Annotated in this window: 119 protein-coding genes, 1 other RNA gene and 1 riboswitch (1 of these 121 running past the window's edge); of the genes, 113 read left to right on the top strand and 7 right to left on the bottom strand. The window is 32.8% G+C overall.

All coding sequences use genetic code 11. The features are described from left to right. The 6 genes from dtd to KA845_RS07165 form a co-directional block, all read left to right on the top strand. Window positions 1–385 carry the 3' portion of a D-aminoacyl-tRNA deacylase gene (dtd, locus tag KA845_RS07190; RefSeq protein ID WP_103387844.1) on the top strand. The gene continues 68 nt to the left of window position 1, outside the view, so the window shows 385 of its 453 coding nt (coding positions 69–453); the start codon falls outside the window, past its left edge; it ends in the stop codon at window positions 383–385. Further along, on the top strand, window positions 382–1257 hold the full coding sequence (locus KA845_RS07185) for an N-acetylmuramoyl-L-alanine amidase family protein (RefSeq protein WP_103387845.1): 876 nt from the start codon (window positions 382–384) through the stop codon (window positions 1255–1257). The genes dtd and KA845_RS07185 overlap by 4 nt, the downstream gene beginning before the upstream one ends. A gap of 332 nt (window positions 1258–1589) precedes the next feature. Beyond that, window positions 1590–2858 carry a histidine--tRNA ligase gene (gene hisS / locus KA845_RS07180; protein ID WP_002510452.1) on the top strand — a complete coding sequence of 423 codons (1269 nt, stop codon included), beginning with the start codon at window positions 1590–1592 and terminating at the stop codon, window positions 2856–2858. Between the two features lie 6 nt (window positions 2859–2864). Continuing rightward, the gene (gene aspS, locus KA845_RS07175) at window positions 2865–4631 is read left to right on the top strand and encodes an aspartate--tRNA ligase (protein WP_210127890.1); all 1767 of its coding nucleotides are present in this window, start codon (window positions 2865–2867) and stop codon (window positions 4629–4631) included. Window positions 4632–4694: 63 nt separating this feature from the next. Further along, a non-coding RNA gene (gene ssrS / locus KA845_RS07170) (6S RNA) lies at window positions 4695–4885 on the top strand. A gap of 114 nt (window positions 4886–4999) precedes the next feature. Then, a complete protein-coding gene (locus KA845_RS07165) occupies window positions 5000–5773 on the top strand; it encodes a tRNA threonylcarbamoyladenosine dehydratase (RefSeq protein ID WP_002510454.1) in 774 nt (257 codons plus the stop codon). 492 nt (window positions 5774–6265) lie between these two features. On the opposite strand, the gene KA845_RS07160 is transcribed toward KA845_RS07165, so the two are convergent. Beyond that, the gene (locus KA845_RS07160; protein WP_103387846.1) at window positions 6266–7540 is read right to left on the bottom strand and encodes a replication-associated recombination protein A; all 1275 of its coding nucleotides are present in this window, start codon (window positions 7538–7540) and stop codon (window positions 6266–6268) included. A gap of 86 nt (window positions 7541–7626) precedes the next feature. On the opposite strand from KA845_RS07160, the gene cymR reads away from it, so the two are divergent. The 3 genes from cymR to KA845_RS07145 all read left to right on the top strand — a co-directional run bounded on the left by cymR (window position 7627) and on the right by KA845_RS07145 (window position 8503). Then, window positions 7627–8046 (top strand): cysteine metabolism transcriptional regulator CymR, encoded by a 420-nt coding sequence (gene cymR / locus KA845_RS07155; RefSeq protein ID WP_002510456.1) that lies wholly within the window; start codon window positions 7627–7629, stop codon window positions 8044–8046. An 81-nt stretch (window positions 8047–8127) separates the two neighbouring features. Continuing rightward, window positions 8128–8310, top strand: coding sequence for a CsbD family protein (locus KA845_RS07150; protein WP_210127888.1), 183 nt, complete (start codon window positions 8128–8130; stop codon window positions 8308–8310). Between the two features lie 31 nt (window positions 8311–8341). After that, window positions 8342–8503: a hypothetical protein gene (locus tag KA845_RS07145; protein WP_002510458.1), complete on the top strand. Its 162-nt coding sequence runs from the start codon at window positions 8342–8344 to the stop codon at window positions 8501–8503. Window positions 8504–8542: 39 nt separating this feature from the next. On the opposite strand, the gene KA845_RS07140 is transcribed toward KA845_RS07145, so the two are convergent. After that, window positions 8543–9553 (bottom strand): LLM class flavin-dependent oxidoreductase, encoded by a 1011-nt coding sequence (locus KA845_RS07140; protein WP_002510459.1) that lies wholly within the window; start codon window positions 9551–9553, stop codon window positions 8543–8545. A 288-nt stretch (window positions 9554–9841) separates the two neighbouring features. On the opposite strand from KA845_RS07140, the gene sal reads away from it, so the two are divergent. From sal to holA, 33 genes are all read left to right on the top strand, one after another. Next, a complete protein-coding gene (sal, locus tag KA845_RS07135) occupies window positions 9842–11476 on the top strand; it encodes a Sal family ABC-F type ribosomal protection protein (protein WP_002510460.1) in 1635 nt (544 codons plus the stop codon). Window positions 11477–11537: 61 nt separating this feature from the next. After that, window positions 11538–12680, top strand: coding sequence for a cysteine desulfurase family protein (locus KA845_RS07130; RefSeq protein WP_002510461.1), 1143 nt, complete (start codon window positions 11538–11540; stop codon window positions 12678–12680). A 1-nt stretch (window position 12681) separates the two neighbouring features. Continuing rightward, a complete protein-coding gene (mnmA, locus tag KA845_RS07125) occupies window positions 12682–13794 on the top strand; it encodes a tRNA 2-thiouridine(34) synthase MnmA (protein WP_103387849.1) in 1113 nt (370 codons plus the stop codon). A gap of 271 nt (window positions 13795–14065) precedes the next feature. Further along, on the top strand, window positions 14066–14731 hold the full coding sequence (locus KA845_RS07120) for a tetratricopeptide repeat protein (RefSeq protein WP_210127886.1): 666 nt from the start codon (window positions 14066–14068) through the stop codon (window positions 14729–14731). A gap of 3 nt (window positions 14732–14734) precedes the next feature. Then, window positions 14735–17128, top strand: a complete 2394-nt coding sequence (gene recD2, locus KA845_RS07115; RefSeq protein ID WP_002510464.1) for an SF1B family DNA helicase RecD2 — start codon at window positions 14735–14737, stop codon at window positions 17126–17128. 321 nt (window positions 17129–17449) lie between these two features. Continuing rightward, the gene (gene alaS, locus KA845_RS07110) at window positions 17450–20080 is read left to right on the top strand and encodes an alanine--tRNA ligase (RefSeq protein ID WP_002510465.1); all 2631 of its coding nucleotides are present in this window, start codon (window positions 17450–17452) and stop codon (window positions 20078–20080) included. 64 nt (window positions 20081–20144) lie between these two features. Further along, a complete protein-coding gene (locus KA845_RS07105; RefSeq protein WP_002510466.1) occupies window positions 20145–20408 on the top strand; it encodes an IreB family regulatory phosphoprotein in 264 nt (87 codons plus the stop codon). Between the two features lie 2 nt (window positions 20409–20410). Continuing rightward, the gene (ruvX, locus tag KA845_RS07100; RefSeq protein ID WP_103387851.1) at window positions 20411–20839 is read left to right on the top strand and encodes a Holliday junction resolvase RuvX; all 429 of its coding nucleotides are present in this window, start codon (window positions 20411–20413) and stop codon (window positions 20837–20839) included. A gap of 16 nt (window positions 20840–20855) precedes the next feature. Further along, the gene (locus KA845_RS07095; protein WP_002510468.1) at window positions 20856–21188 is read left to right on the top strand and encodes a DUF1292 domain-containing protein; all 333 of its coding nucleotides are present in this window, start codon (window positions 20856–20858) and stop codon (window positions 21186–21188) included. A 608-nt stretch (window positions 21189–21796) separates the two neighbouring features. Beyond that, on the top strand, window positions 21797–22438 hold the full coding sequence (locus tag KA845_RS07090) for an O-methyltransferase (protein ID WP_002510469.1): 642 nt from the start codon (window positions 21797–21799) through the stop codon (window positions 22436–22438). Then, window positions 22435–23358 (top strand): peptidase U32 family protein, encoded by a 924-nt coding sequence (locus KA845_RS07085; protein WP_103387852.1) that lies wholly within the window; start codon window positions 22435–22437, stop codon window positions 23356–23358. The genes KA845_RS07090 and KA845_RS07085 overlap by 4 nt, the downstream gene beginning before the upstream one ends. An 11-nt stretch (window positions 23359–23369) precedes the next feature. Continuing rightward, complete coding sequence (locus KA845_RS07080; protein ID WP_002510471.1) at window positions 23370–24635, top strand: peptidase U32 family protein; 1266 nt, start codon at window positions 23370–23372, stop codon at window positions 24633–24635. After that, entirely contained in the window at window positions 24635–25258 is a 624-nt protein-coding gene (gene udk, locus KA845_RS07075) for a uridine kinase (protein WP_002510472.1), read from the top strand. The genes KA845_RS07080 and udk overlap by 1 nt, the downstream gene beginning before the upstream one ends. 28 nt (window positions 25259–25286) lie before the next feature. Beyond that, window positions 25287–25763: a transcription elongation factor GreA gene (gene greA / locus KA845_RS07070; RefSeq protein WP_002510473.1), complete on the top strand. Its 477-nt coding sequence runs from the start codon at window positions 25287–25289 to the stop codon at window positions 25761–25763. 315 nt (window positions 25764–26078) lie between these two features. Further along, the gene (pxpB, locus tag KA845_RS07065) at window positions 26079–26810 is read left to right on the top strand and encodes a 5-oxoprolinase subunit PxpB (RefSeq protein WP_103387853.1); all 732 of its coding nucleotides are present in this window, start codon (window positions 26079–26081) and stop codon (window positions 26808–26810) included. Continuing rightward, the gene (locus KA845_RS07060; RefSeq protein ID WP_210127884.1) at window positions 26800–27807 is read left to right on the top strand and encodes a 5-oxoprolinase subunit C family protein; all 1008 of its coding nucleotides are present in this window, start codon (window positions 26800–26802) and stop codon (window positions 27805–27807) included. The genes pxpB and KA845_RS07060 overlap by 11 nt, the downstream gene beginning before the upstream one ends. Further along, window positions 27807–28241 (top strand): acetyl-CoA carboxylase biotin carboxyl carrier protein, encoded by a 435-nt coding sequence (locus KA845_RS07055; protein WP_021459907.1) that lies wholly within the window; start codon window positions 27807–27809, stop codon window positions 28239–28241. Before KA845_RS07060 ends, KA845_RS07055 begins: the two co-directional genes overlap by 1 nt. Window positions 28242–28269: 28 nt before the next feature. After that, complete coding sequence (locus KA845_RS07050; protein ID WP_021459908.1) at window positions 28270–29631, top strand: acetyl-CoA carboxylase biotin carboxylase subunit; 1362 nt, start codon at window positions 28270–28272, stop codon at window positions 29629–29631. Then, window positions 29628–30386 (top strand): 5-oxoprolinase subunit PxpA, encoded by a 759-nt coding sequence (pxpA, locus tag KA845_RS07045; protein ID WP_167867877.1) that lies wholly within the window; start codon window positions 29628–29630, stop codon window positions 30384–30386. Before KA845_RS07050 ends, pxpA begins: the two co-directional genes overlap by 4 nt. Window positions 30387–30389: 3 nt before the next feature. Next, complete coding sequence (locus KA845_RS07040; RefSeq protein WP_167867878.1) at window positions 30390–31622, top strand: NRAMP family divalent metal transporter; 1233 nt, start codon at window positions 30390–30392, stop codon at window positions 31620–31622. A 568-nt stretch (window positions 31623–32190) separates the two neighbouring features. Next, window positions 32191–32877 (top strand): 5'-methylthioadenosine/S-adenosylhomocysteine nucleosidase, encoded by a 687-nt coding sequence (gene mtnN / locus KA845_RS07035; RefSeq protein WP_002510480.1) that lies wholly within the window; start codon window positions 32191–32193, stop codon window positions 32875–32877. Between the two features lie 20 nt (window positions 32878–32897). Beyond that, window positions 32898–33425 (top strand): YqeG family HAD IIIA-type phosphatase, encoded by a 528-nt coding sequence (locus KA845_RS07030; protein WP_002510481.1) that lies wholly within the window; start codon window positions 32898–32900, stop codon window positions 33423–33425. Beyond that, on the top strand, window positions 33426–34532 hold the full coding sequence (gene yqeH / locus KA845_RS07025) for a ribosome biogenesis GTPase YqeH (protein WP_103387857.1): 1107 nt from the start codon (window positions 33426–33428) through the stop codon (window positions 34530–34532). It begins immediately after the preceding gene. 13 nt (window positions 34533–34545) lie between these two features. Then, complete coding sequence (gene aroE, locus KA845_RS07020; RefSeq protein ID WP_002510483.1) at window positions 34546–35343, top strand: shikimate dehydrogenase; 798 nt, start codon at window positions 34546–34548, stop codon at window positions 35341–35343. A 12-nt stretch (window positions 35344–35355) separates the two neighbouring features. Next, complete coding sequence (gene yhbY, locus KA845_RS07015; protein WP_002510484.1) at window positions 35356–35646, top strand: ribosome assembly RNA-binding protein YhbY; 291 nt, start codon at window positions 35356–35358, stop codon at window positions 35644–35646. Next, the gene (gene nadD, locus KA845_RS07010; protein ID WP_002510485.1) at window positions 35646–36218 is read left to right on the top strand and encodes a nicotinate (nicotinamide) nucleotide adenylyltransferase; all 573 of its coding nucleotides are present in this window, start codon (window positions 35646–35648) and stop codon (window positions 36216–36218) included. The genes yhbY and nadD overlap by 1 nt, the downstream gene beginning before the upstream one ends. Further along, window positions 36208–36792: a bis(5'-nucleosyl)-tetraphosphatase (symmetrical) YqeK gene (gene yqeK / locus KA845_RS07005; protein ID WP_002510486.1), complete on the top strand. Its 585-nt coding sequence runs from the start codon at window positions 36208–36210 to the stop codon at window positions 36790–36792. The genes nadD and yqeK overlap by 11 nt, the downstream gene beginning before the upstream one ends. Next, window positions 36793–37146: a ribosome silencing factor gene (gene rsfS, locus KA845_RS07000; protein WP_103387858.1), complete on the top strand. Its 354-nt coding sequence runs from the start codon at window positions 36793–36795 to the stop codon at window positions 37144–37146. It abuts the gene before it with no gap. A gap of 2 nt (window positions 37147–37148) precedes the next feature. Next, entirely contained in the window at window positions 37149–37865 is a 717-nt protein-coding gene (locus KA845_RS06995) for a class I SAM-dependent DNA methyltransferase (protein WP_021459914.1), read from the top strand. Window positions 37866–37913: 48 nt separating this feature from the next. Further along, window positions 37914–38552, top strand: a complete 639-nt coding sequence (locus tag KA845_RS06990; RefSeq protein ID WP_021459915.1) for a helix-hairpin-helix domain-containing protein — start codon at window positions 37914–37916, stop codon at window positions 38550–38552. A 79-nt stretch (window positions 38553–38631) separates the two neighbouring features. After that, window positions 38632–39093 (top strand): ComE operon protein 2, encoded by a 462-nt coding sequence (locus tag KA845_RS06985; protein ID WP_002510490.1) that lies wholly within the window; start codon window positions 38632–38634, stop codon window positions 39091–39093. A 145-nt stretch (window positions 39094–39238) separates the two neighbouring features. Continuing rightward, window positions 39239–41296: a DNA internalization-related competence protein ComEC/Rec2 gene (locus tag KA845_RS06980; protein WP_002510491.1), complete on the top strand. Its 2058-nt coding sequence runs from the start codon at window positions 39239–39241 to the stop codon at window positions 41294–41296. 70 nt (window positions 41297–41366) lie between these two features. Continuing rightward, entirely contained in the window at window positions 41367–42341 is a 975-nt protein-coding gene (gene holA / locus KA845_RS06975) for a DNA polymerase III subunit delta (RefSeq protein WP_002510492.1), read from the top strand. Window positions 42342–42378: 37 nt separating this feature from the next. Here holA and rpsT read toward each other — a convergent pair whose 3' ends face one another. Continuing rightward, a complete protein-coding gene (gene rpsT / locus KA845_RS06970) occupies window positions 42379–42630 on the bottom strand; it encodes a 30S ribosomal protein S20 (protein ID WP_002510493.1) in 252 nt (83 codons plus the stop codon). 301 nt (window positions 42631–42931) lie between these two features. Between rpsT and lepA the strand changes: the two genes are divergently transcribed. The 19 genes from lepA to recO all read left to right on the top strand — a co-directional run bounded on the left by lepA (window position 42932) and on the right by recO (window position 61269). Beyond that, on the top strand, window positions 42932–44755 hold the full coding sequence (gene lepA / locus KA845_RS06965; protein ID WP_021459916.1) for a translation elongation factor 4: 1824 nt from the start codon (window positions 42932–42934) through the stop codon (window positions 44753–44755). Window positions 44756–44836: 81 nt separating this feature from the next. After that, entirely contained in the window at window positions 44837–45961 is a 1125-nt protein-coding gene (gene hemW / locus KA845_RS06960; RefSeq protein WP_021459917.1) for a radical SAM family heme chaperone HemW, read from the top strand. 100 nt (window positions 45962–46061) lie between these two features. Then, entirely contained in the window at window positions 46062–47042 is a 981-nt protein-coding gene (hrcA, locus tag KA845_RS06955) for a heat-inducible transcriptional repressor HrcA (RefSeq protein WP_002510496.1), read from the top strand. A 23-nt stretch (window positions 47043–47065) separates the two neighbouring features. Further along, on the top strand, window positions 47066–47695 hold the full coding sequence (grpE, locus tag KA845_RS06950; RefSeq protein WP_021459918.1) for a nucleotide exchange factor GrpE: 630 nt from the start codon (window positions 47066–47068) through the stop codon (window positions 47693–47695). 56 nt (window positions 47696–47751) lie between these two features. Then, window positions 47752–49584, top strand: coding sequence for a molecular chaperone DnaK (gene dnaK / locus KA845_RS06945; protein WP_002510498.1), 1833 nt, complete (start codon window positions 47752–47754; stop codon window positions 49582–49584). 150 nt (window positions 49585–49734) lie between these two features. Next, window positions 49735–50868, top strand: a complete 1134-nt coding sequence (dnaJ, locus tag KA845_RS06940; protein ID WP_002510499.1) for a molecular chaperone DnaJ — start codon at window positions 49735–49737, stop codon at window positions 50866–50868. Window positions 50869–50871: 3 nt separating this feature from the next. Further along, window positions 50872–51810, top strand: coding sequence for a 50S ribosomal protein L11 methyltransferase (gene prmA / locus KA845_RS06935; RefSeq protein WP_103387860.1), 939 nt, complete (start codon window positions 50872–50874; stop codon window positions 51808–51810). 2 nt (window positions 51811–51812) lie between these two features. Next, a complete protein-coding gene (locus KA845_RS06930; protein ID WP_002510501.1) occupies window positions 51813–52565 on the top strand; it encodes a 16S rRNA (uracil(1498)-N(3))-methyltransferase in 753 nt (250 codons plus the stop codon). Window positions 52566–52570: 5 nt separating this feature from the next. After that, entirely contained in the window at window positions 52571–53917 is a 1347-nt protein-coding gene (gene mtaB, locus KA845_RS06925; protein ID WP_002510502.1) for a tRNA (N(6)-L-threonylcarbamoyladenosine(37)-C(2))-methylthiotransferase MtaB, read from the top strand. 302 nt (window positions 53918–54219) lie between these two features. Next, window positions 54220–54396 carry a 30S ribosomal protein S21 gene (rpsU, locus tag KA845_RS06920; protein WP_002510503.1) on the top strand — a complete coding sequence of 59 codons (177 nt, stop codon included), beginning with the start codon at window positions 54220–54222 and terminating at the stop codon, window positions 54394–54396. Between the two features lie 250 nt (window positions 54397–54646). Next, a complete protein-coding gene (locus tag KA845_RS06915) occupies window positions 54647–55327 on the top strand; it encodes an NfeD family protein (RefSeq protein ID WP_031266853.1) in 681 nt (226 codons plus the stop codon). Window positions 55328–55346: 19 nt separating this feature from the next. After that, on the top strand, window positions 55347–56330 hold the full coding sequence (floA, locus tag KA845_RS06910; RefSeq protein ID WP_002510505.1) for a flotillin-like protein FloA: 984 nt from the start codon (window positions 55347–55349) through the stop codon (window positions 56328–56330). A gap of 14 nt (window positions 56331–56344) precedes the next feature. After that, window positions 56345–56968 (top strand): hypothetical protein, encoded by a 624-nt coding sequence (locus KA845_RS06905; RefSeq protein ID WP_103387861.1) that lies wholly within the window; start codon window positions 56345–56347, stop codon window positions 56966–56968. 395 nt (window positions 56969–57363) lie between these two features. Continuing rightward, a complete protein-coding gene (locus tag KA845_RS06900; RefSeq protein ID WP_002510507.1) occupies window positions 57364–58311 on the top strand; it encodes a PhoH family protein in 948 nt (315 codons plus the stop codon). 3 nt (window positions 58312–58314) lie between these two features. Beyond that, on the top strand, window positions 58315–58779 hold the full coding sequence (gene ybeY / locus KA845_RS06895) for an rRNA maturation RNase YbeY (RefSeq protein WP_002510508.1): 465 nt from the start codon (window positions 58315–58317) through the stop codon (window positions 58777–58779). A gap of 2 nt (window positions 58780–58781) precedes the next feature. Next, a complete protein-coding gene (locus KA845_RS06890) occupies window positions 58782–59123 on the top strand; it encodes a diacylglycerol kinase family protein (protein WP_002510509.1) in 342 nt (113 codons plus the stop codon). A gap of 51 nt (window positions 59124–59174) precedes the next feature. Further along, entirely contained in the window at window positions 59175–59582 is a 408-nt protein-coding gene (gene cdd / locus KA845_RS06885; protein WP_002510510.1) for a cytidine deaminase, read from the top strand. After that, window positions 59582–60478 carry a GTPase Era gene (era, locus tag KA845_RS06880; RefSeq protein WP_002510511.1) on the top strand — a complete coding sequence of 299 codons (897 nt, stop codon included), beginning with the start codon at window positions 59582–59584 and terminating at the stop codon, window positions 60476–60478. Before cdd ends, era begins: the two co-directional genes overlap by 1 nt. Window positions 60479–60501: 23 nt before the next feature. After that, a complete protein-coding gene (gene recO / locus KA845_RS06875; RefSeq protein WP_002510512.1) occupies window positions 60502–61269 on the top strand; it encodes a DNA repair protein RecO in 768 nt (255 codons plus the stop codon). A 360-nt stretch (window positions 61270–61629) separates the two neighbouring features. On the opposite strand, the gene KA845_RS06870 is transcribed toward recO, so the two are convergent. Next, entirely contained in the window at window positions 61630–63021 is a 1392-nt protein-coding gene (locus KA845_RS06870; protein WP_002509781.1) for a glycine--tRNA ligase, read from the bottom strand. 347 nt (window positions 63022–63368) lie between these two features. On the opposite strand from KA845_RS06870, the gene ccpN reads away from it, so the two are divergent. From ccpN to gcvPB, 30 genes are all read left to right on the top strand, one after another. Next, complete coding sequence (ccpN, locus tag KA845_RS06865; protein WP_082435647.1) at window positions 63369–63992, top strand: transcriptional regulator CcpN; 624 nt, start codon at window positions 63369–63371, stop codon at window positions 63990–63992. Between the two features lie 12 nt (window positions 63993–64004). Next, window positions 64005–64832, top strand: coding sequence for a pyruvate, water dikinase regulatory protein (locus tag KA845_RS06860; protein WP_002509779.1), 828 nt, complete (start codon window positions 64005–64007; stop codon window positions 64830–64832). A 41-nt stretch (window positions 64833–64873) separates the two neighbouring features. Further along, window positions 64874–66655 (top strand): DNA primase, encoded by a 1782-nt coding sequence (gene dnaG / locus KA845_RS06855; RefSeq protein WP_103387862.1) that lies wholly within the window; start codon window positions 64874–64876, stop codon window positions 66653–66655. Between the two features lie 143 nt (window positions 66656–66798). Further along, window positions 66799–67905, top strand: a complete 1107-nt coding sequence (gene rpoD / locus KA845_RS06850) for an RNA polymerase sigma factor RpoD (RefSeq protein ID WP_002509777.1) — start codon at window positions 66799–66801, stop codon at window positions 67903–67905. Between the two features lie 65 nt (window positions 67906–67970). Beyond that, window positions 67971–68648 carry a tRNA (adenine(22)-N(1))-methyltransferase gene (locus KA845_RS06845; protein ID WP_002509776.1) on the top strand — a complete coding sequence of 226 codons (678 nt, stop codon included), beginning with the start codon at window positions 67971–67973 and terminating at the stop codon, window positions 68646–68648. Further along, window positions 68649–69752 carry a Nif3-like dinuclear metal center hexameric protein gene (locus KA845_RS06840; RefSeq protein ID WP_002509775.1) on the top strand — a complete coding sequence of 368 codons (1104 nt, stop codon included), beginning with the start codon at window positions 68649–68651 and terminating at the stop codon, window positions 69750–69752. It begins immediately after the preceding gene. 76 nt (window positions 69753–69828) lie between these two features. Further along, window positions 69829–71172, top strand: coding sequence for a DEAD/DEAH box helicase (locus KA845_RS06835; RefSeq protein WP_002509774.1), 1344 nt, complete (start codon window positions 69829–69831; stop codon window positions 71170–71172). 9 nt (window positions 71173–71181) lie between these two features. Further along, the gene (locus tag KA845_RS06830) at window positions 71182–72072 is read left to right on the top strand and encodes a deoxyribonuclease IV (RefSeq protein WP_002509773.1); all 891 of its coding nucleotides are present in this window, start codon (window positions 71182–71184) and stop codon (window positions 72070–72072) included. A 171-nt stretch (window positions 72073–72243) separates the two neighbouring features. Then, on the top strand, window positions 72244–73020 hold the full coding sequence (locus tag KA845_RS06825; protein ID WP_002509772.1) for a metal ABC transporter ATP-binding protein: 777 nt from the start codon (window positions 72244–72246) through the stop codon (window positions 73018–73020). After that, window positions 73013–73873, top strand: coding sequence for a metal ABC transporter permease (locus KA845_RS06820; protein WP_021459923.1), 861 nt, complete (start codon window positions 73013–73015; stop codon window positions 73871–73873). Before KA845_RS06825 ends, KA845_RS06820 begins: the two co-directional genes overlap by 8 nt. After that, entirely contained in the window at window positions 73863–74276 is a 414-nt protein-coding gene (locus KA845_RS06815) for a Fur family transcriptional regulator (RefSeq protein ID WP_021459924.1), read from the top strand. Before KA845_RS06820 ends, KA845_RS06815 begins: the two co-directional genes overlap by 11 nt. Before the next feature lie 323 nt (window positions 74277–74599). Beyond that, window positions 74600–75199 (top strand): superoxide dismutase, encoded by a 600-nt coding sequence (locus KA845_RS06810; protein WP_021459925.1) that lies wholly within the window; start codon window positions 74600–74602, stop codon window positions 75197–75199. Between the two features lie 120 nt (window positions 75200–75319). Then, window positions 75320–77365: a peptidoglycan D,D-transpeptidase FtsI family protein gene (locus KA845_RS06805; protein ID WP_107373498.1), complete on the top strand. Its 2046-nt coding sequence runs from the start codon at window positions 75320–75322 to the stop codon at window positions 77363–77365. 141 nt (window positions 77366–77506) lie between these two features. Then, entirely contained in the window at window positions 77507–77656 is a 150-nt protein-coding gene (rpmG, locus tag KA845_RS06800) for a 50S ribosomal protein L33 (RefSeq protein WP_002509766.1), read from the top strand. Window positions 77657–77780: 124 nt separating this feature from the next. Then, the gene (locus KA845_RS06795; protein ID WP_210127882.1) at window positions 77781–78320 is read left to right on the top strand and encodes a 5-formyltetrahydrofolate cyclo-ligase; all 540 of its coding nucleotides are present in this window, start codon (window positions 77781–77783) and stop codon (window positions 78318–78320) included. Window positions 78321–78331: 11 nt separating this feature from the next. Then, the gene (locus KA845_RS06790; protein ID WP_021459928.1) at window positions 78332–79774 is read left to right on the top strand and encodes a rhomboid family intramembrane serine protease; all 1443 of its coding nucleotides are present in this window, start codon (window positions 78332–78334) and stop codon (window positions 79772–79774) included. A gap of 1 nt (window position 79775) precedes the next feature. Beyond that, a complete protein-coding gene (locus KA845_RS06785; RefSeq protein WP_002509763.1) occupies window positions 79776–79970 on the top strand; it encodes a YqgQ family protein in 195 nt (64 codons plus the stop codon). A gap of 466 nt (window positions 79971–80436) precedes the next feature. Next, window positions 80437–81423, top strand: coding sequence for a glucokinase (locus KA845_RS06780; protein WP_002509762.1), 987 nt, complete (start codon window positions 80437–80439; stop codon window positions 81421–81423). Continuing rightward, window positions 81423–81761 carry an MTH1187 family thiamine-binding protein gene (locus KA845_RS06775; RefSeq protein ID WP_002509761.1) on the top strand — a complete coding sequence of 113 codons (339 nt, stop codon included), beginning with the start codon at window positions 81423–81425 and terminating at the stop codon, window positions 81759–81761. Before KA845_RS06780 ends, KA845_RS06775 begins: the two co-directional genes overlap by 1 nt. Continuing rightward, entirely contained in the window at window positions 81748–82365 is a 618-nt protein-coding gene (locus KA845_RS06770; RefSeq protein WP_002509760.1) for an MBL fold metallo-hydrolase, read from the top strand. Before KA845_RS06775 ends, KA845_RS06770 begins: the two co-directional genes overlap by 14 nt. A gap of 52 nt (window positions 82366–82417) precedes the next feature. Further along, a complete protein-coding gene (comGA, locus tag KA845_RS06765) occupies window positions 82418–83392 on the top strand; it encodes a competence type IV pilus ATPase ComGA (protein WP_002509759.1) in 975 nt (324 codons plus the stop codon). Continuing rightward, entirely contained in the window at window positions 83364–84416 is a 1053-nt protein-coding gene (comGB, locus tag KA845_RS13085; protein ID WP_002509758.1) for a competence type IV pilus assembly protein ComGB, read from the top strand. The genes comGA and comGB overlap by 29 nt, the downstream gene beginning before the upstream one ends. A 31-nt stretch (window positions 84417–84447) precedes the next feature. Further along, a complete protein-coding gene (comGC, locus tag KA845_RS06755; RefSeq protein WP_103387866.1) occupies window positions 84448–84756 on the top strand; it encodes a competence type IV pilus major pilin ComGC in 309 nt (102 codons plus the stop codon). Continuing rightward, window positions 84746–85183, top strand: a complete 438-nt coding sequence (gene comGD / locus KA845_RS06750) for a competence type IV pilus minor pilin ComGD (protein ID WP_103387867.1) — start codon at window positions 84746–84748, stop codon at window positions 85181–85183. Before comGC ends, comGD begins: the two co-directional genes overlap by 11 nt. After that, window positions 85164–85463, top strand: coding sequence for a hypothetical protein (locus tag KA845_RS06745; RefSeq protein WP_002509755.1), 300 nt, complete (start codon window positions 85164–85166; stop codon window positions 85461–85463). Before comGD ends, KA845_RS06745 begins: the two co-directional genes overlap by 20 nt. Continuing rightward, window positions 85438–85866 (top strand): ComGF family competence protein, encoded by a 429-nt coding sequence (locus KA845_RS06740; protein WP_103387868.1) that lies wholly within the window; start codon window positions 85438–85440, stop codon window positions 85864–85866. Before KA845_RS06745 ends, KA845_RS06740 begins: the two co-directional genes overlap by 26 nt. A 167-nt stretch (window positions 85867–86033) precedes the next feature. Continuing rightward, entirely contained in the window at window positions 86034–86546 is a 513-nt protein-coding gene (locus KA845_RS06735; RefSeq protein ID WP_002509752.1) for a shikimate kinase, read from the top strand. Continuing rightward, window positions 86543–86636, top strand: a riboswitch (glycine riboswitch). (Overlaps the previous gene by 4 nt.) A gap of 77 nt (window positions 86637–86713) precedes the next feature. After that, a complete protein-coding gene (gcvT, locus tag KA845_RS06730; protein ID WP_210127880.1) occupies window positions 86714–87805 on the top strand; it encodes a glycine cleavage system aminomethyltransferase GcvT in 1092 nt (363 codons plus the stop codon). Between the two features lie 18 nt (window positions 87806–87823). After that, entirely contained in the window at window positions 87824–89176 is a 1353-nt protein-coding gene (gene gcvPA / locus KA845_RS06725) for an aminomethyl-transferring glycine dehydrogenase subunit GcvPA (RefSeq protein ID WP_002509750.1), read from the top strand. Next, window positions 89163–90638 (top strand): aminomethyl-transferring glycine dehydrogenase subunit GcvPB, encoded by a 1476-nt coding sequence (gene gcvPB / locus KA845_RS06720; protein ID WP_210127879.1) that lies wholly within the window; start codon window positions 89163–89165, stop codon window positions 90636–90638. Before gcvPA ends, gcvPB begins: the two co-directional genes overlap by 14 nt. Before the next feature lie 135 nt (window positions 90639–90773). On the opposite strand, the gene KA845_RS06715 is transcribed toward gcvPB, so the two are convergent. Then, on the bottom strand, window positions 90774–91160 hold the full coding sequence (locus tag KA845_RS06715; protein WP_021459932.1) for a rhodanese-like domain-containing protein: 387 nt from the start codon (window positions 91158–91160) through the stop codon (window positions 90774–90776). Between the two features lie 144 nt (window positions 91161–91304). Between KA845_RS06715 and KA845_RS06710 the strand changes: the two genes are divergently transcribed. After that, window positions 91305–92135 (top strand): lipoate--protein ligase family protein, encoded by an 831-nt coding sequence (locus KA845_RS06710; RefSeq protein WP_002509747.1) that lies wholly within the window; start codon window positions 91305–91307, stop codon window positions 92133–92135. Window positions 92136–92423: 288 nt separating this feature from the next. Here KA845_RS06710 and KA845_RS06705 read toward each other — a convergent pair whose 3' ends face one another. Both KA845_RS06705 and KA845_RS06700 read right to left on the bottom strand, forming a co-directional pair. After that, the gene (locus KA845_RS06705) at window positions 92424–92639 is read right to left on the bottom strand and encodes an SA1362 family protein (protein WP_107376713.1); all 216 of its coding nucleotides are present in this window, start codon (window positions 92637–92639) and stop codon (window positions 92424–92426) included. A 28-nt stretch (window positions 92640–92667) separates the two neighbouring features. After that, complete coding sequence (locus KA845_RS06700) at window positions 92668–93249, bottom strand: hypothetical protein (protein ID WP_103387869.1); 582 nt, start codon at window positions 93247–93249, stop codon at window positions 92668–92670. Window positions 93250–93352: 103 nt separating this feature from the next. On the opposite strand from KA845_RS06700, the gene KA845_RS06695 reads away from it, so the two are divergent. The 21 genes from KA845_RS06695 to KA845_RS06595 all read left to right on the top strand — a co-directional run bounded on the left by KA845_RS06695 (window position 93353) and on the right by KA845_RS06595 (window position 115107). Continuing rightward, window positions 93353–94411 (top strand): M24 family metallopeptidase, encoded by a 1059-nt coding sequence (locus tag KA845_RS06695; protein WP_210127878.1) that lies wholly within the window; start codon window positions 93353–93355, stop codon window positions 94409–94411. Window positions 94412–94439: 28 nt separating this feature from the next. After that, the gene (gene efp / locus KA845_RS06690) at window positions 94440–94997 is read left to right on the top strand and encodes an elongation factor P (protein ID WP_002509743.1); all 558 of its coding nucleotides are present in this window, start codon (window positions 94440–94442) and stop codon (window positions 94995–94997) included. A 290-nt stretch (window positions 94998–95287) separates the two neighbouring features. Continuing rightward, the gene (accB, locus tag KA845_RS06685; protein ID WP_002509742.1) at window positions 95288–95755 is read left to right on the top strand and encodes an acetyl-CoA carboxylase biotin carboxyl carrier protein; all 468 of its coding nucleotides are present in this window, start codon (window positions 95288–95290) and stop codon (window positions 95753–95755) included. After that, the gene (gene accC, locus KA845_RS06680) at window positions 95755–97113 is read left to right on the top strand and encodes an acetyl-CoA carboxylase biotin carboxylase subunit (protein WP_021459936.1); all 1359 of its coding nucleotides are present in this window, start codon (window positions 95755–95757) and stop codon (window positions 97111–97113) included. Before accB ends, accC begins: the two co-directional genes overlap by 1 nt. Before the next feature lie 11 nt (window positions 97114–97124). Next, on the top strand, window positions 97125–97499 hold the full coding sequence (locus KA845_RS06675) for an Asp23/Gls24 family envelope stress response protein (RefSeq protein ID WP_002509740.1): 375 nt from the start codon (window positions 97125–97127) through the stop codon (window positions 97497–97499). 58 nt (window positions 97500–97557) lie between these two features. Beyond that, window positions 97558–97944, top strand: a complete 387-nt coding sequence (gene nusB / locus KA845_RS06670) for a transcription antitermination factor NusB (RefSeq protein WP_002509739.1) — start codon at window positions 97558–97560, stop codon at window positions 97942–97944. A 16-nt stretch (window positions 97945–97960) separates the two neighbouring features. Further along, window positions 97961–99298: an exodeoxyribonuclease VII large subunit gene (xseA, locus tag KA845_RS06665; protein ID WP_002509738.1), complete on the top strand. Its 1338-nt coding sequence runs from the start codon at window positions 97961–97963 to the stop codon at window positions 99296–99298. Then, on the top strand, window positions 99291–99518 hold the full coding sequence (locus tag KA845_RS06660) for an exodeoxyribonuclease VII small subunit (RefSeq protein WP_002509737.1): 228 nt from the start codon (window positions 99291–99293) through the stop codon (window positions 99516–99518). Before xseA ends, KA845_RS06660 begins: the two co-directional genes overlap by 8 nt. Continuing rightward, entirely contained in the window at window positions 99502–100386 is an 885-nt protein-coding gene (locus KA845_RS06655) for a polyprenyl synthetase family protein (protein WP_210127877.1), read from the top strand. The genes KA845_RS06660 and KA845_RS06655 overlap by 17 nt, the downstream gene beginning before the upstream one ends. Before the next feature lie 289 nt (window positions 100387–100675). Continuing rightward, complete coding sequence (gene ahrC, locus KA845_RS06650; protein WP_002509735.1) at window positions 100676–101128, top strand: transcriptional regulator AhrC/ArgR; 453 nt, start codon at window positions 100676–100678, stop codon at window positions 101126–101128. A gap of 21 nt (window positions 101129–101149) precedes the next feature. After that, on the top strand, window positions 101150–102820 hold the full coding sequence (recN, locus tag KA845_RS06645) for a DNA repair protein RecN (protein ID WP_210127876.1): 1671 nt from the start codon (window positions 101150–101152) through the stop codon (window positions 102818–102820). Window positions 102821–102881: 61 nt separating this feature from the next. Further along, entirely contained in the window at window positions 102882–103781 is a 900-nt protein-coding gene (locus KA845_RS06640) for a phosphate acyltransferase (RefSeq protein WP_021459938.1), read from the top strand. Between the two features lie 271 nt (window positions 103782–104052). Beyond that, window positions 104053–105474 (top strand): dihydrolipoyl dehydrogenase, encoded by a 1422-nt coding sequence (gene lpdA, locus KA845_RS06635; RefSeq protein WP_210127875.1) that lies wholly within the window; start codon window positions 104053–104055, stop codon window positions 105472–105474. Window positions 105475–105492: 18 nt separating this feature from the next. Then, a complete protein-coding gene (locus KA845_RS06630; RefSeq protein ID WP_002509731.1) occupies window positions 105493–106494 on the top strand; it encodes a thiamine pyrophosphate-dependent dehydrogenase E1 component subunit alpha in 1002 nt (333 codons plus the stop codon). Beyond that, window positions 106487–107470, top strand: a complete 984-nt coding sequence (locus KA845_RS06625; RefSeq protein WP_210127874.1) for an alpha-ketoacid dehydrogenase subunit beta — start codon at window positions 106487–106489, stop codon at window positions 107468–107470. The genes KA845_RS06630 and KA845_RS06625 overlap by 8 nt, the downstream gene beginning before the upstream one ends. A gap of 12 nt (window positions 107471–107482) precedes the next feature. Further along, window positions 107483–108742, top strand: a complete 1260-nt coding sequence (locus KA845_RS06620) for a dihydrolipoamide acetyltransferase family protein (protein ID WP_107373492.1) — start codon at window positions 107483–107485, stop codon at window positions 108740–108742. A 165-nt stretch (window positions 108743–108907) separates the two neighbouring features. Next, entirely contained in the window at window positions 108908–109345 is a 438-nt protein-coding gene (brxB, locus tag KA845_RS06615) for a bacilliredoxin BrxB (protein ID WP_002509727.1), read from the top strand. 14 nt (window positions 109346–109359) lie between these two features. Continuing rightward, window positions 109360–110346, top strand: a complete 987-nt coding sequence (locus tag KA845_RS06610) for an aromatic acid exporter family protein (RefSeq protein WP_103387873.1) — start codon at window positions 109360–109362, stop codon at window positions 110344–110346. Between the two features lie 350 nt (window positions 110347–110696). After that, on the top strand, window positions 110697–111824 hold the full coding sequence (locus KA845_RS06605) for a M20/M25/M40 family metallo-hydrolase (protein WP_151508051.1): 1128 nt from the start codon (window positions 110697–110699) through the stop codon (window positions 111822–111824). Between the two features lie 74 nt (window positions 111825–111898). Further along, window positions 111899–113308 carry an NADP-dependent phosphogluconate dehydrogenase gene (gene gndA / locus KA845_RS06600; protein ID WP_002509724.1) on the top strand — a complete coding sequence of 470 codons (1410 nt, stop codon included), beginning with the start codon at window positions 111899–111901 and terminating at the stop codon, window positions 113306–113308. A gap of 149 nt (window positions 113309–113457) precedes the next feature. Next, the gene (locus tag KA845_RS06595) at window positions 113458–115107 is read left to right on the top strand and encodes a glycoside hydrolase family 13 protein (RefSeq protein ID WP_210127873.1); all 1650 of its coding nucleotides are present in this window, start codon (window positions 113458–113460) and stop codon (window positions 115105–115107) included. The last annotated feature ends 236 nt before the right edge of the window (window positions 115108–115343 follow it).

Raw genomic sequence — 115343 nt, 5'->3', positions numbered from 1 at the left:
ACAAGGATATTGTTTATTAGTAGGTGTTGGTCAACAATCAACGTCAGACGATATTGAGATATTAGCAAAAAAAATTGCTAATGCACGTTTGTTTGAAGATGACAATGGGAAAATGAATTTAAGTATTAAAGACATTGCAGGTGAAATTTTGTCAATTTCACAATTTACATTGTATGCAGATGTCAAAAAAGGCAACCGTCCAGGATTTACAAAATCTATGAGTCCTGATAAGGCGAATGAACTTTTCGAACTATTTAATGATGCCTTACGAGCATATGATTTAAATGTATTAACAGGTGAATTTGGCACTGATATGCAAGTTGGCATAACAAATGATGGACCTGTTACTATTATTTACGAAAGTCAGGATGGCAAAATTATATGAAACGGCTCAATACTTGGTTAAGCAATCATAAAATGAAAAATCTCCCCACTCTAATTGTCCTGGTAATTTTTATTGTATTTGTCATTATGTTAATTGCCTTTTTAAATCACAATGACGAAGATAGTAGTACTATTTATATTACCGAAGATGCAGATATGCTTACTGGACCTAATGCAACGTATCCCAAAATTAAATCTGTATCTAAAGGACAAAACTTCCATAAAATAGGTGAATCCGGTAAATGGATTGAAATAGAATCCAATAACGGTAAAGAAAAAGGTTGGATTGCTGGTTGGCATACGAATTTAAATATTGCCCCTGATAAGACAGCAAGTGCAAAACCACTAAAAAATAAAACAATAGTACTTGACCCTGGTCACGGTGGAAGTGACCAGGGAGCTTCAAGTAATACACAGAAAAAAAGCTTGGAAAAAGTATACACTTTAAAAACAGCTCAAGAATTGAAAACGTTATTGGAAAAAGAAGGTGCCCATGTCAAAATGACACGTGAAACTGATGAATACGTTACGTTAGATGAGCGAAATTTAAAAGGTGATGCTTTTATAAGTATACATAATGATTCATTGAAATCACAAAAAGCAAACGGTAGTACCGTTTACTGGTTTAAGAAAAATCAAAAAGCATTAGCAGAAACTTTAAATGCAAGTATTCAAAAAAAGGCATTATTATCTGATCGGGGAGCAAGACAACAAAACTATCAAGTATTGAGACAAACAAACGTACCAGCTGTATTGTTAGAATTAGGCTATATAAGTAATCCTACTGACGAAAATATGATTCGTGATGAATTACATCGAAAAATAGTTGAACAAGCAGTGATTGACGGGTTACGTTCATATTTCGCTGAATAAAAAGGTTGCAAAAATAATGTAAAGTAGTTATCATTATTATGAATTAGATAAATAAACCGTTATGATTCTTGAAATACTTAAACAAAAAGGTAACACGTAAATGTGTGTAGAGATATAAATCTTGGCTGAAAATTTATACTGAGTCGTTTAAGCTATATGAACACAAGAACAGGTGCTTTATACAAAATAAAGCCGTTTGACGAACGTTACTCGTCTAAAGTGGACTATAACTTATATTTTATAGTCAATTAGGGTGGCAACACGGCACAATCGTCCCTTGTATGATAATTCATCATGCAAGGGGCTTTTTTATTGTTAAAAGGAGAGATAATATGATAAATATTCCAAGAGGTACACAGGACATACTTCCTGAAGACACTAAACAATGGCGATATATTGAAAATAAATTAGATGAATTAATGACTTTATATAATTATCAAGAAATTCGTACACCTATTTTTGAAAGTACTGAATTATTTGCTCGTGGTGTTGGCGATTCAACTGATGTTGTACAAAAAGAAATGTATACTTTTTTAGATAAAGGCGATCGCAGTATTACTTTACGACCTGAAGGTACCGCTGCGGTGGTAAGATCTTATATCGAACATAAAATGCAAGGTGATCCTAACCAACCTGTAAAATTGTATTATAACGGTCCTATGTTCAGATATGAACGCAAACAAAAAGGACGTTACCGCCAATTTACACAATTTGGCGTTGAGGCAATTGGTGCCGAAAATCCTAGTATTGACGCTGAAGTTTTAGCTATGGTTATGCATATATATCAATCATTTGGATTAAAACATTTAAAATTAGTTATTAATAGTATCGGTGATGCAGATTCACGCAAAGAATACAATGAAGCATTAGTAAAACATTTTGAACCAGTAATCGGTGACTTTTGTTCAGATTGTCAATCACGTTTACACACTAACCCAATGCGTATTCTTGATTGTAAAGTCGATAAAGATAAAGAGGCGGTAAAAACTGCACCCCGTATTACCGAATTTTTAAATGCTGAATCAACTAAATATTATGATGAAGTCAAACAACATTTAGACAATTTAAATATTCGTTATGAAGAAGATCCTAACTTAGTAAGAGGTTTAGATTATTACACTCATACTGCATTTGAATTAATGATTGATAACCCGAATTACGATGGTGCAATAACGACACTTTGTGGTGGTGGACGTTACAATGGTTTACTTGAATTATTAGGCGGTCCAAATAATACTGGTATTGGTTTTGCATTAAGTATTGAACGCTTATTATTAGCATTAGAAGATGAAGGTATTGAGTTGGATGTCGAAGATGATTTTGATTTATTCATTGTTACGATGGGTCACGAAGCTGATAACTATGCCGTTAAATTGTTAAATGAACTTCGTCATAATGGTGTGAAAGCTGACAAAGATTATTTGAGCAGAAAAGTGAAAGGCCAAATGAAACAAGCGGATAGACTACAGGCAAATTATACAATTGTCATCGGTGATCAAGAATTAGAAAATAATGAAATTGATATTAAAGATATGGCTACAGGAAATACAGAAAAAATTAATTTAGATGAAGTTGTCGCATATTTTAAAAAGAAGGAGTAGATGAAAGTGAGTAAGAGAACAACATATTGTGGATTAGTAACAGAAAATTTATTAGACCAAGAAGTAACATTAAAAGGATGGGTTCATAACCGTAGAGACTTAGGTGGCTTAATATTTATTGATTTAAGAGATAGAGAAGGTTATGTACAAATCGTCTTTAACCCGTCATTTTCAGAAGAAGCTTTAGCAACAGCTGAATCCGTTAGATCAGAATATGTTGTAGAAGTAACAGGTGTAGTCACAAAACGTGATCCTGATACAGTAAATCCTAAAATAGCAACAGGACAAGTAGAAGTACAAGTTTCAGAAATTAACATTATTAATAAAGCTGAAACACCACCATTTTCAATTAATGAAGAAAATCAAAATGTTGATGAAAATATTCGTTTGAAATATAGATATTTAGATTTACGCCGACAAGAACTTGCGCAAACATTTAAAATGCGTCATCAAACAACACGTTCAATTCGTCAGTATTTAGATCAAGACGGCTTTTATGATATAGAAACACCTGTATTAACAAAGTCTACACCAGAAGGAGCACGTGACTACTTAGTACCTTCACGTGTACATGAAGGAGAATTTTATGCTTTACCACAATCACCACAAATTTTTAAACAATTATTGATGATTAGTGGCTTCGACAAATATTATCAAATCGTTAAATGTTTCCGTGATGAAGATTTACGTGCTGACAGACAGCCTGAATTTACACAGGTCGATATTGAAATGAGTTTTGTAGACCAAGAAGATGTAATGGCAATGGGCGAAGATATGCTGAAAAAAGTTGTAAAAGATGTTAAAGATATTGAATTAACAGAACAATTTCCACGTATGACATATAATGAAGCGATGACACGTTTTGGTTCAGATAAACCAGACACTCGTTTTGGTATGGAATTAATTGATGTGTCACAACTTGGACATGATATGGACTTTAAAGTGTTTAAAGACGCTGTAAATAACAATGGACAAGTAAAAGCTATAGTGGCAGAAGGTGCGGCAGATCAATATACAAGAAAAGATATTGATGGTTTAACAGAATTTGTAAATATCTACGGTGCTAAAGGTTTAGCTTGGGTTAAAGTTGTAGAAGATGGTGTTAACGGTCCAATTGGTCGTTTCTTTGAAGATAGCCATATTGCTACTTTACAATCATTAACTGGAGCAAAAGCAGGTGACTTAGTACTTTTCGTAGCTGATAAACCAAATGTAGTTGCTCAAAGTTTAGGTGCTTTACGCTTGAAATTGGCGAAAGAATTATCACTTATTGACGAATCAAAATTAAACTTCTTATGGGTAACTGATTGGCCACTATTGGAATATGATGAAGATGCAAAACGTTATGTTGCAGCACATCATCCATTTACATCACCAAAAGAAGAAGATATTGCTAAATTATCTGACTCTCCAGAACAAGTACAAGCTAATGCATATGATATTGTACTTAATGGATATGAATTAGGTGGTGGCTCAATCAGAATTCATGATGGTGAGTTACAAGCAAAAATGTTTGAAGTGTTAGGATTTACTGAAGAACAAGCTAGAGAACAGTTTGGCTTCTTATTAGACGCATTTAAATACGGTGCACCACCTCATGGCGGTATCGCATTAGGACTTGATCGTTTAGTTATGTTATTAACGAATAGAACTAATCTTAGAGATACAATTGCATTCCCTAAAACAGCTTCAGCTACATGTTTATTAACGGATGCACCAAGTGAAGTTTCAGATAATCAATTAGAAGAATTATCTTTAAGAATTAGACATTAATAAATTATATAAGTTTTAATTCTTGCTAATATATAATTATGTGTTATTATTATCTCATAAGGTAGTCATCTGTAGTGTTCGTAAGTTGCTTTTTAATTTGGGCCTAACACTCTTTGATCAGGGAGCCCAATAGGTTTTCTCATAGCGCACACGCCTCAATTAGGAGGACTTGCAAAATGAGAAACAGGGCACCCACCTGTATTTAGCAGGCCGAATGATCAAGCTATTATAACTACGACATAAACGGACTCTATCGGTACGCAAGACTTCGGTCTTGCGTATTTTTTTGTGAATAAAAAATTAAAATCTATGTAAAATTCATGTATAATTATATTTGATAGAAAGTTAAATTTATAAGGAGTTTGATTATGAAGCACCAATTTTCGAGAAATGAATTGGCATATGGTCAAGAAGGTTTAGATTTATTAAAAGAACAAACAGTAGTTGTGTTGGGGGTCGGCGGTGTTGGTACTTTTGCAGCAGAAGCATTAGCTCGTACTAATATTGGACATATCATTTTAATTGATAAAGATGATGTCGATATTACTAATGTTAATCGTCAAATACATGCCTTAACAACAACGATTGGTCAAAGTAAAGTTTCCTTAATGGAAGAACGCATTAAATTAATTAATCCTGATTGTAAAGTGACAGCATTGCATATGTTTTATACAGAAGATACTTATGAGGATCTTTTTGAAAATTACGATATCGATTATTTTATTGATGCAAGTGACACAATTATGTATAAAGTCCATTTGATGAAAGAATGTTTAGAGCGTAATATCAAAGTGATTTCTAGCATGGGTGCAGCTAACAAAATTGACCCTACACGTTTTGTAATTGAAGATATTTCTAAAACACATACAGATCCTATCGCTAAAATCATTAGAAGAAAATTAAAAAAATTAGGTATTACAAAAGGTGTACCAGTAGTATTTTCAGATGAAAGTCCACTCGTTATTAGAGAAGACGTAAAAGAAACTGTTGGTGATGCTAATGCACCGACTAGAAAAGGACAAATGCCACCGTCTTCGAATGCATTTGTACCAAGTGTTGTTGGCCTAATTTGTGCAAGTTATGTCATTAATGATATTTTAAGTGATATCCCTGTGACACGTATTAAAGATAAAGGACAATAGTAGCAGGTTCGGTGCTATTTAGTGTACAAAACATACACTTACAAATTTTTTGCTGTTGATTTTGTTATTGTAATGCTAAAAAATATGAAGGTGGAATAACATTGATTTGTTCCACCTTCATTTCATATTGGTAGTAGCTGACTGTATTGAAACTGTGCTTCAAATCAAGATTTTTTCAATGCTAGTCATCATTTCCGACTTTGTTGGCAGTTTTTATGCACGCTTTCCGCGGGCACTGCCTCAGCCTGTAGTCTTCGGCAAGTGCGAGTCGGCATAAGTCACTGCCAATACTATACAAAAGCCTTAATATGACAAAAGTTTAACGACAAAGTTTTCGACTTTGTTGGCAGTTTTTATGTACGCTTTACGTAGGCACTGTCTTAGCTTGTAGTCTTCGGCGAGTGCTATTCCCGCAGGAGTCGCACAAGTCGCTGTTAATAGGACTTGAAAAATAATATAAATAGAAATAAACCTTCACAGTATAGTGAAGGTTTATTTTTGTTGGTTTTGTGTTATATTGTCGAAGATTTGTTTGAATTGTTGTTCACTTTTGGAAGTAGTTTTGGGTTCATAATATATTTTATTTTTTAATTTATCAGGTAGATATTGCTGCGCAACAAAACCATTATCATAATTATGTGGATATTTATAACCAATTGCACGACCGAGTTCTTTAGCTCCACTATAATGACCATCTTTTAAATGATTAGGAACTTGTCCTGCATAGCCTTTACGTATATCTGAAAGGGCATGGTCAATTGCTGTAATACCTGAGTTTGATTTTGGAGATAAGCATAATTCAATGACTGCTTGGCTTAATGGAATTCGTGCTTCAGGGAATCCTAGCCTTTCAGCTGCTTCAATTGCTGCTAATGTACGTTGACCTGCATTAGGTGACGCTAAGCCTACATCTTCATAACTAATAACTAGTAAACGTCTAGCTATTGTTGGTAAGTCTCCAGCTTCAATAAGTCGCGCGAGATAATGCAAAGCTGCATTAACGTCACTACCTCTAATAGATTTCTGGAAAGCACTCATTACATCGTAGTGCATATCACCATCTTTATCACTTAAAAATGCCCCTCTTTGAAGACAATCTTTTGCATCTTGTAACGTAATATGTCGTCCATGTTCTGATGTTTCTGAACTTAAAACTGCTAATTCTAAAGCGTTTAAAGCGCTTCTCACATCACCTTGACTCTGGGTTGAAAAATATATCAAAGCATCTTCATCTATAGTGGGCGCATAAGATTTTAATCCATTTATTTCATCATCTAGTGCACGTTCTAATGCCAAACGAATATCATCTTCGTTTAAAGGATAAAGTTCGAAAATTTGAGCTCTTGATCTAATAGCAGGATTAATCGCATGATATGGATTTGATGTAGTTGCACCAATTAATACTATTTTGCCATTTTCTAAATGTGGTAATAGAAAATCTTGCTTTGTTTTGTCTAATCTATGAATTTCATCCAACAATAAAATGACTTGACCAGACATTTTCGCTTCTTCAACTACCATTTGCATATCTTTTTTAGAATTGGAAACTGCATTTAATTGTCTGAACTTATACTGTGTACTTCCAGCAATTGCTTTAGCTATACTAGTTTTACCAATGCCTGGAGGGCCATAGAAAATCATGGAAGATAAACGTTTAGTATCAACCATTCTTCTAATTATCCCTCTAGAACCTACTAAATGTTGTTGTGAGATGATTTCATCTATATTATTGGGACGCATTCTAGCCGCTAATGGTTCATTTGTCACATCATTCACACCTTTCTAATATTATATTAACGTAAAAAATGATAAAATGGGAATAAATAAGTAGACGAATTAAGTGAGGTTATACAATGAAAATATCAACAAAAGGAAGATATGGATTAACATTAATGATATCTTTAGCTAAAAAGCAAGGACAGGGATGTGTATCCTTAAAATCAATCGCTGAAGAAAATAACTTAAGTGACTTATATTTAGAACAACTTGTTGGCCCGTTAAGAAATGCTGGCCTTATTAGAAGTGTACGTGGTGCTAAAGGTGGCTACCAACTAAGAGTGCCTGCTGAAGAAATCAGTGCTGGTGATATTATAAGGTTGTTAGAAGGTCCTATAACATTTGTAGAAAGTATTGAATCTGAACCACCTGCCCAAAAGCAATTATGGATACGTATGAGAGATGCTGTGAGAGAAGTTTTAGATAATACGACGTTGCAATATTTAGCAGATTATAAAGAAACAAATAATTTAGATGGCTACATGTTTTATATCTAATCAAATAAATTATTATTTTTATGTTTAATAATACTATGTAGTGGTATAACTGTAACATGTATCGATGAAGGAGGTAATTACATGGCTGATGAAAGCAAGATAGAACAAGCCAAAGGTAACATCAAAGAAACAGTCGGTAATGTGACAGATAATAAAGACCTTGAAAATGAAGGAAAAGAAGATAAAACTTCTGGCAAGGCAAAAGAAGTAGTGGAAAATGCTAAAAATAAAGCAAATGAAGCAATTGATAAATTAAAAAAATAAACTTATATTAAATTGAAAGGGGCTATTAAAAATGGCTGAAAATTTCTTAAATAAAGCAAAAGATGCTGCTAAAAGCGTATCTGATAAACTAAAAAATGTTGATAACGAAAAAGCACAACAAGCGAGTGAACAAATCGATAAATTCACTGGCGGCAATAAAGAAGATAACAACGATAATAAAGATGAGAAATAATAAAAAGCAATACCTACGTGGTATTGCTTTTTTGTTATTTTAATTGCTGTTGTTTACTTTAGAAATTACATTATTTAAGCGTTTAAAGGAAGCTAGTTGTTCTTGTTGGTCGTAAACATAACTTATAGCCATTAATTCATCAATGTCACCATGCTCTTGCATAAATGATTCTAATTTAGCTTGCACAGTTGCTTCAGACCCAACTAAAGATTGCTCCATACGCTGTTTAGCTAATTCAAATTCACGAGGTGTTAAAATACCTTGTAAGTCATCAGTAGGAGGTTGAACCGGTTGCATTCTTCCACGTGTTACACTAACCATGACTTGTGCTTGTGTAGTAGCTAAAAATTCTGCTTGTTCATCAGTTTCTGCGACAATTGCATTTAAGCAAACAATCATATAAGGTTCAGCTAAATACTCTGATGGTTCAAATAATTCTTTGTAGATTTGTATTGCTTCATGCATTTGTTGAGGCGCAAAATGACCGGCAAATACATAAGGTAACCCTTTACGCGCTGCTAGATGTGCAGAATCTGTTGATGACCCTAGAATATATAGTGGCACATTTTTATCGACAGCTGGGTAAGCACGAACGTAGCTTTGTTTATTTCCTGGTCCAAAATAAGTAGCTAGCTGTTCTACTTCTTCTGGAAATTCATAAACACCATTATGTTGGTCTCTTCTTAATGCGCTTGCAGTCATCATATCCGTGCCAGGTGCACGTCCTAAACCTAAATCTACACGATCTGGGAAAACAGTTTCCATCGTACCAAATTGTTCTGCGACAACTAGTGGTGCATGGTTAGGTAACATAATACCACCAGAACCTACACGGATACGTTTGGTATGTTCTAATGTGTGTTGTATTAGTAACGCTGTTGCTGAACTAACTAAATTAGGTGCATTATGATGTTCTGCAATCCAATAGCGTTCATAACCTAAGTCTTCTAAATTTTGTGCTAGTGATACCATGTCACTGATAGCATCTTTATCTGTTTGGCCTTCTCTTATAGGAACCAAGTTTAATGCTGAAAGTTTTATATTAGGCATTGCTCGTTGTCTCCTCCTTTAATTATGTTCGTATTGCTCAGTATATCAGTCCAACTTCTGCTTGCGTAAAATTATGCTCACTGCTATAATATAGTAAATTTAAAACGTTAGGTGGCCTTATTAAGACAATGGATAAATCTCATAAGCAATTTAAACAACAACAAATCTATACAAAAATCGCGCTAGTTGGGATGTCTCTGTCTTTTTAAGTATGTAGCAATACTAAATAAATATCGTTATCAAACGAATAGAGACATTACAGCTTTGCGTTAAAAGAGGAGAAGTGTAATGTCTTTTTATTATGCTCAAAAACCATTTGAACTATACGGGAAAACACTAATCGAAACGGTAGATATACAAATACAACAAGGAAATCATGTAGCACTAATAGGTGACAATGGTGTTGGCAAAACAACACTGTTAACTGCAATACACAATAAATATCCAGATGACACATATTTGATGCACCAAAATTTAGCAATGTATGGTGAAGAGCATGCACTAGATTATATCATGAGCGTGGATGCAACACTATTAACTTTAAAACGAAAAATGACTCAAGATTTAGATGCACTTGGTGAATTCATTGATTTATCAGGTTATGAATTTGAGCAAGACATTTTAACTAAAGCTAAGCTTTTTCAATTGTCAGCTTCTGATTTAGATAAAAAAGTGAAAGAATTAAGTGGGGGACAGCAAACAAAAATAGCTATTATTCGTGCATTGATGTCCAATAAGCCGTGTCTGTTATTAGATGAACCAACGAATCATCTCGATAGCCATATGGTTACTTTATTAGCCAATATGATCAATGAATCTAAACAAACTATTTTATTAGTATCACATTTGAGGTCATTTATTAATCTAGTAGCAAGTCAAATTATAGAAATTACCTCACAGAAAACTACAATGTATGAAGGTAATTATGAAAACTATGAACAAATTAAAGCAATAGAACAACAATCACAAGTTAAAGCATTTGAGAAGGCGCAAAAAGAAATCAATGATTTAAAGTCATCTATGGATCAAGTACAACGTTGGCATGCGAGTGCAAAAGCCAAAGCAAGTGTTCGAAATCCATACGAACAAAAGAAATTGAGTAAATTGATGAAGCGTGCCAAGGCAAAAGAAACACAACTAACACACAAAATAAATGAACAAGACATTGTTAATCCTAATCAACATGATGTAACACAGTATCAGTTTCAAGAAACCGATACATTTCAAAATAAGTATTTACTACAATTTGATCAAATGGGTTACGACATTAACAATACTTGCCTGTACCACCAAGTTAATTTGAATATAAGGAAAGGTGAAAATATCTTGGTTACAGGTAACAATGGTAGTGGTAAATCAGTACTTGTAGATATTATTACTGGGAAGAGAGCACCAACAACAGGTACTGTAAAACATTCACCTTCATTGAAAATCGCTTGTTTTGATCAAAAGCATGATAATTTAGCAGATAATTTATCACCTAAAGACTTGGTTATGAAGTTGGAAGGTATGACGAATAGTCATGCACAAACAATATTAAGCGCATTCCAATTTACTACTGATCAGATACTACAGCCAATCAAACATTTATCGATGGGTGAAAAAAGCCGTTTACAATTTGTATTACTTTATTTTGCTAGCCCACATCTATTAATCTTAGATGAACCGACAAATTATTTTGATATACGTACACAAAAATTAATAATGTCAATGATTGAAAGCTTTAATGGACAAGTGTTTATTGTCAGTCATGATGCTGCGATCATCTCCGAGTTTCAAGCGACGCATTGGCATATTGAAAATAAAACAATAGTGAACAAAGATTTAGAAGTAAAAGAAGATTTTAATATTGAAGCTACCAAAAATTTATTAGAAGATTATAAAGATATTGATGCATTTGGTAACTTTCAAACAGACAACTAGAAAATTTAATCATATGGTGCTATCATGGGAACATTGATAAAATTGTGAGGAGTGTCAAAACATGGAAGTATATGCAGACTCAGCTGCAACTACCCCAGTTAAACCAGAAGTTATAACTAAAATGATGGATATTTATGAGACGCATTATGGTAACCCTTCTTCTATTCATAGTATTGGAAGAGACGCAAGAAAGTATTTAGATGAATCGCGTAGAACAGTAGCTAAGTTTTTTGGTGTTAAACCTAGCGAAATTATTTTTACTAGTGGTGCAACTGAATCAAATAATACAGCAATCAAAGGCATCGCTTATCAGCAAGCACATAAAGGTAAACACCTTATTACCTCAAAAATTGAACATCATTCTGTACTCCATGTGTTTGAACAGTTAGAACGTGAAGGATTTGAAGTAACATATCTTGATGTAGATACTGAAGGCATAGTTAATTTACAACAATTGCGTGAAGCTCTGAGAGAGGACACGGTGCTTGTATCAATTATGTTTGTAAATAATGAAATTGGTACTGTTCAACCAATGTATGATATTGATGCTATTGTAGCTGAATCAAACGCATTGCTTCATGTAGATGCAGTTCAAGCGGTAGGACATTTACCAATTGACATTCAAGACTTTAATATCGCAGCATTAAGCATAACAGCGCATAAATTTGGAGGACCAAAAGGTGTAGGTGTCCTTTATGTAAAAGCAGATACGCCGGTAACATATTGGCAATTAGGTGGCGAACAGGAAACAAAACGTCGTGCAGGCACTGAAAATGTACCACAAATTGTTGGCTTAACAGAGGCATTGACGCTAGCTAATGCAAATTTAGATGACAATAATGTACACTTAATGAATTTGAAAAATTTGTTTATTGTAACTTTACAAGAAAGATCGGTCCCATTCGAAATAAATGGTTCTATGACAGATTCTACTGGTCATATTGTGAACTTATATTTTCCATTTATAGATGTTGAAACTATGTTAACGTTACTTGACCTATCGGGTATTTATGTATCATCTGGCTCAGCATGTACAGCCGGTTCAACAACACCATCTCATGTGTTGGCAGCGATGTATGAGAATGATGACAGAGCAAAACACTCAGTACGATTTAGTTTTAATGAGTTATCGACTGAACAAGAAATCAAATATATAACGATGGAAATTCACAAAATCTATCATAAATTTAAGGAGGAAGTATAAATTGAATAAAGAAGGCGTACGAGTAGTAGTAGGTATGTCAGGCGGTGTTGATAGTTCTGTAACAGCACATTTGTTAAAAGAACAAGGGTATGATGTAATCGGTATTTTTATGAAAAATTGGGATGATACTGATGAAAATGGTGTTTGTACAGCAACAGAGGATTACAATGACGTTATCGCTGTTTGTAATCAAATAGGAATTCCTTACTATGCAGTGAATTTTGAACAAGAATACTGGGATAAAGTATTTACTTACTTCTTAGATGAATATAAAAAAGGAAGAACGCCTAATCCTGATGTAATGTGTAACAAAGAAATAAAATTCAAAGCCTTTTTAGAACACGCTTTAAAACTAGGTGCAGATTATGTAGCAACAGGTCATTATGCACGTGTACAACGATTCGATGATGGTCATGTTGAAATGTTACGTGGTGTTGATAATAATAAGGATCAAACTTATTTCTTAAATCAACTATCACAAGATCAATTACAACATGTTATGTTCCCACTTGGTGGCATTGATAAAAAAGAAGTGCGTCGCATTGCAGAAGAACAAGATCTTGCAACAGCTAAGAAAAAAGATTCTACAGGTATATGTTTCATTGGTGAACGCAATTTCAAATCATTTTTATCACAATATTTGCCTGCACAATCGGGTGAAATGCGTACGTTAAACGGTGAAAACAAAGGAACACATGCAGGATTGATGTATTATACTATTGGTCAACGTCATGGCTTAGGTATTGGTGGCGACGGTGATCCTTGGTTTGTAGTAGGTAAAAATCTTGATGAAAATGTATTATATGTCGAACAAGGTTTTGATCATAATGCATTGTACAGTGATTATTTAATTGCTTCAGACTTTTCATTTATTAACCCAGTGGATTTAGCACAAGGTTTTTCATGTACTGCGAAATTTAGATATAGACAACGAGATACTCAAGTTTTTGTACAACAAGAAGATGACAATTCAATTCGTGTTACGTTTGATCAACCAGTAAGAGCGATTACTCCTGGGCAAGCAGTTGTGTTTTATGACGGTGATGTATGTTTAGGCGGGGCTACAATTGATGATGTTTTCAAAAATTCTGGACAATTAAGTTACGTCATATAAATTAATACAGTTTATAGACAAAACAATAGTAAGTTTAAGTTAGAGTTAACTTACTTTAAATTGATATTTAATAAGCATTCAATTTACACTTAAAGCGTAGATTGTTTGCTTTTTATACATATACTTATAGACCTAAGTTAAGTAACTTTACGGCATTAGACAAAAACTTTATAACTAAAGTTAGAACTAGTTAGCCACTTATATTTCACATTGTCCAATGTTTTAAGCTTTTGTATGCTATAAATAACAAGATAAGAAAAGAGGACTAACAATGGAACAAGAACACGTATATGAATTCATAAAAAATGGTGAAACTGAAAAAGCATTACAAGCACTTTTTGATAATATAGAAGCACAGCCTGAAGAAATTGAAAATTATATTAATGCAGGTATTTTAATTGCTGAAGCAGGAGAAGTTGAACATGCTGAAACTTTTTTCCAAAAAGCACTAACAATTGATTCAGAAAATGGTCCAGTATATTATAATTTAGCTAATGTATATTATAATGAAGGTCGTTTTAATGAAGCAATTCGACTATATCAAACTGCGTTAAAATATGATGTAGACGTGGTTGATACGAATTATATGATTGGTATGTCATTTAACCAATTAGAAGCGTTTAAAGAGGCTATGCCTTTTTTAATGACTGCTGCAGAAAAAGACGATCGTAGAGATGTAGAAGTTCAATTTCAATATGGCTTGGTGTTATGTCATTTAGAAATGTTTAAGCAAGCTATTACACAATTAAATCGCGTATTGAGTTTAGACAATAAGCATGTAGATGCATTATATAATTTAGGGTTAGCAACATACATGGATACTGAAGATATAGATGTAGCATTACGTTATTTTAAGCAAGCAGTTGCAATTAACCCTGAACACCATATGAGTCAACATGCAATCCAAACATTCGAAGCAATAAAAGAGGAGGAGTAAATCATGGCAGATCCTACACTGTTTAACTATTCAATGATTAAAGGTACAGTAGATGCTATTTTGTTTCAAAACAAAGATAATTTTTATACTGTATTAAAAGTTGATACAATTGAAACCAATGAATCATTTGATAGTATGCCTACAGTTGTAGGGTTCTTTCCTGAAATTGTGGAAGGTGATGTCTATACATTTAAAGGGCAAATAGCTACGCATCCTAAATATGGTAAACAATTAAAAGCAGATATTTTTGAAAAGGAATTACCACAAACGAAGGAAGCAATTATCAGTTATTTGTCTAGTGACTTATTCAAAGGTATTGGTAAAAAGACGGCTCAAAATATTGTTAATACACTCGGTGAAAATGCCATTGCTGATATATTAAACGATTCACAAGTTTTAAGTAAGGTGCCGAGTTTATCTGCAAGCAAACAAAAACAAATTGCAGAACAAATTGCTAGCAACCAAGAAACAGAACAAATAATAATTAGATTACATGACTTAGGCTTTGGGCCGAAGTTAGCAATGAATATATACCAAGCTTATTTAGGTGAAACACTCAATGTAGTAGAAAAGACACCTTACCAATTAGTATATGATGTCAAGGGTATCGGTTTTAATAAAGCTGATATGTTAGCCAAAAATATCGGTATTCAATATAACGATCCAGAACGTTTAAAAGCAGGAATACTCTATATACTAGAAGAAGAGTGTATTAAACAAGGACATACCTATTTACCTACGCAATTTGTTTTAGAATTGGTACAGGATATTTTATCTAATCCTCCATCTGAAGTCATAGATCAATCGATATTAGCTAATCAAGTTGAACAGCTAGTCAATGAAGATAAATTAGTACAGCAAGAAGCTGAATTAGCTATTCCAAGTTTGTATTATTCAGAAATAAAGAGTGTCCAAAATTTATATCGCAATTTCACGTACACTAAAAAATTGAAAGATATTGAAATGTCCGACTTATTATTAGAAATTGGTAATATAGAGGACCAAAATACAGTCAGTTATGCTGAATCACAAAAAGAAGCACTACAAACCGCTATTAATTCAAAAGTGATGTTATTAACAGGAGGACCTGGTACAGGGAAAACAACTGTAATTAAAGGCATCGTAGAATTGTATGCTGAAATACATGGCCTTTCTTTAGATTATGACGATTATAAAGAAGATGATTATCCTATTGTGTTAGGTGCTCCGACAGGGCGAGCGTCTAAACGATTAGCTGAAGCTACAGGATTAGAAGCTATGACCATTCACCGACTTATTGGTTGGAATCAAGAAACACAACCTGAAGATATTTTAGATAATGAAATTAATGCTAAATTGATTATTATAGATGAGATGTCGATGGTAGATACTTGGTTATTTCATCAATTTATGAGTGCAGTACCGTTAGATGCACAAGTCATTTTAGTTGGTGATGAGGATCAATTACCGTCAGTTGGTCCCGGACAAGTCTTTAAAGATTTAATTGACTCTGGAGTTATTCCTAGAGTTAATTTAACTGAAGTATATAGACAGCAAGATGGATCTAGTATTATAGAGTTAGCGCATAAAATTAAATTGGGGTTACCAATAGATATTACCGAGCGTTTTCATGACCGTAATTTTATCAACTGTCAAACAGAACAAATACCACAAGTTGTTGAAAAAGTTGTAGCTAGTGCTGTTAACAAAGGCTATGATATGAGTGATATTCAAGTATTAGCACCTATGTACAAAGGTTCTGCAGGCATTAAACGATTAAATCAAGTATTACAAGATATATTAAATCCAAAAATAAAAGATACGCGTGAAATTGCATTTGGTGAAGTTTTATTTAGAAAAGGCGATAAAGTATTGCAATTGGTTAATAGACCAAATGATAATATTTTTAATGGAGATATCGGAGTAATTGTAGGTATTTTTTGGGCTAAAGAAAATGCCTTAGATAAAGATGTATTAGTGGTTGATTTTGAAGGTAATGAGATAACATTTACACGACAAGATTTAATGGAATTAACACATGCTTATTGTACATCTATCCATAAATCACAAGGTTCTGAATTTCCAATTGTCATTATGCCTATGGTAAAACAGTATTTCAGAATGTTACAAAAGCCTATTTTGTATACAGGTCTGACACGTGCAAAACAATCATTGGTCTTTTTAGGTGATCCCAATGCATTTACAATTGGTTTAAAGACAAATGGTCAAGTAAGAATGACTCAATTATGTGACTTACTGCAAGCTTACTTTGATAGTGACTCAGGTAAAGATGATGACCAAGAAGATATTAACCAGCAACTTAATAGTACAGTTACTTTGACTGAGAGTACCATATATCAAATTGACCCAATGATTAATATGGGGCAATTATCACCATATGACTTCGTAAATGATTGACATTGACAACAAAAGAAAATAAAATAAAGTTAAGTTTGCATAGAGACGAGTATATAATCTAAGACAAACAGAGATGTACTGTGTGGTGAAAAGTACAGCTTGGATTATAGAATGCTACTTTGTGTCAGTAATAAATATTAAAACGAGTGATATTCTCAATAAGTGATGAGTTGCATTTATTCATGCATCATCGTTATTAATGAATATAACTAGGGTGGTACCGCGATTTGTTCGTCCCTTTTGAGGATGGACTTTTTTTATGCTTTTTTATAAATTTAAAAATTTATACAATGAGTTATATATTGTAATGGAGGAAAAGTAATGAAACAATTAAAAGCGAGTGAAATAAGACAAAGTTTTATTGACTTCTTTGTAGAGAAAGGACACATGGTTGAACCATCGGCACCGTTAGTACCTATAGATGATGATTCACTTTTATGGATTAACTCAGGTGTGGCAACATTGAAAAAATATTTTGATGGAAGAGAAATTCCTAAAAAGCCAAGAATTGTTAATTCACAAAAAGCTATTAGAACGAATGATATTGAAAATGTAGGCTTTACGGCTCGACACCACACATTTTTTGAAATGTTGGGGAATTTTTCTATCGGTGATTATTTTAAAAAAGAAGCCATTGAATATGCTTGGGAATTTTTAACAAGTGATAAATGGATGGGCATGGAAGCGGATAAACTTTATGTCACAATTCATCCAGAAGATGTGGAAGCCTACAATTTATGGCATGACGTTGTTGGACTAGATGAAAGTAGAATCATTCGTATAGAAGGTAATTTTTGGGATATTGGCGAAGGCCCATCTGGTCCTAATACAGAAATATTTTATGACCGTGGTGATGCATTTGGTGCAGATGATCCGGCAGAAGAAATGTATCCTGGTGGCGAAAATGAACGCTTTTTAGAAGTATGGAACTTAGTATTTAGTGAATTTAACCATAATAAAGATCATACTTATACACCATTACCTAATAAAAACATTGATACAGGAATGGGCTTAGAGCGTATGGCTTCAGTATCTCAAAATGTTCGTACTAATTATGAAACGGATTTATTTATTCCAATCATAGAAGAAGTTGAAAAAGTTTCTGGTAAAAAATATTTAGTTAATGACCAAGATGATGTTGCTTTTAAAGTAATTGCCGATCATATTAGAACGATTTCTTTTGCCATTGCTGACGGTGCATTGCCTGCTAATGAAGGACGTGGTTATGTCCTAAGACGTTTGTTACGTCGTGCTGTACGATTTAGCCAAACGTTAGCTATTAATGAACCATTTATGTATAAATTAGTTGATATTGTTGCTGAAATTATGGAACCTTATTACCCTAATGTGAAAGAAAAGTCAGATTTTATCAAACGTGTAATAAAATCAGAAGAAGAACGTTTCCACGAAACATTAGAAGAAGGCTTGAATATTTTAAATACTTTAGTAGCTAAAGCGAAAGAGAGCAACCATACAATTGCAGGAGAAGATGCATTTAAACTTTATGATACGTATGGCTTCCCTGTAGAATTGACTGAAGAAATTGCTTTGCAAGAAAACTTAACTGTAGACATGGACACGTTTGAAGTGGAAATGCAAAAGCAACGTGATCGTGCGCGACAAGCTAGACAGGATTCTCAATCAATGCAAGTGCAAAGTGAAGTCTTGAAAGATATCACTACAGATAGCCAGTTTGTTGGCTATGATACTACTACTCAAGAGAGTAAGATTACGGATATTATCCATAATGGTGAACGCGTAACTTCTGCTGAAGCAGGTGAGGAGATTTACTTCATTCTTGCAGCTACTCCATTTTATGCTGTTAGTGGTGGGCAAGTAGCAGATAAAGGTCTTATCAGTAGTGAAGACTTTGAAATTGATGTAACAGAAGTCACTAAAGCACCAAATGGTCAAAATTTACATCATGGTACAGTACGTTTTGGTCAAGTTAAAGAAGCTGCAACGGTACAAGCTACTGTCAACCAGCAAGAACGTTTAGCTATTAAGAAAAATCATAGTGCAACGCATTTACTACATGCTGCATTGAAAGAAGTGCTAGGAGATCATGTCAACCAAGCAGGGTCACTTGTTGCACCAGAACGTTTACGTTTTGACTTTTCTCATTTTGGTGCAATGACAGATAATGAAATTGCACAAGTTGAACGTCGTGTAAATGAAGAAATTTGGAATCACCTCACTGTAAATATTAGCGAGATGCCAATTGAAGAAGCTAAGCAAAAAGGGGCGATGGCTCTATTCGGTGAAAAATATGGAGATGTGGTAAGAGTTGTTGATATGTCACCATTTTCTATTGAATTATGTGGTGGTATTCATGTTCAAAACACATCTGAAATTGGTTTGTTCAAAATAATTAGTGAATCTGGTACAGGTGCTGGTATACGCCGTATTGAAGCATTAACAGGTCAAGCAGCGTTCTTACACTTAGAAACAATCCAGCAACACTTTAATGACATTAAACAAGCTGTTAAAGTTAAATCAGATGAACAAGTACTTGAAAAAGTAGAGCATATGCAACAAGAAGAAAAAGCATTGAACAAACAATTAGAGCAACGTAATAAAGAAATTAATTCATTAAAAATGGGAGATATAAGCAATCAAGTTGAAGATTTAAATGGCCTCCCAGTTTTAGCAATTCAAATCGAAGTAGATAATGCAAAAGCGATACGTGAAGCAATGGATGATTTTAAATCTAAATTACAAGATACAATCATTATTTTAGCAAGCGATGTCGGTGGAAAAGTATCATTAATTGCCACTGTGCCTAAAGCTTTAACGGAAACTATTAAAGCTGGTGATATTATTAAAGAAATGGCACCAATCGTCGGAGGTAAAGGTGGCGGTCGCCCTGATATGGCTCAAGGTGGCGGTACACAACCTGAAAACATAACAGAATCATTACGTTCTATTAAAGATTATATTAAATCACTGTAAGTCTTGTGTATTGTAAGTTAAGATAAAGGTAAGAATTTTTACTATTATTTAAGGAGTGTTGATTATGGAAAACTTAGATAAAACTATGAAGTTTAATTACAATGAAGTTCCAAAAAAAGATGTTAAAACGGTTTTAAAAAATGTTTATGATACATTAGAAGAGCGCGGTTATAATCCTGTAAATCAAATCGTTGGTTACTTATTATCAGGTGACCCTGCTTATATACCGAGACATAATGAAGCAAGAAACCAAATCAGACACATTGATCGTGACGATATTATGGAAGAACTTGTCTCAAATTATTTAGAAGAAAAAACAGATAAATAATTATGTTGAAAAAGAAAATATTAGGCCTTGATGTAGGCAGTAAAACAGTAGGAATTGCGATAAGTGATTTAATGGGATGGACAGCCCAAGGTTTAGATACACTCCAAATTAATGAAAGCGAAAATCAATTAGGCATTGATCAGCTTGTACAAATAGTAAAAAAAGAGAACGTTGGAACGATCGTTATAGGCTTACCAAAAAATATGAATAATTCTATTGGATTTCGAGGCGAAGCTTCGTTACAATACAAGGAACAGCTTCAAGAATCTCTTCCAACTGTAAAACTTATTATGTGGGATGAAAGATTAAGTACTATGGCTGCAGAGCGGTCATTACTTGAAGCCGATGTTTCTAGACAGAAAAGAAAAAAAGTAATTGATAAAATGGCCGCAGTGTTTATCTTGCAAGGTTATTTGGATTCAATTCAATAAAAAGGAGAAATTTAAGATGACTGAACATAACCAAGATGCAGAATTACAAATCAATAATGAAGAAGAGATGCTAACGCTATATGATGAAGAAGGTAACGAAGTACTTTATCGTAAAGTTTTAGAATTTTATCATCCAGAATTTAAAAAAGAATACGTAATCTTAGCAGAAGAAGGTGCAGAGTCAGACGACGATGATTTAATTGAATTAGTTCCAATGATTAATGAACCAGATGAAAATGGTGAAGGTGGTAAATTCTTGCCGGTTGAAACAGATGAAGAATGGAGCATGATTGAAGAAATTGTAAATACTGAAATGGACGATGATCATGATCACGATCACGAACATTAATTGATGCATCTAAAAACTACTTTCTCTAAAAGGAGAAAGTAGTTTCAGACTGTCGACAAAGTCCCGACTTTGTTGGCAGTTTTTTAATACACGCTTTCCGTGGGCACTGTCGATTCCTGTAATCTTTGGTTAGCGCAATTCTCACAGGAATCGGCATAAATTACTGCCAGTATTATACAAAGATTACTTGTTATCAAATCAATGAGACAAACAATTAAAGCAATAGAAACAAATATAGATTATGTACTGATTTTGTAACATGCTGACGCCCGGAGAAATAGTATGAGTGAGAGATTTCAGGCTCGAGCTATAACCCAAGCATGCACGGTCAAAATTGTAAAATTTTAAATATAAAAAGGTTTGGACGAATCAATGTTATCTCAGTCTCTTTAATTTAAAGAAAGTTAACATTAATTAGCGTTTCGTTGGGAATATACTTAAAATTCATTTTTAATTATGGTAAAATATATAAAGTTAAATTTATAGACACATATTGATGATCAACAATATGATTATCATCAAAAGATATTACATACTAATCAGTCTCAAAGAAAGACTGATTTATTTTTATGAGCTATGCTATGTATTTAAAAAAGGAAGTTATTGATGTGGATAAAAACCAAACATATTTATTAAATTTACACAAACAAACAGATAATGAGATAGAAAAATTAAGACCTTTCGCAGAAGAAAATCAAGTCCCAATTGTCGACAAATTATCATTAGATATGATTAAGCAGCTGATACGTGTCCATTGCCCTAAACATATCTTAGAAATTGGTACCGCAATCGGCTACAGTGCTATGCAATTTGCTTCGGTAAATGAACAAATACATGTTACTACAATTGAACGCGATGAGAAAATGCAACGACTGTCTAAACAACATGTGACTCAGTTTGGTTATGATGATCAAATAACACTTGTTCAAGGTGATGCGCTAGAGCAATTTGAAAATGTTAGTACACATAGTTATGATATGATATTTATTGATGCTGCTAAAGCACAATCTAAAAAGTTTTTTGAACTCTATAGCCCATTGTTAAACGAACAAGGAATGGTTATTACAGACAATGTTTTATACCATGGTTTTGTTGCTGATATTGATGTTGTAAGGTCACGTAATGTTAAACAAATGGTAAAAAAAGTTCAGCAATATAATGAGTGGTTAATGAATCATCCTGATTTTGTTACTAATTTTCTTAATATAGATGATGGCTTAGCAATCTCAATTAAAGGAGAATCAAAATGACAGAACTGTTAGTTACTCCAAAATCGATAAATCATATAACAACTTTGATAGCAAAAGGCGCTGATGCATTCGTTATCGGTGAACAGAAGTTTGGCTTAAGGTTAGCTGGAGAATTTAATAGAGATGCGATGAGAGAGGCTGTATCATTAATACATGACCATGGGAAAAAAGCCTATGCAGCCGTAAATGGTATTTTTCATAATTATCATTTAAATGCCTTAGAAGACTACATCAATTTTTTACACGACATAAATGTCGACCGTATTATCTTCGGCGATCCAGCAGTAATTATGTATGTGAAGCAACAAAATAATCCAATTACTTTACATTGGGATGCTGAAGCTCTTGTTACTAATTATTTCCAATGCAACTATTGGGGAAATAAAGGCGCATCGCGTGCAGTTTTAGCACGTGAATTAAGCTTAGAAGAAATTATAAACATCAAACAACATAGTGAAGTAGAAATAGAAGTACAAGTTCATGGTATGACGTGTATGTTTCAATCAAAACGTATGTTATTAGGTAATTATTACACTTTCCAAGAACGTCAAATGAAAATTGAGCGCAATAACACTAATAATACATTGCTATTATATGATGATGAACGTGATAATAAATATCCTGTTTATGAAGATTACAATGGTACTCATATTATGTCACCTAATGATATCTGCTTAATAGAAGAGTTAGATGCGTTGTTAGAACATGGTATTGATGCCTTAAAAATTGATGGTGTGTTACAATCAGAAGAATATATCAATATATGCACAGCCCAATATAGAGAAGCTATTGATTTGTATAATGAAGATCCAGAAATGTATGAAGATGAAAAATTTATGCTTGTTGATCCTATAGAAGCAATACAACCTGAACATCGCCCATTTGATGAAGGCTTCTTATATAAACAAACGGTATATTAGGAGGCTTAAACATGAAAACAACAGCTGAAATAGCATTACAGCAAACAACAATTAAAAAACCCGAATTACTTGCACCAGCTGGTAATTTAGAAAAGTTGAAAATTGCGGTACATTATGGCGCTGATGCAGTGTTTTTAGGTGGCCAAGAATATGGTTTGCGATCAAATGCTGATAATTTTACAATGGCAGAAATCAAAGAAGGTGTAGAATTCGCCCACAAATATGGAGCTAAAATTTACATTACAACTAATATCATTGCACATGATGAGAACATGGAAGGTTTAGACCAATATTTAATCGATTTAGAGGCTACAGGTGCTACTGGCATAATTGTAGCAGATCCGTTAATTATTGAAACTTGTAAACGAGTAGCACCAAAATTAGAAATACATTTATCTACTCAACAATCATTATCCAATTATAAAGCAGTAGAGTTTTGGAAAAATGAAGGTTTAGATAGAGTGGTGCTAGCTAGGGAAACAGGTGCCATGGAGATGCAAGAAATGAAAGATAAGGTTGATATTGAAATAGAAGCTTTTATTCATGGTGCGATGTGTATTGCATATTCCGGTCGTTGTACGTTAAGTAACCATATGACAGCTAGAGATTCAAATCGTGGAGGGTGTTGTCAAAGTTGTCGTTGGGATTATGATTTATTAGAGGTTGATACATCTGGAGAACTTGATTTGTTGTATGATAATGAACAGGTTACACCATTTGCTATGAGTCCCAAAGATTTAAAATTGATAGAATCAATACCCAACATGATGAATATCGGCGTAGATTCATTAAAAATAGAAGGCCGTATGAAATCAATGCATTACATAGCAACTGTGGTTTCAGTATATCGTAAAGTTATAGATGCTTATGCTGCAGATCCAGACAATTTTAAAATCCAGCCCGAATGGTTAATCGAATTAGATAAATGTGCTAATAGAGACACTGCACCAGCATTTTTTGAAGGCACTCCTGGATATGAAGAGCAGATGTTTGGTGATCAAGACCGTAAGAAAACAACATATGACTTTTGTGGTTTGGTACTTGATTATGATGTTAATAGTCAGATTGCAACTATTCAACAACGCAATTATTTTAAACCTGGTCAAGAAATAGAATTTTTCGGCCCTGAAATTGAAACCTTCAAACAAGTAGTGACACACATTTACGATGAAGAAGGTAATGAATTAGATGCAGCAAGACACCCATTGCAAATTATTCAAATAAAAGTAGATCGTCCTATTTATACGCACAACATGATGAGAAAGGAAATTCGCTGATGACAAGTACGACCATAATAGGTATTGCCGGTGGCTCAGGTTCTGGCAAAACCACAGTTACAAATGAAATTATGAAAAATTTAGAAGGTCATAGTGTTGCACTTTTAGCTCAAGACTATTATTATAAGGATCAATCCCATTTATCATTTGAAGAAAGATTAGAAACAAATTATGATCATCCTTTTGCGTTTGACAATGATTTGCTAATCGAGAATTTAATTGACTTGAGAAATGGTAAAACTGTAGAAGTGCCTACATATGATTATAAAAATCATACGAGAAGTAGCGAAACAATTGCATTTGCACCAAAAGATGTTATTATCGTAGAAGGTATATTTGCGCTGGAAAATAAAACATTAAGAGATTTAATGGATGTTAAAATTTATGTTGATACAGATGCAGACTTGCGTATATTAAGACGGTTATTGCGTGATACAGAAGAAAGAGGACGTACAATGGAATCTGTTGTTAACCAATATTTGAATGTTGTACGACCAATGCATAATCAATTTATTGAACCTACTAAAAAGTACGCAGATATAATTATTCCCGAAGGTGGAAGTAATAAAGTTGCAATCGACATTATGACTACAAAAATCCAGACTTTAGTTAGTAAACAATAGTATTATAAAGGTAAAGGAAGATGACATTATGGAAAATCAAAAGCAATATCCAATGACCCAAGAAGGTTATGACAAATTAGAAAATGAATTAGAAACATTAAAGACAGTTAAAAGACCAGAAGTAGTAGAAAAAATTAAAGTTGCACGTTCTTTTGGGGACTTATCTGAGAACTCAGAGTACGATGCAGCTAAAGATGAACAAGGTTTCATTGAACAAGATATTTTACGTATTGAAAATATGTTACGTAATGCTTTGATCATTGAAGATACAGGTGATAACAATCAAGTTCAAATTGGTAAAACAGTTACATTTGTAGAATTACCTGGTGATGAAGAAGAAAGTTACCAAATTGTAGGTTCAGCAGAAGCAGATGCATTTAACGGTAAAATCTCTAATGAATCACCAATGGCTAAAAGTTTAATTGGTAAAAAATTAGATGATGAAGTTCGTGTGGCATTACCTAATGGTGGCGAAATTAATGTTAAAATTGTAAATATTAAGTAAAAATAATGTAAAATTATAATAATACCCTGAAAACTTCACTGTTTTTAGGGTATTTTTGTGCAAAAAATGTAAAATTATATATGTACGGAATTGTTGTGATTTGTTAAATTGGTTTAGATAATAATTTAAAAAGAATTAGATTATTGTGCGACACTGTAATTATTAAACCTAAGAATATTAAACTATTAAATGGTTTTTGCTATTTAATTGATATATCAATTAAATAGTAAACAAAATAGAAAGTAAATGATATAATACAAAGGTATGACTGTAATTATCTGATAATTATAATAACTCAAGGGGGGGGGTTTATTATTGGAAACGAAAATTCTAAATGAACAAACTATTATTTATTATTTTCAAAATGAAATAAATCCAGAAATTTTTCAACATGTACAAGTAGCGACAGAGTATATTAAGCAACAAGATATTCCAGCAATTTTAGAAGTTATTCCTTCATATCGTGCTATCATGCTTACAATTGATATAACGAAGGATAAACCACAAAACATTATCAATCAGTTGCAACTCGATACGTTAAATCTAAATAATACTGAAGTTAATCAGCCAAAAAGAATTATTAATATTCCAGTGTGTTATGGAGGGGATTATGGTCCTGATTTGGAAGAAGTGGCTGCCGTACATAACCTATCTACAACACAAGTGATTGATTTACATACTAAAGAAGACTATTTGATATACTTACTTGGCTTTATGCCAGGCTTTCCATTTTTAGGTGGTTTAAGTTCTCAATTGCATACACCAAGAAGATCAGAACCGCGTACACAAATTCCAGCAGGTTCTGTAGGGATAGCTAATAATCAAACAGGGTTGTATCCTAAATCTTCACCCGGAGGATGGCAAATCATAGGACAAACACCAATTGAAGTTTTTAATATCGAACGACAACCCATGTGCTTGTATCAGCCAGGTGATTATATTCATTTTTATAGTATAACTACTGAAGAGTTTCAGCACATTGTCGAACAACAAAGCGCAGGTAATTATAACTACGAAGGGTTGGTGACATTAACTGATGAGTATTAAAATATTAAAGTCTGGACTCTTTTCAACGATACAAGATTTAGGTAGGTTTGGATTTCAGGATCAAGGATTTTCTATAGCTGGTGCAATGGATGAATATGCGTTCACTTTAGGTCAAAAGTTAATTGGAAATGAAGGACCTGCTATTGAATGTACATTAATTGGACCAACGATCGAATTTATGAGTGATAATACTATTGTAATAACAGGGGGTTGTTTTAATGCTAAATTAAATGATGTGAAAATTGCACATCAGACTGTTGTTGCAGTAAAAAAAGGTGACGTGCTTTCTTGCAATCAAGTATTACGAGGTGCTAGAGGGTATATTCTATTCGGTCGACCTTTAGCAATATCACAAATAGCTGGAAGCTATTCAACGCATACTAGAAGTAATATTGGTGGTTATAAAGGGCGTAAATTGAAAAAGAATGATGTCATTAACACAAAACAATGTAACCGCTATCAAGAACGTATAGGTTACTGCTATGAGGATGAAATCGTAAATTATGATGCGACGACAATACATATTGTAGAAGGACCACAATTCGAAGCATTTTCATCAACTGCGATTACAGATTTAGTAAGTACTGAATTTACTATTTCTGAAAATGCAGATCGTATGGGTTATCGTTTAAATGGTACAACCATTCAACCGCAACAATCAGCGGACATTATTTCTGAACCAGTAGCCTTGGGTAGTATTCAAGTTCCAAATGATGGTAATCCAATTATTTTATTAAATGATAAACAAACTGTAGGCGGTTATACCAAAATAGCTAATGTGTGTCAAAGTGATTTATCAATATTAGCGCACAAAAAACCTGGTGATAAATTAAATTTTCAATGGATTTCTATTAAAGAGGCTACTGACAAATTGATTGAACAAAAACAAAAATTTGCAGAAATACTAACATCTATTGATGAGCAACCACAATTTGATTTAACTCAAATGCGCAGAACTGCTACTAAAATCAATACATTATTAAAAGGGGAATTATAATGAAATTAGATCAAATAGAACAATTAATTAAACTTGTAAAAGAAAATGACGTTAAGAACTTCAAATATAAAGACCATTCCAGTGAAGTGGAAATCGACTTTACGTCACCACAACAAACAACAGGGACGCAGTATGCAACGATTGCTAATGAGGCGAATGACAACACTCAAGCAGCTACTCAAAATAATTCAACTGCAAGTCAAACAATTACAGCACCTATGGTTGGAACATTTTTCTTACAAGATGAAAAAGAACTTACTAATCCTTTAATACAAGTTGGTGACGAAGTTAAAAAAGGTGATGTCGTAGGTTATATAGAAGCTATGAAAGTTTTGAATGAAGTAACAAGTGAGGTAGAAGGTAAAATTTCAGAAATCACTGTCGAACATGGTGATAATGTAGAATACAATCAAGTTATTATCAAAGTGGATTAATTAACTTCTAGAAAAGGGGGCATTTGTGATGCATCGATGTTTAGTCGCAAATAGAGGCGAAATTGCAGTACGCATTATTCGTGCATGTCGAGAATTAGGTATAGAAACAGTGGCAGTTTATGCTGTAGGAGATGAGCAAAGTTTACATGTTAGTCTCGCTGATCAAGCAGTATGTATTGGAGAAGCAAACGCTTTAGATAGTTATTTGAATCAAGATAGAATTATTAGTGCAGCACAAATTACTGAGTCGACTGCAATTCATCCAGGCTATGGTTTCTTATCTGAAAGTCCTTCATTTGCGGATAAAGTAGAACAAAATGGCTTATATTTTATAGGACCAACTAAAGAAACAATGGAGTTGATGGGGGATAAAATTACAGCAAGACAAACTGTTGACGCAGCTAAAGTCCCAATTATACCAGGATCTAAAGGCGCTGTAGAATCACTTTCAGAAGTTGAAACGATTGCCTCAGATATTGGTTACCCACTCGTGTTAAAAGCCGCAAGTGGTGGTGGCGGTAAAGGGATTAGGATTGTTAAATCTAGAGATATGTTAGAAAAGTCTTTTAAAGAAGCTAAAAGTGAAGGTAAAAAGTATTTTGATGACGATCGTATTTATGTAGAAGCATTTATTCCTGTTGCAAAGCATGTAGAAGTACAAATTGTGGGAGATGGGGAGCAAAATTATGTACATTTAGGCGAACGTGATTGTTCTGTACAAAGAAAAAATCAAAAATTAATTGAAGAATCACCATGTGCAGCATTAAGTGATAAACGACGCCAACAAATATGTAATGATGCAGTAGCTGTGGCGCGAGCAGCTAATTATCGAAGTGCTGGTACAATAGAATTCTTGGTAACAGCAGATGATTATTATTTCATTGAAATGAATGCCAGAATTCAGGTTGAACATACAGTTACTGAAATGCGTACCGACACTGATTTGTTACAAACACAACTATATTTAATGCAATATAATAAATTGCCGTTCACTCAAGAAGATATTCGATTTAGTGGTCATGTAATAGAGGCACGTATTAATGCCGAAAATCCTGAACAAGGATTTCAACCTTCACCAGGGACAGTACAAGCATTACATTTACCTCAAGGCTTTAATGTGCGTGTAGATTCTTTACTTTATCAAGGTTATACTGTATCACCGCATTATGATTCTTTAGTAGCCAAAGTTATTATAAAAGCCGATAACAGATCATTGGCGATATCTAAACTTAAAGTTACATTAGATGAAATGGTAATAGATGGTTTTACTACAACAGCAGATTTTTTATATGCAGTTTTATCTTATCCTACATATGCGAATGGAAATGCTGAAGACGTTGATATTAAGTTTTTAGATAGACACCAAATTATAGGAGGTAGAAATTCATGAAAGTAGATTTAAATTGTGATTTAGGGGAATCATTTGGTAATTATACAATAGGTAATGACAATAATATTATACCAGTTATTACTTCAGCTAATATTGCTTGTGGTTTTCATGCAGGTGATGAAAATGTTATGTATCAAACGATTAAACTAGCAAAAGAAAATAATATAGGTATAGGAGCGCATCCGGGTTTACCAGATTTACAAGGATTTGGTAGACGTAATATGGATTTATCACTTTCAGAAATCTATAATTTAGTAGTTTATCAATTAGGTGCTTTATCTGCATTTTGTCAAACGCAGAATGTTAAATTGAACCATGTTAAACCTCATGGCGCGTTATACCAAATGGGGGCAAGAGATAGTGAAATTGCGCAAGCCATTGCACAAGCTGTATATGATGTAGATAATACGTTAATCTTTGTTGGGTTATCAAATACATTATTAATTTCAGAAGCTCAAAAAATTGGTTTACAAACTGCATCTGAAGTCTTTGCTGATCGCCGTTATGAGGAAAGTGGTCAACTTGTAAGTCGAAAAGAAAGTGATGCACTCATAACTGATACAAATGAAGCAATTGAACAAGTATTAAATATGGTGAAAAATCAAAAGGTAATTGCTAAAACTGGTAAGGAAATAGATATTCAAGCAGATACTATTTGTGTACATGGTGATGGTCAGAATGCTTTAGATTTTGTTACGCAAATCCGAGAAAAGTTATCAAATGAAGGTATTTTGATAACTAAATTAGGGGGATAATTTATGGGAGAAAAATTAAAAAATGGTGAAACTGATGGCCAATTTACAAAAAATCATAAAAGACTGTTATTAGGTTCAGTCTTTTTAATGGCGACATCAGCTATTGGACCAGCCTTTCTAACACAAACTGCAGTATTTACTGCACAATTTGCTGCTAGCTTTGCTTTTGCCATTTTATTGTCGATATTAATTGATATCGGAGCACAAATTAACATTTGGCGAGTACTTATAGTAACTGGAAAAAGGGGTCAAGAGGTAGCCAATGATATAGTCAGTGGACTAGGCACATTTATATCCATTTTAATTGCCATAGGTGGGTTAGCATTTAATATAGGTAATATTGCTGGTGCTGGTTTAGGACTAAACGCCATTTTTGGCTTAGATGTTAAGGTTGGAGCTGCAATTACTGCAATATTATCTATTACTATTTTCCTAAGTCGTAGTGGCCAAAAAATTATGGATGTAGTCACGATGTTTTTAGGTGTGCTTATGATAATTGTAGTGGCAATCGTAATGGTTAAAGCCAATCCACCTTATGGATATGCATTAACGCATATGATTGTACCTGAAAATCCATTGGCATTAGTGTTACCGATTATTACACTGGTAGGAGGAACTGTAGGTGGTTACATTACTTTCGCTGGGGCACATAGAATATTAGATTCTGGTATTAAAGGAAAAGCCTTTTTACCGTTTGTGAACAAAGCTGCAGTGGCCGGTATCTTAACTACTGGAGTACTAAGAACACTTCTATTTTTAGGTGTATTAGGTGTGGTTGTCACTGGTGTAACGCTTAGTTCAGAAAATCCTCCTGCATCAGTTTTTGAACACGTGCTAGGGCCAATAGGGAAAAATATTTTTGGTGTAGTATTGTTTGCTGCAGCCATGTCATCAGTTATTGGTTCAGCGTATACGAGTTCAACATTTTTAAAAACTTTACACAAATCATTATATACAAAGAGTAATTTAATGGTTATTCTATTTATTGTTGTATCAACTATTATTTTCCTATTCTTAGGTAAGCCAGTAACATTATTAATTGTTGCAGGCGCGTTAAATGGTTTAATTTTACCAATTACACTCGGTACAATTTTAATTGCGAGTAAGCGTAAATCAATTGTTGGTGATTATAAACACCCTACGTGGATGCTTGTTTTCGGTATTATCGCAGTTATTGTAACGGTGGTAACAGGTATTTACTCATTACAAAGTTTAAGCACGCTGTTTGGAATGTAAAGTTAGGATCAATATATGTATAAGCGTAAATTCAACACCGACTATTTGTTGAATTTACGCTTTTCTTATTTACACCATTACTAAAATGATAATAGTACATAAATATTATCTATAGCCGATTAAATGAAAATAACTTGTTGGCAGTTTTTTGTGTACACTTTCCGCAGCCACTGACTTAGCCTGTAGTTTTTGCTAGTGGTCTTCCCGTAGGAGTCGCTTCAATTCACTGCTAATGTTAAACTGAAAAATTATAATATATAAATTAAACAAAGGCGGTGTTTGTCATATTAAATAAATCAACTGACAAAATAAAAGATGTTTAGCTTATTAGTTGATGGGTATTAACTAGTAGACAATAATTTTATACTTTCATTTTGTGCGAACGTCATTCAAAATACAGAATGGCGTTTTTATTTGCTATTATTAAATTGCAATAAAATATTAGGATATACGTATATATTTGCAGTGTATTACTTGGAGATTATGTATTTCAAATCTTTGTATCGAGCATTCAAATGAAATGTGATAAAATAGCAAAGGCTATGAATTTACAATGAGGTGACTTATAATGATAGGTATAATTGGCGCAATGGAAGAAGAAGTTGCGATATTAAAAAATAACTTAGTGAACTTAAGTGAGATAACTGTAGGTCACGTGAAATTTTATAAAGGTTTATTAAACAATAAGGAAGTAGTTTTGTCTCAAAGTGGTATAGGTAAAGTGAACGTTGCAATTTCTACTACTTTATTGATTGAAAAGTTTCATCCGGACATGATTATCAATACTGGTTCAGCTGGAGCATTAGATGAACATTTATCAGTAGGTGATGTTGTAGTTAGTAGTGATGTTGCATATCATGATGCAGATGCAACTGCTTTTGGTTACGAGTTTGGACAAATTCCACAAATGCCATTAACGTTTACTGCTGATGACAGGCTGTTGACACTTGCAGAGAATGCTATTAACGCTATTCAACATACTGCTAAGACCGGATTAATAGTTAGTGGTGATAGTTTTATTGGTTCTACTACACAAAAACAAAAAATAAAACAACAATTTCCAGAAGCGTTGGCTGTAGAAATGGAAGCCACAGCAATTGCTCAAACTTGTTATCAATTTAACGTACCTTTCATTATTACACGTGCTATATCAGATTTAGCAAATGGTGATGCAGGTATTTCATTTGATGAATTTTTAAAAACTGCTGCTGTATCGTCAAGTAATATGGTAGAATGTTTGATTAAATCAATTTAATAATAAAGGTGAATTTAATTATGGGGATATTTAAAAAGTATTTTATGCCAAACGAATATGTAAAATCAATTTTTCAAATTGATATTGCAAAATTAGCTGAAAGTGGCGTAAAAGGTATTATAACTGACTTAGATAATACACTAGTAGGTTGGGATGTTGAAGAACCAACTGAAGAGGTAAAGGCATGGTTTCAAAAAGCAAAAAAGCATGGTATCACGGTAACAATCGTATCTAACAATAATGAACGTCGTGTAGCTGAATTTGCCAAACCATTAGAAGTAGACTGTATTTTTAAAGCTCGTAAACCAAGAGGTAAAGCATTTAATCGTGCTACTAAACAAATGGCATTACAACCAGATGAAGTTGTAGTGATTGGTGATCAAATGTTGACTGATGTATTCGGAGGCAAACGACGTGGCTTATTTACAATAATGGTAGTACCTGTTAAACAAACAGATGGATTTGTAACTAAATTTAACCGCATTATTGAACGTAGATTATTACAACATTTCAGAAAAAAAGGATACATTACATGGGAGGAAAATTGATTGAGTGAATTAGACGAACTTAAATGTATAGGTTGTGGCGCACCATTGCAATCTGACAATCCAGAAGCGGCAGGCTATGTCCCAGAACATAATTTATTTCGAGAAGATGTTATTTGTAAACGTTGTTTCCGATTGAAAAATTATAACGAAGTGCAAGATGTCGGTATGAATAGTGATGATTTCCTAAACTTATTAAATGGCTTAGCAGATAAAAAAGGCATTATTGTTAATGTTGTCGATGTTTTTGATTTTGAAGGTTCATTTATCAATGCGCTAAAACGCATTGTTGGTAATAAAAAAGTTATACTAGTAGCAAACAAATTAGATTTATTACCTAAACAAATTAATAAGCGTCGAGTGACAGAATGGTTAAAGAAAACAGCACGAAAATATGGACTTGAAGCGGAAACAGTTGTTCTAATATCGGCTGAGAAAGGCTGGGGTATTGACGATTTAATGCAGGCTATTGAGTCACATCGTAATCAACAAGATGTTTATATCGTGGGCACTACAAATGTAGGTAAATCTACATTGATAAATAAATTAATTGAACAAAGTGTCGGTGAAAAGGATACAGTAACAACATCTCGTTTCCCAGGTACAACGCTTGATATGATTGATATACCACTGGATGAAACTTCATTTATGTTTGATACGCCAGGTATTATACAAGAACATCAAATGACACATTTTGTTAGTGATAAAGAATTAAAAACAATAATGCCTAAAAATGAAGTAAAACAACGTGTTTATCAATTAAATGAAGGACAAACACTATTTTTTGGTGGGTTGGCACGTATTGACTATGTTGTTGGTGGTAAACGACCATTAATTTGTTATTTTTCCAATAATTTAAAAATCCATAGAACTAAAACAGAAAAGGCGAACGACTTATGGAGAAATCAACTAGGTTCAGTACTAACACCACCAAGTGATCCGACACAATTTGATTTGGATAATGTTAAAGCCGTTAGATTAGAAACTGGTAAAGAAAAACGTGATGTAATGATTGCTGGTCTAGGTTTTATTACTATAGATGCTGGTGCTAAAGTTATTGTGAGAGTACCTAAAAATGTAGATGTGATATTAAGAAATTCAATAATGTAAGGTGTGATTAACATTGAAGTTTGCAGTAATTGGAAGTCCTATCGAACACTCATTATCACCTGTAATGCATAATGCCAATTTTAAGGCGGTTGGTGATCAACACACTTACGATGCATTACGCATTGATCCTCAGCACTTTCATTCAATCAAAGAAATAATTAAGGAACAGGGTTTAGATGGCTTTAATGTTACAATTCCGCATAAAGAAAGTATTCTTCCTTATTTAGATGAAATTGATGAACAAGCCGAAACGGTGGGTGCAGTTAATACCGTGTTAATCCAAGACGATAAATGGATTGGCTATAATACAGATGGTATCGGTTATGTAAAATCTTTAAAAGAGGTTTATCCCGATTTAGAAAATGCATATATTTTAATTTTAGGGGCAGGTGGCGCAAGTAAAGGCATTACAAATGAATTAATAAAATACGTCAATCCTAAAATTACAGTTGCTAATAGAACATTATCCCGCTTTGATCATTGGAATTTAGATGTCAATACTGCCTCATTAGTAGATGTTGAACCAGTGTTGTCAGAGTTTGATATAATTATCAATACAACACCTGCAGGTATGGATGATAATTTAGAATTACCTATTCATTTAGATTATTTATCACCACAAACACTTGTGAGTGATATTGTTTATGTGCCGTTTAAAACGCCTATTCTAGCTGCTGCCGAACAAAAAGGAAACCCAATTCATAATGGTTTAGATATGTTTGTGTATCAAGGAGCAGAAAGCTACAAAATATGGACACAACAACAACCAAATTATGATGTTATGAGAAGTACAGTACTAAATTATTTATAAAGGAGCATATCTATGCTAACTGGAAAACAAAAAAGATTTTTAAGAAGTAAAGCACATAATATTGATCCAACGTTTCAAATTGGTAAAGCAGGTGTTAACGACAATATGGTCGCACAAATTGCTGAACTGTTAGAAAAACGTGAATTAATAAAAGTTCATATTTTACAAAATAACTTTGAAGATAAAAATGATTTAGCACAAGAGCTTAGTGATGCTACAGGTAGCCAAATTGTCCAAGTCATTGGGTCTATGATTGTTCTTTATAAAGAATCTGAAGAAAACAAGCAAATCAATCTACCATAATGACACAATCAATTGTGATTTATGGTGGACAATTTAACCCAATTCATCTTGGTCATATGATAGTTGCTAGCGAAGTGTATGCACATATTAAACCTGCTAAATTTTATTTTATTCCTAGTTTTATGTCTCCATTAAAAAGCCATAATGACTATTTAGATGCATCATTGCGAACAAAAATGATTAAACTTGCCATCGAAGACTTAGGTTTTGGTGAAATTTGTTATGATGAAATAGAACGTCAAGGTCAAAGTTATACTTACGATACTATTATGGAAATTAAAAAGAACCATCCGTTAAGTAAACTTTATGTAGTAATTGGCACAGATCAATACGAACAACTAAATAAATGGTATAAAATAGATGAATTAAAATTATATATAACCTTTATTATTGTAAATAGAGATACATCAACACAAGAAGTCGCGTCTGACATGGTTGCACTAAATATCCCACGTGTAGATATTAGTTCAACCATGATTAGAAACCGCGTCAAAGATAACCAGTCAATTAAAATGCTAGTATCTAATAGTGTTGAGCGTTTTATCAGAGGGGAAGGATTGTATGAAAATTGAACAAGCAGTTGCATTAATTAAAGACAAATTACCAGAAAAACGAGTGACTCATTCACTCAATGTTGCTGAGACAGCTGTAAAATTAGCTGAAATTTATGATGGCGATGCCCAAAAAGCTGAGCTTGCCGGAGTATTACATGATTATTGTAAGTATGATGATTTAGGTACAATGTATCAAATTGTCACATCACGTGGTTTAGATAGTAATTTATTAAGCTATGGTGTTGAAATTTTACATGGCCCTGTAGCAGCTTTAATCATGCAAGAAACATTTGGTATAGACGACGAAGAAGTGCTACTAGCTATTAAAAATCACACAACTGGCAGAGCTCAGATGACTAAAACAGAAAAATTAGTATTTATTGCTGATTATATCGAACCAGGTAGACAGACCCCAGGCGTTGAAGAAATTAGAGAATTAGCATACAATCAAGGTAGCTTAGATAAAACCATTTATGAAATTTCTAAGCGTACAGTGTTATATTTAATCAGTAAAGATATTAATGTTTATGACGCTACCATTGCATGCTTGAATTATTACAATTATAGTGACGAAAGAGTAAAGGATGATTAAATGAATTCAAATCAATTATTAAACATTGCTGTCGAAGCAACAGAAAACAAAAAAGCAGAAGATATTATTTCAATTAACATGAAAGAAATTAGTGATATGACTGATTATTTCGTAGTCTGCCACGGAAATAATGAAAGACAAGTGCAATCAATAGCTAAAGCCGTTAAAGATAGCGCACAAGAAGCTGAAATTGAAGTGAAACGCATGGAGGGCTATAACGAAGCAAGATGGGTCCTTATCGATTTAGCAGATGTTGTTGTTCATATTTTCCATAAAGATGAGCGTGATTATTATAATGTTGAGAAATTGTATCGAGATGCTCCTATCGAAACGTACAGACAGGCTGTTTATTAATTATGGTCCAATACGAGGAATTGAGTTTATTTTATGATCAATTAACATTTGATCAACCCTATGAGTCTTGGCTAGCAATAGTCAATCAATTTTCTAATGATAAGCAATCAATTCTAGATATTGGTTGTGGAACGGGTAGTTTAACAAGCTTATTAACTGAATTTGATCAAGTCACTGGTATGGATTTGAGTATCGATATGTTAAGTTTAGCCTCATCAAAATCACAAAGTGTAAATTGGATAGAAGGTGATATGACCGATTTTAATTTAAATCAGTCATTCAGCGTCATTTCAATATTTTGTGACTCATTAAATTATTTAACTAGTAAGGCAGAAGTCCAATCTACTTTTGAACACGTTTATCAACATTTATCACCTGATGGTGTGTTTATGTTTGACGTTCATACCATTTATAAAATGCAAACGCTTTTCAATAACCAAAGTTATATTAATGAAACAGCAGATGTGTTTTTAGGATGGGACGCAGTAGTAGGAGAAGAACCTTACAGTGTATGGCATGATATGACGTTTTTTGTGAGCCAAACAAATGGCGTTTATAAGAGGTTTGATGAATCACATTATCAACGTTCTTTTGAAGAAGCTGAATATCGACATTTATTACAAGCTGCAGGCTTCACAAATATATCGACATTCGTAGATTTTGATACAACGAATCACAGTGAAGAAGGCTACAGACTATTTTTCATTGTTCGTAAATAAAGTAAAATCACTCCTTTGTACGTGTATTGTATAAAGGAGTGATTTTATATGTTAAAACGATTTGAACAACTGAAGTTGTGGATTATCGATAGAATAATTTATGTCGTAGGTGCATTTTTATTATGTTTTTTTATTGGTGTGTTGTTAGTTAAAGTATATTCCACACCATCGCAATCAAAAGAAGTTGTTCATCCTTCGCATATTAATGATAAGGCTAAAGAAGTTAAGTCAAATTCTGCTGTCTCTAATTCAAAAGGAAATGAGTTTATTTATGTTGATATAAAAGGATCCGTTGAAAAGCCTAATGTCTATAAAATGAGATCTTCTGATAGAGTAAAGCAGTTATTAGAAAAAGCAGTGCCGACAACGGATGCTGATTTGAATCAAATTAACCTTGCCGAAAAATTAATAGATCAAAAATTAATCATTATTCCTCGAAAAGGGGAAATAACAACAAATATAGCTACACAGTTTAAGACAGATAAAAGCAATCAACAACAAGTAAATCTCAATACTGCAACCGAAGAAGAATTGAAAAATGTCAATGGTATTGGACCGGCTAAAGCACAAGCTATTATTGAATATCGAACTAATAATGGTCCTTTTGAGAGTGTTGAACAATTAAAAGAAATCAGAGGCATTGGTGACAAAACATTCGAAAGATTACAAAGCGAATTTACCGTTTAATAATGTTGCATAATTAAGGTATACAAATTAATCTATAATTAATGATAAATTATACATATAAATTGGAGGCGCTCAAATAATGGAACGAATCAAATGGGAAGAGTATTTCATGGCACAAAGTCAATTATTAGCATTACGTTCTACGTGCGAAAGATTATCGGTAGGTGCAACAATTGTTAAAGATAATAGAATTATTGCAGGTGGCTATAATGGTTCTGTGGCAGGGGAAGTACATTGCATTGATGAAGGATGCTTAATAGAAGATGGTCATTGTATTAGAACAATTCATGCTGAAATGAATGCTTTGTTGCAATGTGCCAAACAAGGTGTGTCGTCAGCAGGAGCAACTATTTATGTCACACATTTTCCTTGTCTCAATTGTACAAAATCAATTATTCAAGCTGGCATCACAACAATTTATTATGCTGAAGATTATCATAATCATCATTACGCTATACAACTTCTTGAACAAGAGGGTATTGAGTATAAAAAAATACCATTTAATCAACAACATGTGGCTCAATACTTATTGAATAACTAATTTTATGCTTTATGTTGCCGTTAGTTTTTTAATAGGTATAATGTGGCTACATATTAAAAGCTTAGCGATATTTCTTTTTCTATTGTCTCTATTTATACTCTATCGAAAAAAGCAACATCTTTTTGTATATATTGTTGTACTAATAATGCCTATTATTAGTGCAACTTATTATACTTCTTATCTCCATAATAATAACCTCGAAACACAAACACTTTTAGCACACCCAGAAATCAAACAACATGGAACTTTCATTTCCTTTAAATCACATCATAATCATAAAGTAGTTGGAACAATACAACTTAATAATCAACATTTTTCATTTCATCATTACAATTACGGTCAACAAAAGCAGCAGAAAATAGATTTAACGCACTTCAACTGCCATATTAAAGGATATTTTCATACTAGCAAAGCTAACGATGTAGTTGTTATAGTCAAACAAATTGACGTTAAATCATGCCATAAAGATACTACCAAACTGCCTAACATTTTTAACACGCATAAAAACTTTATTTATAATCAAATGGAAAAGTATGGTGGAAAAGAGTATGGTCGTGTTTTAGCACTACTTTTTGGAGATGTACATTTATTATCAGTAGACCAACTTGAAGATGTTAAAAGAATAGGAATTTACCATTTGCTAGCAGTCAGTGGTTCTCATATTGTTAGCATTATAATTATCATTCAAATGACATGTACAGCGTTGCGCATACCTATACCTGTTATAAAGTGTTTATTATGTATTGCATTACCGTGCTATGCCTTTTATGTTGATTTCGTACCAAGCGCATTACGTGCAATTATATCAGCTTTATTAATTATACTGCTGCCTCGAAAAATACTACAACATCCTATTGATATTTTAGCAACTACCTTTTTAATTGTTTTATTATTATTTCCCGCATATATTTACGATATAGGATTTCAATTCTCATTTTTAATTACATTATTTATATTACTTGGTAAGCCACTAATAGCTAAAGATTATCCATTACGTACATTTTGGCATCTTAATATTATTACGTTTTTAGGAGCTTTTATCATTAGTGCTGTGCATTTTAATGAAATTCAATGGGTGGGGTTAATTGCCAACTTATTTTTTATTCCATTTTATACATTTCTATTATTTCCATTAGCAATAGTATGTTTTTTATTAAGTCATATTACGCATGCATTATATTTAATTAAACATATTATGCAATTGTTCTTTTGGTTACATGATTTACTAGTAAATTTATTGTTGCCATTAAGTCATTGGCAATGGTATATTCCGAAATTAACTCATATTGAATTAGTATTTGTGTTTATTAGTGTCTTAACAATTTTTATGTTTTATGTAATGAAATGGTATCTCAAATGTGCTATTGTCTGTTTGAGTTTGACATTAATTATAGCGCTACTCCCATTTGACCATCTAGCTAGGTTTACATTATTTGATGTTGGTAATGGAGATGCCATGCTTTTTGAAACACCACAGCATCGTACTGTAATGATTGATACCGGTGGAAAGTTGATGCCATCAAATAAAGATTATCGTGGCAGTATAACTAAATATAAAATATTACCGGCTTTAAAACAAAGAAATATTCATCAGTTAGACTATTTAATTATTACGCATCCTCATTTAGATCATATGGGTGAATTTAAATATTTAGCCTCTATGGTAAAAATAAAATCACTTATTATCAATCCTTCTTCATATCAGTCAGTACAATATAGCAATATATTTACAATCGCTAAACTTCATAATATTTCAATTATAGATAGCACGACAATTACACATATAGATTTGGATGAATGTAGCATACAATTATTAGATGCAGCTATTATAACTTCGGATGATAAAAATGAACATTCTATTATTACGTTGATAAACTATAAACAGTATCAATTGCTCTTAATGGCAGATGCTACAATTCGCAATGAACAATTATTATTACAACGTTATAACTTAAAAAATATCGATGTATTAAAAGTTGGTCACCATGGTAGTATAACTAGTAGTAGTGGTGAATTTATAGCGTCCATAAAACCTAAAATTAGCGTTATATCGGCAAGTAAGAATAATAGATACCAATTTCCAGCATCACAAGTAGTATCAAGGCTTGCCAAGTCATCTGACAAGATTTATAATACCGCGCAACACGGTGCAATTACTATTGTGTTTGACGCACAAATGAAAACTTCTGTGGAAAAATCATAGTGATATATAGAGAGTCGGATATACAAATGCTATAATAAATATTGTTTGTCGTTTTGAAAGGATGCTAAGAATGAGCGAAAATATTATTACAATTTATGGCGAAGTACCTGAATTGATAGAGAAAAAAACGAATGAAATTGTAGCTGATTATTTAGAAATGCCGAAAGATGAATTCAATTTCGTGAAATTTAATTTATATGAAACGGATTTGTCGACAATAATTGAGGAATCATTAACTTTACCGTTTCTTTCGGATAAAAAGGTAGTGTTAGTACAAAACGCGTATGTTTTTACTGGAGAAAAAGCACCTAAAGATGTTAATCATAATACAACACAACTACTTGAATTTATTGAAAAATATGACGGTGAGACGCTTATTATTTTTGAGGTTTATCATTCGAAATTGGATGAGCGAAAAAAATTAGTGAAAAAATTAAAAGAGCAGACTCAATTGAAAAAAATAGAACAAATGTCTGAAGAAGAAATAAAACAATGGATTAAACAAACGCTTAATCAAAATTACAAAGATATTAAACAAGATGCATTAAACTTATTTATTGAGCTTACTGGTGTGAATTTTAATATAGTAAAACAAGAATTAGGTAAATTAGAATTGTTTTTAGGAGATAGGCCTACAATTAATAAACAGGATGTATTACAAATTGTAAATAGAAGCTTAGAACAAAATGTGTTTTTGTTAACAGAATATATCCAACAAAACAAGAAGACTAAAGCTGTTCAGTTAGTAAAAGATCTAATTGTAATGAAAGAAGAACCTATTAAACTATTAGCCTTAATTACAAGTAATTATCGCTTATATTATCAAAGTAAAATATTAAGTCAAAAAGGTTATAGTGGACAACAAATTGCTAAAACAATAAATGTACATCCATACCGAGTAAAACTGGCATTGAATCATGCGCGTCAGTACAGTATCGATCAATTATTAAATATTGTAGATAGTTGTGCAGAAACAGATTATAAATTGAAATCATCATATATGGATAAGCAGTTAATTCTAGAATTGTTTATTTTGTCATTATAAATAAAAAAAAGTTCAAGCAAAGGCTTGAACTTTTTTATTATTTAGCAGCTGTCATTAATGATGATTTAATACGGTCAGCTTTGTTTGAGTGGATTAAGTTGCGTTGTGCAGCTTTATCTACTTTTTTTACAGCTAAACTTACTAATTCAGCTTTGTTATCAGCATTATTGTTGATTGCTGATTTAGCTTTTTTTACAGCTGAACGCATTTCAGTTTTTTGTGAATTATTACGATCTTCAGCAACTTGTGTAGTATTAACACGTTTGATTGCAGATTTGATGTTTGCCATGTGTGTCACCTCCTAAAAGTGATCTTCGCTATCAAAATTAATTTTGATTACAACAAAAGATATTTTATCAAATCAATGCGCTTTCTGCAATCATTTATTTAAGCTAGATTGCATGATTACTTAATTTGAAAATAATATTTGGCATGTTGTCCGAATATCTTTATAATGAATATGTTACAGATAAAGTCGAAAAAAGTATATAGCTTTTGATAAGTTTGCAATAATAGATTAAAAACGTTATTATATCAAAGATATGTTACATATTTACGGGCTAGAATTATGAAAGTGAGACTGATAAAACATGGATAAACAAGAACGATTGAATAGACGACAATATATACGAAACTTTTCAATTATTGCACATATAGACCATGGGAAATCTACATTAGCTGACAGAATACTTGAAAACACTAAATCCGTGGAAACACGTGATATGCAACATCAGTTATTAGATTCTATGGATTTAGAACGAGAACGTGGAATAACAATTAAATTAAATGCTGTACGCCTAAAATATGAGGCTAAAGACGGTGAAGTATATACATTTCATTTAATAGATACACCGGGGCATGTCGACTTTACTTATGAAGTGTCTAGATCTCTAGCGGCATGTGAAGGTGCTATTCTTGTCGTAGATTCAGCACAAGGTATCGAAGCACAAACATTAGCTAATGTTTACTTAGCACTCGATAATGATTTGGAATTATTACCTGTAGTTAATAAAATTGATTTACCTGCAGCTGAACCAGAACGTGTAAAACAAGAATTAGAAGACGTTATTGGTATAGATCAATCAGATGTAGTCTTAGCAAGTGCCAAATCAAATATTGGTATCGAAGAAATTTTGGAACAAATTGTCGAAACAGTGCCGCCGCCAGAAGGTGATCCAGAAGCACCGTTGAAGGCTTTGATATTTGATTCTGAATACGATCCTTATAGAGGTGTTGTTTCTTCTATACGTATAGTAGAAGGCGTAGTTAAGCCTGGTGACCGTATTAAAATGATGGCTACAGGAAAAACATTTGAAGTGTCTGAAGTAGGTATCAATACTCCTAAACAACTACCTATAGACGAGTTAACAGTAGGTGATGTTGGTTATATTATTGCGAGTATTAAAAATGTCGACGATTCTCGTGTAGGTGATACGATAACGCATGCAGAACGTCCAGCCGATAATCCTTTACAAGGTTATAAAAAGATGAACCCGATGGTCTATTGTGGTTTATTCCCGATTGATAATAAAAACTACAATGATTTAAGAGAAGCATTAGAAAAACTACAACTGAATGATGCATCACTTGAATTTGAGCCGGAATCATCACAAGCATTAGGCTTTGGCTATCGTACAGGATTTTTAGGGATGTTACATATGGAAATTATTCAAGAACGAATTGAACGTGAATTCGGTATTGAATTAATTGCTACTGCACCTTCTGTTATATATCAATGTATTTTGAAAAACGGAGAAGAAGTGACAGTAGATAATCCAGCGCAAATGCCTGAAAGAGATCAAATTGATACAGTCTATGAACCTTTTGTTAAAGCGACAATGATGGTGCCGAATGACTATGTAGGTTCAGTAATGGAATTATGTCAACGTAAACGTGGCCAATTCGTTAATATGGATTATTTAGATGATATTCGTGTGAATATAGTATACGAAATTCCATTAGCAGAAGTAGTGTTTGATTTCTTTGATCAACTTAAATCAAATACAAAAGGTTATGCTTCTTTTGACTATGAGTTTATAGACAATAAAGAGAGTGACCTAGTGAAAATGGATATCTTGCTTAATGGAGAAAAAGTTGATGCTTTAAGCTTTATTGTGCATAAAGATTTCGCCTATGAACGTGGTAAGGCATTAGTTGAAAAACTAAAAACTTTAATCCCACGTCAACAATTCGAAGTTCCAGTACAAGCTGCAATAGGTCAAAAAATTGTTGCCAGAACTAATATTAAATCTATGGGTAAAAATGTTTTATCTAAATGTTACGGCGGAGATATCAGTCGTAAACGTAAATTGTTAGAAAAACAAAAAGCCGGTAAAGCTAAAATGAAAGCTGTTGGTAATGTTGAAATACCTCAAGACGCGTTCTTAGCAGTGTTGAAAATGGATGAAGATTAACAATAATTATTTGGGGTTTAAATCAATTGATTTATGCCCCAAATTTTATTGTGCCTTGAAAGAGAAAGTGAGGTAATAAATATGGAAGTAAAGAGTGCATATATCCATATACCTTTTTGTGTAAAGATTTGTACTTATTGTGACTTTAATAAATACTTTATACAAAACCAACCAGTGGACCAGTATTTGGATTGCTTAATTAAAGAGATGTCTACGAGCAAACAACGACAATTGAAAACGATGTTTGTAGGTGGCGGTACACCAACAGCATTAAATGTAAAACAATTAGAGAGATTACTAATTGCTATCAACGAAACATTTGATATTGAAACAGAATATAGTTTCGAAGCAAATCCAGATGAATTGACAATGGAAAAACTGCAGTTATTAAAAAAATATGGTGTGAACCGACTGTCGATGGGTGTACAAACTTTCAACCCTGATTTATTAGCAATATTAGGACGAACACATGGTACAGAAGACATATATCAAGCAGTACGTAATGCACGAGAAATTGGTATTGAATCTATAAGCTTGGATTTAATGTATCATTTACCTCAACAAACATTGGCTGACTTCCAAGAAAGTTTAGATTTAGCACTTAATTTGGATATAGATCATATCTCAAGTTATGGACTAATATTAGAACCCAAAACACAGTTTTATAACATGTATCGTAAAGGCAAACTAAAGTTACCGAATGAAGATATAGGTGAAGAAATGTATACGCACTTAATTCAACGCATGAAACATTCTGATTTACAGCAGTATGAACTTTCTAATTTCGGAAAACAAGGACATGAGTCTGAACATAATAAAGTATATTGGAAAAATGAAGGCTATTATGGATTCGGTGCAGGTGCCAGTGGGTACGTAGATGGAGAACGTTATACTAATGTGAATCCAGTTAATCACTATATTAAAAAAATAGAAAATAATGAACGCCCTTTATTACATTCTTCGTGGCCAACTAAAACAGAACAAATGGAAGAAGAAATGTTTCTTGGTTTAAGGATGAACAAAGGCGTTAATAAATTTCATTTTAAACATAAATTTGACGTTGAAATAGATGAAATTTTTGGTCAAACGTTAACTTCATTGGTTGACCAACAACTTTTATCATATTATGACGGTAACTATGCACTGACAGAGCGGGGCAAAGTGATTGGCAATGAGGTTTTTGAAGCCTTTTTATTGAACGTGTAAAATTATAAAAATTTTCAAGGCTTTAACATTGACTTACTTTGACCAATTTGATAAATTATAATTAGCACTTGAAACAAATGAGTGCTAATGAGGTGAAAACATGATAACTCATAGACAATTGAGCATATTAAATGCCATTGTTGAAGATTATGTCGATTTAGATCAACCTATTGGCTCTAAAGCTTTAATAGAGCGACATAATTTGAATGTAAGCCCAGCTACTATTAGAAATGAGATGAAACAATTAGAATCTCTAAACCTAATAGAGAAGACTCATACATCATCAGGTAGATCACCGTCAGAATTAGGGTTTAGATATTATGTGAATCAATTATTAGAACAAACATCTCATCAACAACACAAAAAAGTCCAACGGTTGAGAGGACTACTTATTGACCATCAATATGATATTTCGTCAGCTTTACATGCTTTTGCTAATGAACTGTCGATGGCTTCTCAATATACAACGTTGGTAATGCGTCCAAATCATAAGCAAGATATTATTAGTAATATTCACCTTATTCAAGCAAATGATTATTTAATTATAATGGTTGTAGTGTTTGCGTCAGGTCATGTTGAACATTTGCATTTAACATCAGCTAAACGTATTAGTAATGATGAATTAAACAAAATTTCTAATTTTGTTACTGACAAATATAATGCGTGGTCATCTTTACAATTTGAGCAAGAACTTAATTCGTTTACACAGTCTGTCAGTGAGCAAGACTTTATTAAAACGATGTTTGAGACGCTACAATTACATTTCGATAATCAAAGTAATGGCATTTTTATGGGTGGAAAGGTTAAACTGATTGATGCATTGAATGAATCAAATGTCTCATCAATTCAACCAATATTACAATATATTGAATCAAATAAAATCACTGAATTGCTCGATGACATGTCTAATTCATCTATAAATGTAATGATTGGGCATGAAATTGATACAAGTTTAAGTGATATATCTATCGTATCTAGTGAATACCATATAGATGATAGGTTGAAAGGTCGAATAGCAGTAATTGGACCTACTGCGATGAATTATCAAAATGTGATACAATTACTAAATCGTATTTGGTAATTTAAAGTATTGGAGGGCAGGAAATGACAGAACAAAATGAATCAGTAAGCAAAGAAACAGATGCACAAGACATTTCGTCAGAAACTACTGACACAACACAAACATCTGTTGATTCTGCTGAAGAAGTAAACAACGAAACAAACACAACATCTCAAGAAGATGTTGCAACAGAAGAGGACGTAAGTGAAGAAGTTGATCCTAAAGATGTTGAAATTGAAAACTTAAAAAAAGATGTAAAAGAAAACGAAGATAAGTATCTACGTTTGTATGCAGAGTTCGAAAATTACAAACGTCGTATACAAAAAGAAAATCAAACAATGAAAGAATATCAAGCTCAAGGAGTATTAAATGATATTCTACCAACCATTGATAATATTGAGCGTGCTTTACAAATCGAAGGAGAAGACGAGCAATTTGTTTCACTTAAAAAGGGTGTACAAATGGTTTATGATAGCTTGTTGAAAGCACTTAATGATAATGGTTTAGAAAGAATTGAAACAGAAGGCCAACAATTTGATCCAAATTTCCATCAAGCAGTAATGCAAGATGAAAATAGTGAGTTTGAATCTGGCCAAATCACCCAAGAACTACAGGCAGGATACAAATTGAAGGATCGTGTTTTGAGACCTTCAATGGTTAAAGTAAATCAATAAATTTATTTTTTGATGAAAATACCCAATTTTAATTAACAAACAGGAGGAATTTTGATATGAGTAAAGTAATTGGTATTGACTTAGGTACAACAAATTCATGTGTTGCTATTTTAGAAGGTGATGAGCCTAAAGTAATTCAAAACCCAGAAGGTGCTAGAACAACACCATCAGTTGTTGCATTTAAAAATGGTGAAACTCAAGTAGGTGAAGTTGCTAAACGTCAAGCAATCACTAACCCTAACACTATTCAATCAATCAAACGTCATATGGGTACAGATTATAAAGTGGATATAGAAGGTAAAAATTATACTCCACAAGAAATTTCAGCTATGGTACTACAAAACCTTAAAAAAACAGCTGAAGACTATTTAGGTGAATCAGTAGATAAAGCAGTTGTAACTGTTCCAGCATATTTCAATGATGCTGAACGTCAAGCTACAAAAGATGCTGGTAAAATTGCTGGCTTAGAAGTTGAACGTATTATTAACGAACCAACTGCAGCAGCTCTAGCTTACGGTTTAGATAAAACTGAAGAAGACCAAAAAGTATTAGTCTTTGACTTAGGTGGCGGTACTTTCGACGTGTCAATTCTTGAATTAGGTGACGGCGTATTTGAAGTACTATCAACATCTGGTGATAATAAACTTGGTGGCGATGACTTTGACCAAGTTATCATTGATTATTTAGTTAGTGAATTCAAAAAAGAAAATGGTGTTGACTTAAGCCAAGATAAAATGGCGTTACAACGTCTAAAAGATGCAGCTGAAAAAGCGAAAAAAGATTTATCTGGTGTATCTCAAACTCAAATTTCATTACCATTTATCTCTGCAGGAGAAAGCGGTCCTTTACACTTAGAAATCAGCCTATCACGTTCAAAATTTGAAGAACTAGCTGATGACTTAATTAAACGTACAATGGTACCAACTCGTCAAGCTATGAAAGATGCTGGTTTATCTAGCTCAGATATTGATGAAGTTATTTTAGTTGGTGGTAGTACTAGAATCCCAGCTGTTCAAGAAGCTATTAAAAAAGAAATTAGCAAAGACCCTCATAAAGGTGTTAACCCTGATGAAGTTGTAGCTATGGGTGCTTCAATTCAAGGTGGCGTTATCACTGGTGATGTTAAAGACGTAGTATTACTTGATGTTACACCATTATCATTAGGTATCGAAATTATGGGTGGACGTATGAATACGTTAATTGAACGTAATACTACAATTCCAACATCTAAATCACAAGTTTATTCTACAGCAGCTGATAACCAACCAGCAGTAGATATTCATGTATTACAAGGTGAACGTCCAATGGCATCTGATAACAAAACACTTGGCAGATTCCAATTAACAGATATTCCACCAGCTCCTCGTGGAGTACCTCAAATCGAAGTAACATTTGATATCGATAAAAATGGTATCGTTAATGTAACTGCAAAAGATTTAGGTACTAATAAAGAGCAAAACATTACTATTCAATCAAGCAACACTTTATCTGATGACGAAATCGATCGCATGGTTAAAGATGCTGAAGAAAATGCTGAAGCAGACGAAAAACGTCGTGAAGAAAGTGATTTACGTAACGAAGCTGACAGCTTAGTTTTCCAAGTTGAAAAAACAATCACTGATTTAGGCGAAAATGTGAGCGAAGAAGATAAATCAAATGCTGAAGAGAAAAAAGAAGCATTAAAATCAGCACTTGAAGGTTCAGATTTAGATGATATTAAAGCGAAAAAAGAAGAGCTAGAAAAAGTAGTTCAAGATTTATCAGCAAAAGTATATCAACAAGCACAAGAACAAGCGCAACAAGCTCAAGGTGAGCAAGGTCAAGCGCAAGATGACAATGTAGAAGATGCTGATTTTACAGAAGTTAATGACGACGATAAACAAAAATAATCACTTTACTTCTAACTAGCAACATTGTTAAATTAATATAAGACACAATTGCTTAGCCAAAGTAAGTCAAAGTCAATTGCACATTGGCTTTGACTTTTCTTTTTTTCAAGTACTATAATTATGAAATTAATATAGAAGGAGAGATTCACAGTGGCCAAAAGAGATTATTATGAAGTCTTAGGTGTAAGTAAAAGTGCATCAAAAGATGAAATTAAAAAGGCTTACCGTAAACTTTCAAAAAAGTATCATCCAGATATTAACCAGGAAGAAGGTTCAGATGAAAAATTCAAAGAAATCTCTGAAGCTTATGAAGTGTTAAGTGATGAAAATAAACGTGCTAATTACGATCAATTCGGTCATAACGGTCCACAAGGTGGTTTCGGTGGTCAAGGATTTGGCGGCCAAGACTTCAGTGGATTCGGTGGTGGCGGATTCGAAGACATATTCAGTTCTTTCTTCGGAGGAGGACGCCAACGTGATCCAAATGCACCACGCAAAGGTGACGATTTACAATACACTATGACTGTCACATTTGATGAAGCAGTTTTTGGTACTGAAAAAGAAATCTCTATCAGAAAAGATGTTACTTGTCATACTTGTGATGGTGAAGGTGCTAAACCTGGCACATCTAAAAAAACATGTCATTACTGTAATGGTGCTGGCCATGTTTCAGTAGAACAAAACACAATTTTAGGTAGAGTAAGAACTGAAAAAGCTTGTCCTTCATGTAATGGTTCTGGTCAAGAATTTGAAGAACCTTGTGAAACATGTCATGGTAAAGGAACTGAAAATAAAACAGTTAAAATTAAAGTTACTGTACCAGAAGGTGTAGACAATGAACAACAAATTCGTTTAGCTGGTGAAGGTGCACCTGGCGAAAACGGTGGCCCACATGGTGATCTATACGTTGTATTTAGAGTGAAACCATCAAATACATTTGAACGTATGGGTGACGACGTAGCTTATAACTTAGACATTTCATTTTCACAAGCAGCTTTAGGTGACGAAATTAAAATTCCAACGCTTAATAGTAGTGTAATGTTAACAGTCCCTGCAGGAACACAAACTGGTAAACAATTCCGCTTAAAAGATAAAGGTATTAAGAATGTACACGGTTATGGCTACGGCGATTTATTTGTTAATGTTAACGTCGTTACACCAACTAAAATTAACGAACGTCAAAAAGAAATTTTACGTGAATTTGCTGAGTTAAACGGAGAAGAATTATCTGAACAACCATCAAACTTTAAAGATAAAGCTAAACGTTTCTTCAAAGGAGAATAAATAATGAACTGGACAGAAGTTTCAATTACAGTTAATCATGATGTCACAGCGTTGGTGAGTGATATACTAGAAAATTACGGTTCCAATGGGGTTGTACTGGAAGATTCTCACGATTTAAATCATGATTTCGAAGATAAATATGGAGAAATATATGATTTAAAAGCTGAAGCATATCCTGAACAGGGCGTCAGAATAAAAGCGTATTTTAATGACCTGAAATATTCTCCTACGTTAAAAGACAATATAGTGAATGATATCCAACTGTTACAAGGATTGGATAGCCAAGTTTTCAAATATGAAGAACAAAGTATTCAAGAACAAGATTGGGAAAATGAGTGGAAAAATTATTTTCATCCTTTTCGTGCTTCTAAACGCTTCACTATTGTGCCAAGTTGGGAAGAATATAACCAAGAAGACGATTCAGAGCTATGCATTGAATTAGATCCTGGTATGGCATTTGGAACTGGGGATCATCCCACTACAAACATGTGCTTAAAAGCAATTGAAACATATGTAAAGCCAACGGATTCTGTAATTGATGTTGGTACAGGTTCAGGTATATTAAGTATTGCGAGTCATTTGCTAGGAGTGCAGCGCATTAAAGCTATCGATTTAGATGAAATGGCAGTACGGGTAGCCGTAGATAATTTCGAAAAAAATAATTGTGCGCATGCGATAGAAGCAATACCAGGTAATTTGCTAACTGAAGAAACTGAAAAATTTGATATAGTTATTGCCAATATATTAGCGCACATAATTGATGAAATGATTGAAGATGCTTATAATACGTTAAATAATCAGGGTTATTTTATAACTTCTGGTATAATAGAAGAAAAATATGAAGCTATAATAGAACATATGAAACGCGTTGGTTTTAAAATCATTTCAGTAAACCATGATAACAGCTGGGTTTGTATCGTGGGGCAGAAAGTGAGCGATTAAATATGCAAAGGTACTTTATTAACCAAAACGCTGATTCAGATCAGCGTTTTTTTATTACAAATAACGAAGATATTCATCATATTAAAAATGTAATGCGTAATCATGTCGATAATGAATTAATTTTAAATTTCTTAGATCAACGAGTATTCAAATGTAAAATAACGGCAATTTCACAAGATGCCATAGAGGTTGAACCGATACAAGAATTAGAAATTTCTACAGAATTGCCACAAAATATTACGATATGTAGTGGTTTAATTAAAGCAGACAAGTACGAATGGATGTTGCAAAAAGCAACAGAATTAGGTGCAAGTAAATTTATTGCGGCCGAAATGGATCGTTCAATTGTCAAACTGAATCAAAGCAAAATAACTAAAAAAATAGAGCGTTGGCAAAAGATTATAAAAGAAGCTGCAGAACAAAGTTATCGACTAACTATCCCTAGTATTGATTATATTTCGAATTTAAAAACATTATATGATAACATAGATGGATACGATTATATATTAATTGCATATGAAGATGCAGCAAAAGATGGTGAAATTAGTCAATTCAAATCAGTGTTGCAACAACTAACACAAGGCGAAAATATACTTGTGATATTTGGACCTGAAGGTGGATTATCGGCAGATGAGGTAACTCTATTTGCTTCAGTGGGGAAGCAAATTGGGCTAGGACCTCGTATTTTACGGGCAGAAACAGCACCACTTTATGTGTTAAGTGCAGTTAGTTATCAAAATGAATTATTGGGGTGATATTTATGTCTACAGTTGCTTTTCATACTTTAGGTTGTAAAGTAAACCATTATGAGACTGAAGCAATTTGGCAATTATTTAAAGAGGCAGAATATGAAAGAGTTGATTTTGAAACGAATGCTGATGTATTCGTGATTAATACATGTACTGTGACAAACACAGGTGATAAAAAAAGTCGACAAGTTATCCGTAGAGCTATTAGACAAAATCCAGACGCAGTTGTTTGCGTTACGGGTTGTTATGCTCAAACATCACCGGCTGAAATCATGGATATCCCAGGTGTTGACGTTGTTGTAGGCACTCAAGATAGAACTAAATTAATTGGCTATATAGAAGACTATAAAAAAGAACGTCAACCCATTAATGGTGTCGGCAATATTATGAAAAATCGCACGTACGAAGAGTTAGAAGTACCGTACTTTACCGATCGAACACGTGCATCTTTAAAAATCCAAGAAGGCTGTAATAATTTCTGTACATTTTGTATTATCCCTTGGGCTAGAGGATTAATGCGTTCTAGAGACCCAGAGAAAGTTATCGAACAAGCTACACAATTAGTAGAATCAGGTTATAAAGAAATTGTGTTAACAGGTATTCATACAGGTGGTTATGGACAAGATTTAAAAAATTATAATTTAGCTCAATTATTACGTGATTTAGAAGAAATTGATAATTTAGAACGTATTAGAATTTCATCAATTGAAGCCAGCCAATTAACAGATGAAGTGATTCAAGTAATAGCTGCATCAACTAAAGTAGTTAGACATCTACATATTCCATTGCAATCTGGGTCAGATAGTGTCTTAAAACGTATGCGTCGTAAGTATACAATGGCACATTTTTCAGAACGCTTAACTCGTTTGCATGAAGCGTTACCAGGTTTAGCTGTTACAAGTGATGTTATAGTTGGCTTCCCTGGTGAAACTGAAGAAGAGTTTCAAGAAACGTACGACTTTATAGTAGACCATCATTTTTCAGAATTACACGTCTTTCCATATTCATCAAGAATAGGAACACCTGCAGCTAGAATGGACGACCAAATTGATGAGCAAGTTAAAAATGAGCGTGTGCATCGTTTGATTAGTTTGAGTGATCAACTTGCCAAAGCATACGCTTCACAATTTGATCAAGACGTTCTAGAAGTCATCCCTGAAGAGCAAGGTGATCAACCTGGCACACTAGTAGGATATGCAGATAACTATATGAAAGTTCAATTTAGTGCAGATGAAGATTTAATAGGTCAATTAGTTAAAGTTAAAATCACTAAAGCTGATTATCCTATTAATGAAGGACAAGTGTTACGTGTGATTTCTCATGCTTCTAATCAAACTGAACATACAATAGTAACTTAAATTATGTCTGCTTAAATTACAGCGTGAAATCTGGATATTTATACACTTTTTAGTTAGTTGGAATTATTTACTTTTAAAATTACCAACTCGAAAATCGGACATCAAATTTGTATATTACTGCGTTTAAGGCTAGCTAAATACGATAGTGAATAGGATCTTAAGCGGTGTGTAATATGAATCTTTAAATTGAAATTTTACTGATTGACCAAAGAACTCAGATATATTATACTAATTTATACATAGTAATTTACTGTGTATATGATAATAAAGTTTCGTTGATATTTGGAGGGAGGGAAATACACATGTCTAAAACAGTAGTCCGTAAAAACGAATCACTTGAAGATGCGTTACGTCGATTCAAACGTACGGTTTCTAAAAGCGGTACAATTCAAGAAGTACGTAAACGTGAATTTTACGAAAAACCAAGCGTTAAACGTAAAAAGAAATCAGAAGCTGCACGTAAACGTAAATTCAAATAATTAATAATTTCGTTGACTCCCTCAACAATATTAATTATATATAAAACCTTAGCTGAACTAACAGCTAAGGTTTTTTTGTTCTTGAAAAAATAAGCTACGTATCAATGAAGCTACATTATAAATTTAATATTTAAATCGATTTTGTAATTTTAACATCGATATTAGTTAAACTATATTAATAGCTATCTGTTTATTGTATAATTAGAGGTGAGAGTGAGGTGAAATCGTGGAGTTATTATCAAATATACATATGCAAAATGTGCTAAATATGATTCAAGGTGAAAGTTGGTTGATGAATTTAGCGGATTTTATTGTAAATCCAATAATTACGCTAATATTGACGAGTATTATCTTTTTAGGTTTCTTGTATCAATTATACTCTAAAAAAATTAATATCATCGGTATTATTTCAACTTTAGCATTACTCATATTCTTTTTAGGTTTTTTAGTGAAAGGCGACGTTAATGTTGTGTCGATTATTTTATTCGGCATTGGCGTTATTTTTGTCATTATTGAATTATTTGTCGTCGGAGCAGTAATTGGCTTGATTGGAATGGGGTTAATTATATTCAGCATTATCACATTAGGTGATAATTTAATTTTTATGATTGGTAATGTAGTTATTGCACTAATTTTATCAATTATTGAGTGGGTGATATTAGTGAAAATATTCAAACGCAATATTCCATTTTTAGATAAAGTCGTATTAAAAGATTCAACAAATACTGAATCAGGTTATACTTCCCATGATGATCGCTCTCATTTAGTTGGTAAAACGGCCACTACTTTAACGGACCTAAGACCAGCTGGTATTATTTCTTATGGCACTGAACGTATCGACGCTGTCTCAGATGGCTCGTTTATTTTACGAAATAAAGAAGTCACAATCTTGGAAGTAGAAGGTACAAGAGTTGTCGTAAGAGAAATTTAAAATAAAAAGGAGATTCAATATGATAGGTTTATTAATTATAGTCGTTATAGTTGTTATTGCCTTACTATTATTATTTTCTTTCGTTCCTGTAGGCCTATGGATTTCTGCTATCGCAGCAGGCGTAAAAGTCGGTATAGGTACACTTGTAGGAATGAGATTGAGAAGAGTATCACCACGTAAGGTTATCGCTCCATTAATTAAAGCACATAAAGCAGGTTTAAATCTTACGACGAATCAACTAGAGTCACACTATTTAGCAGGTGGTAATGTAGATCGAGTTGTAGATGCTAATATTGCTGCGCAAAGAGCAGATATTAATTTACCATTTGAACGTGGCGCTGCTATTGATTTAGCAGGACGTGATGTACTTGAAGCAGTACAAATGTCTGTAAATCCAAAAGTTATTGAAACACCATTTATTGCAGGTGTTGCTATGAATGGTATCGAAGTTAAAGCGAAAGCTAGAATTACAGTTCGTGCCAATATCGCACGTTTAGTTGGTGGTGCTGGTGAAGAAACAATCATCGCTCGTGTCGGTGAGGGTATTGTTTCGACAATTGGTTCTAGTGAACACCATACAGAAGTATTAGAAAATCCAGATAACATTTCCAAAACTGTATTAAGTAAAGGTTTAGATTCTGGTACTGCATTTGAAATTTTATCGATTGATATTGCTGATGTAGATATTAGCAAGAATATTGGTGCAGATCTACAAACTGAACAAGCACTTGCTGATAAAAATATTGCGCAAGCAAAAGCTGAAGAACGTAGAGCTATGGCTGTTGCCCAAGAGCAAGAAATGAAAGCCAAAGTACAAGAAATGCGTTCTAAAGTTGTTGAAGCAGAAGCAGAAGTACCATTAGCTATGGCTGAAGCATTACGTTCAGGAAATATTGGCGTTGGTGATTACTATAACTTAAAAAATGTAGAAGCTGATACAGGCATGCGTAATGCCATTAATAAGAGAACTAAAAAAGATGAAGATGAATCACCGGAAAAATAATTAGGGGTGATTAAATGAATTTAGGTATTATAATCTTTGTAATATCTGTAGTAGTTACAATCATTGGCGCGATTCGAGATAATAGTCACAAGCAAAGACAACAACAGCAACCTAAAAAAAATCCACAGCAAGAATCACAGCCGAAAAGAGGATTTTTCGAAGAACTTGAGAGAAAATTCAATGAGCTTGAAGAAGAATTTGATCCAAGTCGCCAATCTGATCGAAAATCATCTAACCCTGAACCACCTACACCACAACCTACAGAAACTACCGCACAAGAGGAAGTGGACAGACATACTGAGTCAAAACAACAACCAGAATCGACACCTAGTAAGAATAAAAGCGAGGAAAATCTGAAAAAAGAACTCGAAGACTCATTATTAAACGATTTAAAAGATGTTCGCTCAGAGATGGATAGAGAGCAAGAGAAACAGTTACAACGGATGGACAAGAAAGCACGTGCCATTATCAATGATCAATATTTATCAGCGAGAACTAAACGTTTTCGTCTGAAACAACTAATGCAAAATTATCAAAGTGGCTCAACGAGTAGTCAAAATGATTTACGGTTTGATGAAGATGAAGTTGTTAATGGTATTGTTTGGTCTGAAATATTAAATCAACCTAAACGATTGTAAGTAAAAGCCTGGAACATTTTGTTCTAGGCTTTTTAATTTTATACTTTTGTTCACACTTTTTCGTTTGTTCAAGTGTTTTAAAGGATAAAATTATAATTAGTATTTACGCTTTAGTTGTTTACGCAATGCACAAATTGTGTAATATTAAGTCAAATGATATTTTAATGTAAATATGTTGTTAAATTATAGCTAAATTAGGCTTTTTTAAATGCACTTTAAAATATTATTGTTGCTTAACGTGGTATAATATAAATGTAAAAAGTTGTTAGCTTAATCTTATTTGGACTTGAGAATACAATTGCTTTTTACCACTATACAAACAATTAATTGTATTCTAAAATCAGATAAGATTAATTACTATTAATTAGAAATCTTTATTGTAAAGGAGCGCCTATATGCCTGGTATAATTCAAATAGACGATATCAATGAAGCTCAAGCTCTCATTGGAAATAATGATGAACATATTAAAGCTATCGAAGAAGGATTTGATGTCGTCGTACATGCTCGCGGCCAAGAAATCGCAGTAAAAGGAAATATTGTGGAGCATGTTGAAAAAGCAGAATCGGTATTAATAAATTTATTGAAAGTGATTCAACAAGGCATTAATATTTCGCTGAAAGATGTTGAGTCAGCTATAAAAATGGCTCAGAACGGTACAATAAAACAATTATTAGATTTATACGAAGATGAGATTACTAAAGATGCTTTCGGTAAAGTAATTCGTGCAAAAACAATGGGTCAACGTTTGTATATCAATGCTATGAATCGAAATGATTTAGTTTTTGGAATAGGGCCTGCCGGTACAGGAAAAACATTTTTAGCTGTTGTATATGCTGCCAAACAATTACGTAAAGGGAATGTGAAACGTATTGTCCTTACGAGACCAGCAGTTGAAGCTGGAGAATCACTAGGATTTTTACCGGGTGACCTAAAAGAAAAAGTAGATCCTTATTTAAGACCTTTATATGATGGATTAAACACTGTTTTAGGAAGAGAACAATCTGCAAGATTTATCGAAAGAGGTATTATTGAAATCGCACCGCTTGCATATATGAGAGGACGTACACTAGATGATGCCTTTGTTATTCTAGATGAAGCACAAAACACTACACACGCACAGATGAAAATGTTTTTAACACGTTTAGGTTTTGGCTCAAAAATGGTAGTTACTGGTGATCCAACCCAAGTGGATTTACCTAAAGGAATAAAAAGCGGATTGAAAGAAGCCACGAAAAAATTAAGTGACGTTAAAGGTATAAGTATTTTAAAACTTGATCAAAGTGATGTTGTGAGACATCCGTTAGTTAGTAAAATTATAGACAAATACGAAGGAGTTGAGTAATCGTTGTTTACAATAGACTTTAGTGACCATACAGAGGAAGTTGATACTACTTGGTATAATCAGATAGACAAGTTACTCACATTTGCAAAAGAGCAAGAAAATATTGAAGGTGAAGCTGAACTTTCAGTAACGTTTGTTGATAAAACAGAAATACAAAGTATTAATCATATGTATCGTGATAAAGATAAAGTGACTGATGTCATATCATTTGCTTTGGAAGAAGAAGAACCGGAAATTGTCGGTATCGATATGCCAAGAGTGTTAGGGGATATTATTATATGTACAGACGTCGCCAAAGAACAAGCAGATGCATATAACCATACTTTTGAACGTGAATTAGGTTTTCTTGCATTACATGGCTTTTTGCACTTGTTAGGTTATGACCATATGACTGAAGAAGAAGAGAAACAAATGTTTGGCAGACAAGATGCCATATTAGACGCATATGGACTGACGAGAGACAAGTAGTTATGAAACGATTTAAATATGCTTTGCAAGGACTTAATACGATAGTTAAAAAAGATTGGAAATTCACTATACATTTATGCTGTGCGGCAATGGCTATTTTGCTAGGCATATTTGTCGGTATAAACAAAGTCGAATGGTTATTTTTAATAATAGCGATTAGCCTAGTGCTCGCGTTTGAAGCAATTAATACTGCTGTTGAATATGTTGTTGATTTATGTACAAAGGAGTATAATATACTAGCCAAATATGCGAAAGATATTGCTGCCTTTAGTGTATTAATTGTATCAGTGATGTCGCTTATTATAGGGTTGATTATTTTTATACCATATTTGTTGGCGCTGTAATATAGAATAAGTTTATTTTTATATACGCTTCATTAATGGGAGGGGAACATAATGACATTTCAAAAACATTATTTTAACGAAGTACGAGAAGCACAAAAACGAGCACATGCACCTTATAGTAACTTTAAAGTAGGTGCTTATTTAGTTACCAAAGATGGACAATCTTTTTATGGGGCAAATGTTGAAAATGCTGCATACCCAATGACTATTTGTGCAGAACGTTCTAGCTTAGTAGCCGCTATTGGCCAAGGCTATCAAGCTGGAGATTTTGCAGCCATTACTATTACTGTAGATGCTGATCAACCATCATCTCCGTGTGGAGCATGCAGACAAGTAATGAAAGAATTGTGCGATGATGATATGCCTGTATATATGACAAATCAAACAGGCGAAATGATAGAATCTACAGTAGGCGAATTGTTGCCACTTGGATTCTCCGGAAAGGATTTAAATAATTAATGGAACATAAATCAGGATTTGTATCAATTATCGGTAGACCGAATGTCGGTAAATCTACTTTTGTGAATAGAGTTATCGGACATAAAATAGCAATTATGTCTGATAAAGCACAAACAACTAGAAATAAAATACAAGGTGTTATGACTGAAGATGATGCACAAATTATCTTTTTAGATACACCTGGTATTCATAAACCCAAACATAAATTAGGCGATTATATGATGCGTGTAGCAAAAAACACACTTTCAGAGATCGATGCGATTATGTTTATGGTCAACATTAACGAAGATATTGGTCGTGGTGATGAGTTTATCATGGAAATGTTAAAAACAATTAAAACACCAGTGTTTTTAGTATTAAATAAGATAGATTTAGTACATCCAGATGAACTAATGCCTAGAATAGAGCAATATCAAAAATATATGGATTTCACGGAAATCGTTCCAATTTCTGCACTTGAAGGTCACAATGTTGACCATTTCCTATCTGTACTTAAGTCTTATTTACCAGAAGGACCTAAATATTATCCAGATGACCAAATTTCTGACCATCCAGAACAATTTGTCGTTGGGGAATTAATTCGTGAAAAGATATTACACTTAACAAGCGAAGAAATTCCACATGCAATAGGCGTTAATGTGGATCGTATGGTTAAAGAAGATGAAGATAGAGTACGCATTGAAGCAACTATCTTTGTTGAAAGAGATTCACAAAAAGGAATCGTCATTGGTAAAGGTGGCAAAAAGTTAAAAGAAGTTGGCAAACGAGCTAGAAAAGACATTGAAATGTTGTTAGGTTCCAAAGTTTATTTAGAACTTTGGGTTAAAGTACAACGAGATTGGCGTAATAAAGTTAATTTCATTCGTCAAATGGGATATGTAGAAGATCAAGATTAATTTTAGCTTGAGGTGAAATGTAAATGTTAATCAAGCAAAAAGGTATTGTTATTAAAAGTGTTGACTACGGTGAGTCAGATAAAATAATAACGATATTAAATGAGCATGGGGCGAAAGTACCACTTATGGCAAGAAGGGCCAAAAAGAATAAAACAGGATTACAAGCTCATACACAGTTATTCGTGTATGGGTTGTTTATTTATTCTAAGTGGAAAGGTATGGGAACATTAAGTTCCATAGACGTCATCAATCAAAATTACAATTTAAGATTAGACATCTATGAAAGTAGTTTTGCTAGTTTATGTACTGAAGTCATTGATCGTGCTATAGAGAATGATGAAGTATCGCAATTTAATTATCAATTATTATCATTTGTCTTGCAAAAGATTTCAAATGGTGTATCAGCACAATTAATGTCTGTTATTGTCTTGCTAAAGAATATGGCGAAATTTGGGTTTTCAGCCATTTTTGATCATTGTGTTCTTACTAAAAATACAGACCAATCAACCCTTGCTGCATATAGTTTTAAATATGATGGTGCAATTGCCGAATCGGTTATTGATCAAGATCCGCATGCCTTTAAGCTTTCTAATAGAGCGCTGTATTTATTATCAATCTTACAACAATTGCCAGTATCAAAAATGAATAATTTGAATATACATTCTGACATAGTAGATGAAATGTCTGAATTAGTGATTTTATTGTATAAGGAATATGCAGGTATGTATTTCAAAAGCCAAAAGTTAATAAATCAGTTGCATAGATTAGACAATAACATTGAAGATAATTAAAAAGTACGAGACAAAAGTATCTTTGACTAAAAAATAAACGCCAACTTCTATTGAGTAGATATAGAAGTTGGCATTTTCTTTAGTATTATGAAATTTTCTCAATTATTATAGTACTTTAACATTTTGTTATAATTGTCATTAATTTTTTAATAACAAAATATAAATTGTACTAATTTAGTAACGTGTTGACGTCCGGGGAATAGTATGTGTGAGAGACTACAGGCTCGAACCATACCCCAGGAAAGCATGCACAGTCAAAATCGAATATTTTTAAATATAAATAAAGAGGACCCATCCATATTAAGGATTAGTCCTCTTATTTGAGAATGGGGATTTATATCCCAACCTCTTATAATTTAATTAAAATTTAACTTTATCAGTTAAGAATGCTTCTAACTCAGCAATTGGCATACGAACTTGTTCCATTGAATCACGGTCACGTACTGTAACTTGTTGATCTTCTAATGAATCGAAGTCAAATGTAATACAATAAGGTGTACCAATTTCATCTTGACGACGGTAACGTTTACCAATTGATTGAGATTCATCAAAATCAATTGAGAAGTTAGCACTTAACTCTTCGAAAATTTTAATGGCTTCGCCTGATAATTTTTTGCTTAATGGTAACACTGCTGCTTTATAAGGTGCTAAAGCAGGGTGGAAGTGTAATACTGTACGTGCATCTTTACTACCTTCAACACCTTCTTCTGCATATGCATCACATAAGAAAGCTAATGTTACACGATCAGCACCTAATGAAGGTTCGATACAATAAGGAATATACTTATCATTTGTTTCTTGGTCATGGTAAGTAAAATCTTCACCTGAATGTTCGCTATGTTTTCTTAAGTCATAATCTGTTCGGCTTGCGATGCCCCATAATTCACCCCAACCAAATGGGAAACGATATTCAATATCTGTCGTTGCATTTGAATAATGAGATAATTCATCTTCATCGTGATCACGTAAACGTGTATTGCTTTCACTTAAACCTAAGTCTTTCAACCATTGGCTTGCAAATGTTTTCCAATATGATTGCCACTCAATTTCTTCTCCTGGCTTACAGAAGAATTCAAGTTCCATTTGTTCAAATTCACGCGTACGGAAAATAAAGTTACCTGGTGTAATTTCGTTACGGAAAGATTTACCAATTTGACCTATACCAAAAGGTAATTTTTTACGCATTGTACGTTGAACATTTTTATAGTTAACAAAAATACCTTGCGCAGTTTCAGGACGTAAGAATAGTTCATTTGTAGAATCTTCAGTTACACCTTGGAATGTTTTAAACATAAGGTTAAACTGACGAATATCAGTCCAGTTTGCAGTACCACTTACAGGACATACGATACCTTCATCTTCAATAATACGTTTCATTTCATCGAAACTTAAGCCATCAGCGACAAAGTTTTCGTCACCTTTTTCATTTAACATATAATCTTCAATGATTTTATCTGCACGATATCTAATTTTACTATCTTTATTATCAATCATTGGATCGTTAAAGTTACCTAAATGACCAGAGGCTTCCCAAGTTTTAGGATTCATTAAAATGGCTGCATCAATACCAACGTTATATGGTGATTGAGTAATGAATTTTTGCCACCATGCTTTTTTAACGTTGTTTTTTAGTTCAACACCTAGTGGACCATAGTCCCAAGTGTTAGATAAACCACCATAAATGTCACTACCAGGGAATACAAAACCTCTATGTTTTGCTAATTGTACTACTGTTTCCATATCTTTCGTCATATCAAAATGCACTCCTTTTTTACATAAAAACGCCCCAAGACAAAGAAAATTACACATAGTAATTTAAACATTGCCTTGGGACGAGTTAATAATAATACCACAAATGTTGTGTGTTATTTCTAATTTTTAGTTAACCCGCGGTTCCACCCAAATTAGTGTAGCCACTCACTTTTAAATTTATTTTTAATTGATTACGCCATTATTACTTGCTAAGCTCTCACCGCCCTTAGCTCGCTTCACTGTTTATTCTAATCTATAGTTTAACTATTAGCAAGTAATTATATGTATTTGTAGCAGGAAGCAATTCAATGTATAATTATGATGTATGAGTAAAGGGGTGAAAGGCTATAGAACTTAGTAAAAGGCAACAACAAATTGTCGATATTGTAAAGAATAATGGACCGATTACCGGTGAGCATATAGCAGAGCGATTAGACCTTACTAGAGCTACTTTAAGACCTGATTTAGCTATTTTAACAATGTCAGGTATTTTAGAAGCACGACCACGAGTAGGTTACTATTATGCAGGAAAGCCTAAAAACAAATTAATTTCAGATCAATTAAAAAAATATGTAGTCAAAGATTATTTATCTCAGCCTGTTGTCGTTAAAAATGAAATGTCAGTTTATGATGCGATATGTACTATTTTTTTAGAAGATGTAAGTACATTATTTGTGATTAACGAAGATGGTGATTTTATAGGAGTTTGTTCACGCAAAGATTTGCTAAGAGCTTCTATGATTGGTGACGATATTCATTCAATGCCTGTAAATATCGTCATGACAAGAATGCCTAATTTGAATTACATATTAGAAAATGAACGCGTAGTTTATGCAGCGAATTTAATGATTGAAAAAGAAATAGATTCGTTACCCATAGTAAATAAAAAAGATAATGGTAAATTTGAAGTTAAAGGTAGAATCTCTAAAACTACAATAACTAATATTTTTGTATCATTATTTAATGAATAGGTGGTTAATGAAATGGAAAAGATAAATTTAATAGTTGCATCAGATTCTATTGGCGAAACAGCAGAATTAGTAGCAAGAGCATGTATATCTCAGTTTAATCCCAATCAGTGTGAACATGAAATATTGAGATATCCTTATATAGAAGCATTAGAAAATGTTGATGAGGTCGTACAAGTAGCTCGTGAAACGGACGCCATTATAGTGTACACGTTAGTGAAACCAGAAATACGTAAATATATGGAAGCTAAAGTAAGAGAACTTAATATTAAAAGTGTTGACATTATGGGACCGTTAATGAACATCTTATTAGAACGCATAGATGAACAACCGTATTATGAACCAGGATTAGTACACAGACTTGATGAGGCTTATTTTAAAAAAATAGATGCTATCGAATTTGCGGTTAAATATGATGATGGTAAAGATCCAAAAGGATTAGAAAAAGCGGATATAGTATTATTAGGCATATCTAGAACTTCTAAAACGCCATTATCACAATATTTAGCACATAAAAGTTATAAAGTAATGAACATTCCTATTGTGCCAGAGGTGGTTCCGCCTGAAAACTTATTTAATGTTGATCCATCAAAATGTATCGCTTTAAAAATTAGTGAGGAAAAACTTAATAGAATTAGAAAAGAACGGTTACGTCAACTTGGTTTAGGTGAAAGTGCAAGATATGCTACAGAACAACGTATAAAAGAAGAGCTTGATTACTTCCATAATTTAGTTGAGAAAATCCGTTGTCCTGTTATTGATGTCTCTGATAAAGCTATTGAAGAAACAGCCAATGATATTATTAGTATTATTGAGCATAATAATTTCAAAAAAGGTATTTAACAGTTATAATTGTATAACTAATGTGTAATAGGTGATAAAATTTGCGAATTGAACAAGCAGTAATAAATGATATAAAAGATAAAACAGATATCCTTGATTTAGTAAGTGAATACGTAAAATTAGAAAAAAGAGGGCGAAACTATATTGGTTTATGCCCTTTCCACGATGAAAAAACACCATCGTTCACCGTTTCAGAAGATAAACAAATTTGTCATTGTTTCGGTTGTAAAAAAGGTGGTAATGTCTTTCAATTCACTCAAGAAATTAAGGATATTTCCTTTGTTGAAGCAGTAAAAGAACTAGGTGAGCGTGTTAATATTACTGTGGATTTACCATCTGAAACACCATCAAATGATGGTCATCAAATTGCATCAGATGATTTGAAGATGATTGAAATGCATGAATTAATGCAAGAATATTATCATTATGCTCTAAAAAAAACTGTAGAAGGTGAAGCAGCGTTAAATTATTTAAAAGAACGTGGTTTTACAGATGAATTAATAGATGCGCGTCAAATAGGTTATGCACCTAATAATACGCATTTTTGTCATGATTTTTTACAGAAAAAAGGCTATGATATTCAACTTGCATTTGAAGCTGGTTTATTATCACGTAACGAAGAAAACTTTAGTTATTTCGATAGATTTCGAGATCGAATTATGTTCCCATTAATGAATGCTCAATCACGTATTGTAGGATATTCAGGACGTACTTATACGAATCAAGAACCAAAATATTTAAATTCACCAGAAACACCAATATTTCATAAAAGGAAATTACTATATAATGTAGATCGCGCCCGCAAAACGATTAGAAAAGTAGATGAAGCAATATTACTTGAAGGTTTTATGGATGTTATCAAAGCGGATCAAGCAGGATTAAAGCAAGTAGTTGCAAGTATGGGGACACAGCTATCGCAAGAACATATAACATTCCTTAAAAAATTAACTTCCAATATTACTTTAATGTTTGATGGAGACTTTGCAGGAAGTGAAGCTACATTAAAAACAGGAGATGTTTTACTAAAACAAGGCTTTAATGTGTTTGTAGTACAATTACCTAAAAATATGGATCCTGATGAATATATTGGTAAATATGGTGCGGATGCATTTAATCACTTTGTAAATCATGAAAAAAAAGCGTATTTAATTTATAAAGTATTATTGCATCAAGATGAAATTAATAATAATGATTTAGCTTATGAAAAATATCTTAAAGAGATTACGAATGAAATTGGATTTATGCAATCGCCAATTTTAAAGAAAAAGGTATTGCAAGAAGTAGCGGAATTGTTTAAAGTTAGTCAGGAAAGTCTAAGTAATGAAGTAGGAGCCGTACAATCGTACTATGAACCTCAAATTCCAAGTGTGCCCAACATACCACAGTTCACTAATTTAACTAAACAAGAAAAAGCAGAACGAAACTTGTTAAGACATTTCATGAATGATAAAGATACATTTTTAAATTACCACCAATTAATTGCGCCTGAAGACTTTACAAATGAGTATTTTAAGCGTATATTTAATGTTTTACGTGAGTTTTATGCCGATAATGGTACGTTCGACATTAGTGATGTGTTGCAATATATCGACATTTCAGAGATAAAAGAAGCATTTATATCTTTAGATAATTATAAGATAAATGAAGAACCGTTTGAATATGAAATCGATGACTATATCAACACTATTACTGCTAATAGAACAGAAGAAACTGCAGTATCTTTAAATCAAAAATTAAATGATGCATTACGTCTTGGTGATACGGAATTACAAAAATATTACTTAGCAAAGATTGTAGACTACAATAAAAATAGAATGAATTAACAGTTACGGTACAACTCAACTTACAATTGTATAATTATGAGGTTAACAATGTTTAAGTAACGTCATAAATGGCAATGAGTACTAATAAACTCTCACAATTAAACAAAATGTATTCGTTGATATTATATTCGGGAGGCCTTTTCATGTCTGTAGATAAAGTTAAAGTAAAGAAACAAACAATTGACCCATCTCTAACTTTAGAAGATGTTAAAAAACAATTAATCGAAAAAGGTAAAAAAGAAGGGCATTTAAGCCACGAAGAAATTGCAGAAAAACTGCAAAACTTCGAAATGGATCCAGATCATATGGATGATTTTTTCGATCAGCTAAATGACAATGATATTAGTTTAGTAAATGAAAAAGATAGTAATGATACAGATGATAAAATTAATCCTAACGACCTAAGTGCGCCTCCAGGTGTCAAAATAAATGATCCTGTCCGTATGTATTTAAAAGAAATAGGACGTGTTAATTTATTAAGTGCACAAGAAGAAATTGAACTGGCAAAACGTATCGAAGATGGTGACGAAGTTGCTAAGTCTAGATTGGCTGAGGCAAACTTACGTCTAGTAGTCAGCATCGCTAAACGTTATGTCGGTCGTGGAATGTTATTCTTAGATTTAATTCAAGAAGGAAATATGGGACTGATTAAAGCAGTTGAAAAATTCGACTTTAATAAAGGGTTTAAATTTTCAACTTATGCGACTTGGTGGATTAGACAGGCAATAACTCGTGCTATAGCCGACCAAGCACGTACAATTCGTATTCCAGTGCATATGGTAGAAACAATTAATAAATTAATTCGTGTTCAACGTCAATTATTACAAGATTTGGGAAGAGATCCAGCACCTGAAGAAATTGGTGAAGAAATGGATCTACCACCAGAAAAGGTACGAGAAATTTTAAAAATTGCTCAAGAACCTGTATCATTAGAAACCCCAATTGGTGAAGAAGATGACAGCCATTTAGGTGATTTCATCGAAGATCAAGAGGCGCAAAGCCCTTCAGATCACGCTGCTTACGAACTTTTAAAAGAACAATTAGAAGATGTGTTAGATACATTAACAGACCGTGAAGAAAATGTTTTACGTTTAAGATTTGGTTTAGATGATGGTAGAACACGTACATTAGAAGAAGTTGGTAAAGTGTTTGGCGTTACAAGAGAAAGAATTCGTCAAATTGAAGCAAAAGCATTAAGAAAATTAAGACATCCAAGCAGAAGTAAACGTCTTAAAGATTTTATGGACTAATTTATGGCTCTTTTGTACTTTCTATGTGCAAAAGAGCTTTTTATTTAATACAAGGGAGTTAACTCATGATTCAAATTAATCAACGCTTAAAAAAAGTTAGTGAATATATAAAAGGTGATTATCTGGCTGATATTGGTTCGGATCACGCTTATTTACCTATTTATGCAATTGAAAATAATTTAACTGCACGAGCTATAGCTGGTGAAGTAATTCGTGGACCCTTTGATGCATCAGTAAAAAATGTGCGCGCACATGGTTTAGAATCAGTAATTTCTGTTGAACTAGGTGATGGTTTAACAGTACTAAAAACGGATAATGCTATAACATCTATTACTATATGTGGCATGGGCGGACCACTTATCACTAAAATATTAAGAGCAGGTCAAGAAAAATTAACTAACAGACCCCGTCTAATTTTACAAAGCAATATACAATCACAGCCTATACGCGTTTTATTACAACAACTAAATTATACAATTGTAGATGAAGTGTTAATGACAGAAAAAGGCCATACGTATGAAATAATTGTGGCCGATTATTCACCAGAAATTAAAAATTTATCACTGTTAGAATTGAAATTTGGCCCTATCTTACTGTCACAAAAATCAGAACTGTTTTATCAAAAATGGGAACGTGAGTTAACAGCATTAGAGCATATATTAACACAACTGAATCAAACTACTCACAGAGAACGAATTACGGAAATCGAAAATGAAATTCAAATGATTAAAGAGGTGCTTTAAATGAATATTAAAACACTACTACACACAATCGAACAACATGTTCCATTTACAACTGCTGAGTCATGGGATAATGTAGGTCTATTAATAGGCGATAAACAAGCTAAAATATCAGGTGTTTTAACTGCGCTTGATTGTACGATTGAAGTTGTAGATGAGGCTATTTCTAAAGGTCTCAACACAATTATTTGTCATCACCCATTAATATTTAAAGGTATAAAATCAGTAGTAGAACAAGATGGATATGGTGCGATTATTAGAAAAATAATTAAACATGATATCAACCTAATAGCATTACATACAAATCTAGACGTCTACTCAGATGGCGTGAATAAAATGCTTGCCGATAAAATGAATTTAACCAATCTAAAACCTTTAAATTCAGCAGACCACTATTATTACAAAGTTCAAGTATATGTACCTCAAAATAATGTTGAATCGTTAAAACAAAATCTTAGTGAGCACGGCCTAGCTGAAGAGGGTAATTATGAATATTGCTTTTTTGAATCAGCTGGTACTGGTAATTTTAAACCAGTTGATGGTGCTAATCCTCATCAAGGTAAATTACATTCAATTGAGCAAGTTGCAGAAGTTAAGCTGGAATTTATGATAAATAGTTCTCAAAAGGTATTGGCACAACAATTAATTGAACAATATCATCCATACGAAACACCTGTGTACGACTTTGTTGAAATGACTAAAGTTGCTAACTATGGCTTAGGGGTTATCGGTGAGTTACCAGCAACACAAAATGTCTCAGCTTTTACTGCATCAATTAAAGAAAATTTAAATATGCCAAGTGTACGTTATATTGGTGATTTAAATGCACATATTAAAAAAGTAGCTATCATTGGTGGTGCAGGGATTGGTTATGAATATCAAGCACAAGCATTGGGTGCGGATATTTTTATAACTGGCGATATTAAACATCACGAAGCATTAGATGCGAAAATAAATCAGATGAATTTATTAGATATTAATCATTATAGCGAGTATGTGATGAAAGAAGGACTTATCAACTTACTGAATAACTGGTTACCCGTTGAAAACATCGATTTTACAATGGTGGCATCAGAACTAAATACTGATCCATATAACTATTTATAAAAATACGCATAAATATATTCAAATTCATGTGTTCTTCCTTTATAATAAGTAAGATGAAATTTAAGGAGGCCAAAATATGGCTAATCACCCATTCGAGAATTTTAAATTGGATGCCGAATTAATTGAGGCGGTAAAAGATTTAAAATTTGATAAACCAACAGAAATACAAAGTAGAGTAATTCCTAAAATATTAAAACAAGCTAATATCATAGGTCAGTCACAAACAGGAACAGGTAAATCACATGCTTTTTTACTTCCATTAATTCAAAATATTGATATTTCAATTCACGAACCACAGGCTGTTGTAGTAGCGCCTACGCGTGAATTAGCACAACAACTATTTGACGCAGCACAACACTTAACACAATTCAAAACAGATGTTTCAGTCAAACTATTTATTGGTGGTACTGATTTCGAGAAAGACAGACAACGTGCCAAAAATCAACCACAATTGATCATTGGCACACCTACACGTGTAAATGATTTAGCTAAACATGGTGATTTACATGTACATTTAGCATCATATCTCGTTATTGATGAAGCGGATTTAATGATAGATTTAGGCTTAATTGAAGATGTCGATTTAATTGCTACTCGTTTAGATGAGTCTGCAAATATCGCTGTATTTAGTGCAACTATTCCTAAATCTTTACATCCATTCTTAAATAAATATTTAGAGCAACCAGAGTTTATTGAAATTGAACACACTACTCAAAACAAAAAGAATATCGATTTTTACTTAATACCGACTAAGGGTGACGCAAAAATTGATAAAACTCTGAAATTGATGGATGTTATTAATCCTTATTTATGTATTATCTTTTGTAATAGTAGAGATAGTGCTAACGAATTAGGGCAACAATTAAATGAAGCAGGTATCAAACTTGGCATGATCCATGGTGGACTTACACCTAGAGAGCGTAAACAACAAATGAAACGCATTAGAAACTTAGAGTTCCAATATGTTATTGCAAGTGATTTAGCTTCGCGTGGCATTGATATCGACGGTGTTAGTCATGTTATTAATTTTGATGTGCCTAATGATATTGATTTCTTTACACATCGTGTAGGACGAACTGGCCGTGGACAATACCATGGTATAGCTATAACGCTTTATAGTCCCGATGAAGAAGCAAATATTGGGTTAATAGAAGAACGCGGTTACGTCTTTAAAGATGTTGATATTAAAAATGGTGAGCTACAAGCTATAAAAGCACATAACAAACGACAATCTCGTAAAAATAAAGATGACCATTTAACTAATCAAATTAAAAATAAAGTTAAACGTAACAACAAAAAAACAGTTAAGCCAGGATATAAGAAAAAATTCAAACGTGAATTAGAAGAATTAAAGCGTAAAGAACGTAAACAATACAGTAAACGACAAAATAGACAAGCTAGAAAAAATAAAAAAGGATAGGTGAGTTTTATGTTATTAGGATCTCATGTATCAATGAGTGGTAAAAAAATGCTTGAAGGATCTGCCGAAGAAGCATATAAATTCGGAGAATCAACTTTTATGATTTATACTGGTGCACCTCAAAATACTCGTCGTAAAGCTATTGAAGATTTAAATATTGAACGTGGCCAAGCGTTTATGGCTGAACACGGTTTATCGAATATTGTAGTACATGCACCTTATATAATTAATATTGCTAATACCGAAAAACCTCACGTCTTTAATCTTGGCGTTGAATTTTTACAAAGTGAAATAGAACGTACTCAAGCAATTGGAGCACGTGACATAGTTCTACATCCGGGTTCACATGTCGGTGCAGGTGAAGAAAAAGGTACTAAAAAGATTATCGAAGGTTTAAATGAAGTACTAACAAACGATAATAATGTACGTATCGCTTTAGAAACAATGGCTGGGAAAGGTTCAGAAATAGGTAGATCATTTGAACAAATCGCTGAAATTATTAACGGTGTAGAGCATAATGAACGCTTATCTGTATGTTTTGATACATGCCACACACATGATGCAGGGTACAATGTAAAAGAAGATTTCGATGGCGTATTAAACGAATTTGATAAAATCGTAGGCGTTGATCGAATTAAAGTAGTGCACGTAAATGATAGTAAAAATCCTATTGGCGCCCATAAAGACCGCCACGAGAATATTGGATTTGGTCATATTGGATTTGAGGCTTTAAATTATATTGTACATCATGATACTTTCAAAGATATACCGAAAATTTTAGAAACACCTTATGTGGGTGAAGATAAAAAGAACAAAAAACCACCATATAAATTTGAAATTGAAATGTTGAAAAACCAACGTTTTGAAGCAGATTTAAAAGAACAAATTTTAAATCAGTAATTATCTATAGATTAAGTTGAGACGATATATATTGTTAATTGACTGTGATTATTAAAACAGCCAATAGTAACTCCTATATCGTACTTAACTTAATCTTTTTATCTTTAAGTCGTAAACATTACTATTTACATATATACAAGTAAGCTGTATAGTATTACTCGAGGTGAAAAAATGGCTACACCAGTTTTTGAATTAAAAAATTTAGATTATTATTTTGATAATAAAAAAGTATTGGATAACATTAATATTAAAATCAATCCGGGTGAGTTTTTGGCCATTGTTGGTCCAAATGGCGCAGGGAAATCAACATTATTAAAAGTTATTTTGGGGTTATTACCAATACAAAAAGGAAAAATCTTTGTTGATGGCAAAGATTATAAAGGTAAACAATCGCTGTTAAAAATTAGTTACGTCTCTCAAAAAGCACTATCATTTAAAGCAGGATTTCCAGCAAGCGTCAAAGAGGTTGTTCTTAGTGGCTTAACTAAACGTAAAAGGCTAGGTCAATGGTTTAATAAACGTGATGACGAAAAAGTTAGAGCTGTGTTAACACGACTAAATATTAGTCATTTAATTGATAAAAATATCGCCGAATTGTCTGGTGGACAACAACAACGGATTTTAATTGCGCGTGCATTAATTAGCAACCCAAGTGTGTTAATTCTAGATGAGCCTACTAATGGAATTGATGCAAAACACGTTAACGAATTTTACGACACATTAGATAAATTGAAAGCTGAAGGTGTTACTATTATTTTGGTGACACATGATATTGGAGTAGTAGCAGATACTGCAACAGAAGTTGCTTGTTTAAATAAGCACATCCATTTTCACGGCACTACTGAAGATTTTAAATCACTAGATGAAGTTCAAATTTCTAAAATTTACGGACATCCAATTCAATTTGTCGATCATCAACATGATAGGGAGTGCTGTACAAATGATTGATGCACTATTGAATTTTGATTTTATGCGTTATTCACTTTTAAGCGGTATTTTAATAGGTTTTATCGCACCATTAATAGGTGCTTTTATCGTTGTTAGACGCTTATCACTTATTGCTGATGCACTAAGCCATGTTACACTTGGCGGAATTTCTTTTGGCATGTATGTTATTACTTTATTACCTGCCTTGACTTTTATTAATCCGATGTGGTTTGGTATATTATTTGCTGTTATCGGTGCTTTGTTAATTGAGAAATTACGAACGTCATATAGTAATTATCAAGAAATTGCAATTCCCATCATTATGAGTACAGGGATTGCGTTAAGTGCTATTTTCATATCACTCGCAGAAGGCTTTAATCAAGAAATAGTAGGCTTACTTTTTGGTTCAATTAGTGCCGTGACAATCAGTGATTTAATTACAATATTAATTGTTGTTGTAATTGTATTGTTTTTCATTTTAACCTTTTACAAGGAACTTTTTGTCTTATCATTTGATGAAGAATATAGTAAAGTAATCGGAATACCAAAATGGATTCAATTTGTTTTTATTGTCATCGTCGCTATGGTTATTTCTGCATCTATGCGTGTGGTAGGAATACTCTTAGTCAGTGCATTAATTACATTACCTGTTGCAATTACTATGCGCTTAACGAAAGGATTTAAGCAACTTATTATTTGGAGTATTATTATTGGTGAAATTTCAGTTATAGGCGGATTGATATTAGCATTTTACATCAATATATCACCTGGAGGCGTCATCGTTGTTTTATTAGTTTTATTATTAATGCTTACTATGTTATATCAAAAATTAAGTACATATAAGCACAAAGGAGCTGATACGGATGAAAACTGAAGAAGCGATTAAGATTATTAAACAACATGGTCATAAATATACCGATAAACGTCGAGATATGTTAAATATCTTTGTGGATGAAGATAAATATATTAATGCAAAACATATACAACGAGGCATGGATCAACACTATCCAGGTATTTCTTTCGATACTATTTATAGAAACTTACATTTATTTAAGGAACTTAATATTATTGAAAGCACTGAATTAGATGGTGAAATGAAATTTAGAATTGCATGTGCTGAACACCATCATCATCATTTTATATGTGAACAATGTGGTGACACAAAGGTCATAGAGTTTTGTCCAATGGAAGAGATTAAATCGAAATTACCAGGCGTCGAGATTAAACAACATAAATTGGAAGTTTACGGCATTTGTGAACAATGTCAATTAGCATAATAATTTAAAAATATGATTGATAATAAGGCTAATTCAAATTTTGAATTAGCCTTATTATTTTGTTACCACGTGTGCAAAACATTACCAAAAGTGTCTTTTTATTAAAAATGTAAACGTAAAACATAGGTCAATAGTACGAATTACTTTTTATTTTATAATTTCTAACATTTATATGTTTAAATATTGCGAATTTGAGATATACTAATAAAGTAGCAAAGATGACAACTAATCTTTCAAAACAGTTATGCGCTAAGCATTTTGATTGTTGTAAGTAAGTTTAATTGTTATGCTTTATATATGATTAATTAGGAGGATGATTATTTATGGCTTTTGAATTACCAAATTTACCTTACGAGTTCGATGCATTAGAACCACACATCGATAAAGAAACAATGGAAATTCATCATGACAAGCACCACAACACATATGTTACAAAATTAAATGCAGCAGTAGAAGGTACTGATTTAGAATCTAAATCAATTGAAGAAATCGTCGCTAACTTAGATAGCGTACCTGAAGATATTCAAACAGCTGTGCGTAACAATGGTGGAGGACATATCAACCATTCATTGTTCTGGGAATTATTAACTCCTAACTCTGAAGAAAAAGGTACTGTAGTTGATAAAATTAAAGAACAATGGGGTTCTTTAGATGCATTTAAAGAAGAATTTGCAAATAAAGCTGCAGCACGTTTTGGTTCAGGTTGGGCATGGTTAGTAGTAAATAACGGTAACTTAGAAATCGTTACTACACCTAACCAAGACAACCCATTAACTGAAGGTAAAACACCTATTTTAGGTTTAGATGTTTGGGAACATGCATACTACTTAAAATATCAAAATAAACGTCCAGATTACATCAGTGCTTTCTGGAATGTTGTTAACTGGGAAAAAGTTGACGAACTATATAATGCAGCTAAATAAAAAGCTCATTTTATGACGACCTTTAAATGAGGTCGTCATTTTTTTGACTAAAATAATAGAAAAAATTCAACATTTCATATATCATTTATAGTGAGAACTTTTGAATAGAGGTAGGTTGATTTGTTAAAAAGATTAAAAGAAAAGTCAAATATTGAAAAAACAAGAGCTACAATGAACAAGAGAATTAGTTTTATTTTTGGCATTATTGTGTTCATTTTTGCAATTATAGTATTGCGCCTCGGTTATCTACAAATTGCCCAAGGTTCTCATTATAAACAGTTGATAAAAAATAGTGAAAATATTACTGTAAATGAATCTGTACCTAGAGGCAGAATACTAGATCGAAATGGAAAAGTAATTGTAGATAATGCATCAAAAATGTCTATTACATACACACGTGGTAAAAAAACGTCACAGTCTGAAATATTAGACACAGCAACAAAACTTTCAAAACTCATTAAAATGGATACGGATAGTATTACTGATAGAGATAAACAAGATTTTTGGGTGCAAAAGCATCCACAAAAATCTAAAGACATGATGCAACATGAAGAAAGTTTATTAAATGACGGTAGCATTACGCAAGAACAATATGACGAAACATTACGTAACAAAATCACTAAAAAACAATTGGATTCTCTTAGTGATGATGATTTACAAGTGTTAGCAATTTATAGAGAAATGATGGCTGGCTCAACTCTAGATCCACAAACTATTAAAAATGAAGATGTCAGTGAGGAAGAGTACGCAGCCGTATCACAAAAACTTTCAGATTTACCTGGTGTAAATACTGCAATGGACTGGGATCGAAAATATCCTTATGGCGATACATTGCGTGGTATTTTAGGTGACGTATCGACATCTAAAGAAGGTATACCTAAAGAATTAACAGATAAATACTTATCTAAAGGTTATTCACGAAATGATCGTGTCGGCAAATCTTACTTAGAATATCAATATGAAGATGTATTACGTGGTAAAAAGAAAGAAATGAAATATACTACGGATAAATCAGGAGAGATAATTGATTCTAAAGTAGTCAACCCTGGTTCACGTGGAGATGACTTAGTACTTTCTATTGATGTAGACTTGCAAAAGAAAACTGAAGAATATCTAGAAGAGCAAATTAAAAAATTGCGTAGTGAAGGTGCTAAGGATATGGACAATGCTTTGATGGTTGTTCAAAATCCTAATAATGGAGACGTCTTAGCAATGGTAGGTAAACAAATTGATAAAGATGGTAGTCTCACTGATTTTGATATCGGAACATTTACAGCACAATATACTGTAGGTTCGTCAGTTAAAGGTGGTACACTCTTAGCTGGTTATCAAAACGATGCTATTAATGTTGGAGAAGAAATGATTGATGAACCGCTCGAATTTTCAGGTGGATTGAAAAAACATTCTTACTTTAACCAAGATGGAAAAGTAAGAATTGATGATAAAGAAGCATTAATGCATTCTTCCAACGTTTACATGTTTAAAACTGCTTTAAAAATTGCTGGGTCACCATATACACCAAATATGAACTTACCTTCAGATATTTCCATTGCTGGTCAAAAACTACGTAAAGGTCTTAATCAAGTTGGTCTCGGTGTGAAGACAGGTATAGATTTACCAAATGAAACAAGTGGTCAAATTGAGCCATTAAATAATAATCCTGGTAACTACCTTGATTTAGCTATTGGTCAATATGATACTTATACTCCTTTACAGTTGTCTCAATATGTTTCAACGATTGCTAATAATGGTTATCGTATTCAACCACATATCGGTCTTCAAATTCATGATGCAACTAATAAAGATTCATTAGGTCCTGTCAAACACAAAGTTAAAGGCAACGTGTTAAATAGAGTAAACAACACGCAAGATCAAATTGACCAAGTTCAAGAAGGTTTTGATATGGCGTTTAACGAAGAAGAAGGAACTGGTTATGAAAGCTTTAATGATACTACCGTTCCAAGTGCTGGTAAAACTGGTACTGCCGAAGTATTCAAAGATGGTAAACCTAAAGTTAACTCAACTTATATTGGTTATGCACCAATAAAAGATCCACAATTAGCATTTTCAATAGTTTATACGAATCAACCTGTTCCTGAACCATGGTTAAATGGTGGAGATGTTGGTAGAGATGTTATAGATTATTATTTTAAAAATAAAAAATAATGGCATTTAGCTATTAAAAGTAACATAATTTAATTACAAAACGTTGATGTATGGCATTTGGTATAAAATAATACTTTTCAATTTTCATGCAAAGTGGTATGATTAATTAGTCGTATTTTGAAAAGGTAAGGAGGAATTAGCATGCGCGTAAACGTAACTTTAGCTTGCACAGAATGTGGTGAAAGAAACTACATTTCAACAAAAAATAAACGTACTAATCCTGAACGTATAGAAATGAAAAAACACTGTGCTAGAGACAATAAACATACATTGCACCGTGAAACAAAATAATAATGTCTGAAGATAACCAGGTTCTTGATGAACCTGGTTATTTTTATGTCAGTGAGTGATTAATGACATGATAATGGAATAACGTTATAATAAGGACAGTATAAATAAAAATGAAGGTGAACATGTGGATAAAAAAACATTGCGCACAAATATGATTAAACAAATGAAATCATTTGTTGGTGAAGCTAAACGCACAGCTGATTTACATCTTGCTACTCAATTATATCAATCAATAACATATCAATCTGCACAACGTATTGGGATTGTTTTAGCAATGAGTCACGAAGTAGATACATATCAAATTATTAAACATATGCTTAATGACGGCAAAGAGGTATTTGTACCTCATACTGATTATGAGAATCGTGTTATGACATTTAAAGAAATTAACGATTTATCTCAAATTGGTAAGGATGACAAGGGGATTAACTATATTACTGCAGACACAACGATAACAAATGAGCTAAACTTAGTTATTGTACCGGGAGTAGTTTTTAATGACCAAGGATACCGTATAGGCTATGGTGGAGGCTATTTTGATAAATTTTTAAGCCAACACGAACAACAAACACTGAGTTTAATTTATGATTTCCAATTAAACGATTTCGAACCAGAGTCTCATGATCAACCAGTAGAAACATATATTGTAGCAACAACTAAATGACGGAGGCAAAAATGATTACAAAAAAGCATTTTTGGAAATGTGTTTATTTATGGATTAGATATTATAATTATCAACTTAAACACTATAACCAAGATACAGAAGAAGTTTGGTTAGCGCATAAACAACGACAAACAATAAAAATATTTAGAAACGACGTGCAATCAGCACAAGAAATTCGATTAACAAAAGAGAGAATTCAAGAACACAGAGAAGATATCGCAAACTTTGTTGATTTTGAACCTCAAAACATAGACATTTACTGTTTTACAAATAACCAATTTGTTGAAGAACATTTAAATGAACATCAACCTATAAAACTAACAATTAAAGTATTACATAATGATGTAAGTATTGAACGCACTATGCCTAATTACATTATGAAACGATTGTATCAAAACAATAATGCGAAACACACAACTACTACATACAAACAAAAATCATTAAATCAAAGTCCTATTGAAAAACACATGATAAAATTTTCACCAGTCACTTATACATTGATAGGTATTAACGTCATTATATGGCTATTAATGATTTTATTTTTCAATCGTTTTTCAGAATTAAAACTATTAGATGTAGGTGGATTAGTACACTTTAATGTAGTACATGGAGAATGGTATCGATTAATTTCTTCCATATTTTTACATTATAATTTTGAACATATCTTAATGAATATGCTAAGTCTCTTTATTTTTGGCAAAATAGTGGAATCTATCGTCGGTCATTGGAGAATGTTAGTAATATTCTTATTCTCAGGGTTATTTGCGAATTTTGCTTCATTATCATTTAATATTGATACTATTTCAGTAGGAGCAAGTGGTGCAATTTTCGGTCTTATCGGTTCATTATTTGGATTTATGTATATAAGTAAGATTTTTGAACGCAAATTAGTCGGTCAATTGCTTATCGCATTAGTAATCTTGATTGGTATTTCGTTATTTATGGATAACATCAATGTTTGGGCTCATATCGGTGGTTTTATTGGTGGTTTGTTCATTACACTTTTAGCATATTATTTTACCGCAAATCGTAATGTTTTTTGGATTTTACTGGTGCTAATTTTAATATTATTTATCGCATCACAAATAAGAATCTATACAATTAAAGAAGATAATATTTATAACACTATTATTGCTAAACAGATGAAGGAAGATAAATATAAAGAGGCTAAGCAAATGGTTGCTGAAACAATCGACAAAAATTATGCCGATGATGAAACATACTATTTAAAGGGATTGATTACGACTACTGTTGATTCTAGAGCTGAAGCTATTTCCGATTGGGAACGTGGACTGAAAACATTTCCTGATTCTGGATTGTTAAACTACGAGTTAGCTGTCGCTAACCGTGCATTAGACGATAAAGATGAAGCATTGAAATATATCAATGCAGCATTAAAATTAAATCCTGGTAATGAAAATTATCAAAATTTAAAAAAAGAATTGGAAGACTAATATGCAAGAACAAATTAACGACTTTTATGATGTCTTACAGTTATTAAAAAAATATGGTTTCATTGTTTATTTTAAAGATAACAATGATACGCTAGAAATGATTGAGCAAGAAATTAATTCTTTATATCATTATAATTTATTATCAAAACATAATTATCTAAAATGTAAAATGATAATTAGTCAACGCAGGGAATAATAAACGAAATTGTCTATATAAACCTAGAATAGTCATGACTATTCTAGGTTTTATTTTGTATTATATGAATCAGTAAAATAAAGTTGAGATGTAAGAAATAGTTATATTTACTTCTTTGTGCATTGAAGAAGTTAGTTCAAAAAAATAAAAATTGTATTTTTTAATATTTGTTGCAAAAGAAAACCATAATAAGAGTAAACAAATTGACAAAGTTAACTATAAATTTGATAATTAATGCAAGCTATATAACAGATGAGCACTTGCTATGTATTATGATATAATTTAAGTAACTGAATAAATGAATTCGCGTGTATATATTCATGGTGAACATTTTGTTTAACGACAGCTTTTCTTGTTTTAACGTTTGCTTACAGCTGATAGTGAGTAAATTAGGATTTCAACATAATTCTTAAACACATTGTTTATAACACGCCATCAAACAAACTAGAAAAGGATGAGTAGGTAAATGAGTAAAATTATTTTAGCAGCCGATGTCGGTGGCACAACATGCAAACTTGGAATATTTGATGAACAATTAGAAAGAATAACTAAATGGTCTATAGATACAGATACATCAGATTCAAGTGGATATAACCTATTGAAAAATATTTACGATTCTTTTGTAGCTCAAGTAGCTAATTTAAATTATAACTTTGATGATGTTTTAGGTGTTGGTATTGGGGTGCCAGGACCTGTAGAATTTGAAACGGGAACAGTTAATGGGGCTGTCAATCTGTATTGGCAAGGTAATGTCAACGTGAGAGACATCTTCCAACAGTTTGTGGACTGCCCAGTTTATGTTGATAATGATGCGAATGTAGCTGCTTTAGGTGAAAAACATAAAGGCGCAGGCGAAGGTGCTGAAGATGTTGTAGCAATTACACTTGGTACTGGTCTTGGTGGTGGCATTATTTCAAACGGTGAAATTGTACATGGTCACAATGGATCTGGTGCAGAAATTGGACACTTTAGAGTAGACCATGATCAACGTTTCAATTGTAACTGTGGTAAATCTGGATGTATAGAAACAGTTGCATCAGCGACGGGCGTAGTTAATTTAGTTAATTTTTATTATCCAAAATTAACATTTAAATCATCTATACTAGAATTAATTAAAAATAATAAAGTAACTGCAAAAGCTGTATTTGATGCTGCGAAAGCTGGAGACCAATTTTGCATATTTATAACGGAACGTGTAGCTAATTACATCGCTTATTTATGTAGCATAATTAGTGTGACAAGTAATCCGAAGTATATTGTTTTAGGTGGCGGTATGTCTACGGCAGGTTTAATATTAATTGAAAATATTAAAACAGAATATCATAACTTAACATTTACACCAGCTCAGCACAATACTGAAATCGTTCAAGCACAACTTGGAAATGATGCAGGAATTACTGGCGCTGCTGGTTTAATTTATACGTATGTACTTGAAAAGGACGGTGTCAAATAATGGCAATTGTGGATGTAGTAGTAATTCCTGTTGGAACTGAAGGTCCAAGTGTCAGTAAATATATTGCAGAAATTCAAACCAAATTAAAAGAATACAAAAAAGCTGGTAAAATAGACTATCAATTAACACCTATGAATACTTTAATCGAAGGAGATTTAAAAGATTTATTGGAAGTTGTACAAGTAATCCATGAATTACCTTTTAATAAAGGATTAGATAGAGTCTGTACGAATATACGTATTGATGATCGCCGTGATAAATCTAGAAAAATGGATGAAAAATTAGATTCAGTGCAACAACATTTAGATAAAAGTGGTGACCCAAATGAGAATATCTAATTTAACTTTAGGTCCTGTAGATACCAATACTTATTTTATCGAAAATGATAAAAACATAATTATTGTAGATCCTGCAGCTGAAAGTGGTCAAATTATTCAAAAAGTTAATCAAATTAATAAAACAGTAAAAGCAGTGGTGTTAACACATGCTCATTTTGATCATATAGGTGCTTTGAATGATATTGTTACAAAGTATAATGTACCTGTTTATATGCATTCTAAAGAATTTGATTTTCTTACGAACACTCAAAAAAATGGCTCTGAAAAATTCAAACAATTTGGTTTACCTGCCATTACAAGTGATGTAAAGCCTGAACCATTAAGTGAAGGAAAAGCACAAATTGCAGATTTCACTTTCGATGTATTGCATACACCAGGACATTCACCGGGCAGTTTAACTTTTGTTTTTCCTGACTTTGCTGTAGTTGGTGACACTTTATTTAAACAAGGTATTGGTAGAACAGACTTATACCAAGGTGATTATGAGACTTTAGTGGACTCAATCAAAGATAAATTATTTGAATTAGATGGTGATTTACCATTATTCCCTGGACATGGACCACATACTACAGTTGATGATGAACAATTAAATCCATATTTATAAATAGCAAGTAAAATTATCACCTTCTACGTGTATATATGTAGGAGGTGATTTTTTGAAATTGTTATTTGAAGATATTATGACCAAGGCCATAAAACAGAAAACGTCTGATATTCATTTTATACCAGTCGAAAATGAAGTAGTTATTAAATTGCGGGTGAATGAAAGTTTAATAGATTTTCAAAAAATGACTAAGCATACCTATGCTAAACTATTAACTTATATGAAATATCAAGCATGCCTAGATGTTTCTACACACCACATTGCACAAAGTGGCCGTTATATTTATAACTATAAGCAGTTATATTACTTACGTATTTCCACGTTGCCGTTATCATTAGGAATTGAAAGCTGTGTTATTAGAATAATTCCACAATACTTCTACCAATCAACTGAAGAAATGCAATTGGATTATTTATATCATTTAATGACGAAAAAACAAGGCTTGGTGTTATTCACAGGTCCAACAGGCTCGGGGAAAAGTACATCAATGTATCAAATGAGTTTGTATGCAAAAGAACAATTAAATTTAAATGTGATTACTATTGAAGACCCAGTTGAAAGAATTATAGATGGTATTACGCAAATTTCGGTAAACACTAAAGCTGGCATTGACTATCACAATTCTTTTAAAGCTATTTTAAGATGCGATCCAGACGTAATCTTAATTGGTGAAATAAGAAATGCTGAAATAGCTAAACAAGTCATACACGCGAGTTTAAGTGGACATCTTGTTTTGACAACATTACATGCCAATAGTTGTGAAGGGGCATTACTTCGTTTATTAGAAATGGGGCTCACAAATCAGGAATTAGTACAAACTATTATTAATATTACTAACCAACGACTCATTACTTCTAATGACAAGCATCGATATTTAGTAGCAGAAAGCTTATCACATGAAGATATACATTACTTCTTTAACAATAATTATAGACTACCAGAAGATTTCCAAACTTTGCCGAATATATTACAACGATTATCGCAAAAGGGGGTTATTTGTGAAAAAGTGGTACAAAAATACATTTAACCAAAAAAAGCTCAGTGATAAGGATAAAATTAGTCTTATTGGTCGTTTACATGATTTACTTACACATGGTTTTACAATTTCTGAGGCATTTCACTTTATAATAAAACAATACAACATTCCAGAACAGTATAAAGCTGAGTTACTGGCATATATAGCTGAAGGTGCAACGTGTAATCAACTGTTATCACAGCTAAAGTATCCAAAACCCACGATAATGTTAGTATTATTTGCTGAAAAATTTAGCGATTTAAACGAATGTTTACCACATATTCAAGACTATTTAAAAAGAAACTATGAAGTAAAGCTATACTTGTTAAAAGCTTTACAATACCCCGTTATTTTATGTAGTATATTCTTCTTGATGCTCACCATTTTAAATCATACAGTTATTCCAGAGTTTGAAACGTTATTTGCAACAATGGATGTGACTCGTTCTCCATTTCAACACTTATTGACATACTCGATTATGGTCTTACCGAAATTTATTAGTATATTTTTTATTAGTATATTCCTCATTTTAATTATTATGCGTAAAATTATTCAACGTTTACCCATTAATAAACAAATTAGATTACTTTCTAAGCTTCCAATTTTCCACCATTATTACCGTTTATATAAAACATATCAATTTGCTTCTGAATTCGCGTTATTTTACAAACACGGTGTTACCTTGCATCACATCGTAAACTTATATCAGCAACAGGAAGATTTATACCTCAATTATTTAGCTTCTGTAATTGCAATTCATACCACTAAAGGAGATACATTAGACCAAATATTATCACGTGTACCTTGTATTGAAACAGAATTAATTACATTTATACAACAAGGTGAACGCAGTGGTAAATTAGGTATTGAGCTACAACTTTATAGCACAATCATTATTGATAAAATTCAAAATAGATTTCAACAGCAAATTCGTTTTATACAACCCACAATCTTTCTAATACTAGCGATATTAATTGTCGCACTTTACGCAGTAATTATGCTACCGATGTTTGATTTAATGCAAACTTTAAAATAATAACTTATTAAAAGGAGTAAATATGAAAAAAATGTATAAAAGAACTGTTACAAAAGCTTTTACATTAATAGAAATGTTACTCGTACTATTAATCATTAGTTTATTACTCATACTAATAATCCCTAATATTGCAAAACAATCAAAGCATATACAAAATACAGGTTGTAAAGCACAATTAAAAATGGTCGATAGCCAAATAGAAGCATACACATTAAAAAATAATCAAGCACCAGCAACAATAGATGACCTTGTTCGAGAGGGGTATATTAAAGAGAATCAAAAACAATGTAAATCCGGTGCAAATATTACAATTACTAATGGTGAAGCTGTTGCTAGCTAGGCACGCATTTACTTATATTGAAATGTTATTTGTTTTATCAATTATTGCGATTATATTGTATATGCAAATGAAATTTCTACATGACACACACAGCGTTTATACACGTGACAATCAAATTCAGCAGTTGATTCTAAAATTTTACTATTTTAAATCTAAAGCAATTAAAGAAAACCAATCTATAACAATGTTTTTCAAACCATATAATCAAGAAATATCTATGATGGATATGCAAAATACATCATATCAACCCATACTAATTACTAATGGTTTCATCCATCCTAAAACTAATTTAAAACACCTGACATTTGATAAACATGGTAATACACATCAATTTGGTTCATTATATATTAAATTACAGCAGCAACTTTTCCGAATAATATTTAATATTGAAAAAGGGACTATTAGATATGAAAAAGTTAAAGAGTAATATATTGCTGGATAGTTTATTAACATTTTCACTAATCATGACGCTTTGCCTCGAAATTATTCCATTAACTTATCAATTAGAAACTACACTTCAAAATCAATTGAACAAACTAGAGGCTAAAAGAATTTTACTTTATGATTTAACTTTATCCAAGACTATTGATAAAAAGTCTAAAACAATTGCTCAATATAAAATTACCTATCATTTAAAAAACGTGTGTATTAAGAATCACAGTTTGAAAGAAGATCTTTGCTATGAATATAAGAATAAAAAGCTTTAGTTTTATCGAAATGCTATTTACGATGTTGATTTTAACAATTGCTGCTCATTTACTCCCATTACTTATCAAACAAGCAGTACTATTTAATTCACATTACACCTCTACACAATATATAGAACTAGAATTATTTGCACGTGATATCACTCAATCTATCGTTACTTCACAACATAAATTAACAATTATTCATCCCCAGAAATTTTCAATAGCAACCTCGAAAAATCAAACATATTCTTATAGTTATAAAAATGGAAAAGTTATTAAACAAGTAAATGATACCGGATACATTATTTTATTGAATAATGTATTATCTTTTCGTGTAGCAACAATAGCAACCCATCATTTAGCAATACATTTAAAATTAGTAGAAAAGGGGGAATATTTTGAAAAAACAATCTATTTATAGTATGAAAGGGTTTTTATCCTCTTTTGTTGCCGGGTTTTTTATGCTATATTTATCTTTAATATCTTTCTATTTAATTCATCATAGTTTAAAACTTAAAACTTTAAATAATATAGAAAAATATTATGATTCCCAAATTGAAAAACACATATAAAAGGAAGATTTCATTCATGAATAGTGCTTTAACGCCAATAGTATTAATAGGATTTATGGGTACTGGCAAAACAACATTAGGTCAGTACATGGCAAAAGCTAATAATTACACATATATTGATTTAGATCATTATATTGTAGAACAAGAACAAAGAACCATCCCAGAAATTTTCGAGTCAGATGGTGAATCTGTTTTTAGACAATTAGAAGCATTTTATTTACAACAATGTCTCGAACAGTACGATATTATTGCTACTGGTGGAGGTATTATTGAAGGTGAACAATCGCTCCAATTGTTGAAACAAGTAAAATATGTTTATTGGTTAGATTGTGAATTAGAGGTTTTATATGAACGTGTGAAATCCGACGAAAATCGACCGAACGCGAATAACAAAACATTTCCTGAATTAAAATGGTTGTATTTATCTAGGGTTTCAAGATATAATGAAATCGCATTCAAAAAAGTTAATAGTAATCAAAAACTTTGTGATTTACAGAGTGAAATTATACAAAGTTTGATTAGCGATTGATCAGTGTTGGAGAGAATGACAATGTATAAACGTCATCGCCGAAGGTGCAAGTTTAACGAAACTCTCAGGCAAAAGGATAACACTGTGACGCGTTCCTGAATAATGAGACAGGGTAGCTTATTTAGCTATCCTGTTTTTTTAATAAATATTTAATTGGGGGTATCTTGATGTCTAGTAATCTTAAACAAACGCCATTGTACCAAACATTTGTGGACAGTGGAGCTAAAATTGTAGAATTTGGTGGTTGGGCAATGCCTGTCCAGTTTTCTAGTATTAAAGAAGAACATAATGCTGTTCGAACTGCGGTAGGATTATTTGATGTTAGTCATATGGGAGAAGTACTAATAGAAGGTCCAGAAGCTGACCAATTGGTTCAATACCTACTTTCAAATGATACCGATCAGCTTACTACAGAAAAAGCACAATATACTGCTTTATGTAATGAGGATGGTGGCATTATTGATGATTTAATAACATACAAATTAGCTGACCAATCTTATTTACTTGTTGTCAATGCAGGTAATACAGATAAAGATTTTGAATGGATGCAACAACATGCACAAGATTTTGATGCTCAAGTAACGAATGTATCAAACCAATATGGTCAATTGGCAGTTCAAGGTCCTGAGGCACGTGGACTTATACAGGAGCATGTAGATATTGACGTATCCGAAATGAAACCATTTGAATTCAAAACAAACGTATCTTGTTTTGGTAAAAATGTAATTCTTTCACAATCAGGTTATACCGGTGAAGATGGTTTTGAAATTTATTGTGAAGCACAAGATACTGTAGAAATATGGGATAACCTTATTGATAACAATGTAGTACCTTGTGGATTAGGTGCTAGAGATACACTAAGATTGGAAGCTGGTTTACCTTTACATGGTCAAGATTTAACTGAATCAATCACACCATATGAAGCTGGAATTGCTTTTGCGGCTAAGCCATTAATAGAGGCTGATTTTATAGGGAAATCTGTATTAAAAGATCAAAAAGAAAATGGATCTAAACGCAGAGCTGTTGGATTAGAAATGATAGATAAAGGCATTCCAAGAACTGGTTATAAAGTATATGACCTGGATAATAATGAAATTGGTGAAGTAACTTCGGGTACGCAATCTCCATTTTCTGGTAAATCAATCGCTTTAGCATTAATTGAGAGAAGCGAATTTGAATTAGATAAAGAAGTATTGGTTCAGGTTAGAAAGAGAAAAGTTAAAGCTAAAATCGTTAAAAAAAATCAAATTTCAAAATAGTATTGAGGGGTGTACAAAGTGAGTCATCGTTATATTCCATTAACTGAACAAGATAAACAAGAAATGTTAGATGTTATAGGTGCGAAGTCCATTGATGAATTATTTGGAGATGTACCTAAAGATATTTTATTAAACGACGAATTACAAATTGCTAATGCTGTTCCGGAAACAACATTATTTAGAAAGTTAAGTCAAATCGCAAGTAAAAACGTCACTAAAGAAACACATACATCATTTTTAGGTGCCGGTGTATATGATCATTATGCGCCATCTGTAGTTGATGCTATGATTTCTAGATCAGAATTTTACACTGCATATACGCCATACCAACCTGAAATATCACAAGGGGAATTACAAGCTATTTTTGAATTCCAAACGTTAATTTGTGAATTAACAGATATGGATATTGCCAATTCTTCTATGTATGATGGAATGACAAGTTTTGCAGAGGCATGTATTTTAGCCTTCAACCAAACTAGAAAAAATAAAATTGTCGTTTCTAAAGGCATGCATTACCAAGCATTACAAGTGTTGAAAACATATGTAAAAACACGTGAAGAGTTTGAAATTGTAGAAGTTGATTTAGATGGTACTATTACAGATTTAGATAAATTAGAAAAAGCAATAGATGATGATACTGCTGCAGTTGCAGTACAATATCCTAACTTCTATGGTTCTATTGAAGATTTGGAAAAAATTCAATCCTTTATCGAATCTAAAAAAGCATTGTTTATTGTCTATGCGAATCCACTTGCACTTGGCTTATTAACTCCACCTGGTACTTTTGGAGCTGATATTGTTGTTGGTGATACGCAACCGTTCGGTATTCCAGCACAATTTGGTGGACCACACTGTGGCTTTTTCGCAACAACTAAAAAATTAATGCGTAAAATACCTGGTCGCTTAGTTGGTCAAACAGAAGATGATGATGGTAACCGTGGCTTTGTATTAACATTACAAGCACGTGAACAACATATTCGTCGTGACAAAGCAACCTCAAACATTTGTTCAAACCAAGCATTAAATGCACTGGCTTCATCAATATGTATGTCAGCACTTGGTAAACAAGGCATATATGATATCGCAGTTCAAAACTTTGAAAATGCTAACTATGCAAAAGAACAATTTAAAGCACAAGGTTTTAAAGTTGCAGAAGGTACATCATTTAACGAATTTGTTGTAACATTTGATAAACCAATCGCAGAAATTAACCAATTATTAGCTGAAGAAGGCTTCATTGGTGGTTTCGATTTAGGCCAAGTAGATTCAAACTTAGCACAAAATATGTTAATTGCAGTAACTGAGTTAAGAACAAAAGATGAAATAGATACATTTGTTGAGAAAGCAGGTGAACTCAATGGTAGTAAGTAAATCAACACCATTAATATTCGAACGTTCTAAAAAGGATAGATATGCTTATTCCTTGCCGCAAAAAGAAATTGATAATGATGCAGTTAATCGTCTTTTAGATGATAAGTTCATTAGAAAAAACAAAGCAGAATTCCCTGAAGTAGCTGAATTAGATTTAGTGCGTCATTATACTGAATTATCTAATAAAAACTTTGGTATCGATTCAGGTTTTTATCCACTTGGTTCTTGTACGATGAAATATAATCCAAAAATCAATGAAAAAGTGGCACGAATACCTGGATTTGCGGAATCACATCCATTACAAGAAGAAGATCAAGTACAAGGTTCACTGGAAATTGTTCATAATTTACAAGAAGAACTGAAAGCAATTACTGGTATGGATGAAGTTACATTACAACCCGCAGCAGGCGCTCATGGTGAATGGACGGCTTTAATGATCTTTAAAGCATACCATCAAAAAAATGGTGAAGGTCATCGTAATGAAGTAATAGTACCAGACTCAGCACACGGTACTAACCCAGCATCAGCTGCTTTTGCAGGTTTTAAAGCTGTCACTGTTAAATCAAATGAACGTGGAGAAGTCGATGTTGAAGATTTGAAGCGTTTAGTTAATGAAAATACAGCTGCTATTATGTTAACGAATCCAAATACTTTAGGTATTTTCGAAAAGAATATTATGGACATCCGCAACATTGTTCATGAAGCAGGTGGATTATTGTATTATGATGGAGCAAACTTAAATGCCATTATGGATAAAGTAAGACCTGGTGACATGGGCTTTGATGCTGTTCACTTAAACTTGCATAAAACGTTCACTGGTCCTCATGGTGGCGGTGGTCCAGGATCTGGTCCTATCGGCGTTAAAAAGGAACTTGCAAGCTTTTTACCAAAACCAATGGTCGTAAAAGAAAATGATACTTTCAAATATGATAATGATATTGAAAATTCCATCGGTCGTGTTAAACCGTTTTATGGTAATTTTGGTATATATTTACGTGCATATACCTACATTCGAACTATGGGTAATTTAGGTTTGAAAGAAGTTTCAGAAGCAGCCGTACTTAATGCGAATTACATTAAAGCACGCTTAAAAGATCATTTTGAAATTCCTTATGAACAATATTGTAAACACGAATTTGTTCTAAGTGGTTCTAAGCAAAAATCTGAAGGTGTTCGAACATTAGATATGGCGAAACGCTTATTGGATTTTGGTGTACATCCACCAACAATTTATTTCCCACTTAACGTAGAAGAGGGTATGATGATTGAACCAACAGAAACCGAATCCAAAGAGACTTTAGACTATTTTTGTGACTCTATGATTCAAATTGCTGAAGAAGCTAAAAATGATCCGGATAAAGTGTTAGAAGCACCACATACTACTATTATTGATCGTTTAGATGAAACACAAGCTGCGAGAAAACCTGTTTTAAAATTTGAAAACTTACGTAGCGAAAAATAATTAGAAAACCCCCTGATGAACTTTTAAAGTATCATCAGGGGGTTTTTAAAAATTAGCAACGATTTTTAAGAGTATTTACTTACATTAATTTAGTTGAGCATTACTCTATCATTTAAAATTATTACCATCAATTTATTATTTTTTAGATTTAATTTTGCCAGTCCATTTTTTATAACCGCCTTTGAGCATGTACAAATCAGTGTAACCGTTTTTCTTTAATGTACGTGCTGCACGATAACTCGCAATCCCATTCGCATCACAAAGATAAATAGGTTGGTCTTTTCTTAAACCTTGAAATCTTTGTTTAAACATTGTAATAGGAATATTTCTTGAACCAACAATATGGCCATAATCATAGTCAACTTTTTCTCTAACATCAATGACTTGTGCTTTTCTTAAACCGTTATGAAATTCATTTTGATTTAATTCAGTAACAGCTTTTTTATTAAGCATATAGTTAACTATCATATAAACAATGATAATAATTAGTATTGCTAATGCTATAAACCAAAAACTACTCATCTTGCATCCTCCCTATTTTCCCGATAATATATATTATAAGACTGTTATAACGATTTATCAAAATATTTTTGTTATAATGTTAAAGTTCTGTAAACGATAACAAAAATAAATGTTCTTATTTAATATTGATTGGAGTTTTTTATTGTGACTGAAACTTGGAATTTTATAAATACTGGTAGTAATGATCCTTACTATAACATGGCATTTGATGAGGCATTACTAAATTTTGTATCAAGAGGTGAAATTGACCCAGTTATACGCTTTTATACGTGGAACCCGGCTACCTTGTCAGTGGGATATTTCCAAAGATTAACTAAAGAAATTGACACTGCAAAAGTCAAAGCACTTGGCTATGGTTTAATCAGAAGACAAACCGGTGGTAGAGGTGTACTACATGACAAGGAATTGACTTATAGTGTTATTGTTCCTGAATCACATCCTAACATGCCTAGTACAATAACAGAAGCATATCGTGTTATTTCTGAAGGGTTACTTGAAGGATTCAAATTATTAGGATTTGATGCATATTTCGCAATTCCACGTTCCGAAGAAGAGCGAGAAAAGTTAAAGCAACCACGTAGCGCTGTTTGTTTTGATGCACCTAGTTGGTATGAATTAGTAGTAGAAGGGCGAAAAATTGCCGGTAGTGCACAAGTTCGTCAAAAAGGTGTTATATTACAACACGGTTCTTTATTACAAGATGTTGATATTGATGAACTTTTCGACTTGTTTATTTTTAAAAATGATCGCTTGAAAGATAAAATGAAACAAGCGTTTGTCGATAAAGCTGTAGCAATCAATGATATTGCAGAACGTCATATTTCTATTGCTGAAATGGAATCAGCATTTGAAGCTGGCTTTAAAAAAGGTTTAGATATTGAATTCAAACCACTCAAACTTACGCCATCACAATTACAAGAAGTAGATGAATTAATAATAAAATATAAATCTGATGAATGGAATTATCGTAAATAATGAGCTTCATATGCATCTGCACAATAACTTAATACGCTGTTAATTAAACGATTCAGTTATTGATAGTCTAAAACTGTCGACAAATCTTCTGACTTTGTTGGCAGTTTTTATGCACGCTTTTCCCGGGCACTGCCTTAGCCTATAGTCTGCGGAACGTGCTATTTTGAATAACTTATATAAATAAAAATAAACCTTTCGCAAATTAATGCGAAGGGTTTATCTACGTTTTGAGGCTATGTTACTACTTGTCACTCAGCCCTTTATTTTATAGCATGTTGCAAGTTGTAATTAATGTTTATTACGACGTTTAGATTTTCTAACTGCTCGTTTATATTTCCGCTGATCTGGTGTTAAAAAGAAAAAATAATAAATTAAATAAATAATCCCACCTAATATGGCTAAACTAATAACCATTTGCACGAAACTAAAAATAAACATATCTAAGTTCATAATTAGTCCAAATAGTGCAACCGCTATGACAAAATAAAATAAAATCTGCTTCATCATTGCTATTATGCTCCTTTCATGTAAGTTATTGTTCGTTAATACTTACTTCAGTTAAGTCTTGTTGCCCTGCTTTTAATTTCTTTTTATCTTTGGCACTGTATCCCTCTTTAATTTTAGCTAAAGCTTTTGATAAGTCTTTATTAAGTGTTTTTATATTTTTGTGCTTACTTTTTGCATCTGAAGACATGTCATCAGTATCAACCTTGCCTTCATATGTAGCGTATGCTTTATCAGTATTACTAATTAACTTGTCTAATTTACTTTGTATTTTCTGATCGGCTTTATTTTTAGTTAAGTCTGGTTCAAGTGAATTATAGTCACTAATGACATTAGCAATATCATCATAATATTTTGATGATGCTTTCATATAATTAACACGCTTTTCATTACTTTTAGCTTTTTTCATATTTGCTTTATCTTGCTTCAAATCAGCAATTTTAGCTTTTTGATCAGTTATACTTTGGTTTAGTTCTTGAATATCTAATTTTAAATTATGATTTTTTTCTCGTAAATCAGTCGATTTTTCTTCTAATGGCGCTAGATTTTGACTACCACATCCCGCGAGTATACATGATGCGCCAATAATTGATATTATTTTCTTTTTCATCATTTTCTCCTAATTCAAAAACTATTTATTATCATATTATTTATGCTATCATTTTAATGTATATAAAGAAAATGTACAAATTTATTGAATAGGGGGATTCAGCATGGACAAACTTGAACAATTAAGATCCTTTATTGCACAAAAACATTTAGATGGTGTCATTGTATTATCTGAATATAACAGACGCTATTTATCAGGTTTTACTGGTACGAGCGGGGCGTTACTTATCACAAAAGAGGACCAGTATTTGATTACTGATTTCCGTTATATTGAACAAGCAACAAGTGAAGCACCAGCATTCCATATAATTAATCGACAAAACAGTCTCATTCAATCTCTAAAAGAACAAATAAGCACACTAAATTTACAAAACATTGGTTTTGAAGGAAATTTAGTAAGTTATGATGAGTATTTACAACTCAGTAAATCTTACGTTAGTTTAATTAGTATTAGTGGCGCAATTGAAAAAATTAGAGAAGTTAAAAACCCGACAGAAATTGAAATTATCCAAAGTGCTGCGAATATTGTAGACCAAGCGTATGAGTACATTTTAACAGTAGCCAAAAGTGGTATGACGGAACAACAATTAAAAGCTAAATTAGAAAGTAAATTATTAGAGCTTGGTGCTGAAGGAACATCGTTCTCTACTATTGTTGCATCTGGACATCGTGGTGCCTTGCCTCATGGCGTTGCAAGCGACAAAATTATCGAACAAGGAGATATGATTACCTTAGACTTCGGGGCATATTATCAAGGTTATGCTTCAGATATTACTAGAACATTTGCTATTGGAGAACCTAATCCAAAACTTAAAGAAATTTATAACATTGTATTAGCTGCAAATCAGAAAGCTATAAAAGCTGCTAAAGCTGGTATTTCTAGTAAAGCATTAGATGCGGTTGCCCGTGATTACATTACCAAGCAAGGATATGGTGAGGCATTTGGTCATTCACTTGGACATGGTATCGGTTTAGATGTACATGAAGGGCCAGTTTTAGCAAAAAATACAGACAGTGCCTTACAAGTTAATAATTGTGTTACAATTGAACCCGGCATTTATATAGACGGATTAGGTGGCGTACGTATCGAAGATGATATTTTAATCACAGAAAATGGTTGTCAACGCTTTACTAATTCCACAAAAGACCTTATTATTTTATAGAAGAGCGTATATTTGAGGAGGAAACTGAATGATTTCGGTTAATGATTTTAAAACAGGTTTAACAATTTCAGTAGATAATGGTATTTGGAAAGTAATTGATTTCCAACACGTAAAACCAGGTAAAGGTTCAGCGTTTGTGCGTTCTAAATTACGTAATTTAAGAACAGGTGCTATCCAAGAAAAAACCTTTAGAGCGGGTGAAAAAGTTGAGCAAGCGATGATTGAAAACCGTCGTATGCAATACCTTTATGCAGATGGTGACATGCATGTATTTATGGACAATCAAACTTTCGACCAAATAGAACTAGCAGCTGATTATTTAGAAGATGAACTAAAATACTTAAAAGCTAACATGGAAGTCCAAATTCAAACTTATGAAGGTGAAACTATTGGCGTAGAATTACCTAAAACAGTTGAATTAGAAGTGACTGAAACAGAACCAGGTATCAAAGGAGATACGGCAACAGGAGCTACTAAATCTGCTACTGTTGAAACAGGTTACACTTTAAACGTACCTTTATTCGTTAATGAAGGTGACATTTTGGTAATCAATACAAGCGATGGTAGTTATATTTCAAGAGGCTAAGCCAATAACGAATCTTGGATAATAACTAAACGACAGACAAGCGCTTATGTTAGTGTAATAGTAATAAACTCTATCTGAGTATCAAGTCTACACTCAGCGAGTCAGAAATCATTTCACCTTATATGATTTCTGACTCGCTTTTTATTTTTATGATATAAATACACAAAAATGTAAATTAAAATGATAAAATAATTAATATACGCAATACCAACGTGCATATACTTGAATTGCGTTTTTTAGTCAAGTAAAATAAGCATGGTAGATGAAAACATTCTGAAGGAGTTATATTTATGAATTTTAAAGAGATAAAGGAATTAATAGAAATTTTAGATCAATCAAGTCTTACTGAAATCAATATTGAAGATAAAGGTAATGTAATTAATCTTAAAAAAGAAAAAGAAACTGAAATCATTACACCACAAATTTCACAACAACCTGTTCAACAATCAGTTGCTCCAGCTGAAACACCGGCAACACTACCTAGTGCATCAACGGATGTCACAACTACATCTAATGATAGCGATGCGAAAACAATTAATGCACCAATGGTAGGGACATTTTATAAATCTCCTTCACCAGAAGAAAGCGCCTATGTACAAGTTGGTGATACTGTAGCAAATGACACAACAGTATGTATCTTAGAAGCAATGAAATTATTTAATGAAATTCAAGCTGAAGTTACCGGGGAAATTACTGAAATCTTAGTTGAAGACGGTCAAATGGTTGAGTATGGCCAGCCGTTATTTAAGGTGAAATAATGAATAAAATTTTAATAGCAAATCGCGGAGAAATTGCCGTTAGAATTATTAGAGCATGTCATGAATTAGGATTACAAACAGTAGCTATTTATTCTGAAGGCGATAAAGACGCATTACATACTCAAATAGCAGATGAAGCATACTGCGTTGGACCAACACAATCCAAAGATTCATATTTAAACATCGCAAATATTCTTTCTATTGCAACTTCAACTGGTTGTGATGGCGTACACCCTGGGTACGGTTTTTTAGCTGAAAACGGAGACTTTGCTGAATTATGCGAAGCATGTCAATTGCAATTCATAGGTCCTAATTATGAATCAATTCAAAAAATGGGAATTAAAGACATTGCTAAAGAAGAAATGAAAAAAGCTGATGTTCCAGTTGTTCCTGGTAGCGAAGGATTAATTAAATCTATCGATGATGCAAAAGATATTGCTGAAAAAATAGGTTATCCTGTTATTATTAAAGCTACCGCTGGTGGTGGCGGTAAAGGCATCAGAGTAGCTCGTGATGAAAAAGAATTAGAAAATGGCTATAAGATGACACAACAAGAAGCAGAAACTGCTTTTGGTAATGGGGGTTTATATTTAGAAAAATTCATCGAAAACTTCCGACACATAGAAATTCAAGTCATAGGCGATAAGTTTGGCAATGTAGTTCATTTAGGTGAGCGTGATTGTACAATACAGCGTCGTATGCAAAAACTAGTCGAAGAAGCACCATCACCCATATTAACGCAAGATAAGCGCGAGGAAATGGGACAAGCAGCTATACGCGCAGCTAAAGCAGTTAACTATGAAAATGCGGGTACAATTGAATTTATTTTTGATTTAGATAGTAATAATTTTTATTTCATGGAAATGAATACACGTATCCAAGTTGAACATCCAGTAACTGAGATGGTCACAGGCGTCGATTTAGTTAAATTACAATTAAAAGTGGCCATGGGCGAAGCGATACCTTTCAAACAAGAGGATGTTGTTATAAATGGTCACGCAATGGAATTTCGTATCAACGCAGAAAATCCATACAAAAATTTCATGCCATCTCCAGGTAAAATCACACAGTATTTAACGCCAGGTGGCTTTGGAGTTAGAATTGAATCTGCATGTTATACGGATTATACAATCCCGCCATACTATGATTCTATGGTTGCTAAACTTATAGTACATCAACCTACACGAGAAGAAACAATTATGACTGGATTACGTGCTTTAGGAGAATTTGTAGTTTTAGGAATTGACACGACAATTCCATTCCATATGCGCTTGTTAAATAACGAAACATTTAGAAGTGGTTTATTTAATACAAAATTCTTAGAAACGCATAATATTATGGATGAAGAAACAGACTAGGAGGTTTGTTTATGGTAAAAGTTGCAGGACATGCACAGTCTAATTTAGGAAATATAGAAATTTCAACAGAGGTACTTGCAGTTACAGCAAGTATCGCTACATCTGAAATTAAAGGTATACATGGTCATTTTAAAGAATTAAGAAATGCGAATTTTGATGAAATTACGCAACGTCAATTAAATAAAGGAATCCAAATTGAAATTAAAGATGAAGATTTATATATCGATGTCTTTTGTGCTTTCGAACAAGGTGTAAATATCTCTGAAACAGCTAAAGCTATTCAAAACGCTATTTATAACGCTTTAACTACAATGACTGCAATTGAACCGAAGCAAATTAATATTCACATTTCGCATATCGCTGCAGCCAAAGGAAATAATAAATAGTAGGTTATTTAGTGACTGAGCCGTAGATATAAAAGAATGACACTTGAAGGAGTTAACAATGAGTAGAAAAGAATCGAGAACACAAGCGTTCCAAACATTATTTCAAATTGAAATTAAAAATAATACACTGACGATTAATGAGGCAATAAACTTTATTAAAGACGAAAATGAAGACTTAGATTTCGACTTTATTACTTGGCTAGTAACAGGCGTTAAAGATCACGAAACGGTATTAGATGATAAAATCCAACCCCATTTAAAAGAGTGGACTTTAGATAGACTGTTAAAAACAGATCGTATTATTTTAAGGATGGCAACTTTTGAATTATTACAAAGTGACACACCTAAAAAAGTAGTTATTAATGAAGCTGTGGAATTGGCAAAACAATTTAGTGATGATGATCATTATAAATTCATTAATGGTGTATTAAGTAATATTGAGTAAAAGAGTGGTAGATAACATGGCTGACTATTTAAGTGTTTCTGCTTTAACAAAATATATTAAATATAAATTTGATCAAGACCCTCATTTACAATCTGTATTAATCAAAGGCGAATTGTCCAACTTTAAAAAGCATTCTAGCGGACATTTGTATTTCAATGTTAAAGACCAGAATAGTGTGATTAATGCGATGATGTTCAAAGGCGTTGCAGCAAAGCTAGATTTTACACCTAAGGAAGGCGACCAAGTATTACTTGAGGCGCGTGTCTCTGTTTATGAGCGTCGAGGAAACTATCAAATATATGTAAATAAAATGCATATGGATGGCGTAGGAAATTTATATCAAAAACTAGAAGCATTAAAGAAAAAATTATCTGAAGCGGGTTATTTTGATGAACGGCATAAACAAGAGATACCAAAGTACCCCAAAAAAATAGCTGTTCTCACAGCAAGTACAGGTGCAGCAATCCGTGATATTTATTCAACGATTAATAATAGATATCCTCTTGCTGAGCAAGTACAAATCAGTACATTAGTTCAAGGGGAACAAGCTAAACAAGATATCATTGAAAAGATTCAATACGCTCAATCATTAGATGTAGATACTATCATCATTGGTAGAGGTGGCGGGTCTATAGAAGATTTGTGGAACTTTAATGAAGAAGAAGTTGTCAAAGCAATATTTAATTGTCCTAAGCCCATTATTTCTGCTGTAGGACACGAAACTGATTTTACTTTAAGTGATTTTGTAGCTGATATTAGGGCAGCAACGCCTACACAGGCAGCGGTAATCGCTACACCTGATCAATACGAATTGCATCAACAGCTTCGCCAAGTTAAATTATTTTTAACACGAAATATTAAACAACATGTTCAACAACAACGTAAATATTTAGAACATACAGCTTCTTATTATAAATTTAAAACACCATCATTACTTTATGACCAGCAAATTCAAAAGCGTGATGATTTAGAGAAACAATTAAAATTGAATATGCAGCTAACGTTACAAAATAATAAGCAACAATTATCATTGTTAAAAGGTCAATTTAATTTAAAAACTTTTAAACAAAATATTGTGACACATCGTAATCAAACGCTTCAAAAACAACAAGAATTAACTAAAATTATTCACGCTCAGCTCCATAACAAAAAAACAACACTTGCGAGTAAATTGGATAATCTTAATACTTTAAGTCCAACTAACACAATGTTGCGAGGTTATACAATTGTAAATAAAGATGAACAAGTAATTACAAGTACACAAGATTTAAAAGAAAATGATAATATTGAATTAACAATGAAAGATGGTATCGTTGAGGCTCAAGTAAAGAAAGTTAGGTGTAAAGATGAGTAACAAACAAAGTTTTGAAGAAATGATGGAAGAACTAGAAACAATCGTTCAAAAGTTAGATAATGAGAACGTATCTTTAGAAGAGTCATTAGAATTATATCAGCGTGGTATGAAACTCTCTGCTAGTTGTGATGAAACATTAAAAAATGCAGAACAAAAAGTCAATGAATTAATTAAAGAAGACGAAGAAGTAAAGGAACAAGATAATGAAACAAAAAGTTAACACATTCACTGAAGAAATTAATAATGCAATAGCAGTTATAATACCACAATCACCTTTATCAACTAACTTAGAAGAAAGTATGAGTTATTCATTGGAAGCTGGAGGCAAACGTATTCGCCCAGTTTTACTTTTATTAACATTAGATATGTTGACTAGTAACCATGAACAAGGATTATCACCGGCACTCGCCTTAGAAATGATTCATACTTATTCATTAATTCATGATGACTTACCACCAATGGACAATGATGATTATCGCAGAGGCAAACTGACTAATCATAAAGTTTATGGTGAATGGAAAGCGATCTTAGCTGGAGACGCTTTATTAACTAAAGCATTCGATGTCGTGTCGCATGACGAAACACTATCTGACTCCGTTAAACTGAAATTAATACAACGCTTGTCACAAGCAAGTGGTCATTTAGGAATGGTTGGCGGACAAACATTAGACATGCAAAGCGAAAATCAAGAAATACAAATTGATTTAGCTACGTTAGAACAAATTCATAGAACTAAAACAGGTGCCTTAATTACATTTGCCGTCATGGCTGCTTCTGACATTGCACAGGTAGAAAATCCTGTTGCTGATGCATTGTATGAATATAGTGATCATATTGGACTGATGTTCCAAATCAAAGATGACTTGCTAGATATATATGGCGACGAAGAAAAGTTAGGTAAGTCTGTTGGAAGTGATCTAGAAAATCATAAGAGTACTTATGTTTCATTATTAGGATTAGACGGTGCTGAAGAAAAACTACAACATCACACCGATGCTGCTTATGATTGTTTAGCTCAAATTGAGCAACAATATGATACATCCAATTTGAAATATATCATTGAACTATTCGTTAATAGAGATCACTAGTTAATAATAGGTTGTGATATAAAGTATATTACTGTAGCAATTATAATGGTATTACAATATAGCCATTACTAATATACTTTTATTCCAACCTATTTTATTTTTATTTAACCGAAACAACAATTTTATATTTATACAGTTAATTTATTTATATTAGCAACTATTTCAGGTAGAAACACTGGCCAGTAAAGAATCTAACTAAATTGCCAAGTTATATATACATTCTTAGTAGTAGATAATATCGCTGTATGATAAAATCAATGTATAAATATTCGTATATAGAGGTGTTATCATGGCTAAAAAGTCAGTTAGACATATTAAAATTAGAGAAATTATTTCTAATGAAAAAATTGAAACGCAAGATGAACTTGTTAAACGCTTAAATGAATATGAATTAAATGTTACGCAAGCGACTGTTTCAAGAGATATTAAAGAATTACAATTAATTAAAGTTCCAACGCCTACAGGACAATATGTTTATAGTTTACCAAATGACCGCAAATACCACCCTTTAGAAAAGCTAGGGCGCTATTTAATGGATTCTTTTGTCAACATTGATGGAACAGAGAATTTACTAGTGCTTAAAACACTGCCTGGTAATGCACAATCAATTGGAGCAATTTTAGACCAGATTGCTTGGGATGAAGTATTGGGTACTATATGTGGTGATGATACTTGTTTGATTATTTGTCGTGATAAAGAGGCAAGTGAAAACATTAAAACTAGAATCTTTAATTTATTATAGTTAGAGGGAAGTGATTTTACAATGTTGCAAACCTTATCAATAAAACAGTTTGCCATCATTGATGAATTAGAAATTCAATTTGGTGATGGCTTAACTGTACTTAGTGGTGAAACTGGTGCTGGAAAATCAATTATTATTGATGCTATAGGCCAGTTAATTGGTATGAGAGCTTCATCTGACTATGTACGTCACGGTGAGAAAAAAGCGGTTATAGAAGGTATCTTTGATATTGATAATAGTCAAGAAGCTATAGCTGTGTTGCATGATTTAGCTATAGATACAACGGAAGATTTTTTACTAGTTAAACGAGAAATTTTCAGCTCTGGCAAAAGTATGTGTAGAATCAATAATCAAATTGTTACGTTACAAGACTTACGTAGAGTAATGCAAGAATTGCTAGATATACACGGACAACATGAAACGCAAACTTTACTTAAACAAAAATACCATCTACAGTTATTAGATCATTATGCAGAGGATCAGTATAAATCATTAATTGATGATTATACACAGACCTTTAAAGCTTACAAAGCTAAAAAGAAAGAGTTGCATGATTTGGAAAGTGCAGATCAAGTATTATTACAACGTTTAGATTTATTGAAATTTCAAAATGATGAACTGTTAGAAGCGAACCTTGTTGAAGGTGAAACAGAGCAATTAGAGATGGATATTAAACGTATTCAAAATTCTGAAAATCTAAACTTAGCATTGAATAATGCTCATATGACTTTAACTGATGAACATGCTATCACAGATAGATTATATGAATTTAGCCACCAATTACAGACTATTAATGATATATTACCGAACAAATATGACAGTCTAAAAGAAAATGTGGACCAAATTTACTACACATTAGAAGATGCTAAACACCAAATTTATGATGAATTGTCAAATACTGAATTTGATGAACAATATTTGAACGAGTTAGAGTCACGTATGAACTTACTAAATAATTTAAAAAGAAAATATGGTAAAGATATTAGTGAACTAATACGTTATCAAACAACAATAGAAAACGAAATTAATAAAATAGAAAATTATGAAGAGAGTACTTCACAGTTAAGAGAAGAAATTCAATCCTTATATCAACAAGTATTATCTAAAGGTAAGGCGCTATCACAAGAACGTAGAGCTGTAGCACAAACATTACGTGATCATATTGTAGCGGAAATTCAAAATTTACAAATGAAAGATGCTAATTTGGAAATTTCTTTTAAACCATTAGATGAACCGAACATAGAAGGTATAGAATTTGTCGAATTTTTAATAAGCCCTAACAAAGGTGAACCGTTAAAAAGCTTAAATAAAATTGCTTCCGGTGGTGAATTATCCCGAATTATGTTAGCTTTAAAAAGTATATTTGTTAAATCACGTGGTCAAACTGCAATTTTATTTGATGAAGTCGATTCAGGTGTTTCCGGTCAGGCTGCACAAAAAATGGCAGAAAAAATGCGAGAAATTGCACAACATATACAAGTCATTTGCATTTCCCATTTACCACAAGTTGCAACAATGAGTGATCATCATTTACTTATAAGTAAAGTCGCACATGAAGATAGAACAACATCAAAAGTCACTGAACTAACAGATGATAAACGTATTGATGAAGTAGCTCGTATGATATCTGGGGCTAATGTAACTGAAATCACGAGACAAAATGCAAAAGAAATGATTGAACAAAATCGTTAAATACTAACCAACACTATGCCAATGAGAGTATTATTAATACACTTGAAAGGTGTTGAATGTAATGCAATATCAACATTTAGTACAAAACACTTCGTCTTTAGAAGGTAATGTCGCAATCATTTTTCCCAATAACGAGAAAATTATGTCAGTCGCAATTGAAGCTCTAAAAACAACGAACGTAAATATTTACCTGTATGATACTACAGATTTAACTGAGTTATTGCGTTCTTTTGATATTGATACCCAATATTTATTACGTATATCTACGCAAATTTTAGATAATGAAATTGACTTGTTTCAGACTGTTGCCAGCGATTTAATTAACGGTAAAATTAAAGTATTGATGAAAGGGAATATTGATTCAACAAAATTGATATCATTCCTCAACCAATATCCATCATTAGTACTTAACAATAAGATATTAAGCCATGTAGCTTGTTTTAATATACCAAAGTACCATAAGATGTTATTATTAAGCGATGTGGCCATTAATAACAATCCTACAGTGTCTGATAAAATAAAAATTATTGATAACCTTTTAACATTTACTCAAAACTTAGGATATAGCAAAATAAAAGTAGCTATGTTATCTGCAGTAGATGGTGTGGACTCACAAGTCACTTCTTCTGTTGATGCACAAGAAGTAACACAACACTTTTCAAAAAGTGTAAGACCATATTTATTAATAGATGGACCACTCGCTTTTGATAATGCTATAAGTATGGAAAGCGTAATAAGAAAATCAATAAAATCCCCAGTAGCAGGTGATACTGATGTATTGATTGTGCCTAATATAGATGTAGGAAATGCACTATATAAGTCATTTTCATATTTCGGGGACGCTTCTGTCGTTAGTTTAGTACTAGGTACTAATTTTCCAATCGTTGCCACTTCAAAAGCTGATAGCAAAAGCAATATGTTAGATTCATTATATTTTAGTTTAAGACTCAAAAAGCAATAACAAAATTAATTTAATTGCTATCATTTTTATAAATTAATAAAATAAGTTAAACTGTAAACATAATAAAACGAAAATGTTTACATAACTAATATAAAAAACAAAAGTAGAAATTACACAAAGACATACATTTTGTATACTGCTAAAATCACTATGTACTCATTCAAAGTGACATATGTTGATTTTAGCGGTAACTTGATTGTTTACACATTCCTTGTATTTTACGATAAAAAAGAAATGTCACGTCAATAAATGTTAGTTAGGAGCACAAATAATGTCAAAAGAACAATATGATTTAGTAATTTTAGGTGGAGGAACTGCAGGTTATGTTGCTGCAATAAGAGCAACTCAATTAGGTAAAAAAGTTGCTATAGTAGAAAATTCCTTATTAGGGGGAACATGCTTACATAAAGGTTGTATTCCAACTAAAGCCTTACTCAAATCAGCAGAAGTGATGCGCACAATTAATCATGCATCCGATTTTGGTGTAGATGTTGATTCATTTAAGCTTAATTATGAAAAAATACAAGAGAGAAAACAAGAAATCGTATCACAAATGCATAATGGTGTTTCACAATTAATGAAATACAATGAAATTGCCGTATTTAACGGAAATGGTCGTATATTAGGACCATCTCTATTTTCACCACAAAGTGGTACTATTTCCGTTGAATATGAAGATGGGGAATCGGAATTAATACCAAACTTAAATGTATTAATCGCTACTGGTTCTGAGCCTCTATCATTACCATTTTTACCTTTTGATCATCAAGTTGTTCTTTCGAGTGACGATATGCTTAACTTACAAAATCTTCCTCAAAATTTAGCAATTATTGGTGCAGGTGTTATAGGTTTAGAATTTGCATCGATGATGACAGATTTTGGTGTAGACGTAACTGTTATTGAAGCAGGTGAGCGAATCGCACCGACAGAAAGTAAGACTGTCGCAAAAACACTAAAACAAGATTTAGAAACACGAGGCGTAACTTTTCATGAAAAAGTGCAACTCAGTGCAGAAGATATTTCACAACAAGATGATGTAATTGAAATTAAAATTGCAGAATCTGAACAACGTTTTGATAAAGTATTAGTTGCTATTGGTCGCAAACCTCGAACTGAAGATATTGGATTAAACAATACAAAAATTCAAACAACAGATAAAGGTCATATTATTACAAATGACTATCAACAAACAGCCGACCAACATATTTATGCTGCAGGTGATTGTGTCGGTAAATTACAACTAGCACATGTTGGTTCTAAAGAAGGGATGGTTGCTGTTGAACATATGTTTGACCAAACGCCTTTACCAATAAATTATCAAATTATGCCTAGATGTATATATACACAACCAGAAGTTGCTTCGTTAGGTTTGAATGTCGAAGAAGCCAAAGCAGAAGGTTACAAAGCTAAAGCAGTAAAAGTGCCATTTAAAGCAATTGGCAAAGCTGTTATCGAAGATACTAAAAACCAAAGTGGCTTTTGTGAAATCGTGATTGATCAAGACCATGATACTGTATTAGGTATTAATATGATAGGACCGCATGTAACTGAATTAATCAATGAAGCATCATTGTTACAATTTATGAATGGCTCAACATTAGAACTTGGTTTAACAACACATGCTCACCCGTCACTGTCAGAAGTATTAATGGAGTTAGGCTTAAAGGTTGAAAATCGATCAATTCACGTTTAACAAGGAGGAAGAAATTTCATGTTTGATTATAAAGATGTAGGTCTTTCAACAGAAGACTTAAAATTAATGTATAAATGGATGGACTTAGGTCGTAAATTAGATGAACGTATGTGGTTACTTAATCGTGCCGGTAAAATACCTTTTGTCATAAGTTGTCAAGGTCAAGAAGCAGCACAAATAGGTATGGGCTTAGCGATGAAAGATGGTGATATTTCTGCACCTTATTATAGAGATTTAGCACTTGTTACTTACTTAGGAATGTCACCTCTTGATACAATGCTTTCTGCATTTGGTAAACGTGACGATATTAATTCAGGTGGTAAACAAATGCCAGCACACTTCAGCAATAAAAAAATTGGCATATTATCACAAAGTTCGCCCGTAGGTACACAGGTCTTACAAGGTGTGGGAGCTGCATTATCATTAAAAATGGATAAACAAGCTAATATTGCATTAGCAACTTTAGGTGAAGGTACTTCTAACCAAGGAGACTTTCATGAAGGACTTAATTTTGCAGGCGTTCACAAACTTCCATTTATTTGTGTTATTGAAAATAACAAATATGCTATTTCTGTGCCAGAGTCATTACAATACGGTGCGGAAAAATTATCTGATAGAGCTATCGGATACGGTATTCACGGTGAACGTGTTGATGGTAATGATCCAATTGCAATGTATAAGGTAATGAAAGAAGCAAGGGAACGTGCGTTAAATGGTGGCGGCTCAACACTCATCGAAGCAATGTGTACTCGTATGACAGCACATTCTTCTGATGATGATGACAGTGGCTATCGCTCTAAAGAAGAGTTAGATAGCTTGAAAACAGAAGATTGTAATGCATCATTTAGAGCATTTTTATTAAATGAAGGCATCATCGACGAACAATGGTTAGAAGATTTAGAGCAAGAACATAAATCGATTGTCAATCAAGCAACAAAAGAAGCAGAAAAAGCACCATATCCATCTCCAGAAGAAACTTATAGTTATGTCTATGAAGAAGGGAGCGTCAACAATGGCTAAATTAACTTACTTAGCAGCTATTCATCAAGCTATGGACCAAGCTATGGATAAAGATAACAATGTATTTATATTAGGTGAGGATGTTGGTTTAAAAGGTGGCGTTTTTGGTGCTACATTAGGTCTGCAACAAAAATATGGCAGCGAACGTGTCATCGATACACCGTTAGCAGAGTCTAACATTGTAGGAACTGGTGTAGGTGCAGCAATGATGGGAAAACGCCCAATTGCAGAAATACAATTTGCTGAGTATATTTTACCAGCTACCAATCAAATTATGAGTGAGGCAGCTAAAGTTAGATATCGTTCTAACAATGATTGGAGTTGTCCTTTAACAATACGCGCGCCATTTGGTGGTGGTATTCACGGTGCCTTATATCATTCACAAAGTATCGAGAGTGTCTTCGCTTCTACACCTGGTTTAACAATTGTTATTCCTTCAAATCCTTATGATGCAAAAGGGTTATTATTAGCATCAATTGAATCCAATGATCCCGTACTCTACTTTGAACATAAAAAAGCGTATCGTTTATTGAAAGAAGAAGTGCCTGAAGATTATTACACAGTGCCAATTGGTAAAGCTGATGTTAAACGACAAGGTAATGATATTACTGTTTTCACTTATGGTTTATGTGTAAATTATTGTATTCAAGCCGCTGACATGCTTGCCGAAGAAAATATAAGCGTTGAAGTTGTTGATTTACGTACAGTTTACCCACTAGATAAAGAAACAATTATCGCAAGAGCAAAAGAAACAGGAAAAATCTTACTCGTTACAGAAGACAATTTAGAAGGTAGTATAATGTCAGAAGTAGCAGCTATAATCGCTGAAAATTGCTTGTTTGATTTAGATGCGCCAATTATGCGTCTTGCAGGACCAGATGTACCATCTATGCCATTTTCTCCACCGTTAGAAGATGAATTTATGATGAATCCTGACAAAATACAAATAAAAATGCGAGAACTAGCAGAATACTAAGGAGGCCGCACAATGGAAATTAAAATGCCTAAACTAGGTGAAAGTGTGCATGAAGGTACAATTGAACAATGGTTAGTATCGGTCGGTGACACTGTAGAAGAATATGACCCGTTATGTGAAGTTATAACAGATAAAGTTACTGCGGAAGTGCCATCGTCATATGCCGGAACTATTACAGAAATTACTGTGAATGAAGGTGAAGTTGTAGAAGTTGGAGCAGTGATCTGTCACTTGGCAGTAGAAAATGAAGCGTCTACGGAAGAAGCATCAACTACAGCTAATAATGAAGAGGTTACAACATCAACACCTACTGAAACTCCATCTGAAACAGAGTCAGTTCAACAAGATTCTACTAAACCGAATAATAATGGGCGCTTTTCACCTGTAGTATTTAAACTTGCATCTGAAAATGAAATTAACTTATCACAAGTTGTAGGGACTGGATTTGAAGGACGTGTCACGAAAAAAGATATTGAAAAGGCCATTAAGGAAGGTACAGCTAAAGAGGCTTCGCATTTTGTTAATGCGCCGACGCCAACTGTCGATGACCAAAGCAGCATAGCTACACAACAGGCTGGTTCCTCTATTCCAGTAAATGGTGTACGTAGACAAATCGCGCAAAACATGGTCAATAGCGTTAATGAAATTCCACATGCATGGATGATGATTGAAGCAGATGCTACTAATCTAGTAAATACGAGAAATTATCATAAAGAAAGTTTTAAAGCAAAAGAAGGTTACAATATTACATTCTTTGCATTCTTTGTAAAAGCTGTTGCAGAGGCATTAAAAGCATTTCCGTTGTTAAATAGTAGCTGGCAAAATGATGAAATTGTTATTCATAAAGATGTGAATATTTCTATTGCAGTTGCTGATGAAGATAAATTATATGTACCTGTAATTAAAAATGCTGATGAAAAATCAATCAAGGGTATTGCTCGCGAAGTAAATGATTTAGCCCAAAAAGCACGCTATAAAAAATTACGTAGCGAAGATATGAAAGGTGGTACATTCACCGTTAACAATACTGGAACATTTGGTTCAGTATCATCGATGGGCATTATTAATCATCCACAAGCAGCAATTTTACAAATTGAATCAATTATCAAAAAGCCTGTCGTAATTGATGATATGATTGCTATTCGAAATATGGTTAATTTATGTTTATCTATTGATCATCGTATTTTAGATGGCTTACAAGCTGGTAGATTTATGAATTATGTAAAATCACGTATCGAACAATATTCAATTGAAAACACAAGTATATTTTAAGCAAAGCTAATTAAAAAAATCTTTATTGGAGCGAGATTAAGAAACGATACAAATTGTTCTTCTATCTCACTCCTATTTTTATGCATGTGAAACACGCGGGTTGAACAATTACCAAGAAATTAGTAAAATAATGATATTAATAAAGATATGGAAGGTGACCTGGTTATGGATTTAAATTTCGATTTATATATGAATGATGTCGTAGACCAAGCTAGAAACGAAATGGTCGAAGCGGGATATGAACAATTAACGTCTGCTGAAGAAGTAGATAAAGTATTACAACAAGATGGCACTACTTTAGTAATGGTAAACTCAGTCTGCGGATGTGCAGGTGGTATGGCTCGTCCAGCAGCCGCTCATTCTCTACACTATGATACGCTCCCGGATCGCCTAGTGACTGTTTTTGCTGGTCAAGATAAAGAAGCAACACAACAAGCACGTGATTACTTCGAAGGTTATGCACCTTCAAGTCCATCATTTGCATTAATTAAAGATGGACAAATTACTGAAATGATAGAACGTCATCAAATAGAAGGTCACGATGTGATGGATGTTATTACGCAATTACAATCTTTATTCGATAAATACTGCGAAGAAAGATAAAGAGGCCAAATATCATGCCACGTTTAAATCCATATAAAATAGGATTTAGGACGATAAAGACGGCCATTGGAATGGCACTAGGAATTATTATTGCACAACTGTTAGGGTTAGATAATTTTTCTTCTAGTGCCATTTTAGTTGTACTTTGCATAAAGCATACAAAAGTTCATTCTGTACAAGCAATAGCTTCACGTTTTGTATGTTGTGCGCTAATATTAATATTTGGTTCAATTATTTTTAATTACTTCGGACAACACGCACTAATACTAGGTCTTATCGTACTGTTTTTTATACCGCTAACAGTAGTTTTAAAGGTTCAAGAAGGCATAGTAACCAGTTGCGTAATCTTGCTTCATGTCTTTAACGCACAAACTATTGATATAAATTTATTTTTCAATGAGATTTTATTATTAATTGTAGGTTTAGGTATAGCCTTTTTAATGAATATGATTATGCCAAGCTTAGATAAAAATTTAAAACAATATAAGCATGAAATTGAAGATTATTTTACAGAAGTTTTTAAAACATATAGCGAAGTATGTAGAGATCCAAGCCGTTCATTAGATTTATCGTTTTCTCAAATCCAATTTACCATCAAAAAAGCAAAATCACTTGCTTTTAGAGATGTTAAAAATCATTTTGGCAGAAATGAAAACTCATATTATCATTATTTTGATATGCGTGAGGAGCAGCTTGATTTGTTACGCAGAATTCAAAACATGTTGCAAAATATAGAGTGTTCAGATTTATTATTAGACCAATTAAGTAACTTATTATTAGAAATAGCCGAAAATGTGAATAGTAATGATTATACTTTACTGCGTTTACATTCATTATATGAAATTCGACTTGAATTAGACAAAATGCCTTTACCACAATCACAAAACGCATTACAAACAAGAGCTAGTCTTATGCAGTTGTTAAATGAATTGGAAGAATATTTACTAATCAAATCAGATTTCGGATCTTTAAAAATGCATCATGAATCACACAGTGCATAAAAAGAACCTAAGTGAGTAACATTAACTCACTTAGGTTCTTTTTAATTACTATCCCATCATTGGAGCAAAACTTGATAAAATTAAAGCTAATACTACTGCAACGAGCATGACCACAATGATAACTCTTAATACTTTATTATTATTCACTTAAAATTCCTCCGTAAAACTTATAATATCTTATCCACAATACATAGTTTACTCTAATTGTTAATATAAGCATATTTTATAATAGATTGCTGATGAATGGAAGTAATCAAATATGTTTCGTAAATGACTAATTTTGTTTACACTTAACAATAATGACTATAATACTAATACTATGCAGAAACACATATTTTAGGAGTGGAACTATGATCAATCAAGAACGTTTAATTAATAATTTTTTAGATTTAGTTAAGATTAATTCTGAATCGGGATATGAAGCATCGATTCAAGAATATTTAAAATCATACTTCCGACAATTACATGTGCAAGTCACAGAAGATAACGCCGGGTCATACGAATATCTCGGAGCCAATAATTTAATTTGTACATTAGCACCATATAATGCACATGACAATAGCGATAAAATTTACTTTACTAGTCATATGGATACCGTGGCACCAGGTAAAAACATCAAGCCAGTAATAAGTGAAGACGGATATATTTATTCTGATGGTACTACAGTTTTAGGCGCAGATGATAAAGCTGGCATAGCTGCAATCTTAGAATTAATACATACATTACAAGATTATGATATTGCACACGGACAAATACAGTTTATTATAACTGTAGGTGAAGAATCTGGGCTAGAAGGCGCTAAAGTATTAGATAGTACATTATTAGATGCAGAATACGGTTATGCAGTAGATGCCAGCGTTCCTGTCGGTACTACTGTTATAGGTGCCCCGACACAAATGAAATTAGTAGCAACAATACATGGTAAAAAGGCACATGCAAGTACACCAAATAAAGGAATAAGTGCTATTAACATAGCTGCAAAAGCCATTAGCAATATGCATTTAGGTCAAATTGACCATGAAACGACAGCAAATATTGGTCGTTTTGAAGGTGGCTCTGCAACAAATGTCGTTGCAGATAAAGTAACTTTACAAGCAGAAGCACGTTCCCATTCTCCACAAAAAGTAGAAGCTCAAATTAATCATATGAAAAAAATATTTGAAGCGACCGCTACGAATTACGGAAGCTCAGCAACAGTAGAGACATACCAAACCTACACAGGTTTTAAAATTGATGACCAAAGTAAAGTTACACAAGTAGCACAGTCCAGTGCAACACAATTAAATTTAGAACCACAAACAGTTATTGCTGGAGGTGGATCCGACGGTAATATTATTAATGGCTATGGTATTCCTACAGTGATTTTAGGTGTTGGTTATGAATTTATACACACAACTGAAGAACGTATGGAGATAAAATCGTTAACAGCATTAGCTCAGCAGTTACTTAAAATCACACAAATTGCTAATCAAGGTTAGAAACTCATTTAGTGATGTGATTACTGCTTTGTGATACAATAAACATGTAAACTTTAATAAGAGAGGTTAGTAATATGACACAACAAATTGGTGTAGTAGGTTTAGCAGTAATGGGTAAAAACCTTGCTTGGAATATTGAATCACGTGGTAATAGCGTTTCAGTATTCAATCGTTCATCTGAAAAAACAGATGAAATGGTAAAAGAATCCGAAGGTAAAAATATCCATCCAACATATTCAATTGAAGAGTTTGTTAATTCTTTAGAAAAACCCCGCAAGATTCTATTGATGGTCAAAGCTGGTCCAGCTACAGATGCAACAATAGATAGCTTATTACCGTTATTAGATAACGACGACATTCTTATTGATGGTGGTAATACAAACTATCAAGATACAATCAGACGTAATAAAGCTTTAGCTGAAAGCGGCGTTAACTTTATTGGTATGGGTGTATCAGGTGGTGAAGTAGGAGCATTAACAGGTCCTTCTTTAATGCCAGGTGGACAAAAAGAAGCATTTGATAAAGTAAGTGATATCCTTGAATCTATCTCAGCAAAAGCTAAAGATGGCGCACCATGTGTTGCTTATATTGGCCCTAATGGCGCTGGCCACTATGTAAAAATGGTACATAATGGTATCGAATACGCTGACATGCAATTAATTGCTGAAAGCTATGCAATGATGAAAGATTTATTAGGAATGTCTCATGAAGAAATTTCTAACACATTCAAAGACTGGAATGCAGGAGAACTTTCTAGTTACTTAATCGAAATCACTGGTGATATCTTCACAAAACTTGACGAAGGTTCTGATGAAGCACTTGTTGAAAAAATATTAGATACTGCTGGACAAAAAGGTACTGGTAAATGGACATCTATTAACGCATTAGAATTAGGTATTCCATTAACAATCATTACTGAATCAGTATTTGCAAGATTTATCTCTTCTATAAAAGAAGAACGTGTAAATGCGTCTAAACAATTAAATGGTCCTAGTGCAAACTTTACAGGTAATAAAGAGGAATTCCTTGAAAAAATTCGTAAAGCTTTATATATGAGTAAAATTTGTTCATATGCACAAGGTTTCACACAAATGAAAAAAGCTAGTGAAGACAACGACTGGAATTTAAAATTAGGCGATTTAGCTATGATTTGGAGAGAAGGTTGTATCATTCGCGCTCAATTCCTACAAAAAATTAAAGATGCGTATGATAATGATTCAAACTTACAAAATTTATTACTAGATCCATACTTTAAAGATATCGTAACAAATTATCAAGATGCACTACGTGATGTAGTTGCAACTGGTGTGCAAAATGGTGTACCAACACCTGGTTTCTCAGCAAGCATTAACTATTATGATAGTTACCGCTCTGAAGACTTACCAGCAAACTTAATCCAAGCACAACGTGACTATTTTGGTGCACACACTTATGAACGTAAAGACCGTGAAGGTGTTTACCATACACAATGGATTGAAGACTAATTATATTTAGCATAAGCACTCATTGAGAGTGCTTTGCTTTTCAACATATATGGAACCGATTACATTTCTTAAACTATTTTTATATAATTAATGTTTCAATCCATATCTATATATATTTTAATTAATCTATTTTAAAACGGAGGTCTAAAATGACGACTAAAAAATGGTGGAAAGAAGCAGTTGCCTATCAAGTTTATCCAAGAAGTTTTAATGACTCAAATAACGACGGTATAGGTGATTTAAATGGACTAATTGCTAAATTAGATTATTTAGTAGACTTAGGGATCGATATTATTTGGTTATCCCCAATGTACAAATCGCCAAATGATGATAATGGTTACGATATTAGTGATTACTTTGATATTATGGATGAATTTGGTACTATGGCTGAATTTGATGCTTTGTTAGAAGCTGTGCATAATAAAGGGATGAGGTTAATTCTAGATTTAGTTGTTAATCACACTTCCGATGAACATCCATGGTTTATCGAATCACGTTCCAGTAAAACTAATGCTAAAAGGGATTGGTATATTTGGCAAGATCCACAACCAGATGGTAGTGAGCCAAACAATTGGGAAAGTATTTTTAATGGTTCTACATGGGAATATGATCAAAAAACTGAGCAATATTATTTCCATTTATTCAGCAAAAAACAACCTGATTTGAATTGGGAAAATCCAGAAGTGCGACAAGCTGTCATTTCAATGATGAATTGGTGGTTCGATAAAGGAATTGATGGTTTTAGAGTAGATGCAATCACTCATATTAAAAAGTCATTCGACAAAGGCAATTTACCAACAACGAGTCAGCAGAAATTTGCACCAGCTTTTGATGCTGCAATGAATCAACCAGGTATTCATACATGGTTACAAGAAGTCAAAGAGGGTAGCTTAGATCATTATGATATTATGACTGTTGGTGAAGCTAATGGTGTTAGCCCCGCTGATGCACACCTGTGGGTTGGTGAAAATGAAGGTAAATTCGATATGATTTTCCAATTTGAACATTTAGGATTATGGCAAACAGGGGAAAGTAGCTTTGATGTATTAGCATATAAAAATGTTTTAGCTACATGGCAAAAACGTCTAGAAAATAACGGTTGGAATGCCTTATTTATCGAAAATCATGATCAACCACGCCGAGTATCAACTTGGGGAGATGATCAACAATTTTGGTATGAATCTGCAACAAGCCATGCAATCGTCTATTTCCTACAACAAGGGACACCATTCATTTATCAAGGACAAGAAATAGGTATGACTAACTATCCTTTCGAGCATATTGAAACCTTTAATGATGTTGCAGTTATAAATGAATATAATATTGTTAAAGCTCAAGGTGGCGACACAGAAGCCTTGTTACACAAACATAAAATGGAAAACAGAGATAATGGTCGGACACCTATGCAGTGGAACACTGATAAACATGCTGGCTTTTCAACTGCTGAACCTTGGTTCCCAGTAAATCCAAACTATAAAGATATTAATGTGGCACAACAACTTGAAGATCCAGATTCAATTTTAAATTTCTATAAGGACTTAATTAAAGTTAAAAAGTCGGATGATGTGTTCACTTATGGTCAGTTTGACTTAGTTGATGAAAATAATAGTCAGGTTTTTGCTTATACTCGTAAATTAAATGACATAACTTACTTAATAGTTGGAAATTTAACTGATAAAAATGCGCAGTTATCGCTAGATAATAATAGTAATAAACCACAAACAATATTACATAATTATGATGGTGATATTGATTTACAAAATTTACGACCTTTTGAAGCAGCAGTAATTAAATTATAATGGTAACAGGGAGTGGGACAGAAATCTGATTTTGAAAAAATGATTTCGTCGTCCCACCCCGGCAAGGATGACTAGCGTTGAAAAAAGCTTGGTTTAAAGCGCATTTTCAATGCAGTCAGCTACTGCCCATATGAAAAAAGGCTAGGACAATCAATATTGTCCCAGCCTCTTCAAACTGTCGATAAAGTTTACAACTTTGTTGGCAGTTTTTTTTGTACACATTCTGTGATCACTGC

The organism is Staphylococcus sp. GDX8P114P-2 (assembly GCF_017892945.1).
Classification (GTDB): Bacteria; Bacillota; Bacilli; order Staphylococcales; family Staphylococcaceae; genus Staphylococcus; species Staphylococcus arlettae.
The sequence above is the reverse complement of the archived record's forward strand: the minus strand, read 5'-3'. Positions and strand labels throughout refer to the sequence as shown.

What these genes read in the sequence shown, in the direction of transcription:
- KA845_RS07185 (WP_103387845.1), top strand. Translation starts at nt 382, where the DNA reads ATGAAACGGCTCAATACTTGGTTAAGCAATCATAAAATGAAAAATCTC.
- hisS (WP_002510452.1), top strand. Translation starts at nt 1,590, where the DNA reads ATGATAAATATTCCAAGAGGTACACAGGACATACTTCCTGAAGACACT.
- KA845_RS07165 (WP_002510454.1), top strand. Translation starts at nt 5,000, where the DNA reads ATGAAGCACCAATTTTCGAGAAATGAATTGGCATATGGTCAAGAAGGT.
- cymR (WP_002510456.1), top strand. Translation starts at nt 7,627, where the DNA reads ATGAAAATATCAACAAAAGGAAGATATGGATTAACATTAATGATATCT.
- KA845_RS07150 (WP_210127888.1), top strand. Translation starts at nt 8,128, where the DNA reads ATGGCTGATGAAAGCAAGATAGAACAAGCCAAAGGTAACATCAAAGAA.
- KA845_RS07145 (WP_002510458.1), top strand. Translation starts at nt 8,342, where the DNA reads ATGGCTGAAAATTTCTTAAATAAAGCAAAAGATGCTGCTAAAAGCGTA.
- KA845_RS07140 (WP_002510459.1), bottom strand. Translation starts at nt 9,553, where the DNA reads ATGCCTAATATAAAACTTTCAGCATTAAACTTGGTTCCTATAAGAGAA.
- sal (WP_002510460.1), top strand. Translation starts at nt 9,842, where the DNA reads ATGTCTTTTTATTATGCTCAAAAACCATTTGAACTATACGGGAAAACA.
- KA845_RS07130 (WP_002510461.1), top strand. Translation starts at nt 11,538, where the DNA reads ATGGAAGTATATGCAGACTCAGCTGCAACTACCCCAGTTAAACCAGAA.
- KA845_RS07120 (WP_210127886.1), top strand. Translation starts at nt 14,066, where the DNA reads ATGGAACAAGAACACGTATATGAATTCATAAAAAATGGTGAAACTGAA.
- recD2 (WP_002510464.1), top strand. Translation starts at nt 14,735, where the DNA reads ATGGCAGATCCTACACTGTTTAACTATTCAATGATTAAAGGTACAGTA.
- alaS (WP_002510465.1), top strand. Translation starts at nt 17,450, where the DNA reads ATGAAACAATTAAAAGCGAGTGAAATAAGACAAAGTTTTATTGACTTC.
- KA845_RS07105 (WP_002510466.1), top strand. Translation starts at nt 20,145, where the DNA reads ATGGAAAACTTAGATAAAACTATGAAGTTTAATTACAATGAAGTTCCA.
- ruvX (WP_103387851.1), top strand. Translation starts at nt 20,411, where the DNA reads ATGTTGAAAAAGAAAATATTAGGCCTTGATGTAGGCAGTAAAACAGTA.
- KA845_RS07095 (WP_002510468.1), top strand. Translation starts at nt 20,856, where the DNA reads ATGACTGAACATAACCAAGATGCAGAATTACAAATCAATAATGAAGAA.
- KA845_RS07085 (WP_103387852.1), top strand. Translation starts at nt 22,435, where the DNA reads ATGACAGAACTGTTAGTTACTCCAAAATCGATAAATCATATAACAACT.
- KA845_RS07080 (WP_002510471.1), top strand. Translation starts at nt 23,370, where the DNA reads ATGAAAACAACAGCTGAAATAGCATTACAGCAAACAACAATTAAAAAA.
- udk (WP_002510472.1), top strand. Translation starts at nt 24,635, where the DNA reads ATGACAAGTACGACCATAATAGGTATTGCCGGTGGCTCAGGTTCTGGC.
- greA (WP_002510473.1), top strand. Translation starts at nt 25,287, where the DNA reads ATGGAAAATCAAAAGCAATATCCAATGACCCAAGAAGGTTATGACAAA.
- KA845_RS07060 (WP_210127884.1), top strand. Translation starts at nt 26,800, where the DNA reads ATGAGTATTAAAATATTAAAGTCTGGACTCTTTTCAACGATACAAGAT.
- KA845_RS07055 (WP_021459907.1), top strand. Translation starts at nt 27,807, where the DNA reads ATGAAATTAGATCAAATAGAACAATTAATTAAACTTGTAAAAGAAAAT.
- KA845_RS07050 (WP_021459908.1), top strand. Translation starts at nt 28,270, where the DNA reads ATGCATCGATGTTTAGTCGCAAATAGAGGCGAAATTGCAGTACGCATT.
- pxpA (WP_167867877.1), top strand. Translation starts at nt 29,628, where the DNA reads ATGAAAGTAGATTTAAATTGTGATTTAGGGGAATCATTTGGTAATTAT.
- KA845_RS07040 (WP_167867878.1), top strand. Translation starts at nt 30,390, where the DNA reads ATGGGAGAAAAATTAAAAAATGGTGAAACTGATGGCCAATTTACAAAA.
- mtnN (WP_002510480.1), top strand. Translation starts at nt 32,191, where the DNA reads ATGATAGGTATAATTGGCGCAATGGAAGAAGAAGTTGCGATATTAAAA.
- KA845_RS07030 (WP_002510481.1), top strand. Translation starts at nt 32,898, where the DNA reads ATGGGGATATTTAAAAAGTATTTTATGCCAAACGAATATGTAAAATCA.
- yhbY (WP_002510484.1), top strand. Translation starts at nt 35,356, where the DNA reads ATGCTAACTGGAAAACAAAAAAGATTTTTAAGAAGTAAAGCACATAAT.
- nadD (WP_002510485.1), top strand. Translation starts at nt 35,646, where the DNA reads ATGACACAATCAATTGTGATTTATGGTGGACAATTTAACCCAATTCAT.
- yqeK (WP_002510486.1), top strand. Translation starts at nt 36,208, where the DNA reads ATGAAAATTGAACAAGCAGTTGCATTAATTAAAGACAAATTACCAGAA.
- rsfS (WP_103387858.1), top strand. Translation starts at nt 36,793, where the DNA reads ATGAATTCAAATCAATTATTAAACATTGCTGTCGAAGCAACAGAAAAC.
- KA845_RS06995 (WP_021459914.1), top strand. Translation starts at nt 37,149, where the DNA reads ATGGTCCAATACGAGGAATTGAGTTTATTTTATGATCAATTAACATTT.
- KA845_RS06990 (WP_021459915.1), top strand. Translation starts at nt 37,914, where the DNA reads ATGTTAAAACGATTTGAACAACTGAAGTTGTGGATTATCGATAGAATA.
- KA845_RS06985 (WP_002510490.1), top strand. Translation starts at nt 38,632, where the DNA reads ATGGAACGAATCAAATGGGAAGAGTATTTCATGGCACAAAGTCAATTA.
- KA845_RS06980 (WP_002510491.1), top strand. Translation starts at nt 39,239, where the DNA reads ATGCCTATTATTAGTGCAACTTATTATACTTCTTATCTCCATAATAAT.
- holA (WP_002510492.1), top strand. Translation starts at nt 41,367, where the DNA reads ATGAGCGAAAATATTATTACAATTTATGGCGAAGTACCTGAATTGATA.
- rpsT (WP_002510493.1), bottom strand. Translation starts at nt 42,630, where the DNA reads ATGGCAAACATCAAATCTGCAATCAAACGTGTTAATACTACACAAGTT.
- lepA (WP_021459916.1), top strand. Translation starts at nt 42,932, where the DNA reads ATGGATAAACAAGAACGATTGAATAGACGACAATATATACGAAACTTT.
- hemW (WP_021459917.1), top strand. Translation starts at nt 44,837, where the DNA reads ATGGAAGTAAAGAGTGCATATATCCATATACCTTTTTGTGTAAAGATT.
- hrcA (WP_002510496.1), top strand. Translation starts at nt 46,062, where the DNA reads ATGATAACTCATAGACAATTGAGCATATTAAATGCCATTGTTGAAGAT.
- grpE (WP_021459918.1), top strand. Translation starts at nt 47,066, where the DNA reads ATGACAGAACAAAATGAATCAGTAAGCAAAGAAACAGATGCACAAGAC.
- dnaK (WP_002510498.1), top strand. Translation starts at nt 47,752, where the DNA reads ATGAGTAAAGTAATTGGTATTGACTTAGGTACAACAAATTCATGTGTT.
- prmA (WP_103387860.1), top strand. Translation starts at nt 50,872, where the DNA reads ATGAACTGGACAGAAGTTTCAATTACAGTTAATCATGATGTCACAGCG.
- KA845_RS06930 (WP_002510501.1), top strand. Translation starts at nt 51,813, where the DNA reads ATGCAAAGGTACTTTATTAACCAAAACGCTGATTCAGATCAGCGTTTT.
- mtaB (WP_002510502.1), top strand. Translation starts at nt 52,571, where the DNA reads ATGTCTACAGTTGCTTTTCATACTTTAGGTTGTAAAGTAAACCATTAT.
- rpsU (WP_002510503.1), top strand. Translation starts at nt 54,220, where the DNA reads ATGTCTAAAACAGTAGTCCGTAAAAACGAATCACTTGAAGATGCGTTA.
- KA845_RS06915 (WP_031266853.1), top strand. Translation starts at nt 54,647, where the DNA reads ATGCAAAATGTGCTAAATATGATTCAAGGTGAAAGTTGGTTGATGAAT.
- floA (WP_002510505.1), top strand. Translation starts at nt 55,347, where the DNA reads ATGATAGGTTTATTAATTATAGTCGTTATAGTTGTTATTGCCTTACTA.
- KA845_RS06905 (WP_103387861.1), top strand. Translation starts at nt 56,345, where the DNA reads ATGAATTTAGGTATTATAATCTTTGTAATATCTGTAGTAGTTACAATC.
- KA845_RS06900 (WP_002510507.1), top strand. Translation starts at nt 57,364, where the DNA reads ATGCCTGGTATAATTCAAATAGACGATATCAATGAAGCTCAAGCTCTC.
- KA845_RS06890 (WP_002510509.1), top strand. Translation starts at nt 58,782, where the DNA reads ATGAAACGATTTAAATATGCTTTGCAAGGACTTAATACGATAGTTAAA.
- cdd (WP_002510510.1), top strand. Translation starts at nt 59,175, where the DNA reads ATGACATTTCAAAAACATTATTTTAACGAAGTACGAGAAGCACAAAAA.
- era (WP_002510511.1), top strand. Translation starts at nt 59,582, where the DNA reads ATGGAACATAAATCAGGATTTGTATCAATTATCGGTAGACCGAATGTC.
- recO (WP_002510512.1), top strand. Translation starts at nt 60,502, where the DNA reads ATGTTAATCAAGCAAAAAGGTATTGTTATTAAAAGTGTTGACTACGGT.
- KA845_RS06870 (WP_002509781.1), bottom strand. Translation starts at nt 63,021, where the DNA reads ATGACGAAAGATATGGAAACAGTAGTACAATTAGCAAAACATAGAGGT.
- KA845_RS06860 (WP_002509779.1), top strand. Translation starts at nt 64,005, where the DNA reads ATGGAAAAGATAAATTTAATAGTTGCATCAGATTCTATTGGCGAAACA.
- rpoD (WP_002509777.1), top strand. Translation starts at nt 66,799, where the DNA reads ATGTCTGTAGATAAAGTTAAAGTAAAGAAACAAACAATTGACCCATCT.
- KA845_RS06845 (WP_002509776.1), top strand. Translation starts at nt 67,971, where the DNA reads ATGATTCAAATTAATCAACGCTTAAAAAAAGTTAGTGAATATATAAAA.
- KA845_RS06840 (WP_002509775.1), top strand. Translation starts at nt 68,649, where the DNA reads ATGAATATTAAAACACTACTACACACAATCGAACAACATGTTCCATTT.
- KA845_RS06835 (WP_002509774.1), top strand. Translation starts at nt 69,829, where the DNA reads ATGGCTAATCACCCATTCGAGAATTTTAAATTGGATGCCGAATTAATT.
- KA845_RS06830 (WP_002509773.1), top strand. Translation starts at nt 71,182, where the DNA reads ATGTTATTAGGATCTCATGTATCAATGAGTGGTAAAAAAATGCTTGAA.
- KA845_RS06825 (WP_002509772.1), top strand. Translation starts at nt 72,244, where the DNA reads ATGGCTACACCAGTTTTTGAATTAAAAAATTTAGATTATTATTTTGAT.
- KA845_RS06820 (WP_021459923.1), top strand. Translation starts at nt 73,013, where the DNA reads ATGATTGATGCACTATTGAATTTTGATTTTATGCGTTATTCACTTTTA.
- KA845_RS06815 (WP_021459924.1), top strand. Translation starts at nt 73,863, where the DNA reads ATGAAAACTGAAGAAGCGATTAAGATTATTAAACAACATGGTCATAAA.
- KA845_RS06810 (WP_021459925.1), top strand. Translation starts at nt 74,600, where the DNA reads ATGGCTTTTGAATTACCAAATTTACCTTACGAGTTCGATGCATTAGAA.
- rpmG (WP_002509766.1), top strand. Translation starts at nt 77,507, where the DNA reads ATGCGCGTAAACGTAACTTTAGCTTGCACAGAATGTGGTGAAAGAAAC.
- KA845_RS06790 (WP_021459928.1), top strand. Translation starts at nt 78,332, where the DNA reads ATGATTACAAAAAAGCATTTTTGGAAATGTGTTTATTTATGGATTAGA.
- KA845_RS06785 (WP_002509763.1), top strand. Translation starts at nt 79,776, where the DNA reads ATGCAAGAACAAATTAACGACTTTTATGATGTCTTACAGTTATTAAAA.
- KA845_RS06780 (WP_002509762.1), top strand. Translation starts at nt 80,437, where the DNA reads ATGAGTAAAATTATTTTAGCAGCCGATGTCGGTGGCACAACATGCAAA.
- KA845_RS06775 (WP_002509761.1), top strand. Translation starts at nt 81,423, where the DNA reads ATGGCAATTGTGGATGTAGTAGTAATTCCTGTTGGAACTGAAGGTCCA.
- KA845_RS06770 (WP_002509760.1), top strand. Translation starts at nt 81,748, where the DNA reads ATGAGAATATCTAATTTAACTTTAGGTCCTGTAGATACCAATACTTAT.
- comGC (WP_103387866.1), top strand. Translation starts at nt 84,448, where the DNA reads ATGTATAAAAGAACTGTTACAAAAGCTTTTACATTAATAGAAATGTTA.
- KA845_RS06745 (WP_002509755.1), top strand. Translation starts at nt 85,164, where the DNA reads ATGAAAAAGTTAAAGAGTAATATATTGCTGGATAGTTTATTAACATTT.
- KA845_RS06740 (WP_103387868.1), top strand. Translation starts at nt 85,438, where the DNA reads ATGAATATAAGAATAAAAAGCTTTAGTTTTATCGAAATGCTATTTACG.
- KA845_RS06735 (WP_002509752.1), top strand. Translation starts at nt 86,034, where the DNA reads ATGAATAGTGCTTTAACGCCAATAGTATTAATAGGATTTATGGGTACT.
- gcvT (WP_210127880.1), top strand. Translation starts at nt 86,714, where the DNA reads ATGTCTAGTAATCTTAAACAAACGCCATTGTACCAAACATTTGTGGAC.
- gcvPB (WP_210127879.1), top strand. Translation starts at nt 89,163, where the DNA reads ATGGTAGTAAGTAAATCAACACCATTAATATTCGAACGTTCTAAAAAG.
- KA845_RS06715 (WP_021459932.1), bottom strand. Translation starts at nt 91,160, where the DNA reads ATGAGTAGTTTTTGGTTTATAGCATTAGCAATACTAATTATTATCATT.
- KA845_RS06705 (WP_107376713.1), bottom strand. Translation starts at nt 92,639, where the DNA reads ATGAAGCAGATTTTATTTTATTTTGTCATAGCGGTTGCACTATTTGGA.
- KA845_RS06700 (WP_103387869.1), bottom strand. Translation starts at nt 93,249, where the DNA reads ATGAAAAAGAAAATAATATCAATTATTGGCGCATCATGTATACTCGCG.
- KA845_RS06695 (WP_210127878.1), top strand. Translation starts at nt 93,353, where the DNA reads ATGGACAAACTTGAACAATTAAGATCCTTTATTGCACAAAAACATTTA.
- efp (WP_002509743.1), top strand. Translation starts at nt 94,440, where the DNA reads ATGATTTCGGTTAATGATTTTAAAACAGGTTTAACAATTTCAGTAGAT.
- accB (WP_002509742.1), top strand. Translation starts at nt 95,288, where the DNA reads ATGAATTTTAAAGAGATAAAGGAATTAATAGAAATTTTAGATCAATCA.
- accC (WP_021459936.1), top strand. Translation starts at nt 95,755, where the DNA reads ATGAATAAAATTTTAATAGCAAATCGCGGAGAAATTGCCGTTAGAATT.
- KA845_RS06675 (WP_002509740.1), top strand. Translation starts at nt 97,125, where the DNA reads ATGGTAAAAGTTGCAGGACATGCACAGTCTAATTTAGGAAATATAGAA.
- nusB (WP_002509739.1), top strand. Translation starts at nt 97,558, where the DNA reads ATGAGTAGAAAAGAATCGAGAACACAAGCGTTCCAAACATTATTTCAA.
- xseA (WP_002509738.1), top strand. Translation starts at nt 97,961, where the DNA reads ATGGCTGACTATTTAAGTGTTTCTGCTTTAACAAAATATATTAAATAT.
- KA845_RS06660 (WP_002509737.1), top strand. Translation starts at nt 99,291, where the DNA reads ATGAGTAACAAACAAAGTTTTGAAGAAATGATGGAAGAACTAGAAACA.
- KA845_RS06655 (WP_210127877.1), top strand. Translation starts at nt 99,502, where the DNA reads ATGAAACAAAAAGTTAACACATTCACTGAAGAAATTAATAATGCAATA.
- ahrC (WP_002509735.1), top strand. Translation starts at nt 100,676, where the DNA reads ATGGCTAAAAAGTCAGTTAGACATATTAAAATTAGAGAAATTATTTCT.
- recN (WP_210127876.1), top strand. Translation starts at nt 101,150, where the DNA reads ATGTTGCAAACCTTATCAATAAAACAGTTTGCCATCATTGATGAATTA.
- KA845_RS06640 (WP_021459938.1), top strand. Translation starts at nt 102,882, where the DNA reads ATGCAATATCAACATTTAGTACAAAACACTTCGTCTTTAGAAGGTAAT.
- lpdA (WP_210127875.1), top strand. Translation starts at nt 104,053, where the DNA reads ATGTCAAAAGAACAATATGATTTAGTAATTTTAGGTGGAGGAACTGCA.
- KA845_RS06630 (WP_002509731.1), top strand. Translation starts at nt 105,493, where the DNA reads ATGTTTGATTATAAAGATGTAGGTCTTTCAACAGAAGACTTAAAATTA.
- KA845_RS06625 (WP_210127874.1), top strand. Translation starts at nt 106,487, where the DNA reads ATGGCTAAATTAACTTACTTAGCAGCTATTCATCAAGCTATGGACCAA.
- KA845_RS06620 (WP_107373492.1), top strand. Translation starts at nt 107,483, where the DNA reads ATGGAAATTAAAATGCCTAAACTAGGTGAAAGTGTGCATGAAGGTACA.
- brxB (WP_002509727.1), top strand. Translation starts at nt 108,908, where the DNA reads ATGGATTTAAATTTCGATTTATATATGAATGATGTCGTAGACCAAGCT.
- KA845_RS06610 (WP_103387873.1), top strand. Translation starts at nt 109,360, where the DNA reads ATGCCACGTTTAAATCCATATAAAATAGGATTTAGGACGATAAAGACG.
- KA845_RS06605 (WP_151508051.1), top strand. Translation starts at nt 110,697, where the DNA reads ATGATCAATCAAGAACGTTTAATTAATAATTTTTTAGATTTAGTTAAG.
- gndA (WP_002509724.1), top strand. Translation starts at nt 111,899, where the DNA reads ATGACACAACAAATTGGTGTAGTAGGTTTAGCAGTAATGGGTAAAAAC.
- KA845_RS06595 (WP_210127873.1), top strand. Translation starts at nt 113,458, where the DNA reads ATGACGACTAAAAAATGGTGGAAAGAAGCAGTTGCCTATCAAGTTTAT.